This is a genomic window from Tractidigestivibacter montrealensis (genome assembly GCF_024741235.1).
Classification (GTDB): Bacteria; Actinomycetota; Coriobacteriia; order Coriobacteriales; family Atopobiaceae; genus Tractidigestivibacter; species Tractidigestivibacter montrealensis.
This window is the reverse complement of the sequence record NZ_JANSKA010000001.1, coordinates 1-115,343: the sequence shown is the minus strand read 5'-3', so window position 1 is coordinate 115,343 and position 115,343 is coordinate 1. Positions and strand designations below refer to the sequence as shown.

The 115,343-nt window shown below is 60.3% G+C and carries 93 protein-coding genes, 1 tRNA gene and 6 pseudogenes (1 of these 100 running past the window's edge); 65 read left to right on the top strand and 35 right to left on the bottom strand.

Annotated elements, in window-relative coordinates:
• From NVS32_RS00480 to NVS32_RS00435, 10 genes are all read left to right on the top strand, one after another.
• Window positions 1–33: the end of a hypothetical protein gene (locus NVS32_RS00480; protein ID WP_258498269.1), read on the top strand. It extends 525 nt beyond the left edge of the window; only the last 33 of its 558 coding nucleotides appear in the window; its start codon lies beyond the left edge, outside the window; the stop codon is at window positions 31–33.
• Window positions 34–183: 150 nt separating this feature from the next.
• The gene (locus tag NVS32_RS00475) at window positions 184–1,032 is read left to right on the top strand and encodes an HAD family hydrolase (RefSeq protein WP_258498267.1); all 849 of its coding nucleotides are present in this window, start codon (window positions 184–186) and stop codon (window positions 1,030–1,032) included.
• Window positions 1,032–1,829: an HAD family hydrolase gene (locus NVS32_RS00470; RefSeq protein WP_258498265.1), complete on the top strand. Its 798-nt coding sequence runs from the start codon at window positions 1,032–1,034 to the stop codon at window positions 1,827–1,829. Before NVS32_RS00475 ends, NVS32_RS00470 begins: the two co-directional genes overlap by 1 nt.
• 124 nt (window positions 1,830–1,953) lie before the next feature.
• Window positions 1,954–2,030 (top strand) — tRNA-Met (locus tag NVS32_RS00465).
• Window positions 2,031–2,440: 410 nt separating this feature from the next.
• Window positions 2,441–3,301: a C2H2-type zinc finger protein gene (locus NVS32_RS00460; RefSeq protein WP_258498264.1), complete on the top strand. Its 861-nt coding sequence runs from the start codon at window positions 2,441–2,443 to the stop codon at window positions 3,299–3,301.
• A 1,174-nt stretch (window positions 3,302–4,475) separates the two neighbouring features.
• Complete coding sequence (locus NVS32_RS00455) at window positions 4,476–4,874, top strand: hypothetical protein (protein ID WP_258498263.1); 399 nt, start codon at window positions 4,476–4,478, stop codon at window positions 4,872–4,874.
• Between the two features lie 307 nt (window positions 4,875–5,181).
• Window positions 5,182–5,718, top strand: a complete 537-nt coding sequence (locus NVS32_RS00450) for a plasmid mobilization protein (RefSeq protein ID WP_258498262.1) — start codon at window positions 5,182–5,184, stop codon at window positions 5,716–5,718.
• A gap of 176 nt (window positions 5,719–5,894) precedes the next feature.
• On the top strand, window positions 5,895–9,020 hold the full coding sequence (locus NVS32_RS00445; RefSeq protein ID WP_258498260.1) for a type I restriction endonuclease subunit R: 3,126 nt from the start codon (window positions 5,895–5,897) through the stop codon (window positions 9,018–9,020).
• A 15-nt stretch (window positions 9,021–9,035) separates the two neighbouring features.
• Complete coding sequence (locus NVS32_RS00440) at window positions 9,036–10,583, top strand: type I restriction-modification system subunit M (RefSeq protein ID WP_258498258.1); 1,548 nt, start codon at window positions 9,036–9,038, stop codon at window positions 10,581–10,583.
• Entirely contained in the window at window positions 10,573–11,829 is a 1,257-nt protein-coding gene (locus tag NVS32_RS00435) for a restriction endonuclease subunit S (RefSeq protein WP_258498256.1), read from the top strand. Before NVS32_RS00440 ends, NVS32_RS00435 begins: the two co-directional genes overlap by 11 nt.
• Here the strand turns inward: NVS32_RS00435 and NVS32_RS00430 are convergent.
• Both NVS32_RS00430 and xerA read right to left on the bottom strand, forming a co-directional pair.
• Window positions 11,795–12,334 carry a restriction endonuclease subunit S gene (locus NVS32_RS00430; protein WP_258498254.1) on the bottom strand — a complete coding sequence of 180 codons (540 nt, stop codon included), beginning with the start codon at window positions 12,332–12,334 and terminating at the stop codon, window positions 11,795–11,797. The two genes, NVS32_RS00435 and NVS32_RS00430, sit on opposite strands and share 35 nt — an antisense overlap.
• Window positions 12,331–13,299, bottom strand: a complete 969-nt coding sequence (gene xerA, locus NVS32_RS00425) for a site-specific tyrosine recombinase/integron integrase (protein ID WP_258498252.1) — start codon at window positions 13,297–13,299, stop codon at window positions 12,331–12,333. The genes NVS32_RS00430 and xerA overlap by 4 nt, the downstream gene beginning before the upstream one ends.
• 79 nt (window positions 13,300–13,378) lie before the next feature.
• Here xerA and NVS32_RS00420 point away from each other — a divergent pair, with 79 nt between their 5' ends.
• Entirely contained in the window at window positions 13,379–14,002 is a 624-nt protein-coding gene (locus NVS32_RS00420) for a hypothetical protein (protein ID WP_258498250.1), read from the top strand.
• A 4-nt stretch (window positions 14,003–14,006) separates the two neighbouring features.
• Here NVS32_RS00420 and NVS32_RS00415 read toward each other — a convergent pair whose 3' ends face one another.
• The 3 genes from NVS32_RS00415 to NVS32_RS00405 all read right to left on the bottom strand — a co-directional run bounded on the left by NVS32_RS00415 (window position 14,007) and on the right by NVS32_RS00405 (window position 17,169).
• Window positions 14,007–14,441 (bottom strand): hypothetical protein, encoded by a 435-nt coding sequence (locus tag NVS32_RS00415; RefSeq protein ID WP_258498248.1) that lies wholly within the window; start codon window positions 14,439–14,441, stop codon window positions 14,007–14,009.
• Window positions 14,438–15,082, bottom strand: coding sequence for a restriction endonuclease subunit S (locus NVS32_RS00410; protein WP_258498246.1), 645 nt, complete (start codon window positions 15,080–15,082; stop codon window positions 14,438–14,440). Before NVS32_RS00410 ends, NVS32_RS00415 begins: the two co-directional genes overlap by 4 nt.
• Window positions 15,083–15,510: 428 nt before the next feature.
• Window positions 15,511–17,169: a type IV secretory system conjugative DNA transfer family protein gene (locus NVS32_RS00405; protein ID WP_258498244.1), complete on the bottom strand. Its 1,659-nt coding sequence runs from the start codon at window positions 17,167–17,169 to the stop codon at window positions 15,511–15,513.
• A 582-nt stretch (window positions 17,170–17,751) separates the two neighbouring features.
• Here NVS32_RS00405 and NVS32_RS00400 point away from each other — a divergent pair.
• Complete coding sequence (locus NVS32_RS00400; RefSeq protein WP_258498242.1) at window positions 17,752–18,000, top strand: hypothetical protein; 249 nt, start codon at window positions 17,752–17,754, stop codon at window positions 17,998–18,000.
• A gap of 17 nt (window positions 18,001–18,017) precedes the next feature.
• On the opposite strand, the gene NVS32_RS00395 is transcribed toward NVS32_RS00400, so the two are convergent.
• The 3 genes from NVS32_RS00395 to NVS32_RS00390 form a co-directional block, all read right to left on the bottom strand.
• Window positions 18,018–18,212, bottom strand: a complete 195-nt coding sequence (locus tag NVS32_RS00395) for a hypothetical protein (protein ID WP_258498241.1) — start codon at window positions 18,210–18,212, stop codon at window positions 18,018–18,020.
• Window positions 18,188–18,337 (bottom strand): SEL1-like repeat protein, encoded by a 150-nt coding sequence (locus NVS32_RS10960; protein WP_368407206.1) that lies wholly within the window; start codon window positions 18,335–18,337, stop codon window positions 18,188–18,190. Before NVS32_RS10960 ends, NVS32_RS00395 begins: the two co-directional genes overlap by 25 nt.
• Before the next feature lie 418 nt (window positions 18,338–18,755).
• Window positions 18,756–18,986 carry a helix-turn-helix domain-containing protein gene (locus tag NVS32_RS00390; protein ID WP_258498240.1) on the bottom strand — a complete coding sequence of 77 codons (231 nt, stop codon included), beginning with the start codon at window positions 18,984–18,986 and terminating at the stop codon, window positions 18,756–18,758.
• A gap of 749 nt (window positions 18,987–19,735) precedes the next feature.
• On the opposite strand from NVS32_RS00390, the gene NVS32_RS00385 reads away from it, so the two are divergent.
• Both NVS32_RS00385 and NVS32_RS00380 read left to right on the top strand, forming a co-directional pair.
• Window positions 19,736–20,110 (top strand): nucleotidyltransferase family protein, encoded by a 375-nt coding sequence (locus NVS32_RS00385; RefSeq protein ID WP_258498239.1) that lies wholly within the window; start codon window positions 19,736–19,738, stop codon window positions 20,108–20,110.
• Complete coding sequence (locus NVS32_RS00380) at window positions 20,095–20,577, top strand: HEPN domain-containing protein (RefSeq protein WP_258498237.1); 483 nt, start codon at window positions 20,095–20,097, stop codon at window positions 20,575–20,577. Before NVS32_RS00385 ends, NVS32_RS00380 begins: the two co-directional genes overlap by 16 nt.
• Before the next feature lie 26 nt (window positions 20,578–20,603).
• Here the strand turns inward: NVS32_RS00380 and NVS32_RS00375 are convergent, their stop codons facing one another.
• Window positions 20,604–21,293: a hypothetical protein gene (locus NVS32_RS00375; protein ID WP_258498236.1), complete on the bottom strand. Its 690-nt coding sequence runs from the start codon at window positions 21,291–21,293 to the stop codon at window positions 20,604–20,606.
• 166 nt (window positions 21,294–21,459) lie between these two features.
• A complete protein-coding gene (locus NVS32_RS00370) occupies window positions 21,460–22,761 on the bottom strand; it encodes a tyrosine-type recombinase/integrase (protein ID WP_258498234.1) in 1,302 nt (433 codons plus the stop codon).
• 602 nt (window positions 22,762–23,363) lie between these two features.
• On the opposite strand from NVS32_RS00370, the gene NVS32_RS00365 reads away from it, so the two are divergent.
• From NVS32_RS00365 to ilvD, 8 genes and pseudogenes are all read left to right on the top strand, one after another.
• Entirely contained in the window at window positions 23,364–24,374 is a 1,011-nt protein-coding gene (locus tag NVS32_RS00365) for a phosphoglycerate dehydrogenase (RefSeq protein WP_258498232.1), read from the top strand.
• A gap of 356 nt (window positions 24,375–24,730) precedes the next feature.
• The gene (locus NVS32_RS00360; protein ID WP_118100421.1) at window positions 24,731–25,360 is read left to right on the top strand and encodes a bifunctional 4-hydroxy-2-oxoglutarate aldolase/2-dehydro-3-deoxy-phosphogluconate aldolase; all 630 of its coding nucleotides are present in this window, start codon (window positions 24,731–24,733) and stop codon (window positions 25,358–25,360) included.
• Between the two features lie 22 nt (window positions 25,361–25,382).
• Window positions 25,383–25,829: a PTS sugar transporter subunit IIA gene (locus NVS32_RS00355; RefSeq protein WP_118100422.1), complete on the top strand. Its 447-nt coding sequence runs from the start codon at window positions 25,383–25,385 to the stop codon at window positions 25,827–25,829.
• 13 nt (window positions 25,830–25,842) lie between these two features.
• Window positions 25,843–26,142, top strand: a complete 300-nt coding sequence (locus tag NVS32_RS00350) for a PTS sugar transporter subunit IIB (RefSeq protein WP_032110247.1) — start codon at window positions 25,843–25,845, stop codon at window positions 26,140–26,142.
• Between the two features lie 30 nt (window positions 26,143–26,172).
• Window positions 26,173–27,441, top strand: a pseudogene (locus NVS32_RS00345) (PTS galactitol transporter subunit IIC).
• Window positions 27,442–27,522: 81 nt separating this feature from the next.
• Entirely contained in the window at window positions 27,523–28,668 is a 1,146-nt protein-coding gene (dgoD, locus tag NVS32_RS00340; RefSeq protein ID WP_258498230.1) for a galactonate dehydratase, read from the top strand.
• Between the two features lie 6 nt (window positions 28,669–28,674).
• Window positions 28,675–29,580: a phosphotriesterase family protein gene (locus NVS32_RS00335; RefSeq protein WP_258498228.1), complete on the top strand. Its 906-nt coding sequence runs from the start codon at window positions 28,675–28,677 to the stop codon at window positions 29,578–29,580.
• Between the two features lie 56 nt (window positions 29,581–29,636).
• Window positions 29,637–31,277: a dihydroxy-acid dehydratase gene (ilvD, locus tag NVS32_RS00330; protein WP_258498227.1), complete on the top strand. Its 1,641-nt coding sequence runs from the start codon at window positions 29,637–29,639 to the stop codon at window positions 31,275–31,277.
• On the opposite strand, the gene NVS32_RS00325 is transcribed toward ilvD, so the two are convergent.
• The gene (locus NVS32_RS00325) at window positions 31,278–31,988 is read right to left on the bottom strand and encodes an ORF6N domain-containing protein (RefSeq protein WP_258498226.1); all 711 of its coding nucleotides are present in this window, start codon (window positions 31,986–31,988) and stop codon (window positions 31,278–31,280) included.
• A 267-nt stretch (window positions 31,989–32,255) separates the two neighbouring features.
• Between NVS32_RS00325 and NVS32_RS00320 the strand changes: the two genes are divergently transcribed.
• Window positions 32,256–32,456, top strand: a complete 201-nt coding sequence (locus NVS32_RS00320) for a hypothetical protein (RefSeq protein WP_258498225.1) — start codon at window positions 32,256–32,258, stop codon at window positions 32,454–32,456.
• Window positions 32,457–32,540: 84 nt separating this feature from the next.
• Here NVS32_RS00320 and NVS32_RS00315 read toward each other — a convergent pair whose 3' ends face one another.
• The gene (locus NVS32_RS00315; RefSeq protein WP_258498224.1) at window positions 32,541–34,673 is read right to left on the bottom strand and encodes an oxidoreductase; all 2,133 of its coding nucleotides are present in this window, start codon (window positions 34,671–34,673) and stop codon (window positions 32,541–32,543) included.
• 160 nt (window positions 34,674–34,833) lie between these two features.
• Here NVS32_RS00315 and NVS32_RS00310 point away from each other — a divergent pair, with 160 nt between their 5' ends.
• Entirely contained in the window at window positions 34,834–35,727 is an 894-nt protein-coding gene (locus NVS32_RS00310) for a LysR family transcriptional regulator (RefSeq protein ID WP_258498222.1), read from the top strand.
• Between the two features lie 127 nt (window positions 35,728–35,854).
• On the opposite strand, the gene NVS32_RS00305 is transcribed toward NVS32_RS00310, so the two are convergent.
• A complete protein-coding gene (locus tag NVS32_RS00305; protein ID WP_258498221.1) occupies window positions 35,855–36,919 on the bottom strand; it encodes a threonine aldolase family protein in 1,065 nt (354 codons plus the stop codon).
• Window positions 36,920–37,061: 142 nt separating this feature from the next.
• Here NVS32_RS00305 and NVS32_RS00300 point away from each other — a divergent pair, with 142 nt between their 5' ends.
• Entirely contained in the window at window positions 37,062–37,955 is an 894-nt protein-coding gene (locus NVS32_RS00300; RefSeq protein WP_258498220.1) for an SPFH domain-containing protein, read from the top strand.
• Between the two features lie 6 nt (window positions 37,956–37,961).
• Here the strand turns inward: NVS32_RS00300 and NVS32_RS00295 are convergent, their stop codons facing one another.
• From NVS32_RS00295 to NVS32_RS00280, 4 genes are all read right to left on the bottom strand, one after another.
• Complete coding sequence (locus NVS32_RS00295) at window positions 37,962–38,612, bottom strand: amino acid ABC transporter permease (protein WP_258498219.1); 651 nt, start codon at window positions 38,610–38,612, stop codon at window positions 37,962–37,964.
• Window positions 38,613–38,624: 12 nt separating this feature from the next.
• The gene (locus tag NVS32_RS00290) at window positions 38,625–39,557 is read right to left on the bottom strand and encodes a substrate-binding periplasmic protein (protein ID WP_258498212.1); all 933 of its coding nucleotides are present in this window, start codon (window positions 39,555–39,557) and stop codon (window positions 38,625–38,627) included.
• Between the two features lie 198 nt (window positions 39,558–39,755).
• Window positions 39,756–41,546 carry an oligoendopeptidase F gene (pepF, locus tag NVS32_RS00285; protein ID WP_258498211.1) on the bottom strand — a complete coding sequence of 597 codons (1,791 nt, stop codon included), beginning with the start codon at window positions 41,544–41,546 and terminating at the stop codon, window positions 39,756–39,758.
• Window positions 41,547–41,630: 84 nt separating this feature from the next.
• Window positions 41,631–42,143 carry a YbhB/YbcL family Raf kinase inhibitor-like protein gene (locus tag NVS32_RS00280; protein ID WP_258498210.1) on the bottom strand — a complete coding sequence of 171 codons (513 nt, stop codon included), beginning with the start codon at window positions 42,141–42,143 and terminating at the stop codon, window positions 41,631–41,633.
• Window positions 42,144–42,552: 409 nt separating this feature from the next.
• Here NVS32_RS00280 and NVS32_RS00275 point away from each other — a divergent pair, with 409 nt between their 5' ends.
• Both NVS32_RS00275 and NVS32_RS00270 read left to right on the top strand, forming a co-directional pair.
• On the top strand, window positions 42,553–43,647 hold the full coding sequence (locus NVS32_RS00275) for an ABC transporter substrate-binding protein (RefSeq protein ID WP_258498209.1): 1,095 nt from the start codon (window positions 42,553–42,555) through the stop codon (window positions 43,645–43,647).
• Window positions 43,648–43,659: 12 nt separating this feature from the next.
• Complete coding sequence (locus NVS32_RS00270; protein ID WP_258498208.1) at window positions 43,660–45,075, top strand: ATP-binding cassette domain-containing protein; 1,416 nt, start codon at window positions 43,660–43,662, stop codon at window positions 45,073–45,075.
• A 12-nt stretch (window positions 45,076–45,087) separates the two neighbouring features.
• Here NVS32_RS00270 and NVS32_RS00265 read toward each other — a convergent pair whose 3' ends face one another.
• From NVS32_RS00265 to galE, 8 genes and pseudogenes are all read right to left on the bottom strand, one after another.
• Window positions 45,088–46,488, bottom strand: a complete 1,401-nt coding sequence (locus NVS32_RS00265; protein ID WP_258498207.1) for an ATP-binding protein — start codon at window positions 46,486–46,488, stop codon at window positions 45,088–45,090.
• 180 nt (window positions 46,489–46,668) lie between these two features.
• On the bottom strand, window positions 46,669–46,932 hold the full coding sequence (locus tag NVS32_RS00260) for a TM1266 family iron-only hydrogenase system putative regulator (protein ID WP_258498206.1): 264 nt from the start codon (window positions 46,930–46,932) through the stop codon (window positions 46,669–46,671).
• Between the two features lie 234 nt (window positions 46,933–47,166).
• Window positions 47,167–49,287 (bottom strand): HelD family protein, encoded by a 2,121-nt coding sequence (locus NVS32_RS00255; RefSeq protein WP_258498205.1) that lies wholly within the window; start codon window positions 49,285–49,287, stop codon window positions 47,167–47,169.
• A 121-nt stretch (window positions 49,288–49,408) separates the two neighbouring features.
• Window positions 49,409–49,759 (bottom strand): hypothetical protein, encoded by a 351-nt coding sequence (locus NVS32_RS00250; protein WP_258498203.1) that lies wholly within the window; start codon window positions 49,757–49,759, stop codon window positions 49,409–49,411.
• A gap of 75 nt (window positions 49,760–49,834) precedes the next feature.
• Window positions 49,835–50,419 (bottom strand): ribosome biogenesis GTP-binding protein YihA/YsxC, encoded by a 585-nt coding sequence (yihA, locus tag NVS32_RS00245; protein ID WP_258498202.1) that lies wholly within the window; start codon window positions 50,417–50,419, stop codon window positions 49,835–49,837.
• 238 nt (window positions 50,420–50,657) lie between these two features.
• Window positions 50,658–51,491 carry an IS1595 family transposase gene (locus NVS32_RS00240; protein WP_258498201.1) on the bottom strand — a complete coding sequence of 278 codons (834 nt, stop codon included), beginning with the start codon at window positions 51,489–51,491 and terminating at the stop codon, window positions 50,658–50,660.
• An 8-nt stretch (window positions 51,492–51,499) separates the two neighbouring features.
• Window positions 51,500–51,682, bottom strand: a pseudogene (locus NVS32_RS11095) (hypothetical protein); the annotation flags it as partial.
• Window positions 51,683–51,977: 295 nt separating this feature from the next.
• Window positions 51,978–53,040: pseudogene (gene galE / locus NVS32_RS00235) on the bottom strand (UDP-glucose 4-epimerase GalE).
• Window positions 53,041–53,098: 58 nt separating this feature from the next.
• Between galE and NVS32_RS00230 the strand changes: the two are divergent.
• The 10 genes from NVS32_RS00230 (at window position 53,099) to NVS32_RS00185 (ending at window position 63,283) form a co-directional block, all read left to right on the top strand.
• Complete coding sequence (locus tag NVS32_RS00230; RefSeq protein ID WP_258498200.1) at window positions 53,099–54,289, top strand: coiled-coil domain-containing protein; 1,191 nt, start codon at window positions 53,099–53,101, stop codon at window positions 54,287–54,289.
• A gap of 520 nt (window positions 54,290–54,809) precedes the next feature.
• On the top strand, window positions 54,810–55,997 hold the full coding sequence (locus tag NVS32_RS00225; protein ID WP_258498199.1) for an NAD(P)-dependent malic enzyme: 1,188 nt from the start codon (window positions 54,810–54,812) through the stop codon (window positions 55,995–55,997).
• Window positions 55,998–56,111: 114 nt separating this feature from the next.
• A complete protein-coding gene (locus NVS32_RS00220; protein ID WP_258498198.1) occupies window positions 56,112–57,761 on the top strand; it encodes a transcriptional regulator in 1,650 nt (549 codons plus the stop codon).
• A 221-nt stretch (window positions 57,762–57,982) separates the two neighbouring features.
• Window positions 57,983–58,390, top strand: coding sequence for a PTS sugar transporter subunit IIA (locus NVS32_RS00215; protein WP_258498191.1), 408 nt, complete (start codon window positions 57,983–57,985; stop codon window positions 58,388–58,390).
• Between the two features lie 59 nt (window positions 58,391–58,449).
• Window positions 58,450–58,914, top strand: a complete 465-nt coding sequence (locus NVS32_RS00210) for a PTS sugar transporter subunit IIB (RefSeq protein WP_258498185.1) — start codon at window positions 58,450–58,452, stop codon at window positions 58,912–58,914.
• Between the two features lie 33 nt (window positions 58,915–58,947).
• Entirely contained in the window at window positions 58,948–59,718 is a 771-nt protein-coding gene (locus tag NVS32_RS00205) for a PTS mannose/fructose/sorbose/N-acetylgalactosamine transporter subunit IIC (protein WP_258498184.1), read from the top strand.
• Between the two features lie 59 nt (window positions 59,719–59,777).
• Window positions 59,778–60,590 (top strand): PTS system mannose/fructose/sorbose family transporter subunit IID, encoded by an 813-nt coding sequence (locus NVS32_RS00200; protein ID WP_258498183.1) that lies wholly within the window; start codon window positions 59,778–59,780, stop codon window positions 60,588–60,590.
• 22 nt (window positions 60,591–60,612) lie between these two features.
• On the top strand, window positions 60,613–61,512 hold the full coding sequence (ttdA, locus tag NVS32_RS00195; RefSeq protein WP_258498181.1) for a L(+)-tartrate dehydratase subunit alpha: 900 nt from the start codon (window positions 60,613–60,615) through the stop codon (window positions 61,510–61,512).
• Window positions 61,512–62,153 carry a L(+)-tartrate dehydratase subunit beta gene (ttdB, locus tag NVS32_RS00190; protein ID WP_258498178.1) on the top strand — a complete coding sequence of 214 codons (642 nt, stop codon included), beginning with the start codon at window positions 61,512–61,514 and terminating at the stop codon, window positions 62,151–62,153. The genes ttdA and ttdB overlap by 1 nt, the downstream gene beginning before the upstream one ends.
• Entirely contained in the window at window positions 62,150–63,283 is a 1,134-nt protein-coding gene (locus NVS32_RS00185; protein ID WP_258498177.1) for an alpha/beta hydrolase, read from the top strand. Before ttdB ends, NVS32_RS00185 begins: the two co-directional genes overlap by 4 nt.
• 49 nt (window positions 63,284–63,332) lie before the next feature.
• On the opposite strand, the pseudogene murB reads toward NVS32_RS00185, so the two are convergent.
• The 3 genes and pseudogenes from murB to NVS32_RS10955 form a co-directional block, all read right to left on the bottom strand.
• Window positions 63,333–63,956, bottom strand: a pseudogene (gene murB, locus NVS32_RS00180) (UDP-N-acetylmuramate dehydrogenase); the annotation flags it as partial.
• 597 nt (window positions 63,957–64,553) lie between these two features.
• Window positions 64,554–65,351, bottom strand: a complete 798-nt coding sequence (locus tag NVS32_RS00175; protein WP_258498175.1) for a transposase — start codon at window positions 65,349–65,351, stop codon at window positions 64,554–64,556.
• A pseudogene (locus tag NVS32_RS10955) lies at window positions 65,240–65,716 on the bottom strand (transposase); the annotation flags it as partial. The gene NVS32_RS00175 and the pseudogene NVS32_RS10955, both read right to left, overlap by 112 nt.
• Window positions 65,717–66,428: 712 nt before the next feature.
• Here NVS32_RS10955 and NVS32_RS00170 point away from each other — a divergent pair.
• A complete protein-coding gene (locus NVS32_RS00170; RefSeq protein ID WP_258498174.1) occupies window positions 66,429–67,412 on the top strand; it encodes an undecaprenyl-diphosphate phosphatase in 984 nt (327 codons plus the stop codon).
• A gap of 78 nt (window positions 67,413–67,490) precedes the next feature.
• Complete coding sequence (locus NVS32_RS00165; RefSeq protein ID WP_258498173.1) at window positions 67,491–68,411, top strand: proline iminopeptidase-family hydrolase; 921 nt, start codon at window positions 67,491–67,493, stop codon at window positions 68,409–68,411.
• Window positions 68,412–68,470: 59 nt separating this feature from the next.
• Here NVS32_RS00165 and NVS32_RS00160 read toward each other — a convergent pair whose 3' ends face one another.
• Window positions 68,471–69,568, bottom strand: coding sequence for a hypothetical protein (locus NVS32_RS00160; RefSeq protein WP_258498172.1), 1,098 nt, complete (start codon window positions 69,566–69,568; stop codon window positions 68,471–68,473).
• Window positions 69,569–69,939: 371 nt separating this feature from the next.
• Here NVS32_RS00160 and NVS32_RS00155 point away from each other — a divergent pair, with 371 nt between their 5' ends.
• Complete coding sequence (locus tag NVS32_RS00155; protein ID WP_032110218.1) at window positions 69,940–70,377, top strand: arginine repressor; 438 nt, start codon at window positions 69,940–69,942, stop codon at window positions 70,375–70,377.
• A 141-nt stretch (window positions 70,378–70,518) separates the two neighbouring features.
• On the opposite strand, the gene NVS32_RS00150 is transcribed toward NVS32_RS00155, so the two are convergent.
• Together NVS32_RS00150 and NVS32_RS00145 are read right to left on the bottom strand one after the other, a co-directional pair.
• Window positions 70,519–72,783: a transglycosylase domain-containing protein gene (locus NVS32_RS00150; protein ID WP_258498170.1), complete on the bottom strand. Its 2,265-nt coding sequence runs from the start codon at window positions 72,781–72,783 to the stop codon at window positions 70,519–70,521.
• Window positions 72,784–72,933: 150 nt separating this feature from the next.
• Entirely contained in the window at window positions 72,934–74,937 is a 2,004-nt protein-coding gene (locus NVS32_RS00145; protein ID WP_258498168.1) for a DUF6541 family protein, read from the bottom strand.
• A 177-nt stretch (window positions 74,938–75,114) separates the two neighbouring features.
• On the opposite strand from NVS32_RS00145, the gene NVS32_RS00140 reads away from it, so the two are divergent.
• From NVS32_RS00140 to NVS32_RS00095, 10 genes are all read left to right on the top strand, one after another.
• Complete coding sequence (locus NVS32_RS00140) at window positions 75,115–76,215, top strand: acyltransferase (RefSeq protein WP_258498167.1); 1,101 nt, start codon at window positions 75,115–75,117, stop codon at window positions 76,213–76,215.
• 120 nt (window positions 76,216–76,335) lie between these two features.
• Window positions 76,336–77,553: a tyrosine--tRNA ligase gene (tyrS, locus tag NVS32_RS00135; RefSeq protein WP_258498165.1), complete on the top strand. Its 1,218-nt coding sequence runs from the start codon at window positions 76,336–76,338 to the stop codon at window positions 77,551–77,553.
• Window positions 77,554–77,702: 149 nt separating this feature from the next.
• A complete protein-coding gene (locus NVS32_RS00130; protein ID WP_258498161.1) occupies window positions 77,703–79,271 on the top strand; it encodes a DUF2142 domain-containing protein in 1,569 nt (522 codons plus the stop codon).
• 166 nt (window positions 79,272–79,437) lie between these two features.
• Window positions 79,438–81,945 carry a U32 family peptidase gene (locus tag NVS32_RS00125; protein WP_368407199.1) on the top strand — a complete coding sequence of 836 codons (2,508 nt, stop codon included), beginning with the start codon at window positions 79,438–79,440 and terminating at the stop codon, window positions 81,943–81,945.
• A 98-nt stretch (window positions 81,946–82,043) separates the two neighbouring features.
• Window positions 82,044–82,343 (top strand): NifU family protein, encoded by a 300-nt coding sequence (locus NVS32_RS00120; RefSeq protein WP_117652127.1) that lies wholly within the window; start codon window positions 82,044–82,046, stop codon window positions 82,341–82,343.
• Window positions 82,344–82,358: 15 nt separating this feature from the next.
• Window positions 82,359–83,192 carry a prolipoprotein diacylglyceryl transferase gene (gene lgt, locus NVS32_RS00115; protein ID WP_258498160.1) on the top strand — a complete coding sequence of 278 codons (834 nt, stop codon included), beginning with the start codon at window positions 82,359–82,361 and terminating at the stop codon, window positions 83,190–83,192.
• A 666-nt stretch (window positions 83,193–83,858) separates the two neighbouring features.
• Window positions 83,859–89,585: a DUF4430 domain-containing protein gene (locus NVS32_RS00110; protein ID WP_258498159.1), complete on the top strand. Its 5,727-nt coding sequence runs from the start codon at window positions 83,859–83,861 to the stop codon at window positions 89,583–89,585.
• Window positions 89,586–90,788, top strand: coding sequence for a DUF4430 domain-containing protein (locus NVS32_RS00105; RefSeq protein WP_258498158.1), 1,203 nt, complete (start codon window positions 89,586–89,588; stop codon window positions 90,786–90,788).
• A 43-nt stretch (window positions 90,789–90,831) separates the two neighbouring features.
• Window positions 90,832–91,698, top strand: coding sequence for an energy-coupling factor transporter transmembrane component T family protein (locus NVS32_RS00100; protein ID WP_258498157.1), 867 nt, complete (start codon window positions 90,832–90,834; stop codon window positions 91,696–91,698).
• Complete coding sequence (locus NVS32_RS00095; protein WP_258498155.1) at window positions 91,695–93,122, top strand: ABC transporter ATP-binding protein; 1,428 nt, start codon at window positions 91,695–91,697, stop codon at window positions 93,120–93,122. The genes NVS32_RS00100 and NVS32_RS00095 overlap by 4 nt, the downstream gene beginning before the upstream one ends.
• Before the next feature lie 52 nt (window positions 93,123–93,174).
• Here the strand turns inward: NVS32_RS00095 and NVS32_RS00090 are convergent, their stop codons facing one another.
• Window positions 93,175–93,615 carry a hypothetical protein gene (locus tag NVS32_RS00090; protein ID WP_032110209.1) on the bottom strand — a complete coding sequence of 147 codons (441 nt, stop codon included), beginning with the start codon at window positions 93,613–93,615 and terminating at the stop codon, window positions 93,175–93,177.
• A gap of 141 nt (window positions 93,616–93,756) precedes the next feature.
• On the opposite strand from NVS32_RS00090, the gene NVS32_RS00085 reads away from it, so the two are divergent.
• The 8 genes from NVS32_RS00085 (at window position 93,757) to NVS32_RS00050 (ending at window position 102,329) form a co-directional block, all read left to right on the top strand.
• Window positions 93,757–94,464, top strand: a complete 708-nt coding sequence (locus NVS32_RS00085; RefSeq protein ID WP_258498151.1) for a DUF6580 family putative transport protein — start codon at window positions 93,757–93,759, stop codon at window positions 94,462–94,464.
• Window positions 94,465–94,870: 406 nt separating this feature from the next.
• Entirely contained in the window at window positions 94,871–95,674 is an 804-nt protein-coding gene (locus NVS32_RS00080) for a YebC/PmpR family DNA-binding transcriptional regulator (RefSeq protein ID WP_258498150.1), read from the top strand.
• A 580-nt stretch (window positions 95,675–96,254) separates the two neighbouring features.
• Window positions 96,255–97,031, top strand: a complete 777-nt coding sequence (locus tag NVS32_RS00075; protein WP_258498149.1) for an acyltransferase family protein — start codon at window positions 96,255–96,257, stop codon at window positions 97,029–97,031.
• 352 nt (window positions 97,032–97,383) lie between these two features.
• Window positions 97,384–98,178: a DUF4422 domain-containing protein gene (locus NVS32_RS00070; RefSeq protein ID WP_258498148.1), complete on the top strand. Its 795-nt coding sequence runs from the start codon at window positions 97,384–97,386 to the stop codon at window positions 98,176–98,178.
• Window positions 98,179–98,363: 185 nt separating this feature from the next.
• Entirely contained in the window at window positions 98,364–99,290 is a 927-nt protein-coding gene (locus tag NVS32_RS00065) for a LicD family protein (protein WP_258498147.1), read from the top strand.
• Window positions 99,291–99,512: 222 nt separating this feature from the next.
• Entirely contained in the window at window positions 99,513–100,244 is a 732-nt protein-coding gene (locus NVS32_RS00060) for an IspD/TarI family cytidylyltransferase (protein WP_258498146.1), read from the top strand.
• 42 nt (window positions 100,245–100,286) lie between these two features.
• Entirely contained in the window at window positions 100,287–101,315 is a 1,029-nt protein-coding gene (locus tag NVS32_RS00055) for an NAD-dependent epimerase/dehydratase family protein (RefSeq protein WP_258498145.1), read from the top strand.
• A 21-nt stretch (window positions 101,316–101,336) separates the two neighbouring features.
• Window positions 101,337–102,329: a glycosyltransferase family 2 protein gene (locus NVS32_RS00050; protein ID WP_258498144.1), complete on the top strand. Its 993-nt coding sequence runs from the start codon at window positions 101,337–101,339 to the stop codon at window positions 102,327–102,329.
• Between the two features lie 151 nt (window positions 102,330–102,480).
• On the opposite strand, the gene NVS32_RS00045 is transcribed toward NVS32_RS00050, so the two are convergent.
• Window positions 102,481–103,929: a flippase gene (locus NVS32_RS00045; protein WP_258498143.1), complete on the bottom strand. Its 1,449-nt coding sequence runs from the start codon at window positions 103,927–103,929 to the stop codon at window positions 102,481–102,483.
• A gap of 461 nt (window positions 103,930–104,390) precedes the next feature.
• Here NVS32_RS00045 and NVS32_RS00040 point away from each other — a divergent pair, with 461 nt between their 5' ends.
• Window positions 104,391–105,656: a hypothetical protein gene (locus NVS32_RS00040; RefSeq protein WP_258498142.1), complete on the top strand. Its 1,266-nt coding sequence runs from the start codon at window positions 104,391–104,393 to the stop codon at window positions 105,654–105,656.
• Window positions 105,657–106,136: 480 nt separating this feature from the next.
• Window positions 106,137–107,246 (top strand): acyltransferase family protein, encoded by a 1,110-nt coding sequence (locus NVS32_RS00035; RefSeq protein WP_258498614.1) that lies wholly within the window; start codon window positions 106,137–106,139, stop codon window positions 107,244–107,246.
• A 114-nt stretch (window positions 107,247–107,360) separates the two neighbouring features.
• Here the strand turns inward: NVS32_RS00035 and NVS32_RS00030 are convergent.
• Window positions 107,361–108,407: pseudogene (locus NVS32_RS00030) on the bottom strand (acyltransferase).
• Window positions 108,408–109,730: 1,323 nt separating this feature from the next.
• Here NVS32_RS00030 and NVS32_RS00025 point away from each other — a divergent pair.
• The 5 genes from NVS32_RS00025 (at window position 109,731) to NVS32_RS00005 (ending at window position 114,614) form a co-directional block, all read left to right on the top strand.
• Window positions 109,731–110,384, top strand: coding sequence for a hypothetical protein (locus tag NVS32_RS00025; RefSeq protein ID WP_258498141.1), 654 nt, complete (start codon window positions 109,731–109,733; stop codon window positions 110,382–110,384).
• Window positions 110,385–110,461: 77 nt separating this feature from the next.
• On the top strand, window positions 110,462–111,847 hold the full coding sequence (locus tag NVS32_RS00020; RefSeq protein WP_258498140.1) for an ApeA N-terminal domain 1-containing protein: 1,386 nt from the start codon (window positions 110,462–110,464) through the stop codon (window positions 111,845–111,847).
• A gap of 262 nt (window positions 111,848–112,109) precedes the next feature.
• Window positions 112,110–113,522, top strand: coding sequence for a KAP family P-loop NTPase fold protein (locus tag NVS32_RS00015; protein WP_258498139.1), 1,413 nt, complete (start codon window positions 112,110–112,112; stop codon window positions 113,520–113,522).
• A gap of 53 nt (window positions 113,523–113,575) precedes the next feature.
• The gene (locus NVS32_RS00010) at window positions 113,576–113,788 is read left to right on the top strand and encodes a GtrA family protein (RefSeq protein WP_258498138.1); all 213 of its coding nucleotides are present in this window, start codon (window positions 113,576–113,578) and stop codon (window positions 113,786–113,788) included.
• 346 nt (window positions 113,789–114,134) lie between these two features.
• Window positions 114,135–114,614 carry an ATP-binding protein gene (locus tag NVS32_RS00005; protein ID WP_258498137.1) on the top strand — a complete coding sequence of 160 codons (480 nt, stop codon included), beginning with the start codon at window positions 114,135–114,137 and terminating at the stop codon, window positions 114,612–114,614.
• Window positions 114,615–114,810: 196 nt separating this feature from the next.
• Here NVS32_RS00005 and NVS32_RS10950 read toward each other — a convergent pair whose 3' ends face one another.
• Window positions 114,811–115,092, bottom strand: coding sequence for an IS3 family transposase (locus tag NVS32_RS10950; protein ID WP_368407205.1), 282 nt, complete (start codon window positions 115,090–115,092; stop codon window positions 114,811–114,813).
• Window positions 115,093–115,343: the final 251 nt, after the last annotated feature.

Genomic DNA, 115,343 nt, shown 5'->3' with positions numbered 1-115,343 from the left:
GCGTTGGTTGGTGGCATGCCACAGCGGCGCTAGCTGGGGGTCTCTCGCCTGCGCGCGGCGCCGCCCCCATGGCAGCAGCTTTCGCGGAGCTTGCCTGAACCTGACGTATGACATTCGCCCTGCGGCTTCGTGCCCCTATGATGGTACGTAGCCGCTCAACTGCGTTTTCCGGGGGTTATCGCCTTGATCAAGCTCGTTCTCTCTGACATGGACAACACGCTCATCCCGTTTGGCGCGCGCCACGTCTCGCCGCGCACGCTCGAGGCTATCCACGACGTAATCAACGCCGGGATTCACTTTGGCCCGGACACTGGGCGCGACTACGTGGAGCTCATGCGCTTCTTCCACATGGACGAGCCCTGCTTCATGACGGGCATCATGTCTAACGGCAAGCGCGTGCGCGTGGACGGGCGCGACGTGTGGACCTACTCTATTCCGCACGACTGGCTCCAGCACGTAGCTGACGCGCTCAAGCCCGAGCGTGGCATGTTCCTTGTCTGCTTCCCCCTGGACACCAACCTCTTTAACCCTGGCTACGTGGTTGGCGCCTCCGAGGGGGAGATGAGCAAGTACGAGAGGCTCGTCCACTTCAACGGCGGTCGTGTTGAGGACGTTCCTGATATCGACTTCATTGCGGCTGCCATCGCCTGCAACGGAGACGAGAAGCGCCACGCCTACTGCCAGCAGCTCGTTACCGAGGCATGCCCCGAGGTGGAGACCATCATGTCGGTTCCCAACTGGTTCGACGTGCTGCCGCGTGGGATCAACAAGGCGTCGGCGCTTGATACCATCCTTGATGCGGTGGGCGCCACGCGCGACGAGGTCGTGGTCTTTGGCGACTCAGGCAATGACGTTGCGATCCTGAGCGAGGTCCACTATTCCGTCGCTGTGGCAAACGCGACGGACGAGGTCAAGGGAATCTGCAACTTTAGCTGCGGCGCGTCTGCGGACGAGGGCGTGGCGGACGCACTGTTCGAGATTGCCCGTGCGGCGCGTGCGCATGAGGTCCCGGCGTTCCTAAGGGAGGGCTAATGGTACGGCTGATTGCGGCTGACATGGACGGAACCCTGCTCGACGAGAACTCGCTGCTCCCCGAGGAGACCTTCGAGCTCATCGAGAAGCTGCGCGACCGCGGGGTCCTTTTTTGCGCAAGCTCCGGACGCAGGTACGAGACGCTTCGCTGGATGTTCGAGCCGGTTGCCGACAGGATGGACTACGTGGGGTCCCTTGGCACGCAGGTCTATGCCGACGGCGTGCTTCTCGACCGTGAGGTCTTCTCGACGCGCGCGGTGCTGAGGCTCTTCCGCACGTGCCAGGAGTTCGACTGCTTCCACCTGGTGCTCTACGATCGCACGCACACCTACCTGCTTAACGACCAGAGCAGCTATGTGCGCGAGCTCGACAAAGACCTTCCCAATGCCGAGCGCGTGTACGACCCGCCGTCGCCGGACGTGAGCATTATCAAGGCAGCCATCTGTTACGACCGCCCGCACGAGATCATGGACATGGTCTACGTGCTCGAGCGCGAGCTGGGCGATGTCTTCTCGTTCATGCCGTCTGGTAACACCTGGATTGACGTCACGCCGCGCGGGATCAGCAAGGCCACGGGCCTGGAGGCGCTGCTAGGCTATTACGGCATTGACCGTGCGGACGTGGTGGCGTTTGGCGACTCGATGAACGACTACGCGATGCTTCGCTACGTGGGGCATCCGTACGTGATGGGCAACGCGCGCTACGCGGTGAAGCAGATTGCCGAGAAGGTCGTGGGCACCAACGTCGAGCACGGCGTGCAGAATGAGATGCGCGCGATTCTCGAGGGGCTGGGGTAGGGCTGCGGCGGTGTCTCCTTGCGTGTCTCGGCGCACTTTTGTCTTCTCTATGGAGACGCGCTGCGGTGTTGACCGAGAGTAGGCTTGAGCATATAGTTACTTCTTGCGCTGAGGCGCAACCCATTGCGGGGTGGAGCAGTTTGGTAGCTCGTCGGGCTCATAACCCGAAGGTCGCAGGTTCAAATCCTGCCCCCGCGACCATAAATTCGCAGGTCAGAGGCTATGTCCTCTGACCTTTTTTCGTATCCGGGGGCAAATTGGGAGGAATTTTGGGAGGAATTTTCGCATAAGTATTTTTTGTGGAGAAGTCTCATGGCATAATTCCCGTCTCAGCATACTTGACAACGTCGGCCCTGCAACTTAGCTATCTGGCATCCCGGTCCTCCCGCAAATCGGATGCCGGGCATTCCAATCCCGTCATGGTGTCTCAGGTCAGCGCAAGGCCTCCCAAAGCTCTGCTGGAGGTTGCGCCCTATTACCAGAATCAAGCAAGCTTGTCAAATGAGAACCAAAATTTGATTCCGTAAGCGGTAGCCTACGACTTACACAAATCCCCCGGCAGGGCGCAACATATATGTGACAGGACAGGCACGTGAGGGACAGGAGACCACATGAGACGTACATTCGGCCACGAAGACCCCGACGGACTCGAGCGCGTGGAGCACGGGGACGGACGGCACCGGACCAGTCGGGTGGCGGCGCTCGCCGCCGCGGTCGCCGTCGCGGGGGCGCTCGCGGCGCCCACCGCGGCGCTCGCGGCGCCCACCGCGGCGCTCGCTGAGGGCACGTCGCTCTGGCGGCTCTACAACCCCTACGACGGGCAGCACCTGCTCACGACCAGCGAGTCCGAGTACGACTCGCTCCAGCCGCTCGGGTGGAGGGGCGAGGGCGAGGCCTGGGAGTCGCCGGACGAGGGTGACCCGGTCTACCGTCTCTACAACCCCTACAACGGCGAGCACCTCTACACCGGCGACGAGGCGGAGTACGAGTCGCTGGCGCGGATAGGCTGGCGCCAGGAGGGCGTGGCCTTCAGGTCGGAGGGCTCGGGCGGCGACCCGGTCTACCGGCTCTACAACCCCTACGTGCAGGTGGGGACGCACCTGCTCACGACCGACGCCTCGGAGTACGAGGCGCTGGCGAAGCTGGGGTGGGTCAAGGAGGGCGTCGCGTTCCGCGCCGCCCACGCGCACGACTGGCAGCCCGTCTACCAGAGCGTGTGGGTCCAGGACTCCGCCGCGTGGGACGAGCCCACGTACTCGACCGTGGTGAGGTACAGGTGCTCGCAGTGCGGCAAAACCTTTGACTCGCTCGCCGAGCTCGAGGCCCACGGCGACGCAGCCCATCCGGACTTCTATAGCTACAGCACCGTGTCCGAGAAGGTCCAGACGGGAACCAAGCACCACGACGCCACGGGGCACTACGAGCAGAAGGTCGTGGGGTACCGCTGCTCGACCTGCGGGGCGACGAAGTAGAGGACTGCAAACGCCGTTGGAGGATTGGGGGAAACATGTCCGCTGAGGCGATCGGCACGCTCGTCAACTCGTGGTATGCCGCGACCCTCGCATGGGGGCGCACCCACCCGTCCCTGGAGTTGCTCGTCCTGCTGACGGCCATCGTGCTCGCCCTGAGGCTTGCGCTCTGGGCAGGCACGCGCCTCCTCGCCGCGGGCATCGCCGTGAGAGTCCGCTTGCACGGGAGGGCCAGGAGCGAGGCTCCCTGCCCGGGCCAACCCTGATTGTCAGAGCCAAGGAATCCCCCTCCACGCCCCCGTCGGTTCGCATTGCCGACGGGGGCGCTCCCTTCCCGGTCCCCATCGCTCTCTCAGGACACTTTGGTCCCAGCCCCAAAACCCCTTTTCCCTTGGAGAACAATCGAAGGCGTCCGTTCGACTTCCCTTTGAAAGGAGCCTTCGATGTCAAGTCACACGCGCACGGGCGCCGCCCGCTGCCACGGATGGCGCCGACTGGGGCTAGCTTCGGTCCCCACCCCAAGGTGCCGTCTGACGCCCACAGGCGCCACAACCGGGGCCCGCCTACCAGGCGTACCCCTTTACTCGCCCTGGAACCGGAAAATCCCGCGTATGTTGGTCCACGGCCACGCTTTTGGGGCCTTAGAACGCCAAGACCAAGGAGAGCTTCGCAGCGTGACTGAGTAACTTAGTTACTGAGTTACTAGCTAGCTATCAAGCTATCAATCCAACTCATATAGCAACATAATCGCTAGCTATCAATCAAGCTTAGCTACTGACTTACCAACTAGCTCACATAGCAACTATCACTGATGGTTGCCATCACTCTATCTGGCTTGATGACTTGCTATGAGCTATCGAGCAAATCAATCGGCCAGGGGTTCGAGAGACCGGTAAATCGAGTGTTTGACTGGACGTGCTGGAGTCTTGCTGATTGGCAAATCCAGGCGCGCAGAGAGTGAGGTCCCTGCTTGGCAAGAGTTGCACCTGCGATGGCGCTGGGTCAGCGCCCCACCGCCATCGAGGGCATCTTCCAAGCTAGCGAATCTCTGCCCACTGAGAGAATACTTCGCATCGCCCTCGAATCGGAGCGTGTCGTGTCCTCCCATGCGCTGCAATATGACGCGTCCCGCGAAAGCGCGGGACGCGCTCAAGCAACCATGGTTAGGAGGCAAGAAATGGACGAGAAGATAGAGGCTTCATTGAGGAAGCGGCTTGCAGAGAACGAGAGGCGGATAGCGCAAGCCGAGGAGAAGGCGCGGGCCATCCAGGATTCCGTGGCCGACCTGCGTAGGGAGTCGAGGAAGATCAAGGCGCGTCTGCGCTATCAGAAGAGAAAGGACGAGGCGGCCGACCTGCGTGCGCAGAGGGACGAGCTCGAGGCCGAGGTGGAGCGCCTCCGTGCCGAGAACGCGTCGATGCGCATGCCGGACCCTGCGTTTTCGCGACACCTGAGCAAGACGCAGGGGGAGGAGCGCGCGGCCGATGGCGTTCCCCCGTCGGGCGCGTCCAACACTTCTGAGGGCCCTCGCGGGGGCCACCCGGGGTTCGCTGCCCCTCGCCTCTTCCACGAGTGACTGCCGACACGCAAGACCCGTATGGCGTCAGCCAGAACACCTCACGGTGTCCTGTCATCCGCCATACACGGCCGGGCCCGGCTCCGCCGGCGCCCACGGGGGCGGGGCCCCGTGGGCGGTCGCGCAGTCGCGCGCCGCCCGGCCGTCTTGCCCGCGGCAGGGGCCGCGGGAGGGACGCGGGCCAACGGCCCGCACCCCTCGGCGCCGGCGCGGCCGTCGCGGGATATCGACCCTAGGGACGAGGAAGGGGCATAAGATGTCGAACCAGTCGTTAGACGGGCGGGGGCCGAGCCCACGCTCCTGTAGGATGAGCCTCTACCTGACGCCCGAGCTCGCCGAGCGCGTGGAGGAGACTGCCGACTACCGCGGCGTGACCGCAAACGAGGTCGTCGTGGGCACCCTCGAGGAGGCGATGGGGCTGGGCCCCAAGGCCATGGCGCGAAGCGGCGGGCAGCGTCGCACGGGGTCGGAGGCGAGCCCGAGGACCGAGCGGCTGACGGTACGCATGACCGAGGGGGAGCGCGAGGCCCTGAGGGAGGCCGCCTGCGAGGCGAGGCTCACCGAGGCCCAGTACGTGAGGGCGCGCGCCTGCTACTCGAGGGCGCAGATACTCTCGGTGGACGACGCCGCCCTGAGGGCCGCCCTCGCGGAGATGAGGCGCGAGGGCGCGAACCTCAACCAGCTGGCACGGCGGGCGAACTCCCTCTCGGACCACGAGCTCTCGAGGGAGGCGGACGCGATAGCCTCGGCGCTCGACGCCCTGGCCCTGCAACAGGGCGAGACGTTCGAGAGGCTCCTGGGGACCATCTCGGCCCGCACGGACCTGAGGCTGGGAAGGCAGTAGCGAATCTCACGAGAGACCCTGCATGCGCGCCTGCTTGGCTCTTGGACAGTCCGTTCAGAACGCTCTCTGATAACATTACAAACAATTGATGCATGGCGTGCCGGGAGTTGTCCTAGGCATGTTGCCTCACGGCAGCATGCGGCCCCTGACACTTGCCACCTTGAAAGGACCACGAAATGGGTGCTGGGGCAGGCGAGATGGGTGTGGGGACGTCAACTCCCATCAACGAGGAGTTCTTCGAGCAGACCATCATCGAGCACATGGTCAACGTCCTCGGCTACGAGCACCTCTATGGCCCCAACGTGCCAAGAACCGACTCCCTCTACCACGACGTCTTCCTCATCGACGTCCTCCAGTCCAGTCTTTGGCGCATCAACCCCAGCCTGCCCGCCGTAGCCATCCACGAGGCGATTCTCAAGCTCAACGATGTTGACGCAGGGTCGCTCGCCCAGCGCAACGAGCGCTTCTCGGACTACGTCCAGTCCGGCGTGGAAGTCCGCTTCTTCGACGGCAAGGAGGAGCGAAATGATATCGTCCGACTCATGGACTATGACAGGCCGGAGAACAATACCTTCCAGGTCGTTAACCAGTGGACGTTCATGGAGCACGAGCGGAAGCGCCCCGACATAGTCGTGTTCGTGAACGGAATACCCCTCGTGGTCTTCGAGCTGAAGAGCCCCTCCCGCGAGGAGACGGACGCCTCGGACGCCTACCTGCAGCTAAGGAACTACCTCAAGGCGATTCCCTCCTTCTTCGTTCCCAACGCCTTCCTGGTTATGACAGACATGGCCACGACAAAGGTGGGTACCATCACCTCGCCCGAGGACCGCTTCAGCGAGTGGAAGAGCCTCGATGGCGACTACTCGAAGAACAACACGCGCTGGCAGACGACCATCGACGGCATGTTCCGCAAGGACCGCCTCTGCGACATCCTTCGCAACTTCATCTGCTTCAACGACTCCGACGAGAAGGTCGTTAAGATTCTCGCCGCGTACCACCAGTACTTCGGGGTGCACAAGGCTGCGGAGCGCGCCGTGGAGGCAATCGAGGGCGACGGAAGGATCGGCGTCTTCTGGCACACGCAGGGCTCGGGTAAGTCGCTCTCGATGGTCTTCCTCGCCCACATGCTCCAGGAGCGCATCGACAGCCCCACGATCGTGGTCATCACCGACAGGAACGACCTCGACGACCAACTGTTCGGTCAGTTCTCCCGGTGCTCTGCCTTCCTGCGCCAGACACCGGTGCAGGCGACCTCCCGCGAGGACCTGAGGAGGCTCCTGGAGGGCAGGGAGGCCAACGGTATCGTCTTCACCACCATGCAGAAGTTCACGGAGCGCGACGAGCCGCTCTGCGACCGCAGCAACGTCGTTGTGATGATCGACGAGGCACACCGCGGACAGTACGGCCTCACCGAGACCATCAAGGACGACGGCACCGTTTCCATCGGGGCGGCCAAGCAGGTTCGTGACGCCCTGCCGAACGCCTCCTACATAGGCTTCACGGGCACTCCCATCGCGCTCGACGGCAGGAACACCCAGGAGGTGTTCGGCGGCTACATCGACGTCTATGACATGACCCAGGCGGTGGAGGACGAGGCGACCGTCCCGGTCTACTACGAGAGCCGGGTCGTGGCCCTGAACCTCGACCCCGATGCCCTCGAGGAGCTCGACAGGGCCTACAAGGAGTACGCGGACGAGCACGACGAGGAGTCGACCGAGCGCAGCAAGCACGCCATGGGCGGCCTCGACGCCATCCTAGGCGCGCCGGAGACGATAGACACGCTCTGCCGCGACATAGTTGCCCACTACGAGCAGAACCGCGAGGGGCTCCTCACCGGCAAGGCGATGATTGTCGCCTACTCCCGCCCCATAGCCATGGCCATCTATTTCAAGCTCATGGAGCTCCGGCCGGAGTGGAGGGACAAGGTCGGAGTGGTGATGACGACGAGCAACAAGGACCCCGAGGAGTGGTACGACGTCACCCATGGGGTCTCCGACGGCTCCAAGTCCGGTGGCCGGACCCTCGACCACAAGAAGGACATGGAGCGCCACTTCAAAAGTGATGACGATCCGCTCAAGATCGCCATCGTCGTGGACATGTGGCTCACCGGCTTCGACGTCCCCTCGCTCGCCACGATGTACATGTACAAGCCCATGAGGGGCCATAACCTTATGCAGGCCATCGCCCGCGTAAACCGGGTCTACCCTGGCAAAGAGGGCGGCCTCATCGTGGACTACATAGGCATCGCGAGCGCACTCAAAGCCGCCATGCACGACTACACCAAGCGCGACCAGCGGAAGTACGGCGACATGGACATCGCCAAGACCGCATACCCGAAGTTCCGCGAGAAGCTCTCTGTGTGCCGAGACCTCCTGCACGGCTTCGACTACCGCACCCACATCTTCTCGGGGAGCAAGGATGAGCTCGCCTCCTGCATCGCCGAAGGGGCGGACTGGCTTCTCGACAGAGACCGCGAGGAGACGCGGGAGGAGTTCCTCAAGCAATCCCAACTGCTCGTGAGCGCCGAGAGCCTCTGCAAGAGCATGGTCTCCGAGGAGGACCAGCACGAGGCAGCCTTCTTCCAGGTGCTGCGCGTACAGGTCATGCGCATCCTCGGCCGCTCGGGCTCGGGGGGTGGCGGCATGAGCTACGAGGAGTTCAACAAGCGCGTCGGGGCAATCCTCGAGCAGACCGTCCAGAGCGAAGGCGTCATCAACCTCTTCGACGGGGGCGTAGAGGTCTCCCTCTTTGACGAGTCATTCCTGAATGAGATTGCCAGGATGAGGGAGAAGAACGTCGCCCTGGAGACGCTCAAGAGGCTCATTGAGGAGCAGGTGCGCTCCTACAAGAAGACGAGCGTCGTGAAGTCCGAGAAGTTCTCCGAGATGTTGCAGCGCACTCTCAACGGCTACCTCAACGGCATGCTGACCAACGCCGAGGTCATCGAGGAGCTTCTCAAGATGGCCCATGAGATGATGAGGGAGCGCAACGAGGGCGAGAAGCTCGGCCTCACGAAGGAGGAGCTCGCGTTCTACGACGCGCTCACCAAGCCCCAGGCGGTGAGGGACTTCTACTCCAACGAGCAGCGCGTTGCCATGACCCACGAGCTCACCGACGCGCTGAGAAAGAATGCGACGATAGACTGGCAGGAGAAGAAGACGGCGCGCGCTGGCATGAGGCGCGCCATCAAGCGACTGCTAAAGAAGTACAAGTACCCGCCCGACGAGGAGCGCGAGGCGCTTGATACCGTGATGGCGCAGTGCGAGACGTGGGCGGACAACCAGACGTTCCAGAGAGACTAGCGGGAGAGACAGGACATGGGAAGGCCAAAGGGCAGCAAGAACAAGCAGACGACGGCCACCAACACACAGGAGATCGGCTTCGAGGAGAAGATCTGGCAAGCTGCCGATCGGATGCGCGGCCACATCGACCCGTCCGAATACAAGAACGTTGTGCTCGGGCTCATCTTTCTGAAGTACATCTCCGACAGATTCGAGCAGAGGCACGCAGAGCTTGTGGCTGAGGGCGAGGGCTTTGAGGAGGACCGCGACGAGTACGAGGCGGATGGCATCTTCTGGGTCCCCAGGGATGCCCGCTGGGAAGCCGTGGCCTCGGCAGCGCACACCCCTGAGGTTGGCAAGGTCATCGACAACGCGATGAGGCAGATAGAGGCCGAGAACGACTCCCTCAAGGGCATCCTCCCCAAGAACTTCGCGCGCCAGGAGCTCGACAAGCGCATGCTCGGCGATGTGGTGGACCTCTTCACCAACGTGAGGATGACCTCCGAGGGCAACACCCAGGACGTGCTTGGCCGTACGTACGAGTACTGCCTCGCGAAGTTCGCCGAGCAGGAGGGAAAGAACGCCGGCGAATTCTATACGCCTACCTGCATCGTGCGCACGCTCGTCGAGATCATCCAGCCCTACCACGGCCGCGTCTACGACCCGTGTTGCGGCTCGGGCGGCATGTTCGTCCAGTCAGCCCAGTTCGTCGAGCACCACTCCGGGAGCATCCGCGACATCTCGGTCTTCGGCCAGGAGAGCAACCCTACCACCTGGAAAATGGCCAAGATGAACCTCGCCATCCGCGGCATCGAGGCGGACCTCGGCCCGCACAACGCGGACACCTTCTTCGAGGACCTGCACCAGGACAAGCGGTTCGACTTCGTGCTCGCCAACCCTCCCTTCAACGACAGCGACTGGGGAGGGGATAGGCTCCGCGACGATCCGAGGTGGGACTATGGGGTTCCGCCCGCGGGCAATGCCAACTTCGCCTGGATGCAGCACATGATCCATCACCTCAACGACCATGGGCGCATGGGCATGGTGCTCGCCAACGGGTCGCTGTCCAGCCAGCAGAGCGGCGAGGGAGACATCCGCGCAAACATCGTGAAGGACGACATCGTGGAGGGTATCGTCGCCCTGCCCGACAAGCTCTTCTACAGCACAGGCATCCCCGTCTGCCTCTGGATTATCGACAAGGGCAAGATGGGTCGCGCCGAGGAGGCCGGCAAGGTCCTCTTTGTTGATGCTCGCGAACTGGGCACGATGGTGACACGCAAGCTGCGCGAACTCAAGGACGACGACATCTCCAAGATCGCCGGTGCCTTCGACGACTTCCGTAAGGGTGTCCTTGAGCCCGAGAAGGGCTTCTGCGCCGTTGCCACGCTAGGCGAGATCGAGAAGCAGGACTACATCCTGACTCCCGGGCGCTACGTGGGAATCGCGGACGAGGATGGCGATGACGAGCCCTTCGACGAAAAGATGAAGAGACTTACCAGCGAGCTCTCGAAGTGCTTCGAGGAGTCCGTCCGCCTGCAGGAGGAGATTAAGAAGAACCTGGAGGCAATTGGGTATGGAATGTAATGATATGGTGCCCATAGGCAAGTTAATCGAGCTTTCGCGCAGCGGGGGTTGGGGCAGTGAGTCATCTTTTGATGGGTCCGCGCGGGTCGCCGTGATTCGAGGCGCTGACTTCCCCTCCGTCCAACAGGGAAACTACAAAGGCCTGCCCATTAGATTCGAGAAGAAAGCAAAAGTCGAGTCTGTCGAGTTGCGCGCTGGTGACATTGTCTTAGAGAATTCTGGCGGTACTGCTACGAGGCCTACGGGCCGCACAGTCCTAATTACTCAGACACTTATCGATTCCTACGACTGTCCCATTATCCCCGCAAGTTTCTGCAGGTTACTAAGATTCTCTTCTTCTATCGATAACACATTCGCATTTTACTGGCTTCAAGAGATGTACCGAGCCGGACGAACTTGGAGCTACCAGAACAGGTCGACGGGCCTCTCGAACTTCCAGTTCAAAGTTTTTTCAGCTACGGAGTACATACCTGTCATCTCTGCTGAGGAGCAGCAACGTATTGCATACATTCTTGCCGAGGTTGACAAAAAGATTGCCCTCAATAATCGCACAAATGGCTATTTGGAAGACCTTCTGCTGAGCCGTTATGACTATCTCTTCAATAAGGATGGCATTGAGCCAAATGGGGTTATAAGCGATATTGGCGAGGTGGTCGGAGGCGCAACACCTTCAAAAAAGAAGCCTGAATACTACACTCAACAGGGTATCGGCTGGATTACGCCGCGCGACCTCTCAAACACGACTGACAAGTTCATCGCTCATGGAGCAGATGATATAACCCAACTCGGCTATGATTCGTGCAGCGTAAGACTCATGCCGGCTGGAACAGTTTTGTTTAGCTCACGAGCTCCGATAGGGTATGTCGCTATCGCCGCAGACGAGGTCACGACGAACCAGGGTTTCAAGTCCATTGTTCCAAATGATGATATCGGCACTGCTTTTATCTACTGCTTCTTAAAGCAGAATAAGGAGAGGATTGCCGACGCAGGTTCTGGCACCACATTCCCTGAAGTCTCTGGGAGAACCATGAAAAGTATCGAACTGGTAATTCCCGACAAAGATCAATGTGCGGAGTTCTCCGAATGGGCAAGCCCCATCCTGGAACACCAGCAGATGCTTGAGGTTGAGAACCATAAGCTTAAACAACTGCGCGACACTCTTCTCCCCAAGCTCATGTCAGGTGAGATTGACGTCTCGAAGGTCGAGGTGCCTACGCCGCCAAATAGCCATTTATCTGGCCGTTGACTCGAATCTTATCCGATATCGCATCACAGAAACGAACGATTCCATCCTGTGTACAGCGAGAGGGAAGCGTTATTGGCATCGAAGCGTAGGTCTTGGCGTTAATGTTGCCTCTTGTGCTACCGGTGTTGAATGAGGCTACCCAATCCCAATAAGGCTTTGACTGAGCGTAATACTTGATATACCTCGGGTTGACTTCAGCTGGGTTGAGCGAGAACTTGATGAGGAACCCTGCATATGCAAATCGTCCATCACGTGGATCATAGAAGTAATTACGTCCAGTGCTGTTACCTGTGCGCGCAAACACAATGTCGTTTGGCTCCAGCATGTAATCAGTGGCGTTAGGGTCTTCCACTGATTTTCTCGATGAGAGATCGAGTGTTCCATCGTCTCGTATGTCGGTAATGCGCAGGTATGCTGGAAGGTCAGGTGTGTAATCGACAGCGGATGCTGCTATTCCATAGCGGCCACCATCCATGCTCAGCTCTCCGAGCGAAGTCTCAGTCATTCCAAGTACTTCCTGTGTGATGCCTTCACGTTGTTCTGGTCCACCATGGCGTAGCGCATGGTGGTGTCTATTTTCGCATGGCCGAGGAGCTTTTGCACCTGCTCGATGGGCATCCCCTTGTCAATCGCATGCGTGGCGAGGGTGCGGCGGAACTTGTGCGGGTGGACGCGCTCGACGCTGGCGGCCCTGCCGAGCTCGCGCACGCGCGCCTCAACGTTGCCTATGGAGACGCGCCGGGGCTCGCCCTTGAGGGACACGAACAGCGCGGGACAGTCGTCGGTGCGGGCTTCGAGGTACTCGGAGAGGTGCAGCTTCGCGCGTGCGTCGAAGTAGGCGGGGCGCTGCTTGTTTCCCTTGCCCGTGACCACGCACTCGCGCCCGTCGAGGTCGACGTCGGCGATATCAAGGCCCACGAGCTCGCCCACGCGCATGCCGGTGGAGGCGAGCACGTCCACGATTGCGAGGTCGCGGGCGCAGGTGCAGCTGCTGCGGATGCTCTCAAGCTCCTCGTCGGTGAGTACCGCTTTCGCGACCTGGGCGCACTTCACGCGATGGATGCGCCGCACGGGGCTCTTGACCACGTAGTCCTCGTCCTCAAGCCACGAGAAAAAGCTCGACATGATACGACGGATGTTGTCGATCGTGACCTTGCCCGCGTGGCGCTGCGCCTCATAGCCGGAGAGATAGGCGCGCAGGTCGTCGCTTGTCACCTGCGTATAGGGCTTTGCGAGGGCGGTCGTCATGTGTTCCAGCGTGCTTTTGTAGTAGGCGATGGTCTTGGGCGAGCAGCCCTCGACCTCTTTGGCTGTGAGGAAGAGGGTGAGGAGGTCTGCTTCCGCATCGGATGCCGCGCTGCAGGTCTGATTGCTGAGCGTGCAAACAAGCACGTTCTTCAGGGTCTTGAGCTGGCTGCCGCTAAGCAGGGCCTGCATCTGGCTTAGGATGCTGTTGATGATCACTTCCATGGGGGTTCCTTTCATTCGGGGATGAAAGTATTCTCAGGTCGTGATTGCAGCTGGTGCCTAGTGTACGTAGAGGTTGGACATGGTGATACCGCATCAAGTAGACACGTCGATACGCGGCCGCATGGGAGACGTGCGCAAGGCGTTCGAGGCTGGAGCGTTCCTCTCGGCCATATCTATGGCCCTCACGTTGCCAGATATATGCGGTGACCGTCTGTATCCCGGCTCTTCGTCGAGTGAGCGATACTCGAAGTGGTTTGACAAGTACGTTGCTCCCTCATATGTGGGGCCGCGACCTGACGGACCTGATGCCTGGGATATAAGGGGAGCCGATGTCGGGCCAACTTCATATTTTACCAGCTACTTTTCTGGCGACGACTGCTATCAGCTGCGCTGTGTGTATCTTCACGAGGGCGTCAATGCACCTCATGTTGAAAGGAACAAGACGCCCTTCAATGTCATACAGTTCCGGATCTTCGACGAGATGCCTGCCGGCTGCGACGGCATCGAGAAGATGCAGGGGAATCTGGAACCCGATGGCTTTCTCAAAATCGACCTCGACCTGAGGAAGTTCCTGGACAACCTCGAGGCTGGGATCGATAGATTCTTGAACGAACATCCCGAGATGAACGACGACAGGGGCTCTGACAGCTTTCTTTACCAACCCGTGCTCGACTTCCGTAGTGGGATTGCCAGAGAGATATAAATGGCTATTTGGCTGCGTAGTCGATGATGAAATAGGGGCTCATGCTGTGCCTTGAGGCCGAAGTGAGTATCCTGCCAGATGAGATGACCCTGCATTTGGACATCACGTCAGGCTCAGCCCGTTCGAAACGTCGGATTCTGAACCAGCAGCCGAAGTCTTTTGCCTTGTCACGATAGTAGCTGGGTATCCCCTCGGCAGGGGGCACTTCGCGCTTGATGGCGTCGATGTGGCACCACCAGCGGTCTTGGCCGCCGCTATGTATGAGCAGTAAGCGAGGATCGTCGTTTAGGAGGATGTCACCTGCGGTCTTGGCTGATACGGCACTCCCAAGCTTTCCGTACCATACGTATCCCAGCTTCCTGATAACGGCCTCATGAGTAGCTACTGTACCACAGTCAGGGGCGAAGTTCTCGGCGAACCTCAACGCGACCGTCCTCATTGGACAGCCACCTTGGAGACATCTATCTGACCTGACAGGAGTTTAGGAAGAAGGGCATCGCGGATCTGTTCGAGTTTGATTGATTCAATTGTTCGCGTTTTCATGGCTTCAAAGACAGGAGTAACTCTGTGCAAATAATCCCGCATCTGCTGTGATGAGGGCCATGGAATTTCAATACTAGAGAAAGCAGCCTTGTTTACGTTGAGCGTAGCGCTGCCAGTTGCCCCAATTCCGAGCAATTTTGACTTAATTGCTGAAAGCGCATAATAAAGATAGTATTCCTCACCCGAACGGTTAGGCACGACGGCGTTAATCTGTTGGTTAAAGTGCGATGGATAGGCAGTCAAACCAACAAGACCGATTGTAGCTATGCAAGATACAAGCACACTCCCCGCTGGCACCAGTTTTTTCGGTTGCGATTCGTTGCCTAGGTCGCTGAGCGCCCTGTCGGTAGAACAGAGCCATACGCTTGAATGCATGTCAGGGATTGTTACGAATGGATAGACGCCGCCATAGTACTCCGGCTTTTTCGTAGATGGTGTTTTGCCCGTAATAATATTGCCAGCAACAGAGTCGATGGTTTGGTATTGGCCCGCATCTGTAGCATATTGCTTCCAGATAGTTTTGCCTAACTCTTCCAAATAGCCATTTGTGCTCCTGTAATCAGCATCTCTTGCATGTGCACGGACTCCACTCTCGACTTGAACCGTGGGCAGCCAGAAGTCTGCTTCACTCTGCGGCGTCGGAAGAAGTTCTCGATGGCATGAGAGGAGTCTCTATATGCTCCTCGGAGTGCACGGTAGTCTGCCTTGGACAGCCACGGATGCTCCTGCTTTCACCCCTGGTAGTCTCTTCGAGAGCTCCCAATAGGTCGGGAATGTCCCCGTCTTCCCCAGGGTGTCTCTCTTCGCCTCGAGTTACTTGTTTGTATTAGGTTCCAGCGGCAGCATCCGAGCGCGTGCTCGGTCTGCTGCCGCTGGCGGCGTTGGGTTAAACCCGCCATGTCCTAATCATGTTCGTAACTATTGCACTCCGGCCGCTCCTCTTCGTCCCACCCTGCGCCATGGCCTTATCCTGCCTCGGTGACCATCTGCTCGAAGGCGAACTCGACTCGATTCGGGTGGATGTCGGGGTCGTATGTCCTGGTAATCACCGGCAAGTTGCCGCGGATGAGCACGAAGGATGGCTCACCCTCCTTGCACTCCTCATCGAGCGTTCGCGGCTTAATAAGTCTCGAGCGCAGGTAGCTTGAGGTCACGGGGTCGTTTGGGATGCCAACGAAGACCTGGCTGTCACATGCGGCGAGCAGGCCCTGGGAACTTGCATGGCCAAGCATCTGATCCAGCTGGCCTATCCCTTGGATGGCGACGGTCCACCAGATCTCGCGAGAGCGAGTCGCGTTGGCCCACGCCTCGACAGATGACCAGGAACCGCCTCGCATTGTTGCGAAGTCGTCCAAGACTATGCGTACGGGCATCCCGAGACGTCCCTCGGGAGTCGAGTCTGCGTGGCGCACCAGTGCGTCGACGAGCTGAGACATGAACACGCCCACAAGAGGGTAGAGCGACGAGTCAGTGTCACTTACCACAACGAAGAGTGCCGTGGGTCTCTCGCCAATGGGGGCGAAGTCGATCGCATCTGCCCTGTCAGAGAGCATGTTAAGCAGGTCTGGATCTCTCCACTGGTCGATGGCACCCGCCAGCGTTGAAAGCACGCACTCCCAGGTCTTGCCCGGGTTGGACGAGACACGCAGGTAGAGCTCGCTCGCCTCGTTCTTGATGCGCCGTGGCTTGCGCTTCTCCTCTGCCTCCAGCGTCTCCATTGCATCCGCGTAATCTCGGTACGCGGATATGAGGGCGTTCATCTCGGGCTGGAGACTGCCCGCGTTGGGGCCATGCCCGGCACCCCTTCCCGTGGCCATCTGCTGCGCTTGATACATCAACTCCGATGTCTTCTCGTCGACGTCCGCATCGGGGAAGAGGAATCGTATTCCTATCCGGGGGCGATGGGCCTTCCCTGCGTTGGGGCCCCGGTCATCGAAATGCGGCGGCCTCTCGCCCAAAGCGCTGGCGAGCTTGGTGATTGCCTCCTGTACCTCAGCTTGCGCGCCGTCCAACCGGGCTTGCGCGATTGAGATAGCAGTCGCTATCTCTTCCCGGTCCGACTGATTCTCGGCGAGAGAGCCCATGATCTTGTCAAGCTCACACGAATAACGTTCCAAGTAGCTGTCGCATTTGGCTTTCTCGTAAGCCTTGCTCGCGAGACTCTGGATGCCACGAAGGTCGTGAGAGTACTCCTTGAGTTCTGCGGTCCCAAGTATCAGGGATTCGAGCAGCAGCGATGCCTGCTCCTGCCAAAAGACCTCATATTGGTTGAGCCCGTCTACGGCGCAGAGCTCCCAAGAGAGGTTCTTCACTTCCCCGATGGTGACGGCACGGGAGAGGGGGTTCCAGCTGCAGTCGGACCTGGAGGGCTCTGAAAAGTCGAGTGTGCGGACTTCGTAGCCGGCGGCGGCGAGACCTGGTGCGAGGTGGCGCCGCAGCATGCCCTTCGGCTCGACTATCACATATGAGCTGTTGCACTGCATTACGTTGGGTTCGATAACGGTGCGGCTCTTGCCTGTCCCTGGTGCGCCAACCACCAGTAGGTTGTTGTTGCGACTTGTTTCGCGCTGGTTGGTTCCCAGGCATACGCGTCTCCCGAGGATAGTCTCGTCTGCGCTGATCATGGCCGTGCCCCTTTCCGTTCGATGGCTGGCCTACCCGGGGTCAGACGTCATTCTGGATGGGTGGCAGATCCACCATCTAGGCGAGGTCCCCGAGGCCTTTTGTTTTTCTCTGTTTTTGGTCGCGTATTCATCTTGGGCCTTCGAGGAAGGCTTGTGTAAGTCGTAGGCTACCGCTTACGGAATCAAATTTGGATTCCCGGTTGACAGAATTTACCTGTTATGTTAATAGCTCGCGACGAACATCAACAGACGGTTCGGCTCTCGGGGTAGAAGTCGCTGCCGTTGCAGGTGACGGGGACGAGCTGGCGTGAGGCGGAAACTTCCGCGACGGGGTGTCGGAAGTCCGGCAACCTCATCCCAGCGCTTTTCTTAACGAATCGTGCTCCTGGTACCAAATTGTTGGTGACAGTCATCCGGGAATGCATATGCACCCTGCAACTCGTCGGGCCTGGCTCGACCCAGCCGATGGACGGGAAGGCAGACTTGGAGTCCATAGATAACGACGGGGCATCGAGGGTGGGCTGTGCGGTTCAGATTCCCCGGAAACGGGCGACGAAGTGAAGGGGGTGCCGGGGGATAGACATGCGGGAGCGCTTTGTCCGCTGGTACCGCGAGGGCGCATACAGCGTAGACGGCCTCTTCGACATCGGCGGCACCACCGCGGACGCGCTCTCCACCGGCCGCGGGCGCCCGGGCGAGCACTTTGCCGCCCAGCTGGACGGCGTATACGCCTACAGCAAGGGCAGCATTCGCATCCCCTACGGCAAGGTCGACGCCGGGCTCATCTCGCGCATCGCCGCATGGTGCCTCCGCGAGGCCGGTTTCCCCTAGTACTCCCCCGCAAACTCCTACCCGACGCGCGCAAGCCCCGCCTCGGCGCTCTTGAGCGCCCCGCGATACCACGACTCCCCCTCCCTCACGGCAATAGAAAGCCCGGTCACGGCGCGAGAATACCAACCCCTCGCCCCCTCGAAGCTCTGGGCGCAGCCCTCGCCCTCCTCGCACGCCCTTCCCAGCCCTAGCGCCGCACTCCCCCAGTACACACGGGAGCGTCGCTCTTCCCCAGGTCGTAGGCCCGCCGATACCACCGGTACGCCTTGCCCGGGTCCACCTCGCAACCACGGCCATCGCGCAGGAAATCCCCCAGCTTGTAGCAGGACTCGGCAATGCCCGCCTCGGCGGCACGCCGACAGTGCGCAAACGCACGCTCGGGTATGCTCAGCGACTCGTCCGGCCGCGCTGTTAGCGTCGGGAGAGTTTAACCACATCCAGCCGGACGATAATCGCCAATTCCGGTCAGCCGATACTAGCCAATGCGCCGGCAGCCGGTTGCCTGACTCATGTGGTGGCTACACTCCCTTCGGTTGCGTCCCCCTGACCTTCGTCGCCTGCGGTACCGCCTCGACCGAGTAGGTGTCGAACCCGCATCCGCGGTAGCTCGGGCCGCGCATCATGAAGACCGAGGCCTTGTCGAATGCCCTGTATGCCCATAGGCGGTGGCGGGGGCGCTGCGGGCTCCCGTCACCGCCGACCATGTCCTGTGGCGCTTTGCCGGTGCCCTTGCCCTGCGACGAGAGGCGAGGTGCCTAGCACCTCTCGTCTCGGTCCTCCTCCTGCCTGGACGAAGTGAACAGCTCCCCGTCGTTCTCCCTGAGCGCCTCCTCGAGGGCCTCCTCCGAAATGCGGAGACAGCGGCCCACCCGAACCATGGGAAGCTCGTGGGCCATTCGGTAGGCCGTGGCCCGTGAGACCGAGAATCTCTGCGCAAGGTCCTCCACCGTCAGCATCCTTGCCACGTTGCGCCGTGAATATGACATGCGTCTCAGTCCTCCTTTGCTGTGACGAATACCTGCGGTTTTGTCCGGACAACGGGGATTCTGCGCCAAGGTCGAGCGGAAGTCGCTGAGGCTACAGGAAACTCGTGCGGGGCCTGGTTGCCCTGAGGGCTCTAGCGAGTGGGGGAGGCTGCTGGGCCATCGGCGCATGGCTGTGCGCCTGGCGAGCCCGCATACTGAGCTTGGGTCGGAAAGGCGGGAGGCGTGGCCGCTGCCACGCCGTCAACCTGCCTTGCTGTCATGTTGTCATACTGACATGCTGTCACGCTGGCCGGTCGACTTCTTGCGACTCGCTTGCCGCAAGGCCAGCCCATTCACGGCTTTGCATGCATGCGGCTGCCGCTCGCTCAAGGGGGAGTCCCTCGCGGAGGCCGTCTTGCTGGCCGTGGGCGAGTCTCAGGCCCATCCACCCGCATCCGACCATCTTCATAGAACGCGGCGCCAAACCTGAGAGGGTGGCGTCGTCCGGCCCCGCAACGTTCTTGCCTTCAGAGCGAAGGCCTCTCAGTGGGTCCGCCTATTTCGGGGATCCCAAAGGGACCGCCGCTGCCGAGAGGTTCTCTCTCGGCAGCGGCGGCTATGGCTGCTGGCATCGAATGCCGCCTCGCACCCTCTCGCGACACCAGCAGGGCACCCGCCCTTCTTATCAGGGCGTCGCGGTTGTGAGGAAGCTCGCTGCATCAAAATGGGTCGTGCAGCGCTAGAGTGGGGATGGCAGAAGGGGGCGCGCGGTGGCCGGAAGATGCAGGGACCCATGGAGGACCAGGGGGATCGACCAGCTCCCGGGGTGGCTCGTCGAGGGCATTCGGGAGGGGGCCTGCTCGTGCGCTGGGGTCCGTGACGTGCTGGTGTTCGGCTCGTACGCGAGGGGCGAGGCCCGGGCTGGCTCGGACATCGACATATGCGTGCTGTACGATGGCGCGCCGGGAGACTCGAGAGTGGTCTCGGGCAACGTCAGGGCAGCCGTCCACCCGTTCCTGGGGCGGGCGAGGATGGAGTGCGACGTCGTCGCCTTCCCGCTCGGCGACGACGGCGCGGGCGTCTGGGACCAGGGGTTCCGCGACAGGGTCATGAGGGAGGGCGTGAGCCTATGTTCCAGCAGGTGAAGGGCCTCGAGTACAGGGCCTGGATGGCCAGGGCGGACGATGACAGGAGCCTCGCGAGGAGCGCACTGGTCAGCGAGCGGCACCCCAGAACTGCCTGCTACCTCGCCCTGCAGGCGATGGAGGGGTACGTGAAAGCGCAGCTGACCTCCCTGGGCGAGGCGCCGGAGGGGGCACACGGGCTCCTGCTGCTCTTGGACCACCTCTACCTTGCGTCGGGGGTCGAGCCGGACCCCTCGGTCGCCGCCGTGGCAGGCCAGCTCTCGTCCTACGAGGCGAGCACGAGATACCCCGGGGCCCCGTTCATGCAGGAGGACGCGTCGAGGGCGGTGAGGTCCTACGAGGCGGTGGCGGGGAGCCTCAGCCGGGCGGGGTTCGAGGTGCCGGCCTGGGACGACCCGATTCGCTATTTCGACATCCCGCCTTCCGGAGGCGAGGCGACCGAAATCCCTTCGCAGGGACGGGATTGATGGACGGCGCGGGGGTGCGGTTGAGACTAGAGGCTCATGCCGCCCCGGATAATAATGTCTTTCAAGCGCGAGACGTCGGAAGGGGGTGCTCCAGCATTGCGGAGCCCGTCGAGCCATACGCGGCCTGGAGAGAGCTCGACGAGAACGGTTGGCAGAAGCCGGTCAAGTCGTCTCTCGAGGAGTCTTGAAAGTTCGTATGCTAGGAGGGCGGAGGAGGGCAAGTTGTTGGCTCCGATTCCGACAATGACCAGCAGCTGGTGACCAGCCTCATCGGCAATGATATTGCCGATGCTGTCTCGGCCGTACATTGAGCCCCCGTTGCACCTTTCTGCAAATTCAGCCAGCTGTAGTAGGGCGCCTTCGCGATAGCAATCGAGTCGGCGATCGAGCAGGATGCGTCCGGCAATCGCGTCGGCTGCATTAGCATCGGGCTCGCAGACGACCAGCCATGGGCGAGTCTCTTGAGTGAGCTCGAGCCACTCCTCGACCTGCGGGGGCAGAGGTCCCATGTATTTCTCCGCAAGGCATCTGAATCTGGGGAGCATGGCCCGTTTGGACGTATGCCTCTCGCTGGCCTGCTGCTTGGCGAGTTCCTCCTGCGTAATCGTGTTTGCCGCGTGGATCTCTTCGATGGGTACTGGTATGGGCCGATGCGTCCCACGTGGTACGCCTTGCGAATACGCATTGTCGCGGCCGTCTCCTGTCTCAGTCACCATAATGAGCCTCCCTGAATCGCTAGGTTTAACTGGCGTTTTGACTGAACGAAGCGATTCTGCGACAAGGGGCCGCGGAAGGCCACGTGGTCCCAGGAAACTCGTTTTGAATAGAATTCAAAAATGAGAACGTTGATGGGGGCTTCATGTCGGATGCCGCTCCGCGACGCTACCCCAGAAGCTTGCCGATCACGTCCGCGGCGGCCCTGTCATTCTCGGGGAAGGCGTGACTGTAGATGTCCATCGTGGTGGAGACCTTGCTGTGTCCGGCACGCTCGCTGGCGGTGCGGAAGTCCACGCCGTTTGCGATCATGAGCGAGATGTTCGTGTGGCGCAGCTCGTGGAAACGGAGCCCGACGTAGTGCCTGCGTACCCGCTTACGTCTGTTGCTGCGGGAGTAGGGCCTCCCGTCGTCGTCGACGGGGAAGCCATGCTCGTTCAGCCTTGGCGGCGCGACGCGATTCCCCTCGTCGTCGACGAACATGCCAAAGCCGTGCTTCTCGCAGAACCGCGTGAACCACGTGTAGTAGTTGTCGGGGTCCTGCGTCTCTCCGTCAGAGTCGATGATGACGGGCGTCTCGGGGGTCTGTTCGATCCCGAGCGCCGCGAGGAACCGCGCCTGCTCGTCCCTCCAGGAGAGGAGTCGGGCCGCGGTCTCGTCGTCGATGCCCAGGCGCCTCGCGGAGCGCCTCGTCTTTGGTCTCTCGTAGCCCCTGGACTTCTTGACGAGCTGCTGCTCGATGATGATGTAGGAGGTGCCTGGGGTCTCCGAGAGATGGAGGTGCTTCCACTGGAGCCCGAGCACCTCGCCTCTCCTGGCCCCCGTCGCGAGGGCGATGACTATGGCCATGAAGCGGCTCTCCTCGCAGGTGTCGTGTGGGCAGAGGACGAGCCGGCGGGACTCGGTCGCCGAGAGACTTCTCCTCGAGGTGCATTCCGGGCGGGGTGCCCTTAGTGACTTGTTCGCGGCGGGGTTCGACTGGATCAGCCCCTCCGCCACGGCGTCGTCGAGGACCTGCTTCAGTTTCTGGTGCAACATATGCAGCTGGCTCGCGCTGAGGCCGTCCCTGGTAGTCGCCCTCACGTACGTGGACTTGATGTCTTTGACGGTAAGCGACTCCAGGGTTCTCTTCCCGAGGTAGCGCTTGATTCTCGCGAGGACCGGCTCGTCTCTCTTGCAGGTGGCGGGCTTGACGTCCGGGGATGCGATGCGCGCCTCCTGCCACGAGTCGACGTACTCGGCGAGCGTGAGGTCAGACGAGTCCTCCGTGGCCATCCGGATTAGTTCGGCTTTGTACTCGTCCGCTGCCCTCCTCGCATCCGTCTTCGAGCCTTGCACGGTGCGTGCGGGCGAGTACACATACTTGCCGGTCTTGGGGTCCATCCCAATGTTGAAGCGCACGCGCCATCGGTTCTTGCCGCGCTTCTCTATGGTTCCGTTGCCAATGGGAATTCCGAACGTGTGTGCCATTTTCTAAATACCTCCACGCAAGCACTACGCTGGGCCCGCCCCGCCAGGCGTTGCTCGCTCGGTGGGGCGGGCCCAGCGTAGCGCTTGCGGACAGGGTGTTAAGAAAATTGAAACTCATGAGACAGTGCACTGGGAGGAATTTGGGAGGAATTTTATCAAAGCCCCCGAGACGCATATATGCGTTTGATAACTTCTGAGACCAAATATATACAAACAACTGCACAAACGTGAGTCTTCAGTAACATGCTGATAATTGCTGAGAATGGATACGCAGGTGCTCATAACCCGAAGGTCGCAGGTTCAAATCCTGCCCCCGCGACCATAAACTTGCAGGCCAGAGGACGTGTCCTCTGGCCTTTTTCATGCGGGATTTTCTTCCCTGGTAACGGAATCCCATTGCCGGGAAACGGGATTCCGTTACCTGGCAACTTAATCCCGCCTGTCTTGAGGGCAGTTCTTCGGCAGCTGAAAAAGTTTCTGTGAAGGCTTCCGTCCATGACAGCGGGAATGTCTCCCTCTTGGATTTCTTCATTATGATATGAGGGGTAACCGGGCAGTGACTTGACCTCACGCCGCCACACCAACATCCTGCGGAGAATGACATGGGTTCCAATTGGGTTGTTTGCTCTACTGCTGTGACCTTTGGGCGCGGTTCGGACGAACCCATCGAGCGTCTCAAGGCTGCCGGCTGCGAGGTTCGACTCAATCCCTATGGGCGTCCGCTGACAAAGGCGGAGATGCTGGACTTTGCGGGAGATGCCAACGCCATCATCCTCGGCAATGACGACCTGCCCGCTAGCGTCATCCGGCGGCTCAAAAAGCTAAAGATTATCGCACGCTACGGTGTCGGCTTTGACGGTGTGGACGTGGCTGAGGCCCGCGACCTGGGCATCGAGGTCACGTATGCCCCCGCATCGAACCGCGAGGAAACTGCGGACTTCACGTTTGGGCTCATCCTCGACCTGGAACGGCACATCTCGCAGATGGTCATAGACACGCGATCGGGCGGCTGGACCAAGCTGACGGGCACGAGCTTATACGGCAAGACCATCGGCATCATCGGCGTCGGGCAGATTGGATGTGCTGTCGCCCGCAGGACCATGGGATTCGGCATGGACATCCTGGGCTACGACATTGTGCAGCGCAACGAGGCCACGGTTTATGGCGTTGTCTACACCACACTGAATGATTTGCTGAGAAGGTCTGACATCATTACGATTCACCTTCCGCTGGACGAGTCGACGAAGAACCTCATTGGTGCACGCGAGCTTAGGCTTGTGAAACCGGGTGCCATTCTCATCAATACCGCCCGCGCGGGGATCGTGCGCCATGGCGCGCTTGATAGTGCGCTCCAATCTGGGAGGCTCGCGGGTTTTGCAATAGACGTCTTCTCCAAGGAGCCGCCAGAGCACCAGCCCTACTACGACTACGACAACGTGCTCGTTACCCCGCACGTGGCGGGCAATACCTACGAGAGCAGCCGCCGGATGGGCAATATCGTCGTGGACAACATCCTTGCTGTTAAGTCTGGCGTCGAACCACCGGATCCCATAACCCCCCAGCACCTCTACGAATCGATGATGGTGATGGGACAGTCGGCAGATAGCGAGTAGGGCATGGTGCCATGCTCTTGGGGAGCAATGCACAAGCGCCGGAGGGCCTCCACTCCGAAGAATCAGGTTATTCACCTTCATAGTAGATTTATACAATTACTCGCAGACATACGTGTGTCTGGTGAGCAAAATTATATGTAGAAACTATGTAGTAACAATCGTTCATAAAGAAAAATATACGTATTAAATTTCAAACACGCAGTTAAAATGTCACAAATACCTGCAATTAAATACAAATAATGCCTTCTCTAAAACACTGCTTGTTAATGTGATGAAACTGTGTTCAAATATGAGCAACAAGCAAGATAAATACATTCCTAGCTTGCATCACAAATATCGAAAGCAGGAGGGAAGACGTGATAGACCTCAGTCTTACAAAGTTTCCCAAGGTGACGGTCATTCTTCGCGGATACAACTACGAACAAGTTCGATGCGTTGTGAAGAGCATGGTCGGAACCAAGCTGGGCGCCGTTGAGGTTGCGATGAACACGCCCGGTGCGGCCCAGACCATCGAGAAAGTCGCAAATGAGTTTGGCGATGACGTTCTCGTCGGCGCGGGAACCGTCATTTCTGCTGCGCGTGCTTACGCGGCCGTCGAGGCGGGGGCTCGCTTCGCGCTCTCCCCAATCTGCTTTACCGAGGAGATCTTTAGCATCTGCAAGGCAAATGGCCTTCTAACCGTTCCCTCGGCCTTTTCGCCTTCTGAGGTCTGGAATATGTTCGAGATGGGAGCGGACATCGTGAAGGTCTTCCCCGCAGGCACGCTTGGCCCAAAGTACATCAAGGACATTCAGGCCCCTCTTAATCCCATGCCAATCATGGTTGTTGGCGGCGTGAATGGTGACAACTGCCAGGAGTTCTTCGACGAAGGTGCCTCATATGCCGGCATCGGGTCCGGCATCTTCGATCCCAAGCACATCATCGAGATGGATGAGGGTGCGCTTAAGGCCGACATTGAGGCGTTCGAGCAGAAGGTCCGTTGGTAACGGGTAGGGAGGCTAAGTTCCGATGGTACTCAATCTTTTTCCAGAGGACATTCTCCTCAACATTGACGCAGAGAGCTGCCAGGAAGTTCTTCACCTGGTATCAACCCACCTCTTTGGCGAGGGCAAGGTCAAGCAATCCTATGAGGAGCACCTGATTGATCGGGAGAGGGAGTATCCGACGGGGCTTGCGCTTGGGGACATCAACGTTGCGATTCCCCATACCGACTACCAGTACGCAAATACCACTCAGTTGCTGGTCGCTACGTTAAAGAAGCCAGTCGAGTGGCACAACATGGAGGACTCTGATGAGTCGATTCCGGTAAGCGTGGTTGTTCTTTCCGTGTTCGATAAGCCCGAGCACCAGCTTGAAGCCCTTCAGAAAATTATGGGTGTCTTGCAAAACCAGGAACTCGTTGCACAAATCGCTGACGCCGATTCCGCGCAACAGGTAATAGAGCTATTCAATTAGGAAGGGTAAAAGCATGGAGAAAAAGACGGTTATCGTGTGCTGCGCCTCATCGATGATTACGTCGACTATGGCGGTTGCCAAGGTGAAGGAAATTGCCGCTGCTTGTGGTGCGCCTGAGCCTCGCATTATTCAGTGCAAGTTCTCCGAGGTTCAGGGCAACCTCGCTTCGAATCACGTGGATTTCATTGTTCCTACGGGCAAACTCAAGGGTGTGGAGACGGGAGATGCGCCCGTAATTAAGGGGACTGCCTTCGTCACGGGAGTTGGCGAGGATAAGGCAAAGGCCGAAATAGAGGCTCAGCTTAAGGCGTAAGCGAAAACTGCAACCTAGGAGGTAGACGCAATGGACTTTGTGGTAACTGGTCTCCAAACCATCGCTTCGATGGGTCCTATGGTCATGATGCCAATCATCATCTTGATTCTCGGCCTCATCTTCCGTGTGAAAATCAATGTTTTACTAAAGTCTGCCTTGCTGGTGGGTATTGGCTTCGCGGGCGTCAACATGGTGATCAACTGGTTTGTTGCCCAGGTCGCCGATTCCGTAACCAACATGGTTGCGAACTGGGGAATCCAGACCTCCATCATGGATGTGGGATGGCCCGCTAGGGCCGCTGCGACCTGAGCGTTCCCCCTTGCCGCAATTGTTGTCTTCGTCGTTCTCGGCGTGAACGCCCTCATGTTGATTACCAAGACGACCAAGACGGTCATGGTCGACTTCTGGTCTTATAACCACTTCATTTTCACAGGCGCTCTGGTTTGGTATGCCACCAATGGCAATCCCTGGATTTCCATCATCGCCTCTGCTGTTGACTTCATCATCACAATCAAGATTGCGGACTGGACCACTCCTGTCGTCGAAGATTACTTCGAGCTCGAGGGTGTCAACTTCCCGACCTCTAACTCCGCAATCTGGGCTCCGGTTGCATACGCGCTGAACAAGCTTTGGGATGTCATCCCCGGCATTAACAAGATCGACATCAACCCCAAGGGAGTTCAGGAGAAGTTCGGCTTCGTCGGTGAACCCATGTTCATGGGCTTCATCATCGGCGCGGCAATCGGCCTTCTGGCAGGCGACTCGATTGACAAGGTCCTTATCGTTGCCATGAGCACCTCCGCAACGATGGTCCTCACCCCCAAGATGATGCAGATTCTCATGGAAGGTCTCCTTCCTTTCGCAAACGCCGTGAAGGAGATTCTCCAGAAGCGCTTCCCCGGTACCGACTTCGTAATGGGTATCGACGCTGCCCTGACCGTCGCCAATGAGTCCGCCATCACGGTTGGAATCATCATGGTTCCTATCACGCTCCTGCTTGCTGCAGTCTTGCCCGGCAACAAGCTTCTCCCCATCGCCGATATTGCTTACCAGGCGATGTGGCTCGCTGCGTGGCCTGTTGCGTTTGGTAAGGGCAACATCTTCCGTGGTATTCTCTCCACGACCATTATTACCTGCATCGTGCTGTGGATTGCTACCGCCCTTGCGCCGGTTCATACCCAGCTCGCGATCGCCGGCGGCTTCGTACTCCCCGATGGCATGCAGTTCATCTCCACCGAGGACGCTGGCGAGCACCTTATCGGCTTCTGCCTGCAGTGGCTCGCAGGCTTCCTTGCCTAGTTCCCTATACACGCAGTACCCGCATGAGGGGCGGAGCATCACGCTCTGCCCCTCTCTTTCCAACGAATAGCGAGGATGGCAATGAAGATCACCGGAGTTCAGATTTACGAGGTAAAACCAAGATGGATTTTCTGCAAGGTCGAGACTGACGAGGGTGTCAGCGGGTGGGGAGAAATGGTCTCAGGGACCAAAACGCGAACAGTCGTCGAGGGAGCAAGGGAGCTTTCCCAGCGAATCGTCGGTCGCGATCCCTTCGAGATTGAGAGGATTTGGCAAGAGCTGCACAGATCCTTCTTTCGTGGTGGCCCGATTAACGGGACCATTGTTTCTGGACTCGAGATGGCACTTTGGGACATCAAGGGTAAGGCTCTCGGCGTCCCAGTTTGGCAGCTTCTGGGAGGGAAGGCGCGCGACCGCGTGCGGGTATATTCCTGGATTGGCGGGGATCGGCCGTCTGATGTCGCGAATGGCGCCGCGGATAGGCTGGCGAAGGGTTTCCGCGCCGTGAAGATGAACGCAACGGAAGAGCTTCATTACGTTGATACCTACGACAAGGTTCAGCAGGTTGTCGACAGGGTAGAGTCAATCCGGAGTGCTTGCGGGAACGAAATCGAAATCGGTATCGACTTCCATGGTCGCGTCCACAAGCCAATGGCAAAGGTTCTCGCGTATGCCCTTGCCCCGTATCACCCCATGTTCATTGAGGAGCCTGTTCTTCCGGAGAACTGGGAATCGTTTGATGACATCTCCCGGGAGGTACCCATCCCTATCGCCACGGGAGAGCGCCTGTATTCGCGCTGGGAGTTCAAGCGCCTGTTTGTGCAGGGGGCAGTTGATATCATCCAGCCAGACGTGTCGCTCTGCGGGGGCATCCTCGAGATGCGTAAGATTATCGCGATGGCCGAGGCGTTCGATATGGCTGCTGCACCTCACGCTCCCTATGGGCCCATCGCTCTTGCTGCAACCCTTCAGGTCGATGCGTGCTCACCCAACGTGTTCATTCAGGAGCAGAGCCTAGGCATCCATTACAATCAGGGCTTCGATCTTCTCGACTTCGTTAAGAACAAAGAGGTCTTTCAGTATTCGGACGGATACGTTGATGTTCCCAGCGGGCCTGGGCTGGGACTGGAAATCGACGAGGAGAAAGTTAAGGCGGTTTCTGCCGAGGGCCTTGTCTGGAGAAATCCCAGCTGGAAGAACTATGACGGAACCATAGCGGAATGGTAGGTAGCCATGATTAACACCGTCCTCGGAGAGATTGACCCACAAGATCTTGGGACAACCTACATTCACGAACACCTCTACGTCTCTCCCGACGAGCTCGAACGCTACTATGACTACACTCTCGACGTGCCCTCGAAAAGTATCGAGGAGGCCGAGCTGTTCAAGGCGGCGGGCGGCTGTACCATCGTGGACATGACGCCGCTTGCATACGGTCGAAATCCCGAGGCCCTCCGCTTGATATCCAAGCAAGCTGGCATCAATGTGCTCTGTGTCACGGGATTTCACAAGGACCTTTGGCTTCCGCGCTGGTTTGACAGTCTGTCTGACGAAGAGATTGCTCACGAGCTGACACGCGAGATTGAAGATGGAATAGGCTTTTCGAAGGTCAAGCCGGCGGCTGTCAAGATTGGCACATCCTTGGGAAAGGTCACGGAGCGGGAGAGACGGGCGATTAAAATTGTCGCCCAGGTTGCATCTGAGCATCATCTCCCTGTTATTACACACTGCGACAAGGGCACGATGGGCATGGAGCAACTCGACCTGCTCGAGGCTGGGGGCATGAACTTGGCACACGTGTGCCTCTCACACACGGACCTAACCCTTGACCCCGCCTACATGAAATCCTTAATGAAGAGAGGAGCGTTCCTTTCCTTCGATCATGTTGGTAGGGATTTTGTGGGACATGACTCCGTTCGAGTGTCGCTATTGAAGGACTTTGTTTGCTCTGGCTTCGGTGGCCAAGTTTGCCTAGCGGGAGACATGGGCAAAAAGAACTACTTCAAGTCATATGGTGGTATGCCCGGCCTTGACTACATCCTCACCGGCCTCAAAGAGCAACTCCTCAAGGAGATTGAAGAACGCGACTACTGGCGGATGCTCGTGGAAAACCCCATGCACGTCCTAGATTGGTCGTAATCCCTCCGAAAAAGCACTTCCTCGCTCTCATTGTCTTACAGGAAAGGGAAACTATAATGCAACGCAAGATTGATCAGCTCGAACCATTTCAGAGGGCCATATCAAAGGCACACCTCGCGTCGGCGGGCATTTCGATTGACTCGCTGGAGGACCCCGATAAACCGCTCATTGCGATCGCAAACAGCTGGAATGAGGTCTGTCCTGGCCACGAGCCACTCCGGCAGCTTGCTGCCGAGGTTAAGAAGGGCGTGCTCGAGGCTGGTGGGGAACCAATAGAGTTCAACACTATCGGCATGTGTGATGGTGTCGCCCAAGGGCATCCTGGTATGCGCTACTGCTTGCCGCACCGCGACCTCATCACCGACTCCTGCGAGGCCATGATTGTGGGAGAGGGGGTTTTTGACGGAGCCGTCTACATGGGATCATGCGACAAGATCATCCCAGGCATGCTCAACGCCGCAGCGCGCATCAACCTCCCCTCCGCCATCGTTACCGCAGGACCCTGCTATGACGAGATAAAGCCCTCGCAATCCAAGGCTCTCCGTGCGGCGTTCCTGCGTGGCGAGGCTTCGGAGCGCGACGTTATTGAGGGGACGCTCAAGTACTACACAGGGCCCGGCATCTGCCCGTTCTTGGGCACCGCAAACACCATGGGGTGCCTCTCGGAAGCGCTCGGCATGATGCTTCCGTACGGCGCCCTCTGGCCGAGTTCGACAAGCCAGCGTAGGTTCAGCGCCAGGCAGACCGGTGCGCGTGTCGTCGAGCTTGTTCGCAAGGGGATTTGCCCTTCCGACATCATGACCCAAGGGGCCCTTGACAATGCAGTAAAGCTCCTTGCCTCTATCGGCGGGTCCCTCAACGCGATGGTGCATCTCCCGGCCCTCGCGCATGAGCTTGGACTGGAGGTTACCTGGGATAGGGTTGCCGACATCACCAGCCACACTCCCGTCGTGTGCAACGTCGTCCCCAATGGTGACATCAGCTGCATCAACCTCTACAAGGCTGGTGGCGTCCCCGCTGTGCTCAAGACCATTGAGGGGGACCTCGACACCTCGGCAATGACCGTTACTGGCAGAACGCTAGGCGAGAACCTTGACAGGGACGTTCCGGTTGACCGCTCCATCATCCGGACGCAGGATGACCCAGATTCGGTCTGCAATGGAATACAGGTGCTCTATGGAAACCTTGCTCCCGAAGGTGCACTCGTGAAAACCAGCGCTGTGCCGGCCGAGCAGCATGTTTGGACAGGCAAGGCCCAGGTTTTCGAATCCGAGGAGGAAGCGTTTGCTGCATACAATGCGCATGCCATCAAGCCTGGCACCGGTGTTGTCGTGCGCTACGAGGGTCCCAAGGGGGGACCCGGAATGAAGGAACTGCACCGCGTCACCGAGATTATGAAGGGCATTCCCAATTCGGCAGTTATTACGGATGGCCGCTTCTCAGGTGCTTCTGGCGGCCTTTCGGTAGGATATCTCTGCCCCGAGGCGTTCGAGGGAGGGGCAATCGCCCTCGTGAGGGATGGCGACGAGATTCATGTTGACCTCAACAAGAACCTCATCGAGCTGAACGTCTCAGACGAGGAGCTGAGTGCGCGTCGCGCATCGTGGGAGCCGGTTATTCACGAGAACGGAGGACATCTGCTCGAACGTTACTCGAAGCAGGTGGCTTCTGCGAAGACCGGTGCTGTGTTGAGCTAACTATTGCAATTCTTGCGGTGGGAAACTCCTTTGAGGTACCGTTCGGCTCTCGACGCCGTGCGGTACCTTGTTATTTAGTTTAGAAACTTTCCAACCACGTCCGCGAATGTTCTGTCGTTTTCGGAGAAGGCATCGCTGTGGATGTCCATCGTGGATCGTGGCGGAGACCTTGCTGTAGCTGGCGCGCTCGCTGGCGGTGCGGAAGTCCACGCAGTTTGCGATCATTAGCGAGATGCTCGTGCGCTGCAGCTCGTGGAAGCGGAGCCCTGGATAGTGCCTGCGTACCCGCTTGCGCCTGTTGCTCCGGGAGTAGGGCCTCCCGTCGTCGATGGGGAAGCCGTGCTCGTTCAGCTTAGTCTTCTTCACTGCTAATGTGATTACAGCTTTTCTCGGCATAGTTGGGAACTTCGGCAGATTGGATTCCTCAAATCCCCCAGTAGCATTTTCTGCATCTAACTCAATTGTCGGGCAACTCAATCCCGTTGAGCTTCTACGTCGCGTCCAGTGAGTTCGGTCTTTGGGTGCGTCCATATCGTGACGGACATGCCCGCGGATCACCATCTCATTTTTCGTGAGTCTGAAGCAGAAGAGCTCCGGGAAGCGGTCGGGGTTCCTCGTGACGGCTTGATTGAGCGCTCTGGTCTCCAGACCGTAAAGCTTCGCGAGGTCGCTGTCGAGCATGGCCTGCTCGCCGCGAACGGTGTAGATCATGCTCATCAACTCAGTTGCTAGGAAACGAAATCTCGCGAAAAAACAGCGCACGCCAATACAACCTCGTGCACTTCTCGGCGGCGTCTTTCCAGAAGGCTACGGATCGGCATCATTTTCGTGCGTGCTTTTAAACGTTGAAACTCGCTTGGGGCGTCGTTCCGAGGGTGCCATCGGCGACTATTATTTCGCTGGGAGCCGTCGTGATAGCGTGGCGTATCACTGACGTCCACCCTGGTAACCTGAAGCGAGCCGTCTACTGGAGGTGTGATGGCAATGGACAGGCTAGCTGCGTTCGAAGAGATGCTCGCGGACGTTCGGAAACAGGCGGCGTTCGAGCAGGCCGAGATGGACAGGCTCAAGGCGGAGGGCAAGGTGAGGACGGTCACGTACCGCCAGTACTTCTCCAACCGCATGCTCTACAAGATGATGCTCGACAAGTACGCGCAATACGGCCTGCTGGATACGTAGGCCGTATTGCGCGCTCATGCAACCGATGCAGTCTGTTTGCCGGGCAACGGAATCCCATTGCCCGGCAACTCAATCCCGCGCGGTCTAAAGAATCGACATCGCCGCCTGGTCGCCGCCGTGGACTGCGTCTCGAACAATGCCCGCCGCTTTCGAGTTGCCCACGTTGGTCACCTTTGCCCCAACGGCCTCCGCGGCCCTTGTGAGCCGCTCGACCTCATCAGAGTTGGGGTCCATGCCAAAGGAGTAAACGTACGTATCCGCAGAGACCACCAGCCTTTCACCTCCTGGCGTTCCCTTCTCGTCCGTCGCCTTTTCGCAGACCAGACCCTCATCCGTGAACGCAAGGGGGCATGTTGAGAGGAACTGCTTGATCCCCCGACGATCCATCTCGTCCAGAAGGGCGTTGCGATAGTAGCCAAAGGTCGAGGGGGTAAGACGAGGCTTGCGCGCCACAATGGTTACCTCGTGTCCTGCTGCTGCAAGGTTGAGCGCCGTCTCACAAGCCGTGAGCCCACCGCCGGCAATCACCACAGAGTGACCGATTTGGTCCATGTGGAAGAAGGTGTCTGCCGCGTCCATCGCCCGCTCGGCTCCAGGGAGAGGGCAGGTCCGGTTGTGTGCGCCAACTGCCAGAATCACATAGTCAGGGCTCTTGGCGCGCAGGTAGTTCTCGTCCACGCGGGTATGTAGCTCAACAGTTGTGCCTGATTCGGCAAGCTCGCGCTCGAGGACGCGCTCGAAGTCCATCCATTCCCGCTTGTCGTGGTCGTGCTCCGCAAAAAGAAGGACTCCCCCCAGTCTTTCCCCCTTCTCGGCCAGCGTCACCTTGTGACCGCGCCTTGCTGCCGTGATAGCCGCCTGCATGCCGCCCACGCCGCCGCCCACCACGAGCACGTTCCTTCTTGCCTGGGGCTTGGGCAGGCGGTCCGGGTAGTATCCCAGCCCAGAGTTGGGGTTGATCGAGCAGTCACCCATCACCGCGGGACTGTAGATCTTCATGAACTCTTCGGGGGGAAGTTGGTACCACAGCGGGATGTCGGTTGGGTGCTCGCAGAATCCCGGATAGCAGTGGAAGCAGCGCACGCAGCGATGGACCATGTTTTCTCTGCCATCGAGGGTCTTCTCGATGAAGTCGGGGTCGGCAAAGCACTGGCGTGCACACTCCACAAAGTCGGCCTTGCCTTCCGCAATGGCATCCTCTGCCTGGGCCACACTGTTGAAGCCTCCGACCACCGCAACCAGACTCTTGTGCAGGTGCGCCTTGATGGCTGCCGCGCGCTCCAGGTTCACGCCGTGCGGATCGAAGATGTCGCTGAATGTGTCCCCGCGGTTGCCCAACTTCTTGATGCCGTTCGACACATGGAAGATGTCTACCAGACCGTCGATCTGCTCGGCAAAGCCGCAGGAGTCTTCGAGGGTCATGCCGCCCTTCTCGCCATCTTCCGCACTCATGCGCAGCTCGAGCACCATGTCCTCGCCCATGCCTGCGCGCAGTGCGCGAAGGGCCATCTTGGGGAAGCGAGAGCGGTTCTCGATGGATCCGCCAAATTCGTCGGTGCGGTGGTTGAAGAGCGGCGAGACAAACTGCTGGATGAGAAAGCCGTGGCCTCCGTGCAGAAGCACCCCGTCGAATCCCGCTGCCGCCGCAAAGCGCCCCACCTGGAAGAAGTCGCGGCAGACCTTCTCCATCATCTGGCGGTCCATCCCAAAGACGTGTCGCCCATCCTCGCGCACGAAGTCGTCCGGTCCCCAAGGCTCCGCAGCATCATCCGCTTCGAGGCCCTCGTGGGACACCTCGAGGTATGCGAGGGCACCACCTGCGTGTATGCGATCTGCATACTCCTTTGCGGAGTCGAAGTCACTGCCGTAGAAGTGCCTCACGTCGATTGCGCGGTCCATGAACGCTCCGCGTCCTTCCTCGAAGTTGAGAGGAAGCTCGCCTGTCGCAACGCAGCCAAAGCCGCCCTTGGCACGGACTTCGACCATGCGGTAGATGTTCTCGCGTATCTCGGGGATGAAGTACGCCGCATGGAAGAACATGGTTGGCGCCGCAATCAGTCGGTTGCGATAGACCCTGCCACGAATCTCGATGGGATTGAATACATGGGGATACTTCTTTGCACCCGGCCTGTTCGCATACTGAGCTCGTGCCTCGTCGACGGAACGGACTACCGTGCTGGGTGCTGTCTCCCTGCTGCTTTTGCCTGGAAATGCCATGAGGGGGGTTCTCCTCTTCTCTGCGGGCTTGCCTTCTCGCTCTGCTGCGAAACGCTTTGCTGGCCTTTCGATAATCGAATCGTAGAGACTCATGAGTTGTCGTGGTTCTCTCCGTTTCTTATCATGTGATTTGGTTTCCCTATCATCGAGGGGAGAGACAATGACCCCCAAGCAGCTTGAGTACTTCGTCGCCGTTGCGGAGGAGCTTTCGTTCACGCGGGCGGCCAGACGGCTGTTTGTCTCCGAGGCAAGCATATCGACCCAGGTCAGGAGCCTCGAGCGCGAGATAGGCTGTCGCTTGCTTGACCGGGACAATCACCATGTGGCGCTTACTCCTGCAGGGACGTCGTTCTTTGCGGATACGCAGGCGATTCTTGCCCGCTCAAAGGAGGCTGTCGAGCGGGCAAGGGCCACGGATAACGGGCCCATTGGCGAGCTGCGGGTGGGCTACATCAAGGGATACGAGCAGTCAAACCTGGGCGACATGCTGTTTGCCTTCCACGCGCACAACCCCAACGTGAGACTGTCGTTCATGAGGGAAAACGTTGCCGAGCTGTATGATGCGCTCAAGGCCGAGAAGATCGATGTAGCCATTAACCTGCTGTATCAAGAAAGCAGTATGGCCCCGCTGCAGTGGGTGAGGCTGCGCGACTATCCGCTCTATGCGGTGGTGCCGGCAAATCACCCTCTTGCGCACAGGGATGCCATCGCGATGGAAGAGCTGGCAGCATACCCGCTTGTAGACATCTGCCGAGGTGAGGGCGGCTACGGCGAAAACGAGATTATCGGCAACACGCTACTTGCCGCAGGCTTGCGGCCGCATGTCTCGTATGTCTCTGAGGACGTAGAGACAAGCGTGCTATGCGTTGCGGCGGGGCTGGGGTATGCGCTCTTGCCGGGCTACCTTACCGAGACGCTGCCAGCAAGGGGGAAGGTCGTGGCGCTGCCACTCAAGGGTAAGGAACGCGAGATGCACGTGGTGGCAGCCTGGCTCCCCACGAGGAAGAACGAGCTTCTCGACGTGTTTCTCGACGAGTTCCTGACGGTTGAGTAGCCTTGATTAATAGACATACGTCTATGCAATCAATTTACCTGGTAACGGAATCCCGTTACCGAATCCCACTGCCCGGTATTTCAATCCCGCCTGGCACTGTGGTTGCATAGACACATATCTATGCAACTCAATTGCCCGGCAAAACAATCCCGCCGAGCAGCGCTGCAAGCGCGTCTACGTCCTCGTCGGAAGTGGCCCAGCTCGTGGCCAGGCGCACGACGGTGCGGCCGTCGGCCAGCTGCTCCCAGAAACTCATCTCCACGCGGGCAGAAAGCTGTGCATAGCGCTTCTCGTCAAGTGCGACAAACACCTGGTTGGTCTCCTGCGGGTGCATGAGCTCGCAACCGGCTGTCTGGAATGCTTGGGCAATGCGACCGGCCTGCTCAACCGCCCGAGTGCCAATCTGCTGGTAGAGGTCCCCGTCGAGCAGCGTCTCAAACTGGATTCCCGCGACCATCCCTTTGGCGAGAAGCGCTCCGCGGCGCTTCATGAGTGTGAAGAAGTGGGGGCACGTCGACGGCTTGGGGAAGACCATCGCTTCGCCGAGAAGCGCGCCGCATTTGGTGCCGCCAATGTAGAACGCGTCGGCCAGACGCGCCAGATCGCTCAGCTGCACGTTGTTGCTCGGTGCGGCAAGGGCGTAGGCAAGGCGCGCGCCATCGACGTAGAGCTTCATACTGTGCGCGTCGCACGTGGCGCGCAGCGCGGAGAGCTCGTCTAGCGAGTAGAGCGTGCCGTACTCTGTTGGCTGCGAGATGTAGACCAGCCCCGGCATGACCATGTGGTCGTGGTTCTCGTCTTGCTCCCAGGACGTAGCCATCGCGTCAACGTCTGCGGCGTTCAACTTGCCGTCTTTCTCGGGGAACTGGATGACCTTGTGTCCGCACGCCTCGATGGCGCCCGCCTCATGGATGCTCACGTGGCCGGAGTCCGCGGCGACGACGCCCTGCCACGGGGCAAGAAGCGCGTCGATTGCGACGGCGTTCGCCTGGGTACCACCAACCAGGAAGTGCACCTCTGCCTGCGGAGCGTTGCATGCCGTGCGGATGAGCTCGCGAGCGTGATCGCTGTGAGCATCCGTGCCGTAGCCCGGGTTTGCCTCCATGTTGGCGGCGGCCAGGCGCTCGAGGATGCGCGGGTGCGCACCCTGCTGGTAGTCGGATGCAAACGGCAGTCTCTTCTCGGCGTCCACTATCAATCCTTCCCAAGGCGTCACTCGGACACGCCTGATGGCGCCTTACGCCTCAACACATTACTCAAACGCTGTTGGAAAGCTATTCCTGATATGCTTTCAGAATGCCACTACCGCAGACGACAGACCGAGGGAGCTCCTCATGTTCATGATTATTCTTATTGTCCTTATCGTGGTTCTCGTACTCTCAACGGGCTACGTTGTGCGCCAGCAACACGTCGCCGTCATCGAGCGCCTGGGCAAGTTCCACGGGTTCGCCGGCCCCGGCTTCCACGTGAAGTTTCCCTTCATTGACGTCACGCACGACGTGAGCCTCATGACCGAGGACGAGCACATGACGTTTGACGCCAAGACCTCGGACAACGTGACCATCGAGCTGGACGTCTCCATCCAGTACCACGTGGACTACGGCGACGTTGAGAAGGGTGCGGATTCCGGCGTATACCGCAGCTTCTACACGCTGCAGGATCCCGTGGGGCAGATGCAGGACTACCTGGCCGACGCGCTGCGTTCGCAGATCCCCGCGCGCACGCTTGACGAGGTCTTCTCCGAGAAGGACGCCATTGCCCACGCTATCGATGAGGTTGTTGCGGCCAAGATGCTCGACTACGGCTACGTGCTGGTGACCACCCTCATTACGCGCATCAAGCTGCCGCAGGAGGTTCAGGAGTCGATGAACCACATCATCGCCTCGAAGAACAACCTCGAGAGCGCGACCAACGACGCCAACGCTGCCAAGGCAAAGACCGTCATTGCGGCGCAGGCCAAGGCCGAGGCAATGGCCGCGGAGGGCAAGGGCATTGCCGACCAGCGCGTTGCCATCGCCCGCGGCATCAAGGACTCCATCGACACCATCCGCGAGTCCGGCGTGACCGAGGAGGAGGCCAATCGCCTCTTTGAGTTCACCCAGTGGACGGACATGATGAACAACTACGCGGCAAGCGGCAAGGCAACCACGGTGCTGCTGCCCGAGGACTTTGACCAGAGCGGCGTATTTAAGAGCATTGTCGCGGGGAAGAAGGCTGGGGAGAAGTAGCGCCTCCTAGCCGCGCCTCAAACGGCGCTCTAGGCGCTTGCTCACTGCCACGAGCGCCATCACAATCACGTAATAGATCACGGCAACGGCGATAAACGGCTCGAACGCGCGGTACGTGAGCGCCTGCACGCTTTGCGCGGCGCGCATCATGTCCATGAGGCCGATGGTCGCCACAAGAGATGAGCTCTTGAGTACCGTGATAACCTCATTGACCAGCGCGGGAGCCACCGAGCGCAGCGCCTGGGGAATGATGATCTCCCACATCATGAGGTGATAGGGGAGGCCAAGCGCGCGGGCGGCGTCGTATTGGCCGCGGTCAACGCCCTCGATGCCGCCGCGCATGGTCTCGGAGACGGTGGCGGATCCATTGAGCCCCAGCGTGAGCACCGAGGCGGCAAACATAGAGATCTTATAGCCCGTGAGCTGCGGCGTTGCAAAGTACGCAATAAACAGAAGCACTATGAGCGGGATGCCTCGGAAAATCGACGTGTAGAAGTCTAGTACCACTCGCAGTGGCTTGCACGGCAGCACCTTGAGCACAGCGATGAGAAATCCCAGCGCAAACGCCAAGACCAAAGCGGCCCCCGTCACCTCAAGCGTGACGGAGAGGCCGCTTATGAACATTGGCGCATATGGTTCGATGACCGAGAAGTTCATGCCGCTCTCTCGCTAGTTTGCGCTGGTAGAGCCCACGCCCTCGGTTGCAGAGCCGGAGGCCGAGAAGTCCCCGCCCCATTCGAAGTCTGGGCCTACGTAGGTGCCAATGAACTGGTCGATGGTGCCGTCCTCGAGCATCTCGCCAATGCACTGGTCAAAGGCGGCGACAAACGACGCCCCCTTCGTGGCCATGATGCGGTAGACGCCCACATAGTCCTTGGTCTCGTCGCGGCTGAGAAGGCCAAGCACCAGGCCTTCGTTGGCGTCGCGCATGGACTGGCCCTCGGCACCGTCGCACAGGTAGGCGTCGATGCGGCCGGCGAGAACCTCCTGCAGGCACTGGTCGCCACCGTCGTAGGTGTGGACGTCGGCATCGGGCAACACGGCAGTGACAAACTTGTTCTGCACCGTGCCCGTGGTGCAGGCAATGCTCTTGCCGGCAAGGTCGTCAACGCTTGTGATGGCGTCGCCCCCAAGGGTGAGCACGCCAACGAGTGGCTGGTAGTAGCCACGGGTGAAGTCGTAGGTCTGCTCGCGCTCCGCGTTCGAGGACATTGCCATCGTGAAGGACGTGTCGCTTGCCTGGACGGAGGCCAGCGTGGCGGCGAACTCCTGCGGCTCGAAGTTGTACGTGAAGCCAAGGCGGCTGGCCATCTCGTCTGCCACGGCGATGTCCAGGCCGACTACCTTCTGGGTGCCATCGGACTGCATCTCGATGTAGCGGTACGGCGCGAAGGCGTCATCGCCCACAAAGGTGAGGTGCTGGCCGGCAAGGTCTGCTGACGATGCGTCGCCTGTGGTGGCTGTGGCCGTGGTGCTGGCCGTGGAGTCGCTCTGCTGAGCGCTACCGCAACCCGCGAGTGCGAGCGGCGCGAGGGCCGCCCCTGCTGCTATCACGCCGAGAAATGACCGGCGATCCATTGAGCCATGCTGTCTGGTTCCCATCTGCTCTTCCCCCATGTTCGTCTGCAGTGGCAGTCATTGTAGCCTACTAAAATCCTAGTTGCTTAGTAGGATACACATTGGAAGCTTTTTCGGAATGACGCTGCGGCCAGGACGCCAGCTTGGGCTGGTCCACGCAAAGGCGGCGCCTGGACAAAGCCGGACGCCGCCTGGGATGACGGGAAGCGTGTCTCTCTCGCCCTAGAGCTCTTCGCGTAGCTGATCGACAAGCTGCGAGAAGTACGTAAGCGCGTCCTCGACGGGCTTGCTCGTTGCCATGTCCACGCCGGCACCGCGCAGCAGCTCGATGGGAGGCTTGCTCGAACCGCCCTTGAGGCAGCCCAGGTAGTCCTCAACGGCGGGTGCCCCCTCGCTGAGGATGCGGTTTGAGATGGCGATGGCGGCAGCGTAGCTCGTTGCGTACTGGTAGACGTAGTAGCTGTAGTAGAAGTGCGGGATGCGCGCCCACTCCAGGCGGATGCCGTCGTCAACGGTCACGGCGTCGCCAAAGTACTGGGCGTTGAGCTCGCCCCAGCGCTCGCAGAGGGCGTCGGCCGTGACACCACGGCCGTCGGCGTTCATCTCGTTCACGTCGCGCTCGAACTTGGCGAACATGCACTGGCGGTAGAGCGTCGCGCGGAAGGACTCCACAAAGTTGTTGAGCACGTAGGCGTGGGTCGCGGGGTCTGTGGTGTGCTCGAGCAGGTAGTGCGAGAGCAGTGCCTCGTTGCAGGTAGAGGCCACCTCGGCCACGAAGATGGGGTAGTCGCAGTAGGTGGGCGACTGCGCATGGCACGAGAGGTACGTGTGCACGGAGTGGCCCATCTCGTGCGCCAGCGTAAAGACGTCGTCGAGGCTTCCGTCAAAGCTCGTGAGGATCACGGGGTTGGTGCCATAGGAGCCCGCGGAGTATGCGCCGGAGCGCTTGCCGGGTGTTTCGTACACGTCAATCCAGCGCTGCTCGAGGCCCTTGCGCACAATGGCCAGGTAGTCCTCGCCCAGCGGCTCGAGTGCCTTCAGGATGAGGTCCCAGGCCTCCTCGTAGGTGAAGCTGAGGTCCACGGAGTCGACAAGCGGCACGTACATGTCCCAGAAGTGCAACTCGTCCACACCCAGCACATGCTTGCGCAGACTCGCGTAGTTGTGGAGCGCCCCGAGGTTCTTGTGCACTGCATCCACCAGGTTGTCGTAGACCGAAGTGGGAACCTCGTTGGCGTCAAGGCAGTACTCCAGGGCGTCCTTGTAGCGGCGCGAGTCCGCGAAGAACTTGAGCTGCTTGACCTGGGCGGAGAGCAGTCCGGCGCAGGTGTTGCGGTGAGCTCCGTAGCTCGCATAGACCGAGTCGAAGGCGGACTTGCGCAGCACGCGGTCGTGGTTGCGCTCAAGTCCAATGAAGCTGCCGTGGCTCACAGGGTGCTTCTCGCCCTTAGAGTCCGTGGCGTCAGCGAAGGTGAGGTCGGCATTGTTGAGCTGAGAGAACACGCGCTCGGGCTGGGCGGCAGCATCGCCGGCGCGGGCGAGGATGGCCTCTTCCGCTGCCGAGAGGCGGTGCGGGCGCATGCGCAGCTCGCGCTCGATGGCGCGGCGGTAGTGCTCCAAGCCGGGCTCCTCGGCAAAGAAGGCGGTGAGTGTCTCGTCCGCCATGCCAAGGAGCTCTGCCGAGAACCACGAGCACGCCTCTTGCGTCTCGACCTCGAGGCTCATGACCTGGTCGGAATAGACCTGGTAGCGAGCCACGCGGGTATCAACGTCTGCCTGGCGGTCGGCGTAGTTGCCCAGACGGTTGAGGGTCACGTTTGCCTCGTCCGAAAGCTGCAGGTAGGCGAGAAGGTCCGCCGCCGAGGCGCTCATGCGCCCCCGGTACGCCGCGAGCTTTGCCGGGAACTTCTTGGCGTCCTCGAGTTGGCGCTCGAAGTCCTCGTCGTCTGTGCACATGGACGAGAGGTCCCAGCGGTACTTCTCGGGAATCTGGTCGCGAGACTGGTATTGCATACGTGCTCCTTAGGGTGGAGTGTTTTCAGACTTCCCCATGGTACACGCTGCAACGCGCTGCGGTACGCGCGCCCTGCTCGCCGGCTATGCGCGAGCGGGGAGCTGCGCCACGGCCTCACCCATCACGTGGCCTTCCATGGCATGGAGCAGCTCGTTGAGCCAGAAACCCTCCCTGAGCTGCGGTGCATTGTCCAGCGCGTAGACGCGCAGCGTGTAGGTGTGGTCGCGGTCGGGTGGCTGCGGACCGTTGTAGCGACAGGTGAGGAGCGGGTCATGGCTACCCACCAGGCGCGAGGCAGAGGAGTTCTTTCCCTGTACCATCCCGGCGAAGCGCTGGTTGGAGGCGTCCTCAGGGAATTTGGTGACGCTCGCGGGGATGTCGCAGGCGCACCAGTGAATCCAGGGAAAGCCGCACACGGGAATGGAGTCGATGTCGTAGAAGACCACGGCCAACGTGGCCGTGCCCTCGGGAACGCCCGTGACCTCGAAGGGGAACGAGCGCGTTGGCGTGCCAGCGTACAGACCGGCAGCGTCAGCATGCTTTGCAAAGGCATCGGGGATGTAGCCGTTCTCGTCGAGCTTCACATGCACGTCCATGGTTGCCTCCCTGTTTTGGGTGCCTTGTGCCTCTCGCCTATTGTATCCGCAGCCGCCATGGCTCCGTCCCTCGGTCCCTACCCCTCATCCACCTCCTTCTTCACCCCTCCTCGCCCACCTCCTTCTTTATCGGTATCTGTGAAACGGAGCCGACGTTTGCCCAGGTAATCGCCAACGAGATTCACATATACCGATAAAGAATGAGAGGGGCGAGGAGGGGCTCGGGGCTCGAGGAGGGGCTCGGGGCTCGAGGAGGGCGAGGAAGGCATGCTAGAATGGCCTCGCCCAACGCGAGTCCGCTGTGGCGGCCGGACGAAGGGCTCCCAAGCAGGTCGCGACCCCAGAAGCGACCACACCACGGAAGAGAGGCGCCCACCCCGCGACGCCGACAACATGTGAGGAGAACCCAATGCTCAAGAACACCAATCTCACCCGTCACCAGGCGCTCGCGGCCCTTGGCTCCGTTACCGCCGGCCTCGCGCTCGCCGCCTGTGGCACAAGCCAGACGCAGTCTGCGGACACCGCCTCTACCAGCGACGCATCGTCCTCCTCGGACGTCTCCGCCGCCGCTGAGGACGTGACCGTCCGCGTGGCCTCCCTCAAGGGCCCCACCACCATTGGCCTGGTCTCGATGATGGACACCACCTCCGGCATCCCCACCGAGGACGCGCCCACCGAGCCCGCAGAGGGCTCCACGGGTATCACCTACTCCTACACGATCTCCGGTGCGCCCGACCAGGTCCTGCCGCTGGTTATCCAGGGCGAGACGGACATCGCCCTCGTGCCCTCCAACGTGGCCTCGGTCCTCTACAACAAGACCAGCGGCGGCATCCGCGTGATTGACGTCAACACGCTGGGCGTGCTATCCGTGGTCACCGGCGACGTCTCAGTCGAGCAGTTCGAGGACCTCGCCGGCCACACCGTCTACCTCTCCGGCCAGGGCGCCAGCCCCGAGTACACGCTCAACTACCTGCTTGACCAGGCCGGTATCAAGGACCAGGTGACCATCGAGTTCAAGAGCGAGCACAGCGAGTGCGCGGCGGCCATCCAGGCCGACCCCACGGCCGTTGCAATCCTGCCCGAGCCCTTCACCACGGCAACGCTGGCCAAGGACTCCTCGCTCTCCGCGCCCGTGAGCCTGACCGACGTCTGGGACCGCTACGCCGGCGGTTCGGGCAGCCAGTTCGTGATGGGCGTGACCATCGCTCGCTCCGAGTTCGTGGACGACCACCCCGAGGCCATCTCCGACTTCCTCTCGCGCCACGCCCAGTCCGTCGACACCGTGAACGGCGACCCTGCTGCCGCAGCGCCCCTCGTGGTGAAGGCCGGCATAGTTGCCAGCGAGGCCATCGCCGAGAAGGCCATCCCCAAGTGCAACATCGTCTGCACCACGGGCGAGGACATGCGCTCGGCGCTCTCCGGCTACCTGCAGGTCCTCTACGATGCCGATGCCTCCTCGGTGGGCGGAGCGCTCCCCGGCGACGACTTCTACTACGTGGCCTAGGCTGCGGCCAAGGTGTCGGCGGAGAACAACAAGACGCCCGTGACCCCGCGCGACGCGCTGCGCCGCGCGGGCGCCGTTGCCTTCTGGCTTCTCGTGTGGAAGCTGGCGAGTATGGCAGTTGGTTCCGAGCTCCTGCTTGCTGGTCCCGCTGCGGTGCTTGTGCGCCTGGCACAACTTGTCCCCACGGCAGCCTTCTGGTCCACGGTGGGCTTTTCGCTGGCGAGAATTGCCGCGGGCTTTGCCGCGGCCTTCGTACTTGGCCTGCTGCTGGGTCTTGCCGCGCACCGCTGGCACGCGCTGGCCGAGCTTCTCGCCCCGGCGGTGAGCTTTCTCAAGAGCGTGCCCATCGTTTGCGTGATTGTGCTGTTGCTCATGTGGGTGGGATCGGTGCGGGTCTCGGCGATTGCGGTCTTTCTCGCCGTGTTCCCTGCCATCTACTACAGCGTGCTCGAGGGGCGCGCGGCGGCGAGCCCCGGTCTGGGCGAGCTTCTCCGCGTGATGGGCGTCCCCGGCTGGCGGCGCTTCCTGGCGAACACCTGGCAGCAGCTTCTCCCGTACCTGGTGGCCACGTGCAGGAACGCCTGCGGCATGGCGTGGAAGGCGGGCGTGGCCGCCGAGCTTATAGGGAGTCCCCGCGGCTCAATGGGCGAGCGCATCTACCAGGCAAAGCTCCTGCTCGAGACCGGCGACCTCTTTGCGTGGACCATCGTGGTGGTGGCGCTCTCATGGGCGTGCGAGAAGGCATTCCTCGCGCTCCTGCGTGCAACCGGCGGCTGGGCGCTCTCGGCAAGCGTGCCGCGGCCGGTGGCCGAGCGGCACCAGCAACCCGTACCGGCGGCTGCGATCTCGCTCGATCACGTCACCCTGGGCTACGACGGCGAGCCCGTTGCCACCTGCAACCTTGCGCTTGCGCCCGGGTCGCGCACGGTGCTCTCGGACCCCTCTGGCACGGGAAAGACTACGCTGGCCCGTACCGTCTGCGGCCTTCTCGCTCCGCTCGCCGGACGCGTGGAGGCGCCGGTCTGGGGTGAGCTCTCGGTGCAGTTCCAGGACACGCGCCTGGTCGAGGCAATGACTGCCGAGCAGAACGTGCTGCTCTGCTCGGCGGGCGCCCTTTCTGCGGGGGAGGCGCATGCGCTCCTGGCGGAGCTTCTTCCCGAGGATGCGCTGGGCAGGCCGGTTGCGGAGCTCTCTGGCGGGCAACGCCGCCGTGTGGAGCTGGCGCGGGCGCTCGCGCATCCTGGCACGGCGGTTGTTCTCGACGAGCCCTTTGCCTCGCTCGACGCCGCCTCGCACAAGTCGGCGGCTGCCTTTGTGGTGCGCCACCTTTGTGGCCGTACGCTGCTCGTTGCCTCTCACGCCCCCGGCGACGCCGAGTTTCTCGACGCGCGGCCGGCGCGGCTGGGCGTCGCGCGGCGTGGGAGGTAGCGCGATGGGCGTCTACTTCGCGTACATTTGGTCAAGCGTCACAAGCAGCACGTCCTTGCGACGCTCGCACTTTCGAATGGTCCCCGGTGAGACGCTCTTTTTGGTGAAGAGCATGATGTCCTCTGTCGCATACCCCTTGACCAGGTCGCGTTTGGCGTCGAGGTCTGTTAGCTCGGCCGTTTCATCAAACTTCTCCCGGAACTTGCATTCGCCGATGAGCATCTTGTGCTCCATTGGGTCTGCTGCAATGACGTCGATGTCGTCTTGTGAGCGAGTTACGGGGTTGGTTCCCCACCAGCTCCCCAATCGCGTGACAGCGATGGGAAGTTGACCAGCGCGCGCCTGCTCGCCCAACCACTCGAGGCACAGTCGCTCGAAGCGATGCCCAAGGTAATCATCAAGCTGCTGTTCGGGAAGGCGATGGACAAGGGCATCGCCAAAGCCCCCTTCAATATCGCTTATGCGTGGCATGACAAAGCGGAACCAGAAGTCATAACAGGCGTCGCAGATTCGGTAGATTCCACGCCTACTCAAGCGCTCGTTCTCCCCAAATGGCGTGACTTTCTCGATGATGCCGAGTTGGCAAAGAGATGAGAGGTACTTGGGAATCGTGGTTGCGTCTACGCCCACTTTGTCTGCCATAAGCTTCGTCCGATTTGCGCCTCCGGCAATTGCGCGGAGGAGGGACGCGTAGAGTGCTGGCTCCGAGAATTCCTGTCGCAACAGCCCGTATGGTTCGTCAAAGAGGAATCCCGAGGGGTTGAAGTAGAGGCTCGCAAGATTGTCCCTAAAGCTGCGGCTGGAATCTACCTGCTCCAGGTAGTAGGGAACTCCCCCAAAGCAGCCGTAATACTCGAACTGTTCCTGTGGGGAAAGTCCGGGGAACATCTGGGCAGCTTCTAGGTAGCCCAGCGGTCCAATTTTCATCTGGGCGGTCCGTCTGCCGTAAAGCGGGCTTTTTCTCCCTAATACGTCGCTCTCCATAAAGCCCTCGTTGCTGCCGCATAGCATCATGAATACTTCTGTTTGCTTGAAGATGTGGTCGATGGTGACCTGTAGCGCGGAGGGGATGGACTCGTTTCTTTGCGCGGCACAGGGAAGTTCGTCGAATGCGAAAACAAAGCGCTCTCGCTTGCCGCGCTCTGCGATGAACTCGAAAGCGTCCGTCCATGTGGCAAATGAACCCGTAGTGGTGGGAAAATCGAAGAACGAGTAGACGGCGCGGCTGAAATCCGCGAGGTTGTCCTTGTCGGCTTGGTCGAGGGCAGTAAAATAGAGCGTACGCCTGTTCTCGCAGAACTTTGAGATGAGGGTGGTCTTGCCAATGCGCCTGCGCCCATACACAACAACGAGCTGGAATCTCTTGGTTGCATACAGTTGCTCGAGCTGCGCGAGTTCTCTCTGACGTCCCACAAACATAATGACCTCCTCGTCTGCTCGAGTCCCTTTGCCCGTGCCGTGACGATGTATGCAGTGGCAAAACAAATATTATTCTATAGAGAATAATTCTTCTGAGAATAATAAGTACGAGAAAAGCACTAGACCGAATGGCTGGGGCGCTGACGCTGCGCAAAGGCCCTTATCGCCGAGACGCTACTGCTTCGAGTATGCCGCCCGCACGCTTATGCCGGGGATGGCGCCGATGCGGCCGGCCATCGCCGCGATGGTGTCCTGCGGCGCGTCCACGGCCACGGAGATCACGTTCATGTGGCGCTTGGGGTAGGGGATGCCCATTCGGCCGATGATGATGTCGGCGTTCTCGTGCAGCACCTCGTTGAGGCGCGCGACAGAATCCGGGTCCTCGACGATGATTCCCAGCACTGCTACGCGGGTCTCCATGGCTGCCTCCTGTGGCATGCGTCTCTCCGCTTCACCGACAGAATACGCGCCTCAGGCGAGAAAATGACGCCTGAGGCGCGACTTTGTTGGGATTCTCGTACGAGAGGGGCCTTCGTGCGCGGATTTCGCGCCGGGGCGGGGGTTCCCGACGGGATTCCGTACGTGAGGGGCCTTCCGGCGCAGTTTCGGCGCCGGAGCGGGGGTTCCAGCGGCGGCCGCGTACGAGAAGGGCTCTCCGGCGCGCGCCGCGCCCTACCGTGCGAGAAGCGGCGTCAGCTCCCCCTGTGACACGATCGTGACCTCGTGCATCGCGCGGCTGATGGCGGTGTAGAGCCTGCGGCGCGAGAGCGGCGTGTCGGGGTAGACCTCCGCCTGCGCGTCGGGCACCACCACGTGGTCGAACTCCAGGCCCTTTGCCAGGCGCAGGTCCATGAGCACCACGCCGCTCGCGGGCATGAGGGAGTTGCGGTCCACGAGCTGTACGCGGTCTCCCAGCTGCTTCGAGAGCCAGTTGGCGCGCGCGGCGTCGGCGGCGACGATGGCGGTGAGGCCCTCCTCGCCCGCGGCCTTCTCGGCAATGCGTGCCAGCTCGGCCACGTAGCGCCCTGCGTCGCCGTCCGCCACCTCCACAACGCACGGCGGCGTGCCCGCGCGCTGCACCGAGGTGAGGCGCGCCCGCTCGTCGAGCGGCAGCAGGCTCGTGAACAGCTCCGTTATCTCCGGGCTCGAGCGGTAGCTGGTGAGAAGCTCACAGGTCGCGACCTCGCCATGCGTTGCTGAGAAGATCTGGCGCACCTGGTCGAAGCTCGCCGAGCCCTCGCGGATGGCCTGGTGCTCGTCGCCCAGCAGCATGAAGTGGGCGCGCGGGAAGTAGCGCGCCAGCACCATGAGCTGCGTCACGGTGTAGTCCTGCACCTCGTCCACCATCACGTAGCGCGCGGACTTCTCGCCGCCGCCCATCACCAGCAGCTTGAGGTAGACCCACTCGGCCGCCGTGAGCGCGCTCTTGCCCAGCACGCGCATGCCAATGCGGTCGATGCGCAGCCAGTTGCCGCGCTCGATCTCGTCGTGAGCGCCGGAGAAGAGATGTTGCACGTAGGTGAGGGCGTAGGCGGCGCACTCATCATCGTCGGCGGGGCTTATCGTCTGGCCAAAGACCTCGACCTGCTCCTCCACGTCCAGGCCGAGCATCTCCTCCCAGACCTCCTCGCTCTTTGAGAGCGCCGCGAGCTTGCGGTCCAGGCGGTCGTGCAGCTCGTCCTTCACCAGCGCGGTGAGACGCGGGCCAACGGGGATCTGTGAGAACTTTGCCACGGCGCCCGCCACCGAGGACGCCTTGAGCATCACGCGCTCGCCGCAGCGGACCTCGCGCAGGTCGTCGGGCTCGAGCTTCATCGTGCGCACGCCCTCCTCCAGGCGTGCGAGCTCCTCCGGATCTCCGTCGCGCCCGTCGCCGCGCTCGGAGAGGCCCAGGCTGGCGAGAAAGCCGCGCCACGTGAAGATGCGCGGGTTCTTCTCGCCCATGCTTGGCAGCACCGTGTCGATGTAGTGGCGGAAGACGTCGTTGGGCGTGAAGAGGAAGATCTGGTCTGCCGAGAGGGTCTTACGCTCCTGGTAGAAAAGGTACGCCACGCGCTGTAGCAGCACCGAGGTCTTACCCGAGCCAGCGATGCCGCTCACGAGCAGCACGGGCACGTCCTCGTGGCGGATGACCGCGTTCTGCTCGCGCTGGATGGTCGCGGTGATGGCCGCGAGCTTCTCGGAGTGGTGCTTCTTGAGCGCGCCGAGAAGCAGCGAGTCCTCGATGGCCACGGTGGTGTCGAAGTAGGAGTTGAGCACGTCGCCCGTGATGTCGAACTGGCGGCGCAGCAGCAGGTTGACGGTGCGCGTGCGGCCGTCCACCTGGTAGGAGGTGGGTCCCATCTCCTGGTTGTAGTAGGTCTCGGCAACGGGGCTGCGCCAGTCCACGATGAGCGGGCGCTTGTGCTCGTCGGTCATGCCCGCGGCTCCAATGTAGACGTCGCGCGGCGGACGGCCGGGGCGCATCTCGAGCGTGACCTTGGCGAAGTAGGGCTGGCGCAGCAGTAGGAGCACGCGCTGCAGCTTCTCGACGGTGAAGTCGTGGTACTGGTTGTACGTGTCGATGACCGAGTTGAGCGTCTCGATGGCGGCGAGCGTCTCCATTGTCTCGTCGGTGCCGCCAAAGTCGGGGCGAATCTCCTCGCTCATCTCGCGAAGGTCGTTCGCGGCGCCCTTGTGGCTGGTCTCAATCTCCTCGGTGAGGGTGTCGCGCAAGGCGCAGAGCTGGGCGTATATCGCGCTCAGGTGGTCCTGCTCCTCACGGAACGTTGCGTCGTGCGTCTCGTCTGCCATGCGTCCTCCCAGTGCCCGGCACGAAAGCGTGACGGACTATTGTAGCGCGAGAGGAGCGGGCGGCGCGAGCCGGTACGGCGCCGGCGGTGCGACGTAGGCGCGGCGAGAAGGACCGCCGGCGCTAGGCCGTGGCGTCCTCGCCAGTCACGATGCGCACGGTGCAGGAGGGGAAGCCCCCGGCGTTCGAGTACGTCACGGTGCAGGGGATGCGGTCGGGGAGCGCCTTGGGGTCGAGGCCCGCGCCCAGCGCCAGCGCGCCCATCTCCTTTGTGTTGATGCGACCCACCAGCTCCTCGAAGACCTGGCAGCGCCAGGTGGAGCCAATGCCCAGCGGGCCCTTCTCACGCACGAACTCGCCCGGCGCCGAGGTGACGGAGTGCTTGGTCATCTCGAGGCCGGCGGCAAGGACCATCGTGGTGCTCTCAAAGACAAACTCCTCGAGCCTCTCGGGCTCGCGCCTACGTGCGGACATGCGTGTCTCCTTGGTGCATTGGTGTTCTCGATGCGGGCGCTGCGCCGCGTTGCGGCTGGTCGCGCAGTGCGTCGGCTAGTCGCAGGCCTTCTCAATGCGCCGGCGCAGCTCGTCGATGCCCAGGCCGGTCTGCGCGGAGGTGAGCAGCATCTGCTCGCGCAGCACCTCGAGCTGGCGCGAGAGAAGCTCCACCTGGCGCGTCTGCTTGGGTCGGCTGAGCTTATCGGCCTTGGTAAGCGCGACCACAAAGGGCAGGTTGTTCTCGCGGAGGAACGCGAGCATGTCCTGGTCGAGCTTCTGGGCCTCCAGGCGAACGTCGACGAGGGCGATGACCAGGTTGAAGCTGCGCTCCTGGGCAAAGTAGCCCGAGATGAGGTTTGCCCAGCGCTGGCGCTCGGCCATCGAGACGCGCGCGTATCCGTAGCCGGGCAGGTCCACAAAGCTAATGCCGTCTGCCTCGAAGAAGTTCACGTTTGCCGTCTTGCCTGGCTGCGACGAGACCTTTGCCAGCGCCTTGCGCCCCAGCAGCTTGTTGAGCAGCGACGACTTGCCCACGTTGGAGCGGCCGACAAAGGCCACCTCGGGCGTGGTGGGGGCGGGGAGCCCGTCGACGGTGCCGTATGAAGCAATGAAGCGAGCGTTCTGCAGGTTGAGCGCCATGGTTTCCTCTTTTCGCGATGCCTTTGGGTGACGATTCTACCCGAAGCGAGAATGGAGCCTGCCCGCCATCCCGTCTCGGCCCTGGATTCCATGGGTTCGGGGGGCCAATAAACGCTCGGATTCTGCAGCATTCGTGCAGCCTGCAAATTCCGATTGGTTAGCCCCGGTTAAACGATCGGAATTTGCAGCTGGATAACGGCTCTGCAGATTCCGATCTCTCTGCTAGACCAGGATTGACCTACGCCCTCGCCTCCCAGTAGTCCCAGAGCGGCTGGGGCTCTTCTATGAGGTCGCGCCTCGTGTGCGCGTACCTGCCTGCCGCGAGCTGGCCCGAGAGGGTCTCCCCCCGGTCGGCGTCGGAGTGCCGGGCCTGCTCGAGCCAGCGGAAGCAGTCGAGGTGGCGGCCCAGCCACCTGGTCGAGACGCCGTGGAAGGGAGCGAGGAAGATCTTGAGCCTCTGGTGCATGGCGTCCACGAGCTCGAGCTCGCCGCCCCTCGCGTCCCGGGTGGCGGTGGCGACGTGCTCGGCGACGCCGAGCGACGGGAGGACGCGCGCGTAGGAGGCGTGGTCGTCGGTCGAGACCCACGACCCGTCGACGACCCCCGCGAGCGAGCCGCGGAGCCCGGCGTCGGTGGGCCTGCCCCGCCCGCACACCGCAGCGAACTCGTCGCCGAGGTCGTTGGCGGCGCAGACCACGCAGACCTTCTCGCGCGATATCCCGCGGGCGTGGACGGACTCGCCGTTCCTGTGCGGCCTCCGGGGCATCCCGGTCCGCGACCTCGCCCTGTTGCCGGTGAGCGACTCGTTGAGGTAGGTGCCGTCGAACTGGCATGAGACGGTGGGGCCCGTGCGGAACGCCTGGAGCGCCGCGCCCATCACCTCGAAGAGGCGCATCCTCATGAACCAGGAGGTCCCGGGGCACACGTGGCACCTCCTCGCGAGCTCCCGGAGCGACTCGCCCGCGACGTGCCCTCCGCGTAGTCGGCCCAGGTCGATACCGGCAGCTTCGACGTCGCCACGACCGAGCCGGTCCTCGCCGAGAAGGTCCTGCCGCACGACTTGCAGCGCCACCTCTGCCGCCCGTCGGCGCCGTGCCCCTTCCTCGTGACGCCCGGCGAGCCGCACCTCGGGCAGCACGCGGGCTCGCCAGCGGCCCCGCCGCCGGCGAGCCCGTCCGCGATCAGGGCCCTGATGGCCTCCACGAGCCGGCGCTTCTCCGCGACCGTGAGCGCGCGGGTCTCCTGCAGTATGATGTCGAACATGTCCGGGGCCTTCCTCCTCGATTCCTGTGTTTGGCGACACGGATCATAGCGAGGGCCCCGGACGTTAATTTGGCTTGCTCAGGTCAATCTTGGTCTAACAGAGAGTTGCGCGTCAACTCCCGTCGTTAGGCCCGCCTGCGGGCGCCCTTGGCGTCTGGCGCGAACCCGATCGAGACGACCATCTCCGCCCTGTCCGCGCGGAGCATGAAAAGGCCCCGGTCCTTTGCGGGACCGGGGCCTGGGAGCCGTGTGCCGGCGAGGCGCTCGGCGTTGGAGTTTTTGCCTCTCGAGACGGTTACTCGGCGTCGGCGAAGCCGTTGGGGTTGTGGCTCTGCCAGTTCCAGCTGTCGCGGCACATGTCGTCGATGTCGTACTGCGCCTTCCAGCCCATCTCGCGCTCGGCCTTGGAGGCATCGCACCAGTTGGCGGCGATGTCACCCTCGCGGCGCGGGCAGATCTTGTAGGGGGAGCTCCTTGCCGCAGGCCTTCTCAAACGCGTGAATCACGTCGAGCACGGAGCTGCCGGTGCCGGTGTCCAGGTTGAAGATCTCGACGCCCGTCTTGCCGTTCATCCAGTTGAGCGCGGCGACGTGGCCCGATGCCAGGTCGCAGACGTGGATGTAGTCGCGCACGCCGGTACCGTCGGGCGTGGGGTAGTCGTTGCCAAAGACCTGGACCGCGGCGAGCTTGCCCACGGCGACCTGCGCCACGTAGGGCACGAGGTTGTTGGGGATGCCCTTGGGGTCCTCGCCGATTAGGCCCGAGGGATGCGCTCCGATGGGGTTGAAGTAACGCAGCAACACGACGTCCCACTCGGGGTCGGCGGTATGGACGTCCATGAGGATCTGCTCGATCATCCACTTGGTCCAGCCGTAGGGGTTGGTTGCGGGCTTCTTGGGGTCCTCTTCGGTGACGGGCGGGTTGTCCGGGTCGCCGTAGACGGTCGAGGAGCTCGAGAAGATGATGGACTTGCAGCCATGGTTGCGCATGACGTCGAGCAGCACGAGCGTGTTCTCGATGTTGTTGTGGTAGTACTCGATGGGCTTGTGGACCGATTCGCCGACGGCCTTGAAGCCGGCGAAGTGGATCACGCAATCGATATGGTGGGTGTCGAAGATCTTGTTCATGGCCTCGCGGTCCAGGACGTTTGCCTCATAGAAGGTGAGGTTCTTGGCGGCCTCGTCGCCCACGATGGTCTTGACGCGGTCGACGGCGACAGTGCTCGCGTTGGAAAGATCGTCAACGATGACAACCTGGTAGCCGCCCTCGAGGAGCTGGACGACGGTGTGGGAGCCGATGAATCCGGCGCCACCGGTGACGAGGACGCAGATGTCCTCGGGCTTAAGAGCTTCTGACATGTGATGTCTCCTGTACGGGATATTGCGACATATACACACAACAGGTATCGGAGCACATATGTCACAAAACGTTTCAAATTCCCTGCTCGATCAGGATGTTTCCCGCCGCACGGCGCTCAAGGCGCTCTTCGCCGCCGCGTCCGCGGCCGTCCTCTTCGGCCTGCCGCAGCGTACGTATGCGGCCGAGGCCTCGCAGGAGACCACCGATAAGCTCAACGAGGCCCAGGCGAAGGTCGATGAGGTGCAAAAGCAGCTCTACGGCATCGCCAGCGAATACTCGGCGCTCGCCTCGAAGAACGCGGACACGCTCAACAAGATCGAGGGCGTCCAGTCCCAGATCGACGCCAAGAAGAGCGAGCTCAAGAAGAAGCGCGAGGGCCTCTCCGACCGCGTCACCGCGAGCTACAAGTCGGGCGGCACCAACGTCCTGTCCCTGCTTTTGACCTCCGGCTCGTTTGAGGAGTTCGTCGCCAACACCCACTATGTGGAGAAAGTCAACAAGAGCGACCGCGACGCCATCTCGGATATCCAGACGATCCAGTCTGAGCTCGACAGCCAAAAGGCCGACCTCGAGAAGCAGAAGACCGACCTCGAGTCCCTCAAGGACAAGCAGACCGAGCAGATGAAGAGCATGCAGTCCAAGCAGGCCGAGGTCCAGAGCGTCCTCAACGGCCTGTCGGACGACGTCAAGGAGCTCATGGCCAAGCGCGATTCCGAGATCCTCGCCGCCGCCCAGGCGGAGGAGGAGGCCAAGAAGGCGACGGCCGCGGCGCAGCAGCCGACGTACTCCGGCGGCTCGAGTTCGGGCGGTTCCAGCTCGGGTGGCGGCAGCTACAGCGGCGGCACCCCGCAGCAGAGCGGCGGTTCCGGCAAGCAGCAGGCTGTCGTCAACGCCTGCTATTCCACGCCTTCGCCCGGTCTCAACTGGTGCGCCGCGTGGGTCACGAATGTCTTCCGCAACGCCGGTGTGGGCTTTTTTGGCGGCAACGCGTGTGACATGTTCAACGCCTACTGCTACAGCTCCGATCGCTCGACCCTGCAGGTGGGCATGATCGTCGCCGACTCCTCGCATGCCGGCACCGGTAGCCCCGGTTTGCTCTACGGCCACGTGGGTATCTACGTGGGCAACAACATCGTCATGAGCAACGAGGGCTCGATCACGTCAAAGTCGCTCGACTCGTTTATCGCGTTCTATGGAACCGGTTCGGGCGTGCGCTGGGGTTGGCTCGGCGGTATCGCGCTGTCGTAGTGCCTCATTTCCGTGAGTTGGCCTGGACTGCCGGCGGGGCATTAAGTTGCCTGCTCGGACAGTCCTGCTCGCACGAAGAGCACATTAAGTGCCCTTCGGCTCGTGCGGAACTCGCGACCAACTTAATGCCCCGCCGGCAGTCCAGGCCACTCGGGTTTGGGCGCTTCTTCGGCGCGGGGGTGGCTAAAACAAATAGAGTGAAGGCCCCATTTGGGGCCTTCTTTTGTATTAGATGAAATCGCCTACGCGGTGGACTTCGGGTTCGAGGTCTACGTCGAGCTGCTGCTTTACCTTGGCTATTTAAGCAATTGGAACGGGACGCAGTTTTCGGTCCTGCTTCACGGAGATAATCCGCGAGCCATTCCATCATCGGCCATGCGTCGATATCGCGGCGGTTCCGTCGTGCGGTGCGGGCTTGTGGCGAAAGGGACGGGCTTGTGGCGAAGAGCATCGGACGGGTGCTTTTGTCTCTGCCTGTCCCTATAAAGTCCGTGGGACAGATCGGATGATTGGAGAGCCCGTGACAAACGCAGCTGTACTGGATCAATACAAAGCGTGGCATGGAAAGATCGAGGTGACGAGCCGCGTCGATATTGAGGGTCCCGAGGACCTCGCACGTGTCTACACGCCGGGGGTGGCCGTTCCCTGTAAGGAGATTGCGCGCGATGTTGACCTGTCGTTCGACTATACGCGAAGGGCCAACTTGGTGGCCGTCGTCACGGACGGCAGTGCGGTGCTCGGTCTAGGCGATATCGGCCCCGAGGCGGGTATGCCGGTCATGGAGGGCAAGGCGGCGCTACTCAAGACACTTGCCGATGTCGACGCGTTTCCCCTGTGCATCCGTAGCAAGGACGTCGACGAGATCGTGCACACCATCCAACTGCTGCAGGGCAGCTTCGGTGCCATCCATCTGGAGGACATCGCGGCTCCCCGCTGCTTCGAGATCGAACGCAAGCTCAAGGAGACGCTCGAGATTCCCGTTTACCACGACGACCAGCATGGCACTGCTGTCGTCGCGGCAGCGGCGATGGCAAACGCCTGCGAGGTGACGGGTCGCGATCTTGACACGGCCGGTATCGTGATCGTGGGGGCGGGGGCCTCTGGTATGGCCGTGGCACAACTTTTGCTGGGGATGGGAGCGACCCAGATCACCCTGGTCGACAAGGATGGCATTGTGGAGCGGGATGACGACATCGTGACGCCCGATACTGCCGACACGGTCGACAAGACTAACCCGCGTGATATATCGGGTGAACTTGCCTATGCGATGAGCGGCGCCGACGCGGTAATCGGCGTGGCCGCGGGCGGGATCATCTCTGCCGACATGGTGCGCCTGATGGCGCCGAATCCGATCGTGTTCGCGTTGGCGAACCCGATGCCCGAGATCATGCCCGATGAGGCTCGGGCGGCCGGTGCCGCCGTTACGGCGACGGGGCGCTCGGACTTCGATAACCAGGTCAACAACGTCCTCGCTTTTCCTGGAATCTTTCGCGGTGCGCTTGATGTGCGCGCCCGCGAGATCAACGACGCGATGCTCTTGGCCGCGACGCATGCGCTTATCGAGTTGACGCGCGAGGACGGGTTGGCGCCGAACTACATTGTGCCTTCGGCCTTGGATAGACGCGTGGTCGAGCGCGTCGCAGCCGCCGTGGCCGACACGGCGGTGGCAACTGGCGTCGCCCGTCACTCCGCTGCGGAAGGGCATTAGCTGCACCGTTCGCCCTATCGCTTTTGGCAAATGCTCAATCGAGGCGGGCGGCTGAAAGAGTAGAGTGGTGTTGTTATCAGCCGTATCCGCGGGGAAGGGGATTCGACCGCGACCGTGCCCGAGACGCAAAAAGACATTCTGTCCTATCTGGACCATGTGACGCGCGAGTTCGATCCCGAGCGCATTGAGCGGTTCACCACGGTCGATATCGCCCGGGCCATGAGCATCTCCCGCAACCTTGCGAGCCAGTACCTCAACGACCTGGTGCGTCGGGGCCTGCTGGTGAAGGCGGGAATCAGGCCCGTGTGCTACTTCCACCGGCACGATATCGAGCGCTACCTGCAGGCACGACTCGACCGCTCCGCCTTCGATACCGTGGATGAGTTGCTCGGCATGCGCGGGACGATGCCCGGGAAGGGCTTTGATCGCGCGATCGGTCACTCCTTAAGCCTTTCCTCGGCGATCGAGCAGATGCGCGTCGCCATGGGGTACCCGCCCTGCGGTCTGCCAGTGCTGATCATGGGTGCATTGGGTACGGGCAAGACGTTCATGGTCAAGCTGATGCTCGAATACGGTAAAGGCGCGGGTCTCGTTGCACAAGACGGAGAGATCGTCACGGTCGATTGCTCCCGCTGTCCCGTAAGCACATGGGATATCGGGCGCGAGTACTTTGGCGAGGAGGGGCACTCGGGCTGGAGCGATCGTGCTCGAGGCGGCATCCTGCTGTTCAAGTACATCGATTTGCTGCCTCGCCCGCAGCGTGAGTTCCTGTTCACGCATGCTCTCCTGGCGGCTCGCGCCAACCAGGATTCCGAGGACCGGGGGCTTCGCTTTGTCTTCACTACGACGGTTCCTGCCGATTCCGACCTGGCGCGCGAATTTTCGCATCGCCTACCGGTGATTGTTCCGCTTCCCGCGCTGCGCGAGCGCACACCAGAGGAGCGACGCGAGATCGCGCTCCATTTTCTCAAAGACGAGGGGCGGCGTATGAGCGTGGACGTCCTGATCACGCGCGGCGCCTTCAACTGCCTGACGAATGCGGACTTCGATGACAATATCTCTGAGCTCAGGCGCAGCATCACTAATGCCTGCGCCGAGGCGTATCTTGAGCGGGGCGGGGCGTCGAACATCATAGTGAGGACCTATAGGCTTCCGGCCAACGTGCTGAGCCGCGTGACGGCGGTCCAGGCCGAGGGAGACGGAGAGCTTGTCGATACGACGAGGGCTGCTCGGCACGACGTCTCCACGCGCTCCGTAGATGCCTATCGACCGATGCTTGAGGTATTCGGACTGTTTAAAGATGGTGCGATTGACGCCGCAGAGCTCGAGCGGCGTATCGCCGCGAGCGTCAAATCGTTCGAGGACAACCTGGCTGCCGGACACGGCGCCCGCGGCCCGCGCCTCGATGCCTTCACCCGCCTCCTCGGCGAGACGGTGACGGGCATCAACGAACATCGCGGCAGCGCGCTATCGTACGCCACGGCGCGTGTTATGGCGCAGCTGGTCTATGAGCAGCTATGGCCCGATGACAGCTTGCCCTGCTGGAAGAACGAGAATAAGGCAGAGATCAACGGCATAACCACGTTGATCGTGTGTGCCCATGTGGGTGCAGCGCGCCTCGCCGAGGAGGTTGTCGCGCGCACCAAGTGTGTGTTGGGCATCGATGCCGATGCGCTTTCGCGGCTGGTTATTATCGCGCATATTGCCCTGATGGAAGGGGACGGGGCCCTTCCCCCGACAGCGCGGGGGAAGGCGGCCGGCTGAACGTCTTCATGGACGGAGACCGGGTTCGTATCCCGTGGATCGCGACTGTCGACTCGAACTGCGGTCTTTGAGTCGAAGCGGCGGGGCGGGATGTGTCGAGATGCAGTCTGAGTGGCGAAAGTCGCCCCTGCTTGGCGAAACGCCGGCGGGGGCGGCTTTCTTTATGGCGGCTTTCCGTACTCTGGGGCCACGGCAATACACGAGGGAAAAGAGGATGCCGCATGAGAAACGTGGTGCTTGCGTCTCATGGAAGGCTGGCCGCAGGCATGAAGAGCTCGGTCGAGATGGTCGTCGGGGCCCAAGAGCACCTGATGACGATCAGTGCCTACGTGGACGGTTGCACCGATCCCGCTCAGGAGCTCAAACAGATGGTCGACTCACTCGAGGAGGGTGACGAGTTGGTCATTTTGACCGATGTCTTGGGCGGAAGTGTCAACAACGAGGCCTCTCAGTTCGTTAACGAGCCCGGCGTGTTCGTCGTCACCGGCATGAACCTGCCGCTCGTGCTCACACTCATGATAGATAACGCAACGCCCACGCAGCAGCTTATCGACGCCACCGTCGCCGAGGCGCGTGAGCAACTCGTTCAGATTAAACCCGTTGAATCGAAGTCCGAGGAGGACTTCTAGACAAGGCAACGTCGGTCGTTGCGCACAACAGCGGCCGAGCCCGATCGAAAGGAATCATCATGATCGTTCTGTTCCGCGTCGACCATCGTCTGCTCCATGGTCAGGTCATCTTCTCCTGGACGTCCGCGCTCAAGCCCGATTGCATCCTCGTCGCCAACGACGATGTCGCCTCCGACGAGCTGCGCAAGACGACGCTGCGCCTGTCGAAGCCCAACGACGTTAAGCTCGTCATCAAGAACATCGACGATTCAATCGCCGCGATCAACGGGGGCAAGACCGACAAGTATCACCTGATGATTGTTGTCTCCAACGTGGCCGATGCGACTCGCATGGCGCTCGCCGTCGAACAGATTGCCGCCATCGACCTGGGCGGCACCAAGCCCACTGACGAGACCAAGCAGATCGCAAAGTCCATCAACCTCACCGACGAGGACATTGCGCTGCTCAAGAATGCCCAGGATCAGGGCATCGAGGTATACATCCAGGGAGTCCCCAGCGACAAGAAGGTCCCGTTCTCGGCATAGTGCCGGACGGCAGATAGAGGGAGAGGAAAACCTATGCTTTGGAAAACGTTCCTTGTGGGTCTTGTCGCCTTCATCGGCTACTGCGACCACGTGACCGGCAAATCGATGCTCCAGCGCCCGGTGGTCATGGGCCCGCTGGTCGGCATCGCGCTCGGTGACTTCCAGACCGGCCTTGCCGTGGGCGGCACGCTCGAGCTCGCGTTCATGGGCAACATGGCCATCGGTGCTGCCATCCCGCCCGAGATCACCGCGGGCGGCGTCTTGGGCACTGCCTTCGCCATCACTTCGGGTTCGGGTGCGGAGGTCGCCGTGGCGCTGGCGCTTCCTATCGCCACGCTCGCGCTGCTCATCAAAAACCTGTTCTACCTGATCATCCGTCCCCAGTTCATGCTCCATACGGCCGATAAGTTCGCCGCCGAGGGCAATGTCGACGGTGTGTCGCTTATGCACGACCTTGGTTACTGGCTCTACGTGATCGTCATGACGCTCGCCTGCGCCATCTCGTTCTATGTGGGAAGCCCCGTCATCGAGGCCCTGATCGCCGCCGTTCCCCAGTTCATCATGGACGGCATCTCCATCGCCGCCGGCATCCTCCCCGCGCTCGGTTTTGCCATGCTCGCCAATATGCTCATCAACGACAAGGTCGCTCCCTGGTTCGCTGTCGGCTTCCTGCTTTCGGCATACCTGAACATCCCGGTCTTGGGTCTGGCCCTGCTGGGCGGGGTCGTCACCTTGCTGATCCTGCGCAGCAACGGCACCCAGGCGCAGCCCGCCGTGGCAACCGATGACGAAGAGGATTTCTAGGCCGCGACCCGTACCGGCCGCAGCGCCGGATCGCAGCCATATGGCAAGGAGGCCATAAGATGACTGAGAACAAGATTACCGAGAAAGAGCTGCGCAGCATGTTCTTCCGCTCGCTCAACTTCGATGGCTCGTTTAACTACGAGCGCCAGATGAGCATGGGACTGTGCCACTCCCTCGCCCCCGTTATCAAGAAGCTCTATCCCGCCAAGGAGGATCGGGCTGAGGCGCTCAAGCGCCACGGCGAGTTCTTCAACGTGACGCCTGCCATGGCCCCGCTCGTCCTGGGCATCACGGCTGCCATGGAGGAGCGCAACGCCAACGAGGATGGCTTCGACACCAACTCGATCAATGCCGTCAAGGCATCGCTCATGGGTCCGCTGTCCGGTATCGGCGACTCGCTGTTCTGGGGCACCATCCGTCCCCTTGCGGGCGGCATCGCGGCGTCGCTGGCGCTCGCCGGCAACATCTTCGCGCCGCTCGTGTTCTTACTGGCGTTCAACATCCCCAACTACCTGGTGCGCTGGTTCGGCATTCACTGGGGCTACAAGATGGGCACCGATTTCCTGGCTAAGGCCGAGAAGTCCGGCATCATGCAGAAGGTGTTCCAGGGTGCGGCCATGATCGGCCTGATCGTTATCGGCGGCATGGTCGCCTCGATGGTGACCGTAAAACTCGGTTGGACGATCGGCAGCGGTGACGGCGCCATCGACCTCAATAGCGTGCTCGATGGCATCATGCCCAAGATGCTGCCGTTGGCGGTGACGTTCGCCCTGTCCAAAGCTCTGGGCAAGGGCGCGAAGGTCAACACGCTTCTTCTGGTCATCGTCGTGCTGAGCATCGCCGCCGCTTGGTGCGGGTTGCTCACCGCCTAGCCGGTAAGGAGGGAATACAGAGATGAGCCATGAGGATCAAGTCCGTCTGATGACGGATAAGATGGCCTCGTTCGTGGGCCATGTCGCAAAGGTCCTGCCCGATGACGTGCAGGAAAAGATCACGCAGATGGCTGCTGCCGAGACCGACCCGCTCGCGAAATCCATCTACGAGACGATGCACCGCAACATGCAGCTTGCGGAGAAGCTTGACCGTCCGAGCTGTCAGGACACCGGTGTGCTGCAGTATTGGGTGAAATGCGGCACCGGGTTCCCGCTCATGGGGGACCTCGAGGCGCTGCTCAAGGAAGCCACGGTCCAGGCGACCTTTGCCACGCCGTTACGCCATAACTCGGTGGAGACCTTCGACGAGGTCAATACCAAGCGCAACGTGGGCAAGGGAACGCCGACGGTGTTCTGGGATATCGTGTCCGACTGGGACGGCTGCGAGATCTACGTCTACATGGCCGGTGGCGGCTGCACGCTGCCCGGGCACGCCATGGTGCTCATGCCCGGCGACGGCTATGAGGGCGTCGCCAAGTTCGTGCTGGATCGCATGACGAGCTACGGCCTCAACGCCTGCCCTCCGCTGCTGGTGGGCGTGGGTGTGGCCACGAGCGTGGAGACCGCCGCGCTGCTGTCCAAAAAGGCACTGATGCGACCCATCGGTTCGCATAACGATAACGAGCGTGCCGCCAAGATGGAGCAGCTGCTCGAGGATGGCATCAACAAGATCGGTCTGGGGCCGCAGGGTCTGGGCGGCGCCCTTTCGGTCATGGGTGTGAACATCGAGAACACCGCAAGGCATCCGTCCGCCATCGGCGTGGCGGTCAACGTGGGCTGCTGGAACCATCGTCGCGGCCATGTAATCTTCGATGCCGACCTCAATGCGACCGTGACGACCCATTCGGGGGTAGAGCTGTAATGGTAGAGATCCGTGACGGCAAGAAGGTCCTGGTGACGCCGGTGAGCGCGGAGGATCTAGCCGATATCAAGGTCGGAGACGTCATCTATCTCGATGGCGATTTGATGACGTGTCGCGACGTGGCCCACCGCCGCCTCGTGGAATATGGTCGCGATCTGCCCTATGACATCCGCGACAAGGCCATCTTCCATGCGGGCCCCATCGTGCGCCCCATCGAGGACGCGGCACCTGGTGAGCCCGACTACGAGATGGTTTCGGTCGGACCGACCACCTCCATGCGCATGGAGAAGTTCGAGTATGAGTTCGTGAAGCAGACGGGCGTTCGCGTGCTCGTGGGCAAGGGCGGCATGGGTCCCAACACCGAGCGTGCCTGTCGGGAGTTCGGCGCCATCCACTGCGTGTTCCCAGCCGGGTGTGCCGTGGTCGCCGCCACGGAGGTGGAGTACATCGCCGAGCACCATTGGGAAGAGCTCGGCATGCCTGAGACGCTCTGGTGCTGCAAAGTCCACGGCTTCGGTCCCCTGATCGTCTCCATCGATGCTCAGGGCGATAATGTCTTCGAGCGTAACAAGGTGCTTTTCAACGAGCGTAAGGACGAGGCCCTGCAGGTAATCGACGAGCAGGTGAGCTTTATCAAATGATGCTTCACGAGTTGAATGAGCTGGCAGATACAATCGAGGCTGCTTCGTATTCGTCTGTCGAGGACGGTGTTACCATCACCGTGAAGCCTGTTCCGGATGCCTTACGTGAGCATGCGCTCGATCCGCGTGTGAAGAAGCGCATCGAGTCGCGGCTTGCGGCCAAGAAGGCCGCTGGCACAAAGGGCGGTGCGTTCAGTCTGCGTTGCACGCGCAAGCCGCCGGTGTTCGATGCCGGGCTCTACGGTGACGCATCGACGGTCGAGGAGCGGCTGGTCGAGATCGATGGCGACCATCGCATCGATGTGTTCGTTGTCCGCCCCAAGAGCTTTGCTGCGGGTCGTCCGGTTCTGATCCATTTTCATGGTGGCGGATTTACGATGGGCGGGTTTGCCTGGCAGGAACCTCAGATGCGCGCTATCGCCGAGCGCTCAGGCTGCACGGTTGTGTACCCCGAGTATCGCCTGGCGCCCGAGTGCCCCTTTCCCGGTCCGGTCCGCGATGCGTGGGGAACCCTGCTGTGGGTGCGCGAACACGCTGAGGAGCTCGAGATAGATCCGGAGCGTATCGTGCTTTCTGGTGATTCAGCCGGTGGATCGCTTGCCAACGCCTGCGTCATGTTGGACATTGAGAACGCTGCCGGCGACCGCTCGGCACGACTGGTGCATCACGTGTTCGAGGTGTATCCCTCGTTCGACTGGCGCGCGGCGCAGGAACAAGACGATTACCCCTGGTCGCTTGACCTCTACGATATGTGTGAGGACGAGCGCGAGCTGGTCGTCCCGCGTATCCTGAACATCAAGCGTTGTCGCGAGCATCGCTTGGGCACGCCGGTCGATTTGTACTTTCAGGGTGCGGACGTTTCCGACCCGTTGGCCTCGGCGGCTTGCGCCGACGATAGCGTGCTCGCTGAGTTTCCGACCGTTGTTGTCGCGGTCGCCGACTACGATTATCTGCGGATCGTCGACGAGTATATGGCGCGCCGGTTCGCGCGTCTGGGGGTTCCCGTCGAGTTGATCGAATACAAGGGTATCGATCACGGGTTTCTTGACAAGTTTCAGGACTATCCTCAGTCTCTGGAGCTGTGCTGCACGATTGCCGCGGATTTGGCTGCGTGTGCGCAAAACCAGTAACCACGGGCAAAATGCTCGGCAGGCTTCGCGCTCGCCGAGCGTTTTTTGATTACATAAATTCTCTCACGCGGTGGACTTCGGGCTCGAGGTCCACATCGAACTGTTGCTTTACCTCGGCTTGGATGTGGCGGATGAGCTCGTCGTCGTCGGCGGCGGTGGCGTGGTCGGCGTTGACGACGAAGCCGCAGTGCTTCTCGCTCACCTGCGCGCCGCCGCACGCATAGCCGCGGAGCCCCGCGTCCATGATGAGCTTGCCGACGAAGTGGCCCTCGGGGCGTTTGAACGTGGAGCCGGCGCTCGGCATCTCGAGCGGCTGCTTCTCCTCGCGGCGCTCACGGTAGCCGTCCATGTCGGCGCGGATCATGGCCGCGTTGCCCGGTGCCAGGCGGAAGGTGGCGGAGAGCACGATAAACCCGTCGTCCGCGATGCGGCTCTTGCGATAGCCGAGGTTGAGCTCGTCCACATCGAAATCGATGATCGCGCCACTGCCGCAGATGCCGCCGTCCTCGACTGGGCGGGAGGGCTTGTAGACACGCACGGACTTGAGGACGTCGGCCATCGAGGAGCCGTAGGTGCCGGCGTTCATGTAGCACGCGCCGCCGACCGACCCCGGGATGCCCGAGAGCGGCTCCATGCCCGTGAGCTCGGCCGCGGCGGCCGCCACGGCCACGTCTCAGAGAAGCGCACCGTATTCTGCAGCGTCCGGCAACCTCCTTCTGGGGTCCGGGTGGTCTCGGTCGCCGGAGGGGCTTGTTTGGCACGCTTTAGCTGCGTCATACGGCCTCTTCCGGCGACTTTTCGTCGCTGGAGACGCGTCTCTGACACGTTTTGCGTCATCCGGGGCCTTCCGGCGATTCGCGCCGCGGATCCCGGACGTTTAGACCAGCCTAAACGGCGTGATTCGGCGGGATGGCTGGGATTCCGCGGATTCTGAACGTTTCATATGCCCCGCACCCCTGTCAAGGGCAAGGCTCGCCCAGCCCCGGATCCGTCGACCCTGGGCCGGGCTGCATCGGCAGGCGCCATGCCAATCGGAGAGGTCTCCGCTGAAGTAGCCGGCGGACGCGGGCGTCGCGGCACTTTCAGATTCGTGGACACCGGCGGGGCCGGCCCACACTTCGCGTGATTCGGCAGTGGGGGTGGTCGCTCTCCTTCTTTGAGTCTAGTCACGCACGCGCTGCGCAAGGCGGTGTGCAAATCGTCCTCGCGAGCCTCCCCGACGCCTCCGGACCGGCATGGGTGCCTGCGGATGGTCATACGTCCGCGGGCCCTACGCGCGTCCCAGCTCGCGGTCGACCATGCGCCCCAGGGCCCACATCTCGGAGACGACCTCCGAGGCCACCGCAACCTTGGCGACGTTGGCGCCCTTCCCGCGCGCGACGAGGTCGCCGAAGCGCCTCTGGTTGCGCTCGTTGCACCTCACCGCCTCCGCCTCCACGGCGGCGGAGGCCCCGTGGCCCTCCCCGGGCACCGCCTTCCTGGCGTCCCGGTGGTTGGCGAGCGACGAGAGGCCCTCGACGACCGCCCTGCGTACGGTGGCGTCGCCCGCCTTCGTGATGCCGCCGCTCCTGCCCGTGCGCTCCCCCGAGTCGTGGCGCGAGGGGACGAGGCCGAAGTAGGACCTGACGCTCCTGCCGTTCCGGAAGCGCGAGAAGTCGTCGACGGTGGCCACGAAGGCGAGCGCGCACATCTCGTCGACGCCCTTGAGGCGGCAGAGCGCGTCAACGTAGGGCCGGAACCTGTCGCGGCCGGCGATCTCGAGGCACCGGCGCCTGAGCTCCCCCGTCCTCCCGATCCAGTCCAGGGTCGATGCAAGGTAGAACCCGAGCGCCTCCCTCTCGTCGCGCTCGGGGAGCTCGATGGACCCGACCCAGGCGACGTAGTCTCTCGTCCAGGTCTTCCTGAGGGCCCCGAGGCCGTGCGCTCGTCCCAGACGTGCCCGTGCCTCAGGAGCATCGCCGAGAGCTGCTGCTTGAGGCGCCTGGTGGCCGCGGAGGCGTCCTGGTGGGCGCGGACCATGTCGCGGGCGGCCTCGGCCTCCTCCGAGGGGACGTAGACGGCCCTGCACCTGCTCGATGGGGCGACGACCGCCTCGAGCAGCGCCCTGGCGTCGCGGCGGTCGTCCTTGAAGGCCCTGTCGGAGGCGCTCCTCGGGATGCTCGACACGGCGATCACGTCGCAGTCGAGGCCGGCGCCCCTGAGGTCGCGCGCCAGCTGGAAGCCGCAGGGGCCGGACTCGTAGACGAAGCGGACGGGCGCCCCGACCCAGGCGAGCGCCCACCCGGAGATGTCACTTGCCGAGGGGCACCCGACGAGCCTCGTCGAGCGGACCTCGGCGGTGTCGAGGCGGATGCCGCAGAGCGCCACCGAGCGCGCGTGCTGGTCGAGGGCGACGACGCCCGCGTGGCGCGAGTCGAGGGTATACTGTCCCATCAGAGGGCCGCTTTCCCTGTGTGCGGTAGGCTCGCCGCGGTTTGTATGGTGCAACCAGCGTACACGAGCCGAGCCCGCGAGGAGACAGGATGGGGGCCCTTCGTTCATGTCTGCCACATGGATGCGGGGCATATCGTCTAGGCCGGCCTAAACGGCGAGAAGGCGCGTCATCTCCGGAACACCGCGAGTCCGAACCGCGCGGACTCTGGGACCAACCTGCAAGCGCGCGTTCCGCCCTCGCTGCGCTCGCTGCCCGAGTGAATCAACCCGCATACGAATCTCCAGGGAGTCGGGGTAGAATGGCTAGGTTGGCAATGCCGGCGAGAAGGAAGGGGCACACACGGACACCAGAGACGACAAGCCCGACGAGCAGCCCAGGCACTCCATTCTCGTAACGCTTCTCATTGCTGCGGCAATCGTGCTGCTCGCGGGATTCCTTGCCTGGGGCGTCCCGACGCTGCTCAAGGCCGGCGTGCGCGAAGACGAGCAGGACACGGTCGCAGCCCCGGGCGCCGAGCCTGAGCTCCAAGGCCCAGACGAGCTGCCCGCCGCAGAATGAGACAAAGGGACTGTCCCTTTGTCTCACGTAGTTTTTCGCTGAAAGCGCGACGCCTGCGCGTCACGCCCCGTGTGCCCCCTTCATCATTGACCTAAACGCAACAAACGCAAGCAAGCGCGCAGTCGCCGCCTGGCGGCGCAAGGAGGGGGAACTGTGGATCTTCTCGAGCTACTCAAGGCAGCGGTCTATGGCGTGGTCGAGGGCATTACCGAGTGGCTGCCCGTCTCGTCCACGGGGCACATGCTCCTTCTCGAGCAGTTCATGCCGCTCAGCGTCTCGAAGGACTTCTGGGACATGTTCCTCGTGGTGATCCAGCTCGGCGCCATCATCGCCGTCCTCGTCGCCTTCTTCCACGAGCTCAATCCCTTCTCGCGCACCAAGTCTGCCGGCGAGCGACGCTCCACCTGGACGCTCTGGGCAAAGACCATCGTCGCCTGCGTCCCTGCGGCCGTGGTTGGCCTTCCTCTTGACGACTGGATCGAGGACCACCTTGGCAGCCCCTTCGTGATCGCCGCCGCACTCATCTTCTACGGCATTGCCTTCATCGTGATTGAGACCGTCCGCGAGAGCCGCGCACAGCGCTTGATGGCCGAGCCCGCCGCAGACTCCACCGTTGCGACAAGCGCGACCGGTGCGTACCGCCCGCGCCACTTCTCCGGTTCCGACAACGGCGCGTCCCAGCCGCAGCAGGAGCTCACGGTCTCGCAGGTGGCAGACGCGGACGCCCGCATCCAGGACATCGACGACCTCGACTGGAAGACGGCCCTGGGCATTGGCCTCTTCCAGGTGCTCTCCATCGTCCCCGGCACCTCGCGCTCCGGCTCCACCATCATCGGCGGCCTCATCCTGGGCTGCTCGCGCACCGTGGTCGCGCAGTTCACGTTCTACCTGGCAATTCCCGTCATGGTGGGCGCCTCGGGCCTGCGCCTGGTGAAGTACTTCCTCAAGGGCAACGCCTTCTCCGGCCCCGAGGCGGCAATCCTCATCACGGGTTGCATCGTGGCCTTTGTGGTCTCGCTTGCGGCCATTCGCTTCCTCATGGGCTTCGTGAAGAAGCACGACTTCAAGCCCTTCGGCTGGTACCGCATCGTGCTGGGCGTTGCCGTTATCGCGTACTTTGCGCTGGCGGTGGCCTAGAGGCTGGCACAGGCGCCAAAGCCGGCGCTTCAACCGCCGGCAGGCGAGAAAAACGAGCGTCCGAGAGGAGCGAGCGTCATGCTCAGGGAGTGCGAGGGCTACATCCCCTTTGCGGGCTACCAGACCTACTACCGGGTGGCGGGGGAGTGCCAGCCGGGGAGGCTGCCCCTGCTCGTCCTGCACGGAGGGCCTGGTGCCGCCCACTACTACCTGCAGTCCCTTGACGGCATCGCCGAGAAGTACGGTCGCGCCGTCGTCTACTACGACCAGATTTCGTGCGGCCGCTCCAAGACGCCGCCCATGCCGGAACGCTGGGGCTGCTCGCTCTTCCTCGACGAGCTGGCCTGCGTACGCGCCTATCTTGCCGCGACCTTTGGCTGGGACCGCCTGCATATCCTGGGCCAGAGCTGGGGCGGCATGCTGGGCATGATGTACGCCATCGGTGAGCCCTGGCACGAGCACGGCCACGAGGGTCTTGCCTCAATGGTGGTGGCCAGCTCGCCCGCGAGCATGGACTTGTGGCTCCACGAGGCCATACGCCTTCGCCACTACCTGCCGCGCGAGATGGACGAGGCCCTCGCACAGGCAGACGTCGACGGTGACTACAGCCGTCCCGAGGTACGTGCGGCAACGGCCGAGTATTACCGTCGCCACGTCTCCAAGGTTCCGGAGGACGAGAGGCCCGCTAACCTCCACAGTCCCGAGCCGGACCAGGTGGGCGACGAGTGCTACCACTTCATGCAGGGCATGAGCGAGTTTGTGGTCACGGGCGCGCTCTCGCACTGGAGCGTGGTGGACCAGCTGCCCACGATTGACGTCCCCACGCTCGTGACCTCGGGCGCGGCGGACGAGTGCACGCCGCTCGTGGCCAAGCAGGTGGCAGACGGCATCCCCGGCGCACGCTGGGAGCTCTTTCCCGACGGCACGCACTGGGTGCATGGCGAGCAGCCCGAGCGCTACAACGCCGTGGTTGAGCGCTTCCTCGAGGAGCACGAGTAGCGCATGAGCGCCCCGCGCCGCAGCGCCCGCAGCTCCGGCCGCAGCCCAAGTTGCCCCAGCTACGACGCCATCTTTGTGAGCGCGTAGAACGTTCCCGTGGACGCGCTGGCGAGCGTCTCTGCGTCCCAGGTTCTGGAGGTGACGTCGCTTGAAGTGGGGTCATGAACGGTGAAGGTGCCGTCGGAGCCCTTCTCGACCACCAGGATCCAGTGGTCATAGGGGGTGAGGCTGTCGGCCTTGACCTCCATGGCAACCACGGTTCCGGACGTTACCACCGCCGAGATGTTGTCAGCCGAGGTGTCGTAGGTGTGGTAGACCACGCCCAGAGCGTTTGCCTCGGTGGTGAAGAAGTCTCCGCTCAGGCTGGTGTCGCCGGTGGCAAGGCCGTCTTTCTCGGCCAGCTCCGCGATGGTCGCGGGCGTGTTGTCGGTCGAGCCGGTGAGGCCGATCGTCGCCATGGCCATCACCGTGGGGCCTGAGCCCGTAACCGCAAGCGCGCTGCCGGCGTAGTCCACCGTCCCCCAACGGGAGTCCCAGTCGAAGAGCTGCGGGTAGCTGCCAACCGAGGCCTCCTCGCCGTAGGCCTGCGCCGTTTTGTCAGACTCAAGGTAGCCGGCGACAAGCGAGACGGCATCAGGCTCGCTGAGTGCCAGCTCAACCAGGCGCTCATCGGGGTACTGGTCCGCGTTGCTCGCAATCTGGGCCATCTGGTCGTCCTGGTCAAGCCGCGCGGTAAGCTCCTGCGAGAGGCCGTCCGAGATGCCCGTGGCAACGCGGGGCTTCTCCTCTTCCTGCTTCTCCTGGGCGGCGTTGTTCGACACACAGCTCGAGATGGCAAAGACGAGAAGCACCACGGCAACGATGCCTAGGACCAGCGCTGCAACCATGCGAGCGTCAGGGCCGCCTGAACGCTTGCCGCGTCCTGCGCTTGCAAAGCCGATGCTGCGGTTGCGAAGCTCGTAGCCGCGCTGCTTGCCCCTTCCGCGCGGTCCAGAAACCAGCGACCTCTGCTGGCGAGGGCGGCCGGACCTGCCGTGATGGGCGCGTCGGGAGCCGCTTCCCTGTCGTGACAGGGGCTCTCCGTCGCGTGGGCGAGAGCTGTGGAGGCTGTCAGCGCTTCGCTGGGACCTCTGGGATCTGCCGTCGGAGTACTCCATGACCCCCTCCTTGCGTAGTGCGCGCGCAAGGATGCGCATGCGCACTAAGGTCGATGCAACTTAACGAATGACATGTGAGCAAGTTTGCCCTGCGTGGCAAACCCCACCTATCTTGCATGCACTATAAGACAGTGTTGCGTTTTGGACGCGCGGGAGTCCCCTCAGCGGTGCCAATGCTCTATAACACGGCCTCAAGCGGCGCTGCATTGGGCGTTGGAAGGAAAAGAGCGCACCTGCGTATTGGTATGGTGCTTGCGTGACTAAGCCGCGTCGCATTCAATTGTCACACTTTTTATACGTATAATCCGAGGGAAGTATTCACCCTTTTATGGGTGGACCAAATGCTCGATCCGTTAGTTGAGAGGCGTCACGTGGCTAAGCAGAGAAACGACAGGCAGGAAGCCATCAGGCAGATCATTCGCGACAAGTCCATTCGCACCCAGCGCGCGCTTGTGGAGGAGCTACAGGCACAGGGCTTCTCATGCACGCAGGCCACGGTCTCGAGAGACATCACAGAGATGGGCTTGCGCAAGCTTCCTGAGGGCATCTACGTGCTCTCCGAGGACCTGCACCTGCAGCGGATGCTCTCCGAGTTTGTGGTGGACGTGCTTCGCGCCGAGAACCTCGTGGTGATCAAGTGCCAGCCGGGCACTGCCTCGGGCGTTGCCGCGGCAATCGACGGCGCTGCGCTCTCGCACGCGCTGGGCTCCGTTGCCGGCAACGACACGGTGCTGGTGGTTGCCGTTGACGGCCAGCATGCCGCCGACCTGCAGGCACTTGTGAAGAAGCTCGGGAGCAGCTCGAAGTAGGGCGGTGCCGAGCGAGCGCCGCACCGGCACATCGTATAAACGCGCGAGACGCGCAGACAGCAAGCAAAGAGAGAGGGGCCCCGGCGTGTTGCCGAGGCCCCTCTCTGTGTTCCGCGCGTGGAAGGCGTGCTCCTAGACCCGCTACTGGCCTGGGGCCCCTCCGGTATTGGCGCCCGTGTTTGTCCCGGTATTCTCACCCGTGTTGGTCCCGGTGTTTGTCCCGGTATTGGTGCCCGTGTTGGTTCCGGTGTTCTCGCCTGTCCCGCCGTTTCCGCCATTTCCGCCATTTCCGCCGTTGCCCCCGTTACCGCCGGTGCCAGAGTTGGTCTCGGTGCTGTGGGTGTTGGTCTCTTCCGTCTCTGTGGGGGTGGTGCTGGTCGTGTTCTCGGTATTGCGGGTAGTGGTGGTGCTGTCGGTGACAGTGTTCCATGATGAGCTCGAGTTGGTGGAGGCGGGGGTGCCCACAAAGTCCCAGGAGCTGTTGTCCTTGTAGGTCACGGTCTCGGTGGACTTGGGGAACTCCTCGCGGTCCAGGCCCTTGAGGACGGTGTTCATGTAGTCCGTCCAGATGGGCTGCGCCGTGGTGGGCGTCGAGGCGAGCGCTCCCTTGTAGTGCGCGGCCTGGTTGTTGTCGCGGTTGCCGCACCAGACCGTTGTGGTGAGCTGCGGGGTGAAGCCGCAGAACCAGAGGTTGTCGGCCTTGTCCGAGGTACCGGTCTTGCCGCCTGCGGGCTGGTTGGCAGTGAAGTAGCGATGCACGTAGCTCGTGGTGTAGCCCGCGTCCACGACGCCCTCGAGGACCTCTCGCGCATCCTGGGCCACGCCCTCGTCGATGACCTGCTCGGGATCGTCCTCGTGCTCGTAGACCGTGTTGCCGTTGCGGTCCTCGATCTTGGTGATGGCGATTGCGTCGCGGTGGACGCCGTTGGTGGCAAAGACGCTGTATGCCTCGCACATCTCGAGCGGGGTGACGCCCGAGGAGCCGAGCACCAGCGAGGGGACGGACGAGAGGTCCGAGTCGATGCCCATGAGATGTGCGGTCTCGATGAGCTTGTCAACGCCAACCGCCATCACGACCTGCGCGTATGCGGTGTTGGAGGAGAGCTCGGTCGCGCGCGCGAGCGACACGTAGCCGTACTGCGCGTTCTCGTAGTTGTGGGGCGTCCAGGTGGACGTGATCTGCATGGGCGAGTTGCAGTTGAGAATGACGGAGGGGTTCATGCCATCGACCATGGCGGCCATGAGCATGAACGGCTTGAAGCTGGAGCCTGCCTGTCGCTGGCTTATCGCGAGGTTAATGGAGCTTTGGCCCTTGCTCTGGTCGTATCCGTAGTTGGTGCCGCCCACCATTGCCACGATGTGCCCGTTGGTGTTGTCAATGGAGACAAGCGCCGCAGAGAGCTCGTCGTTGCCAGAGCTGGAGACCAGGCTGTTCACCGCCTCGTCGGCGGCGTTCTGCTTGTCGGGCTCGAGGGTGGTGTAGACGCGCAGGCCGCCCTTGAGGATGGTGTCGTTGTCGAAGTCGTTCTGGAGGAGCGTCTTCACGTAGTCGGTGAAGTAGGGGTATGAGCCGGTCGTCTCGTCCTGGAGCGAGCCGGGGTTGAGGGTGAGCTCCTCGGTGGTGGCCTCGTTGTACTCGTCCTGCGTGATGTCGCCCATCTCGAGCATGTTGCCCAGGACCTTGTTGCGGCGCTCGACGCAGGCGTCGGGGTTCACGAACGGGTCGTAGTAGGAGGGCGAGTTGGGGATGCCCACAAGCGTTGCTGCCTCGGCCAGGGTGAGCTCGCTCGCGTGCTTGTTGAAGTACGTGACGCTTGCGGCCTCGATGCCGTAGGCGCCCTCGCCGTAGTAGATGGTGTTGAGGTACATGTTGAGGATCTGGTCCTTGGAGTACGTCTTCTCCATCTGGATGGCGATGTAGGCCTCACGCACCTTGCGCTTGAGGGTCAGGTCGAACTGCTCGGACGAGAGGACCGTGTTCCTCACCAGCTGCTGGGTGATGGTGGAGGCGCCCTCGGAACGGCCGCTGAGCTGGCTCGCGATGGCGCGCAGGATGCCCTGGGGGTCAACGCCGTTGTGCTGGTAGAAGCGCTCGTCCTCGACGTCGACCGTGCCCTTCCTCACGTAGTCCGAGATGTCGTCCAGCGTGACGGAGCGACGGTTCTGGAGGTAGTACTCCGCAATTTCGGTGCCGTCGGCAGCGTAGACGATCGTGGGCTCTGCCACGAGGTAGGCGTCTGCCGACTCGTAGTCGGGCAGGTCCTGGAGCCAGGAGTCGACCACGGCGCCCAGGGAAAGGGCGAGCGCCAATGCAAAGAGCGCTATAAAGCCAAACACGCCGGCGATGCTAAAGCCGACGGCGTGCGTACTTGCGTGCTTGCGAGCCCTGCGGGTTCTGATGCCCATGGAACCTCCTCGTGTGGACACAATCAAATTCATTATAGGGAATGGGCCTTGTGAGCTTGTGTCCGTTCTGCGTGCACACAACCTATGAAGGAGTTGGCCAGCATGTGTCGTCCGGCGGGCTTGAAACGGAGGCAGTGCGTCTCCGATAGTCTACCCGACCACGCGGTACAGCCGAATGTTATTGTCTTTGTAGACAAGCTGGAAGCCCGGGGTGTTTTCGTCTATGGACTCGATGCCAGCCCAGTCTTCCGAGTGATAGTAGGCGTTGGACTGCTGGGTTCTTCCCGTAACATCCATCTGGAGCACCCAACGTATGCCCCGGCGCTCGACCTCCGCGCGGACGCTCCCGTTGGATGCTATTTGGTCGAGGCAAGTGCGCACGATTTGCGCGCCATCTGTGTCCAGGGGTCCTTGCGCGTTGACCATTTCGTCGTTAGTCCTGTACAGCACTCGGATGTCGTTGGTCCCGTAGAGATACAGGCTTTTATCATAGGTAGAGTTTGCAACGGTGTCATTCCCCACGATTTCTTTAATGTCTTTCAGGTCGTTGCGAATTGTCTCGTTGTTAAGAGGGTTCCAGTGGCCATAAGCGCCATCTATTTCGTCGCGCGCATAATTGAGAGCGCCATAGTAATGGACGGGGACAAATGCTTCGACTGAAACAAGGACAATCACGATAAATGCGGGGACTGCGGCGGTCTTGTTGACTGGCGGCCACTTGGGCGATTTCCTCATTTGCGTCTTGGCAAAGCAGTAGATTCCTGAGACACCCTCCGCGGCGAAAATAATCGCGGGGATGACCAGAAACGCGGCAATTCGGTTGGAGTCTGTGTACCAGAAACCGGTCATGAACTGTCTGACAGGTCCCTCTACGGAACTTGCGACAATGCTCATGACTTGGAGCATTATGTACGACGCCACAAGACCAGGGCGGTGATGCCTTATGATGTCGGTTATTACTCCAATAGCAGCAAGGGCAAAGAGGAGCGGCTGGCCCTCTTTTGGTCCGTAGAGATGACTGCTGGTAATCAGAAATGCCTGGTTGCGGATGGCTTCGGGGAGGCTTTCGTAAGTGCCCCAGTAATTGCTGATGACACCCTGAAGGAACGGTGCGTTATAAAGGGCAACCCAGGCCGCGATTGCCGCCACTAGTACTCCTGCGGCCATTGCCCAGGCGCGTGCGAAAGAGGCGTCGTGGTGGCACTGCGTGCGAAATACGTGTACCGCAATGGAAGGCACGGTAAGCACGCCAAGCGAGAAGTCCGCGTTGGGATGCACAAGTGCAAGGGCGACAACGGTGACGAGGAGGGCGCCTGCGTAGAACGCACGCCTTCCCCTCTCGCCATGCATAAGCCCAAAAACCAACGCTACGCCCAGGGGCAGCAGCGCGAAGGCAAAGAGGTTGGGATAGAGGGGCCCAAAGACGACCAACGCATAGGGCATAGCAGGGAAGAGGCAGCACAGTACTGCCCCGGAAAGCAGTGCTGCTTTATCGTCCCGGAAGACCTCGGAGATGCAGAGCGCCATGGCAAGGGGAAATACGATAGAGCCTGTCACGATGATGGAGGCGTTGATAGCCATTGGGGCAGAGACCCCCGCCCAGAGGACTACGAGTGCACAAAGCCCGTGGAAGACTGCTGGGTAGAAGCTGAAAATGTCGTCCGGCCCGCCAAAGGGGTTGGCGACGGCGTCTGCTGCGGTAAGGTAGGGGCTTACGCGGAGCGATGACATGGTCTGGGAATCGGCAAACGCTCGGATGATACTCAGATGAGTGTCGTTATCCCACTGTTGGATAAAGCTACCTGTTGCAGTGCCTCGAGAGACAAAGACGAATAGGCATACGGCGGCTCCCACGGCAATGTAGAGCAGGGCGACTCGCAGGGTAAGCCCCTTGCCAAGTTCTGCCCGCTTATTGTTCCGGCGCGTGAAAAGAATAGCCGCAAGTAGGCAGGCAACGGTCAGGGGCACAAGCACGGTCAGGGGGTTCGCTGGAATTCCTACGAGCGCATATACAACCCCTGCAACTCCCAGCCATGCCGTCACGACGATGGGGGACAGGGCGAGAGAGGCACACGTGGGGATTCCCGCGGCGACAAACGCGAGGGATCCGGGCACAAAAAGCATAAGAAGCATGACGAGAACAGCGATGAGCATGAAACCTAACCTCACAAAGCGACAGCTGGTTGATGCCGTTTGTACGCTACCACTGTTGGTGCCACAATCGTGCTTTTCGTAGGGGGTTGTGTTCGTTCGGTGCCGGCAACATCACAAAGACCCTGCGCTTTTGGCTATTCTGTGACAACATGCTTGAATTCTGTTGAAGGGCCCACATTGTCTGCATCCACTCATATGCGTCTGTACTTCGAGGACGTTCTCAATGTCTTGTCGTGCTTTGCTGTTGTGGCACTGCACTGTTCGCTTACCGTCTTCGGCAAAGGTCGCGGAAGCGAGTGGGAGCTTGCGCTTGCACAGCAGGCGGCATTCATTTTCGCCGTTCCCGTGTTCATGATGCTGAGCGGGGCAAATCTTATGGAGTACCGCAGCCGCTACTCGACGTATGAGTTCTTCCGCAAGCGAGTCCTTAGAGTGGGCGTGGCCCTTCTCGTGGGAAGCGTTGCCTGCTACCTTGCATATGGCCTCTTCCCAGACTCCTTCTGGGGTGCGCGAGACGTTGTGAAGGACTTCTCCCTTGGGGAATTCGTCCATGGGTTTCTCGGCAACACGATTAACAACGTGTACTGGTTCTTCTACGCGATCATCGGGGTCTACTGCGTGACGCCGCTCCTCTCGCTTGCGGCAGACAGGCCTCGCCTTCTGCGCGGGCTTCTGGCTGGCGGGTTCCTTCTCGCCTTTGTGGTGCCAACGCTCACCTGGGCGCATCTTGTGATGCCGGAGGACGTGAGCGCCATGCAGGGGTGGCCGCTTCTCACGAGCACGGCTGTCTTCTACTTTCTTTTTGGCTACTACCTGCGCGAATATGTGCCAGACACCCCGGCGGTCCGCGCGGCGGCGGTTGTCGCAATGGTTGCTTCCCCGGTGCTCATGTACGCAATTGGGCATGCCGTGAACGTTGCGTCCACACAGTATGACTCGTTTCCCGTAAACGCATTCTTCCCGCTTGCCGCCGCGTATGCGGCTGGTCTGTTCTGCGTGGTCCGCATTCTGGAGCCGCGCCTTAGGGCGCTGGGCAAGCGCGCGAAGAGCGTTCTCACCGCGCTCTCCTCAGCATCCTTGTACGTGTACCTGTTCCACATACCCGTCATCAACTGGCTTGGGGTGAACGTCACGCCCGATCTGAGCGGCCGCTTTGTGCGGCATCCGCTCTACGAGGCGGTTATCGTGTTTGTGCTTGTTGGCGTTCCGAGCGTTGCGTATGCGGCGGCTAAGCGGACCGCCAAGCGCCGTGCGAGAGAGACGGCCTTCGCGCGGTAAGGTGCTTTGACGGGCTGTTTCCTGCGGCGGGCGAGAGGCGCCAACCTGCGCTATCCTTGTGCGTGCGCGGCCGCAGGTGCGGTCCGCGAAGACACGCGAACACACACGGAGGACAGAGCTTTGCTGCCAGTCGAAGAACAGCTGAAGGTCATCACGTCGGGCACCATGCAGATTGTGCCCATGGACGAGCTTCGCAAGAAGCTTGAGCGCGGGGTGCCGCTCAACGTCAAGCTGGGCGTCGATCCCACCAGCCCCGACCTTCACCTTGGCCACGCCGTCCCCCTGCGCAAGATGCGCCAGTTCCAGGACCTGGGCCACAAGGTCACGCTCATCATCGGCAACGGCACCGCGCTTATCGGCGACCCGTCTGGCCGCGACTCCACCCGCCCGCCCCTCACCGAGGAGCAGGTCGAGGCCAACGCCAAGACCTACGTGGCGCAGGCCATGAAGGTGCTTGATCCCGAGAAGACCACCATCGTGCATAACGGCGACTGGCTGAAGCCCCTTGACCTCTCCAAGATGCTCAAGCTCATGAGCCAGTTCAACGTGGCACGCATTCTCGAGCGCGAGGACTTCCACAACCGCTACACCAACGGCCAGTCCATTGCCCTGCACGAGTTCATCTACCCCGTGCTTCAGGCATACGACTCCGTTGTGGTGAAGGCGGACGTCGAGATGGGCGGCAACGACCAGATCTTCAACCTCCTTGCCGGCCGGGACCTCATGCGCGCCATGGGCATGGAGCCGCAGGTGGCGCTTACCGTGCCGCTGCTCGTGGGCACCGACGGCGTGAAGAAGATGTCCAAGTCCTACAAGAACTACGTTGGCCTCACCGATCCGGCGGACGACATGTACGGCAAGATCATGTCCATCACCGACGAGCTTGTGCCGCTCTACTTCCGCCTGTGCTCAACGCTTCCCGTGGACCAGATCGACGCTATCGATGCCCAGTTCAAGGACGGCACGGCCGATCCGTATGCCCTCAAGCGCGAGCTCGCCCGCAACATCTGCGACCTCTACCATGGCGTTGGTGCGGGCGACGCCGCCCAGGCGGCCTTCGACGCCACGTTCAAGAAGGGCGAGGTCCCCGAGGACATCGCGGAGTTCCCTCTCTCCACGGTCCAGGTGAACGACGAGGGCAAGGTCTACCTGGCCAAGCTCCTGGTGGACGTCAAGATCGCCAGCGGCACGGGCGAGGCCCGTCGTCTCATCGACGGCGGCGGCGTCAAGATCGACGGCAAGGCCGTGGAGCCCAAGTGCTACAACGTGGACCCTGCGCTCTTCTCGGCGGGCACCGTGTTGCAGATCGGCAAGAAGCGCTGGGCTAAGCTGGCGTAATGAAACCAAACTCTCGCAGCAATCGCTGCGTGTGGTGGGCCATCACGGGGCTTTGGTCCCTTCTTGTATGTGTACTCCTCGAGGTCGGCACCCTTATTGGAGCGCCGGCCTCGAGCCCCTTTGTCCTCGCTGAATGGCGTCCCACGCGCATGCTCGTGTTCTTTGTACTGGCGCTACCGCTTGTGTCCTGGGCGCGCAGGCGCCTCGCTGAGCTGCGCGAGGAGCACGAGCGGAGAAGGCAGCTGCCATCAGGCGAAGATGCGGACTCCAGGCACGTAACACCCCGCATGCTGCTCTGGCGGTCGCCCGAGTACGTCTTCCTCGCAATGTCTCTCTGTTCGGGCATCCTGTGCGCCTTTCTGCTTCCTGCATACGCCTCGTCCTCATGGGACGGCTTCACGCACTTCGATTACGCAAACGCGATTTCGTACGTTGTTGACGCGCAGTACACGGGCGCCGACGCCCTCATGGCATCGAGCAACGCTTTCGTGTGGTCCCAAGCAATCGAGGGACAAAACGTCTTTCCCACAAAGAACGATGCCGCCGCGCGCGAAGTTGTCTACGACACCCTTGAGGACGCCGAGGAGAACGATGCCCTCGTTGTCTGCGAGGGGACCAGCGCGTTCACCGGTGACACGTGGATTTCCGCCTCTCACGTGGGAAACATCCCCAATGCCGTGGGGCTTTGGGCGGGCAGGCTACTGCACCTGGGGTTTGACGGTCGCTACCTCATGGGCCGCATTGCGGGTGTGCTGTTCTACTCGCTGACAATGTTTCTTGCCATGCGCCGCATGAAAAGCGGAAAGCTGGCGTTGGGGGTCTTCTCGCTTTTCCCAACGCTGGTGATTCTCTCTGCTAGTTATACCTATGACACCTGGTCGGTATCGCTCATAGCGTATGCCTTTGCGGCGTTTGTGGGCAACTGCCAGAAAGGGGAGTGCGAGCTCACCCTTCATGATGCCTGCGCTCCTCTTGTTTCCTTTGTCCTGGGGGCGCTTGTGCGCGCAGTGTACTTCCCCCTGCTTGTGGTGCTTCTCGTGCTTCCCGCGAAGCGGTTCTCGTCCCGGCGCGACAGCGCGTTGTACCGTGCGCTGGTGGTGCTTGCAGCAGCGGCGCTGCTCGCCTCGTTTGGGATTCGCTTCCTCGTTGCGCCCGGAGGCGGAGATCCGCAGGGGTCTGCCGACGTCTCGCAGGGCAATCAGGTTGGCTTCATCTTGGCGGACCCCATCCGCTACGTTGGGGTGATGCTGGCTACCACGGGGCACGTCCTCGCCCCTGATCGCCTGGTGGCTTTCGAACCGTTGGCGTTCTCGGCGCCGTACGTTGTTGCTCCGTCTGTCCCCCAGAGCTCGGCAATCAATGGGCTGCTTTTGGGTCTGGTTCTTGTCGTGTGCGTCTTGGACCGCACGCAAGATGACCTTGTGCTTGCTCGCCCGCTGGTTAAGGCACTTGCGACGCTGGGTCTGGCGTGCGGGTGGGGGCTTGCCATCACGGGTCTGTACGTGTCCTTTACTGCCGTGGGGGCGCCTTTGGCGGAGGGGGTCCAGGTACGCTACCTGCTGGCGCTTCTTCCCCCGGCGGGGATGCTGCTTCTCGACTTTGCCGCAGTTGCTCGCAGGGACCCAGGCAAAAAGCTTCGCTGGCTTGCGCCTATCGCCGTGGTGGGGTCCTGCGCGCTGCTCGTGGCGGCGCTGCTCGTTACCTTTGGAGTTGCATAAGTCGCATTCGACACATTCGTGCGTCTCGGCGCAAGCCTTGGCTCAGAGAATATCTGAATATCTGCGCCTGCCACTGCGCAGGGGGGTGCATGTTTCTATGATTGCACTGCAGAATCCTCGGCCGGGGATGTTCCCCGCGTTGCATTTGAGTGACAGGGAGAAGAGTTTGACCACTTCAAGGGGCATAGAGCTCCTGGCGCCCGCCGGTGGGCCAGAGGCGTTCAACGCCGCGCTGGCTGCCGGTGCCAACGCCATCTACTGCGGTTTGGGCAACAATTTCAACGCCCGCCGCGGTGCGCACAACTTTACCGAAGAGACCTTTGGCGAGGCCTGCCGCCGCGCACACCTGGCTGGCGCGCGCGTCTACGTGACGGTGAACATTGCCGTTGCCACGCGCGAGATTCCGCAGGTGCTCGAGCTTATCCGCCGCGCCTGGCTGCTTGGCGCGGATGCCTTCATCATCCAGGACTGGGGGCTTCTCGCCGAGGTGCGCCGCAGCTGGCCGCAGATCGAGTGCCACGTCTCAACCCAGGCAAACGTTCACGACGCCCGAGGCACGGCCTGGTGCCGTGAGCTGGGCGTGGCGCGTGTGACGCTCTCGCGCGAGCTATCGCTCGACGAGATGCGCACCATTGCGCAGGAGGGCGTGGAGCTTGAGGCCTTTGGCCACGGGGCCCTGTGCTTCTGCTATTCCGGCGTGTGCATGATGAGCTCGCTTGCCGGCGGGCGCTCGGCCAACCGCGGCCTCTGCGCGCAGCCGTGCCGCCTGCCGTACGACCTGGTGGACGAGGAGGGCCACGCAATCGAGGCCCCCGGCCGCACGCGGCCGCTCTGCCCCAAGGACTATTGCGTTGTTGATGACCTTCCCCAGCTTGCCGACGCGGGCGTGGCCTCGCTCAAGGTCGAGGGCCGCATGAAGTCGCCAGACTACGTGTACGCCGTGATCTCTGCCTACCGCGGAGCGCTCGACGCGCTTGCGGACGGCGGCGAGAAGGACGCGCGCGCCGACGCTGCACGCCACCGCACGTTGCGTCGCGTCTTCAACCGCGACTTCACGGACGCCTACCTCTGGGGCCGCTCCGGCGACGAGATGATGAGCTACGAGCGCTCCAACAACCGCGGCGAGCTGGTGGGCGAGGTCGTCTCGTCCCGCAAGCTGGAGGACACACTGGTGCGACGCGGCGGCTCGGACGGCGGGCGCGAGCGCATGCGGCGTCTCACCCGCGCGGACGTGGAGATTCGCCTTGACCAGCCGGTGGGGGAGGGCGACCTGCTCGAGCTGCGGCCGGTGGAGGATCCCTCCCAGTTCCTCACCGTGCGAGCCGAGCGCGCGGCCGCTGCCGGCGAGACGATCACCTGCCGCGCTTCTCGGCCCATCCCGGCGGGTGCGGTGGTGCGCGTGATTCGCTCGCAGGCCGCGATGGACGCTGCGGCGCGCGTATCTAGACTGGACGTGCCGCGCCGCCGCCCCGTCACCGTGAGCGTGCGGGCGCGCCTGGGCGAGCCCTTCTCGGTGACACTTGCCTGCGCGGACGGGAGCGCCGCTGCCACGGCAGAGGGCTTTGTGGTGGAGCCTGCCCGAACCAAGCCCGTGACCAGGGAGGACCTTATCGAGCACGTGGGTCGCATGGGGCAGAGCCCCTTCGAGCCGGTCTTGTTTGAGGTCCAGATGGACGAGGGCGCAGGCATGGGCTTCTCGGCCGTGCACAAGGTTCGCGCGCAGGCATGCGAGGCGCTTGAACAGCAGATTCTTGCTCCGTACGAGTCGCGCGCGGAGCGGCTTGCCGTTGCGCCCTCGGCACGCGGGGTGGCTGCGCGCCTGGTAGAGGAGCGCGAGAAGGACGGCCTTGCCGCGCCGGATGCGTGGACAAGGCCCGCGCCGGAGGCCTGTGCGCTGGTTGCTTCCGCTGAGGCGGCACGCTCCGCGTTTGACGCCGGTGCCACGCGCGTCTACGCGACGGCAGACGCGCTTGCGGATGGCGCCGCGTGGCCGGAGGGCGTGATTCCCTGGCTGGACGAGGTGTGCCGCGAGGGCGACCACGCCCGGCTGGACCCCTTGGTGCGCGCCGGGCAGCCCGTGGGTGTGGGCAACGTCTCCGAGCTGGCGCTTGCCGCCTCGCGCGGGGCGCTGGCCGAGATTCGCACCTGCATTCCCGTTCATAACGAGAGCTGCCTCGTAGCGCTGGAGGAAGCAGGGGCTGCGGGCTTCTGGCTCTCGCCCGAGCTCACGCTGGAGGAGGTCTGCGCGCTGGCGGGGGCGGCCTCCGTACCGGTGGGGCTTGTGGTCTCCGGGCGTGCCCGCGCCATGACCAGCGAGCACTGCGTGCTGCAGGCGGCCGGCCGCTGCATCCACGACTGCCCCAACTGCGAGCTGCGCCGCCGGCGCCTCTCGCTGCGCGACATCGACGGCAACCTTCTGCCGGTGCGCACGGACGTCCACGGGCGCTCGCGCATCTGGGCTGCGCATCCGCTGGACGCAACGCCGCAGGCAGATGCCCTTGTCGCAGCCGGTGTCACGCGCCTTATGGCAGACGCCACGCTCCTCTCGCCTGAGGAGTGCGCGTTTGCCGTCGAGCGCGTGGTGCGTGCTCTTGCCGCCGCGGCCGAAGGGAGGCGACCTGCTCCTCGTGTGCAGGGCGCAACCTCCGGGCATCTTTTCACGGGCATTGGGTAATATGTCACCTTGTAACCCATCATTGCGCTAGGAATTCGCACACCTTGATTTCGAGCGAGAACACAGGCGCGGGGGCACCCGCGCGGGAGGAGAGGACCATGGCAGAGAACGAGACCCCCAGCACCGAGCAGACCGCCGCCGACCAGGCAGCCGAGGCTAAGCCGGTGCTCAACCGCAAGCTTCTGTCCGAGACCATCGACATCATCCGCCAGAGCCTGCAGGCCGACGGCGGCGACATTGCCCTTATCGACTGCACCGACGACGGCGTGGTGACCCTCGAGATGCAGGGCGCCTGCGCCGGCTGCCCGCTCTCGACCTACGACATGTCCGAGGGCATCGAGCGCATCCTCAAGGAGCACGTGCCCGGCGTCACCCGCGTGCAGCCTGCGGTTCTCTAGGCCAGGTGCTGCCCCGTGTGGCTGAACGACTTCTACCATTCGCTCAACCCCATCGCGTTTACGCTTGGACCCTTCCAGGTGCGCTGGTACGGCATCGCGTACCTGGCGGGGTTCGTGTGCGCGGGGCTGGTGATCGCGCGCGTTGCCAAGCGCTGGAAGCTTGACCTCACCACCGACGACGTGCTTTCGGTGATGATTGACATCGCCGTGGGCGTGATTGTGGGCGCGCGCATCTTCTACGTGGTCTTTTACGGCGCGGGGTACTACCTCGAGCACCCGCTCGAGATCTTCGCCCTCGACCAGGGCGGCATGAGCTTCCACGGCGGGCTGGTGGGCGCTATTGTCGGCGGTACCATTGCGTGCAAGCGCTGGAAGCTCTCGGTGCTCACGGTGGCCGACCTCGCGGCCATTGGTGCACCCATCGGTCTTTTCTTTGGCCGCTGCGCAAACTTTGTGAACGGCGAGCTGTGGGGCAAGGAGACGTCGCTGCCGTGGGGCGTGATGTTCCCCAGCGGCGGCGCGGTGTACCGGCACCCATCGCAGCTCTACGAGGCCCTGCTCGAGGGCGTGGTGCTGTTCTGCGTGCTGTTCGCGCTGTCGCGACGCCGCCCGCCTCGGCCGCAGGGCACCTTCATTGGGGCGTTCCTCATGCTGTACGGCGTGTTTAGGTTCCTCATCGAGTTCGTGCGGCTTCCGGATGCGCAGCTGGGGTACCTTCTCGGCACCGGCTGGCTCACGATGGGCCAGGTGTTGAGCCTGCCGCTTGTCGCGGCGGGGATTGTGGTGCTGGTGCTGGCCTCGCGGCACGACCGCCCGCAGGTGGGGCACCTGGATGCCGGGGAGGCGTAGGCTGCAGCTAGGGCGTGACACGCAAAATCTGTGTTGGGCTGTCCTCAGGTTGTCGCTTTTGTAGTTGCCGGTAATGCTTGGCGCCAGAACTGCACAAAAATGCTCTATCGGACGGTTTCTGGCAGCTCGCGGCATAAAAATGCTCTATCGGACGGCGGTCGTTCTGGATGCTCATCAACTATTTAATCAATATTTCAGTTCTTTGAATATTATTAAGTTCATATACATATATGTGCAATTATAGTTGTAATTTTGATTTCCTGTGTCAGAAGCGACCGTACGATAGAGCATTTTTATGCAGAGACTTCGGAATCGCCGTCCGATAGAGCATTTTTGTGCAGAGTAAAAGTTTCAGGCTCAAGATTCCCGTGCTGCGACCTGTGCGCGGCACACAATCACAGCCGGATGTGTTGCGAGTCGGTCGCGCGGCGAGAAGTGCCAGCGTCTCTCGTCTATACTTCAGGCAACATTCAAACCGAGGGCACGGTTTGGGCAGCTGTGAGGCCTGCAAATGGATCCCGGTTCTACTCCGGGTCAGCAACCAGAACTGTGCTCAGATGCGCGCGCCGCGCTACCGCTGGCGCTGCGCCGTGAGGCTACCGTCGCCACTCGACGGCCCTGCCTGCCCTCGATGCTCCCAAGGGAGCAGATCACAGGGAGGCGGGTATGAAACCCACAAAACCCACTGGCATGTCGGGGCTTCGTCTGCGCGACCGCATTTTGGCGGTGGTGTTGTCGCTAGTCACGGCGGCGTCGATGGTGCCCACTCGCGCGCTGGCCGAGGCGGCAACAGAGGCGCGGCCTGCATCGACTGCCGAGAAGTCCACCGCCGCGAACGCCGCCGCGTCGGCAAGCATCTACTCCACCTACCTCACCACCAGCGCAAGCTCCACGGGTGGCACCTACGCCTACGCCGCCTCGGACACGCTGTGGGCGTGGGCGCGCGAGAAGGGCGCCAGCGCCCCCATCGACCCCGCCTCCCTCACCTACCAGTGGCAGGTCAGCTCTGACAACTCTACCTGGGAAGACATCCCGGGCGCCACCACGCAGTCTCTCCCGCTGGCAAGCTACGCCGGCCGCTATGTGCGCTGCACGATAACCACCGCCGACGGCAGCTCCTCTCGCACAACACGCAGCCGCAACAAGGTTGCCGCCGCGGGTTCGGTCAACCTCGTAAGCGTGTCGCTGAGCAACACCGGCACGCTCGCCCCAGGCGACACCCTCTCTGCAACGGCCAAGGACGCAAGCGGCGCCGACGCCACCTCAAACGCCAGCGTCACCTGGTCCTGGTACGCCAGCGACTCGGCGTACGGCACGGGCGAGAAGATCGCCGGAGCTACGGGTCCAACGCTTAACGTGACCTCGGACCTTCTCGGCAAGTACGTCTACGCGAGCGCAGACGGCGGTTACGGTGCAGCCAAGAGCTCCGTGGCTGGCCCCGTGCAGGAGGCCGGCGCCGTCACGCTGTACAAGGTGACCGTCGACGCCTCTGGCCGCGCGACGGTTGGGCAGACCATCACCGCCACGGCCTACACCGGCTCCTACACCCAGACGACCTCCGCGGACGTGGTGCACTACCAGTGGCAGTGGGCGGCAAGCAGCACGACAGATGACTCCGCGTTCACCGACATCCCCGGTGCCACCTCCGCCACCTTTACCGTTCCCGAGCAGACCACCGACGGAACGTCGCTTCTCGGCACGTACCTGCGCGTCAAGGCGACGAGCAGCAACTCCGTGGTCTCCACCAGCGTGCCGTCCTACTACGGGACCAGCACGCAGGACCCCGTTGGCCCCGTAGCGCTTGCGGGCGGCTATGACGTCTCGAGCGTGAAGCTCTCGTCCTCTGTCACAAACGCGCAGGTGGGGGCCACGCTCACGGCGCAGCCCCAGTACCAGGAGGCCTCAAGCTGGGGCACGTACGAGACGGACCTCCCCTCGGACGCCAAGCTCGCGTGCACCTGGTATGCGGCGGACGACGCGGCCGGCACCAACACGCGCGAGCTCACTGCAGAGGACGGCGCCACCGGAACTACCCTTGCGCTCTCCTCGTCGCTCGGGGGTGCGTACGTGTGGGCCAGCTGCAGCGCGCTCATGGCATCTGCCACAAGCGAGAAGGTCCAGGTGAAGGCAGCGGGCAGCTATGACCTCCACCACGTACTGGTGTCGCCAACCTCCGGCACGCTCCTCACTGGCTCCACCGCAACCGCATCGGTCTACGCCTCGCAGCTCTCGGGCAGCAACGTGGAAGTTACCGGCAAGGATGGCGTAACCCTACAGTGGTACGTCGCCACCACCGCCGACGCACCGGCAGAAGACTGGCAGCCGCTTGACGGCTGCACGTCGGCCAGCATCGAGGTTCCGCAGGCAGCTGCGGGAAAGTACCTCAAGGTCATGGCAACGAGCGGTGCCGCTTCCGTCTCCAAGTCCTTCGACCAGCCCGTTGCGGATAGCGCCACGCTCGCGGGCGCCGTCGCGCGCCTCCAGAACGAGAACTGGCGGCCAACGCTCAAGTACGGCACGGACACCAACGTGAACGATGTGCTTCTCGCCAAGCTTGCGGAGGAGGGCGTGGACACCACGGGCCTCGCTGTGCGCGTGACCAGCGTCTCGTTCCAGGACACCAACGGCAACGCCACTGTGGGCATCTCCACCGCAGACGCGGACAACGGCGCCATCACGTACTTCTCGTGCGACACGAGCAAGGTCTCTAGCTGGAACATGTCCTCGCTCCAGACGGTGGACTCGATCACGTTCTCGCTCACCCGCGGCGACGAGACCGCAACGTACACCCCCAACCGTACGTTCCAGGTGCCCTGGGACGAGAACGCCGCGCGCGCCGTGCTCCAGGCCAAGGCCGACGCCATCACGTTGGGCTTTGCCGATGGCGACTCCGCGGACTCCGTGACGCAGGCCTTCACGCTGCCGGCAAGCCTGGGTGGCGCAAGCGCAACGTGGACCGCAAGTGACGGCTCCGTGAAAGTGACCGGCGAGAGCTGGGACAGCACCCTCACGGCAACGCCCACGCGCGGCTCGGCCGACACGCCGGTGACGCTTTCGGCGACCGTGTCCTTCACGGGCTACGGCATGCCCGATGTCACGGTTACCAAGGACTTCCCAATTACCGTCAAGGCGGACCCCGAAGCCGTTGCCACAGCTCAGGCTGCCCTCGCAAGCAAGGTCGAGGCGGGCTTCACCTACGACAAGGTCAAGGCCTTCTCTACCGGTGCCGCCGTGGACCAGACTGCGGTCTCGGGCGACCTGCAGCTTCCCACCACGCGCACGCTGGGCGTGGACGGAAAGTACTACGCCGTCTCCTACAGCAGCAGTGACCCCCTCGTTAGCTTTAACGGCTACCACGCCACAGTCGTGCGCCCACTGGGCACGGCGCGCACCGTTGCCATTACCTGCACGGTCACTGACAAGTCAAACCCCGAGGTCACGGCCACCAAGACGCTCGAGTTCACGCTCTCGCCCGTGAGCGAGCAGGAGATAGACGAGGCGGTCTCGCTCATGCAGGACGCCAGGGCGGGGTATGCCCTGGCGCTTCTCGACGGGCAGAGTGCCACCAACGTGACGGGCAACCTGCGTCCGTTCTTGGGCGCCTATCGCGACGCCTCTGGCAACCTTGCCTGGGCGCACGACCGCGACACGCAGTCCGCGAACCCCGGCATTGTGCTGGTTGACCTGCCCGGATACAGCGACATGGGCGGCATGTCCTGGCGCACCTTCAAGTCAAGCCGCCCGGACGTGATCTCCCACGAGCTTCTCGCCTACACCAAGCCCACCGACAACACACGGGTTACCGTAATCTCGCGCCTTGCTGACGAGCGCTTCCAGGCCTACTACGAGTTCTACAAGGACGACCCCATGGTGAGCGACCAGCTCAAGGCCAAGCTGGCAAGCCTTGTGAACCAGGACGTCTCGGCCACGTTTACGGTGGCGGGCACGTCTGGCAAGGACGCGCCGGAGCAGGTTACCGCTAGCTGCGCGGTCATTGGCCCCAACGCTTCCGGCACCAGTGTCAGCTGGGCGCCAGAAACCTCGCTTGCCGTCGAGCCGGGCACCACCGCGGCAGACCTCACCAAGCAGGTCCTTGACGCCAACGGCATCACCTACGACGCCGACCTCTACACCTTCACCAAGGATGGCACCTCGCTTGGCTATGACGCCGCAACCGGCAAGTGGTGGCAGCTCTTCATCAACGGCGAGTCCGCAACCGTGATGGCCTCGAACTACGTCCTCAAGGAGGGCGACCAGGTCGTCTGGTACTACTCCGCCTGGGGAGACTCTCTTCCTGGCCAGGTCACCGGCTCGGTGAAGGTCATCGGCAAGGATGCCTCGGGCATCGACCAGGTGTGGGCGGACACCACGTCGCTCACCCTCGTGGAGGGCTCGACCGTGGCCGACCTCTCTGAGGCGGCGTTTGCCGAGAAGAGTCTCACGCACTCCTCGTCCACCAGCAGCTGGGGTTACTACCTGAGCACCATCACCTCGCCCGTGGACGGCTGCGAGCTGGGTTGGGACTCCGCGACGGGTGCATACTGGCACCTGTTCGTGAACGGCGCTGCCTCGCAGGTTGGTGCCAGCAGCGTGAACATTGCCAACGGCGACGAGGTCGTGTGGTACTACTGCACAGATTCTGACGGCCTTCCCAAGAGCGACGCCCTGGTCATTAACCCAACGGCCACGCGTCCTACCAGCTTGAGCGCAGCTTGGCCCGGCTACAAGGGCACTGACGAGACGGGCGTGGTGCGCGGGCTCTCGACGCCGGTGCCCAGCTCAAGCACGCATGCCAAGCTCGACTGGGCGCAGTCGCGCCTCACGACTGCCATGTACGTCAACGCGAGCGACGCGATTATCGTGAACGGCGAGGTATATGACGCCGCGCAGACACGGCTCTATCGTCGTGACGCGTCCACCGGCGTGGTTCTCGACGAGGCTCGCCTGGCCTCAAGCGTGGACTCCACTGCGCGCCTGCAGTACGCCGACGGTCTCATACTTGTGCCTCTGCACGGTGGCCGCATTCAGGCGCTCACCGCGGACACGCTGACCACGGTCTGGGTCTCTGCGGCGCTTCCCACCTCGACCAGCTCGAGCGGCAAGGCCGTTGACCAGCAGCTCCTCTCGTCCATCACCGTGCGTGACGGCAAGGCGTACTTCTCGACCGTGGCCCCTGACGGCAGCGATTCCTGCGGAGGCTACGTGGCCTGCGTGAGCTTGGCTAACGGCGGCCTTGTGTGGTCGCACGAGGGAACGGAGGCAGGCTACTACTGGACGGGCGCCGTGCCCACATCCGCGGGCGTGCTCACTGCCAATGATGCCGGGCAGGTCTCGCTGCTTGACGCGGCAACGGGGCGTGAGCTCTCCTCAGTCGACCTGGGCACGCGCTGCCGCGCCCAGCTGGCAGTAAGCGGCAACGTGGCCTACGCGGTCACCACCGACGGCGTGCTGCACGAGCTCTACCTGCGTGCTGACGGCTCTCTTGCGGCCGGCCGCAGCGTGAGGTTTGGCTCGTACTCCACCTCGTCGCCCACCATCTGCGACGGCCTGCTCTACGTGGGCGGGTCCTCCTCCGCAGACGTGACGCGCGGCGCGCTCTTTGTGATCGACCTTGCGTCCATGAGCGTCAAGCACGAGGCCCTGGTTCCCACGACCAGCGTGGAGGGTCAGGTTGGAACCGGCGACGTGAAGAGCGCACCGCTGGTGAGCGTGGCCGCCGACGGCAACACCTACGTGTACTTCACCTGCAACGGCAAGCCCGGCGGCGTGTACGCATACCGCCTTGGCGACGCCGAGGCAGCCACGCTCTACCAGCCCGCAAGCGACCTCTGGCAGTACTGCATGAGCTCCATTGCTTGCGACGCAAGCGGCAACCTCTACTACTTCAACGACTCCGGCACCCTCTTCAAGCTGGACGCGGGCGCAACCACGGCTGCGCCGGGCGAAAAGGGCCAGGGCGGCGAGAACAACGCTGGCTCTGTTGGCGGCAGGGGCAACGCTGGTACCAGCGGTAACGCAGGTGGTAACACTGCGGGCAGCGCCTTTGGCAACGCCACGTCGACCTCATCCGCAGCTAAGCCGTCAAAGCCTCACGTAACCGTCTCTGGTGGCAATGCGTCGACTGGCTCCGTGACAGCCGGCGCCCTCGCGTCAGAGAACAGCTCGCTTCTCGGAAGCTACTCGTCGGAAGACGTGACCGCCGTAACCACAACCGCATCCCCGGAGTCTGCCGCCTCGGGTGAGACCACGGCCACCGGCGAGCCTGCCGTGAACCAGGCGGGCCTTTCCATCTGGCCAATCGTCGGCACCTGCGTGGGTGCGGTACTGCTCGTCCTGCTGCTTGTCACCCGCCGACGCGGCAACCAGGACGCTTCCGAGGGGAGGCGCGGCTAGATGTCAGACAATGGCATGCAACTTGACAGCCAGCAGCCATCAAACGGCAGGCACGCTGCCAGGGTGATCCTTGGGGTTCTCGGCGCCGCGCTCATTGCCTTCTGCGTGTGGGCAATGTCCGTCTACGCGCGGGGCGGCGACCCGCTTGCCTGGGCAACCGGGTCTGCTGCATTCCAGACCACGGCCGAGGAGGACCAGCCCGCCGACCAGGACGCCGCTGTGTCGCAGGAGGCATCTCAGACGCTCAAACTCACCACGGACGACGTCTACACCGCGCTTGAGACGCTCCAGTTTGACGGCACGGACGTCTCGCTCGAGAAGGACGCCGTCCACGTGGTTCTCTCTGCGGATGGCATCTGGGTCGAGGAGGCAAGCGCGGATGCGCCCACAGACATGGCGCTTGCCTGTGCCCAGCGCTCCGCGGCCCTTGCCACCTGGGCCTCCGAGCAGGGCGTGGGCATCCCCAGCGTCACCTGGATCTGCGAGGACGGCTCTGGTGCCGTGCGCATGGCCGTGACCATGCCCACGGACGGCGCCCCCACCGCGGGCGACCTGTCCACGCTTCTCTCGGCAGCAACCGGCTACGGCATCTCCGGTAACGCGTATGCCCAGCTGGACGCCGGTGACGTCTCGCAGTTTGCGGGCATCGCACCTACACTTCCGGATGGCACGGCCGTCTCCATCGACGCTACTGTGACGTCAGCAGGCGAGAACCTCTCCGCCTCGGACGTCGCTACGCGTCAGAAGGATGTCGGCTCCGGGACAGTGGGCGTTACCGGGTCTGGTACCAGTACCACTTCCAGCACGGGTGCTTCCTCCTTGGGCTCTAGCAGCTCCTCGTCAGCAACCGGCACGCAGTCCGGAAGCGGTTCCTCCGACTCCGCCGTACAAGACGCCAAGGTTCGCGTCACCGTGACCATCGACGCCCGCGCCGACGGGGGCTCGTCCAGCTCGTACACCGTCTCGCTTAACCCAGACGCCACGGCATACGACGCTCTGGTGGCAACAGGTGCCAGCGTCAACGCGCGCAGTACGGCCATGGGCGTCTACGTTGCTGCCATCAACGGGTACGCCGAGAAGGACCAGGGCGGCGAGAGCGGCTGGAAGTACGCGGTCAACGGCAGCTACCCCAACTACTCTGCCGGCGCCTGCACGCTCTCTGATGGCGATGCGGTGACGTGGGTCTACGTCACGTCGGCATAGCGCCAGAGATTGGAAAGTGCGTCATACTCGTCACATGCTGACCATGCGAGACACACATACAGCCTTCGACACCTGCCACCCGGCTGTGCCGGCAGCCTACTTCGCCGGCACCATCCTCATCGCCATCTTTGCGATGCAGCCGGTCTGCGTGGGCATCTCTCTCGTGGGCGCACTCGCATTCTCGTTCGCCGCGCGCGGGTGGCGACGCACGCTCAAGGGTCTTCCCTGGCAGCTCCCCATGGTGGCCCTTGTCGCCGTGGCCAACCCGCTCTTCTCGGCATCTGGCTCCACGCTGGTGGCGCAGCTTGGGCCCATGGCCATCTACCAGGAGAGCATTGCCTACGGCGCCTGTGCCGGAGCGCTTCTGGTAGCCGTGGTCCTATGGTTTGAGGACGCTGCCTGCGTGCTTACGCAGGACCGACTGCTGCAGCTGGGCGCCCGCGCGCTCCCTACGGTGACGCTGGTGACCTCGATGGCGGCGCAGCTGGTGCCGCAGCTCATGCAGAGGTCGCAGTCCGTGCGCGCAGCCACGCTTGCCACCACGGCAGCCGCTCCGCAGGGCTCGCGCGACCGCGGCGTGCGCGTGACGGACCAGCTCATGAGCTGGTCGATGGAGGACTCCATCGAGCGCTCCGACGCCATGCGCGCCCGCGGGTGGGGAGCCACGGATCGCCGCAGCTGCTATCTGCCGGATTCCTTTCGCTCGTCTGACGCGCTCGCGCTTGCAGGAATTGGGCTGCTCGCGGTAACCAGTGCATTTCTCGTCTACGTTGCCTGCTCGCAGTGGCGCTTCTATCCCACCATGCCCCGTCTGGTTGTCTGGTGGGGCTACGTGCCGTACGCCGCGCTGGCGCTTCTCCCCACGGTGTTTGACCTGGGACAACGCGTGCGGTGGGGGAGGGTCGCATGAGCGCGCTCGAGTTTAGGGACGTGAGCTTCTCCTATCCTGCAACAGACACCGAACCCAACCCCGCGCCGGTCTTGGAGCACGTCTCGCTTGCCGTGCCCGAGGGTGCGTTTGCGCTGCTCACAGGCAGTACGGGCTCCGGTAAGTCGACGCTTCTGCGCCTTGCCAAGCCAGAGGTGTCACCTACTGGTACGCTCGTCGGTGACGTGCTCGCTTTTGGCAAGGATGTGCGCGAGTTCTCTCCGGTGGAGTCCGCCCAGACCGTGGGCCTTGTCTTCCAGAGCCCTGACAGCCAGATTGTCTGCGACACCGTGTGGCACGAGATGGCCTTTGGCCTGGAGAACCTAGGAACACCCGTGTCCGAGATGCGCCGTCGCGTGGCCGAGACGTGCATGTTCTTTGGCATGGAGCCGTGGTTTCGTCGGCAGACGGCAAGCCTCTCCGGTGGCCAGCGCCAGATGCTCGCCCTTGCCGCAACGCTCGCCATGCGGCCGCGCCTGCTGCTCCTGGACGAGCCTACCTCTATGCTCGACCCAGTTGCCGAGAAGGACTTCCTGGCCATGCTCTTCCGCGCAAACCGCGAGCTTGGGGTTACCGTTGTGGTGGCAACGCACGCTCCGGAGCCCATGCGCGACGTGGCTACCTGCGCCTTTCGCGTTGAGGACGGCCGCGTGCGCGAGCTCTCGCTCGACGATGCGGTTGCTGCCTGCGCGTTTAGGCCAGAAGACGTGGCGCCCGCAGGCAGCAAGCCCGCCGTCAGCGGCGAGAAACCTGCGCTTTCCCTTCGCGACGCGTGGTTCCGCTACGGACGCGATGCCGACTGGGTCCTGCGCGGGCTGGACCTCGCGGCGCCCCAGGGCGAGGTGACGGCCATTGTGGGCGGCAACGGTTCGGGCAAGACGACTCTCTTGCAGCTTGCGTGCGGCGCACTTGCACTGCAGCACGGGCGCCTCTCTCGTCCCCATGCGGCGTCACAGGCGTACCTGCCGCAGAGCCCGCGCGCGATTCTCTCTGCGCAGACCGTGCATGAGGAGCTCATGCTCTGGTCAAAGGGTGCAGGCTACGATGAGGCCCAGGTCGCGGCAATGATGGAGCGCTTGGGGCTTGCGGGCGTGGCGGCGAGAAACCCGCTCGACCTCTCCGGTGGCCAGCAGCAGCTCGTGGCGTTTGCAAAGCTGCTGCTCACGCAGCCAGATCTGCTCATTTTGGACGAACCCACCAAGGGGCTCGACGCGGCTGCGCGCACCAAGCTTGCGCGTCTTGTGCAAGAGTTGCGGCAGGAGGGTAGAAGCGTTCTTCTCGCCACACACGACCTTGCGTTTGTCTCTGCCGTGGCAGACTCGGTGTCGCTCCTCTTTGACGGGGCCGTCACCTGCACGGAAGGACCCGACGAGTTTCTCGCCGGGTCCTGGCTCTACCACGCGTAAGTTGTGGGCTGCGCACCGTCAGCCGCGCCGTCAGTGCGGCGTCAGCTGCTGGCTAGAAAGTGAGGAACGGCTCCTCCATGCCCTCCTCCTCGAGGTCATCTTCCGAGAGGCCGTCAAGCTCCTCCATGTCCTCGAGCTCAATCTCGTCGCCGTCATCCTCACCCCAGCCGTATGCGCTGGCAGCGAGCTCGTCCACGCTCGTGTCGGGAAGCGCGCTGGTCACTGAGCACAGGCCGTCGATGGCGGGCACGATCTTCTGCCACTGGGTGATCACCGGATCCTGCGGAACGCCCTCCAGCTCCACAAGGGAGTCGAGATAGATCTCGCTTGCGCCCTCAAGCAGGTCAGACTCGGCGCGAACGCTCGCGAACTTTGACGCAAACTTCTCCAGGGCCTCGTCCGCCGAGTCCGCCTCAACCACGCACGGCATGAGACAGTAGTTGTTTGCCTGGTCCTTGTCATCGTTGTAGCTAAAGTTTCCAACGTAGAGCATGGGGCCTCCTCCGGTCGATGGGTGCGGCACATGCCCATCTTAGGCAATTCGGCGCAGCTTGGTGACGGTTTCCCGCAAGCGGGCGGTCGTTGTGTCATAGAGTGTTGCATGTTGGGCTGCAGTCGGCAGAAGGCGAGAATCATGACAGCGAGCACCACAGGCACCAAGCGACAGCGCGTCTTTGCCGCGCTCGAGGTGCCCTCGATTGTCGCCGTTCCGGCGGTGCTCGTGGCGTGTGCCGTAAACGGCGTGCAGGCGGCCGCGGGGCTCACGCTTCTGTTGGTAGTCCTTTGCGTAGGGCTCTTCCTTGCCAGCTACGAGGCGTCGCGGCCGGCGCTTAGGCAAGTCATGCCTACCGCCACGCTCGCAGGGCTTGCGGCCGCTGGGCGCATCCTCTTTGCGCCCATCCCCGACGTCAAGCCCGTCTCGGCCATAACTATCGTGGCGGGGGCCACGCTGGGCCGGCGCGAGGGCTTTATGGTGGGTGCGCTGGCGGCGCTGGTCTCGAACTTCTTCTTTGGCCAGGGTGTGTGGACGCCCTGGCAGATGTACGCGTGGGGGCTCGTGGGCTACCTTGGTGGCGTGCTGGGGGAGCACGGCCTCCTCGAGCGGCGCGGCGCGCTGTACTTGTACGGGTTTCTCTCGGCGCTCATGTACGGGGCGATTCTCAACGGCTGGTACGTGATTGGCTACGTGGAGCCCATCACCTGGCCGGCCATCGTTGCGGCGTACGCGGCGGGCCTGCCGTGGGACTGCCTGCACGGAGCGGCAACGGTGGGCTTTCTCGCGGCGATCTGGGTGCCGTGGGGCGCGCGCATCCGACACGCCGTCGCCAAGTACGGCTTGTAGCGAGTGGCTTGTCGCGAGGCTCGCCGATACACATTTGGGCGGCGAATGTGTATCCGCTCGATACTCGTTCGGACCCGAAACTGTACCCCGCGCAGGTCGATATACGTTCGGGCCCCAAATCTGTATCCGCCAGCCCCCCCGCGGCCCTGCCGTCCGCACCCCCGCCCCGCGCCGCGACGGCCCCAAATGTGAAGAAACCCGGACTTCGGCCCAGCGTCACCAAACGTCGTGCTAGCTTCCCCTTGCGCCAGCGTCGGCAGAGAGTAAAATTTCATAGGTTCGATGGGTATCGACCGCGCTCGCAGCCACCGCCGCCCCGCAAGGAGCGCCCGGCCACGCGCTCTCGCGCCCGCAGCAAGCAAGAAGCGCGGACGCGTGCCCGCGCGCCGTGTGGATAGGAGACTCAATGTCCGGACACTCTAAGTGGGCTACCACCAAGCACAAGAAGGCGGCCATCGACGCCAAGCGCTCGTCGCTCTTCTCCAAGCTCTCGCGCAACATCACCGTTGCCGCCAAGATCGGTGGCGACCCCAACCCGGACAACAACGCCACCCTCGCCGCTGCCGTCCAGCGCGCCCGCATGGTCTCCATGCCCAACGCCAAGATCAAGGCGGCCATCGACAAGGCCTTTGGCGCCGGCGCGGACGCAGCCGTCTACGAGGAGATCACCTACGAGGGCTACGGTCCCGCGGGCGTGGCCGTCTACGTTGACTGCCTGACCGACAACAAGAACCGCACCGCCGCGGACGTCCGCTCCGCCTTCACGCACGCTGGCGGTAACCTGGGCACCACCGGCTCCGTCGCGTTCCAGTTCGAGCGCAAGGGCTCCATCGCCGTGGAGAAGGTCATCCACAGCGACGAGAAGAAGGTTCCCGATCGCGAGAACGCCGTGGACGAGGACGAGTTTATGCTCGCCGTCGCCGAGGCCGGTGGCGAGGACTACGAGGACGCCGGCGAGGAGTGGATTGTCTACACCGCGTACGACAAGATGCAGGACGTCCAGAAGGCGCTCGAGGCCCAGGGCATCGAGGTCAAGGGCTCCGAGCTCACGATGGTGCCCACCACCCCCACGGACGTCACGGTCAACGACGCCAAGAAGGTCCAGCGCCTCATCGACCGTCTGGACGAGCTTGAGGACGTCCAGAACGTCTACAGCACCATGAACGTCACGGACGAGATTGCCGAGGCCCTCGCAGAAGACGAGGACTAGCGCATCGAGAAATAGCGCACCTACCGGCGCCGGGAGCCACGAGCTTCCGGCGCCGTTTTTTCTTTGGCAGCGTCTTGCGCGCGAGCAGCAATGCCCTCCGGGTCCGTTCCGGCAGGCTATCTCATAGCCGACCGGAGGTCCCGTCGTTTTGCTCAAGTACACTTTAGTCATGTGTACTTGAGCAAAACCATGCCTTGGACTTCAGGCGCCTGGCATCTGAGTCCTAGCGGATAACGTAGAGGTTGAATCCGGATCTCATTAGCAACTGCCATCGAATATTCAGGGTATGCCTTTGCCCCAATGCTGTAAATCATCTGAAGTGTGGTGCGCCCATCGATGCGCTGACATGTATAGACATACATTGCGATATTATTTACAGCAAATCAGGGTTAGCCTGCGGCGAGAATTGCCTCGGGGGGGGGTCGTGGAAGAGACTGCATTACAGCGCGAGGACGCAGACGTCCTCGTTTTTTCTGGCGCGTTGGTACGCCCTGTCTTGGGCGTGGAAGACGCAACCCCTTCCACATCACAAAGCCCCGAGGCTTCGATTGCCGATTTTATCCGAGGGGTGGGGATATAAGTGCCCGCCGGAGCAGGAACTCTACGAACAAGTGCACCCAACCGCATCACTTCGGTTTCTGGAATCAAGGCAGTGGCCTTGATTCTTGTGTTTGTTTGGCATACGGGAGTGTTAAAGGCTCCAGATCTCGGAGCGAGGATGTGTGAGCTCTTTTTTGTCTGTTCCGGGGTCTTGGAAGCCTTGAATCATCACGGCAAGTATTCGTACACGCTTGACGAGACTGTCTCTATAGTTAAGAGCAAGCTGGCTAAGCTATATCCACTGTACTTCGTCACCTTCCTCATGGCTGCTCTGCTAGGTGGGGTTGGCTTGAAGGAGTGGACCATCGCTGACAATACCACTGCAGCAGTTCTGAATCTTTTGATGATGCAGACGTGGTTTTCAAACCTACAATTCTCATTCAATGGAGTTTCATGGTTTGTTGCAGACTTGATGCTCTGCTATCTCATTACACCCCTGCTGTCTTGGTGGATAAGGCAACGAGAAACATCAGCGGACGCATCTGTATTGCGTTCTTACCTCGTCCCTTTCGTTGTTCTGTTCTGCATTCGAGCGCTTTTGCAAATGGGTCAGTACAAGGGAGTCATTAACATCAGCAATCACTCTTTTCCTCTATCCAGGATGCTGGAATACGGAATGGCATTTGTTGCTGGAACTGCAATTCTTGCTCGGGGGGGGATATCAATGGGGCGTCACCAATACGGAGACGCTTTACGGCCGATTCTTGCATGGAGGTGGTATCGGTCTCCCTCTATACCGGTGCACTGTTTGCCTTGAATGACGTTTGGTGGTCGAGGCCTGCATGCACCGTCATTGCTATCTTCCTCATTTGTTCATTCGTATCCAGTCGGGGGGCGCTAAGCAAGTTGTTGTCTATAAAGCCACTTGAGATGTTTTCGACTCTGCAGATGCCCTTTTATCTTTTTCACCAGTTGGTGATTATCGCCGTTGGATATTTGCTCGGAAATCTGGGTGTTGAACATCGGTGGACAATCGTTGGAGCATTTCTTGTTACGCTTGGCGTGTCATATCTATGGGTTTGTCTCATTAGGAAGAACAGCGTAGCAACTTTGTAAGCTTGTTTACCAGGGGTTATTGTGTCCCCGAAAGATGGTATGGGGGAGAGGTTTTGGATACGATAGTAGTGGCAGTCGCCACACATAAGCCGTACAAGATGCCGGATGACCCAATCTACCTGCCTCTGCACGTGGGAGCAGGGCTCCATCCTGATATACTGCCTGATATGCAGGGCGATAATACCGGAGACAATATCTCTGCCCTCAATGCCAGCTACAGCGAGCTCACTGGCCTCTACTGGCTCTGGAAGAACTGTGATGCCCAATTCAAGGGCCTGGTTCACTACCGCAGGCTTCTGGGAAGCGCTGACAAGTCAAAGCAGCGTCAGAAGGATCCGTACGGGAAGCTCGTGGATGGCCCAGAGCTGCTCACTCTCCTGAGCAGCAAAGATGTGGTTCTTGCCAAGCAGCGCAACTACTACATTGAGACGGTCTACGACCACTATTCACACACCTTGGATGGTTCGCAGCTCGACAAGATGCGCAACATTCTCTCCGAGCGCTGCCCGGAGTACCTCCCGGCATGGGACGGCCTCATGAAGTCGACGCGTGTGCACGTGTTCAACATGTTCGTCATGCCGGCAGCCACGTTTGACGCATATTGCTCATGGCTATTCCCTCTGCTCGACGAGCTTGGACAGAGGATTGATACAAGCCAGATGGACTCCTTTGCTGCGCGTTGGCCTGGACGCGTGAGCGAGCGGATGCTAGATCCATGGCTTACCACCAATGGCATCTCGTATTCCGAGCTTCCAGTGGTGAGTCCCGAACCGGTGGACTGGGTTAAGAAAGGATCCTCCTTCTTGGCGGCAAAATTCCTTGGCAAGAAGTACGAGAGGAGCTTTTAGAGCATTCTTGCGGGCTCGCCGAGTTGAGAGGATGTGCGCAACGGCTGTGGAATGTCTACGATTAAGCGGTCTTGTCGCTAGACGCATCGCAAGGTAAGAATCAATCACTAATGTAATTTCCAGTTCTAACGGAGAAGCTCTTTTGTTAGAAGGATGAGAAGAGCTTCTGGAATGAAAGGCTAACCGTGGGTGCCAAGCGCAACGTATCTCTCTCGACTTTCGATGCCTTTAAGCACGTAAAAGTCGATAGCGATCTGATACGTGTCGAGGGGGATGTACTTCATCGGCTCCAGCGTGTTCTGCTAATGATGCTCAAAGATTTCGATGCCCTCTGTTCGCAAGAAGGTCTTACATATACCTTAGGCGGTGGTAGCTGCTTGGGGGCTGTTCGACATCATGGTTTTATCCCTTGGGATGATGATTTGGATGTAAACATGTCAAGGGAGAGCTTCGATAAGCTCTGCAAGGTTTTTGCTTCGCGACCGAGTACAAAGTACATTCTGCAGGCCCCTGGTGATTCAGGCTATGAACTTGGTTTTGGCCGAATTCGCCTGCGTAACACAACGTTAAAGACTCGGGATGACTTCGACGAGACGGAGTGCGGAGTCTATATTGACATTTTCATTATTGAGAATGCGCCCAGTTCTCCTGTAGCTCGCTTCTTCCATGGTGTTGTCTCTCAGGCCCTTGGCTTTAGGTACTCCTGCCGCAGGTTCTTTGAACATAAGGATACATACCTTGCCCTTGCCGGGGACGATGACAATTTCGCTCACATCATTCGAGTCAAGTCCGGAATAGGCCATCTCTTTTCGAGAAAAACGACCTCGCAGTGCTGCCTTGACTGGGATAAGTGGAACTCAAAGTATAGTGACAAGAACACCGGCTTCATCACCATTCCCGTTGGAAGAAAGCATTATTTCGGCGAGCTCCTTGCAAAGGAGAAGTACTTCCCGGCGAGTTCGGGGACCTTCGAGGATATGTTGGTTCCCCTACCGCATTCTGCTGATACTTACCTCAAGGGACTATATGGTCCCGAGTATATGGAAGTGCCCCCTGCTGATGACAGGGAAAGTCATGTGGTGTATGAGATAGACTTTGGGCCGTATGCGTGATGCATCATGTTCTTCATTGCTAGTTGCGCGATAGCCTTGGCATCGAATGGATGTACTTTCGCATTCAGCAAAATAAGTGATAAGCGCATGAAGTGAAAATGCCAGTAGCTTCAGTCCCTCATGTGAAACTCGAGTTATCCGTGCGGGTGGAAGGCTTATCTTATTTGCAAGCTGTTTGAGTATTAACGGTTCGCTCTGCTTACGGAAGGGGACTGCGACGAAATGGATACCGCAGAGACAGTGATTTTTGCGGGCGGTGTTGGAAGGCGAATGTCGGGCAGCACTCGTCCAAAGCAGTTCCTCGAGTTAAGTGGCCGTCCGATCATCGACTACACAATCTCTCGCTTTGCCCTTCATCCGCAGGTCTCTCATTTGGTTATTAGTTGTCTTGAGAGCTGGATTCCCTTTTTGGAGGACTGGCTTACCAAGCATAGATATCCTGTCCCTATTGACGTGGTCCCTGGTGGTCGAAATGGCCAGGAGTCCATCTTTAATGGCATTAAGTTTCTTCGAAATCTTCATCCCGGGGACAAAGAATCAATCGTCCTTATACATGATGGGGTTCGGCCGCTCATTGATGAGGACACAATTACTTCCTGCATAGCTTCCGCCCGTGATCGAGGGCCAACAGCCACAACCGCTCTTGCCACCGAGACGATAGTGCAAACCGGCCGCGATGGTTCTGTTCACACGATACTTCCGCGCTCTCAATGTGAGCTTGCGAGAGCACCTCAGGCTTTTAGGTTGGAAGAACTATATGCGGCTCATTTGCGCGCAATCGACGAAGGCAAGTTCGATTTCATCGACTCAATTAGCATGATGTCTTACTACGGCTACAAGATTTATACCGTCGAAGGGCCTGCGGAGAACATCAAAGTCACGACGCCAATGGATTACTACGCTTTTAAGGGCTTCATGGAAGCCCGAGATCAAGAGCTCATGTGGAATAAGTGAGTATTCAGCCACGCTTTTCAGATTAGGAATGCTAGGTGAATCATGGGTACACATTACCTAGAAGAGTTTGCCCGCCTCGCAGCAAACGATTCTGAGGATCTCATAAAGTCATTTTCCGGTAAGAAGATTCTTGTCACAGGTAGTACTGGCCTTGTAGGAAGCACCATAGTAAGGACCCTGCTCACGGCGAATGAGTTTCTTGATGCCCGTATTTCTGTTGTTCTTCCTGTAAGAAATATCATCAAGGCGAAATTGCTCTTTGGAGAAGGTGCGACCTACCTTGAGTGGTCTCTTGGCGACAGTCTGGACGAGTGTCCTTCAGCGGATTACGTTGTCCATGCTGCTGCCCTTACCGCGAGCAAAGATTTGCGATATAAGCCGGTCGAGGTAATTGGTGGTACCGTTTCTGGGACGACTGCTGTTTTGAACTATTGCAGACGCGTCGGCGTTGCAGGTTGTGTGTACATTTCGTCCATGGAGGTGTACGGAAAGGTCGACGGTGTGGCATCGGAGGACAACCTGGGTCTCGTTGACCCAACGGTAGTCAGAAACAGCTATCCGGAATCCAAGCGCCTAAGTGAGGCGTTGGTTGCAGCATATGCGGACGAGTACTCGGTGAACGCTTGCTCGGCTCGCCTTGCACAGACATTTGGAGCCGGAGCGTCCCGGGACGACACTCGCGTCTTTGCGGATTTTGCTCGTCGTGCTGTAGCGGGGGAGAGCATCGTCCTGCTCACCGATGGCTCGAAGAGTAACCCCTACCTTTCCACCCGAGACCTGCCGTCTGCGGTTTTCACGCTCCTTGTCCATGGCGAAAAGGGGCAGTCATATAACGTTGCAAACGAAGCGACGTATTGCAGCATTCGAGAGATGGCTGAGCTTGTCGCAAGCAAGTTCTCAAATGGAAAGTCTTCCGTCGAATTTGACATTGACAAAAAGAAGGCTGCCATGTATCCAAAGCCAACACATCTCATCTTGGATACAGCAAAGATTCGCAATCTGGGCTGGCGGCCTCATGATTGCCTCGAGGACATGTATGCGTCCATGATTCGATCTTGGAATGACCGGTAGTTGACCGCCAAGGAGTAACACGTGAAAGAGAAACTTCTTACAGTTTCAATTGCTGCCTACAATGTCGAGCAGTATCTCCGGCAGGCTCTTGAGTCACTTGTAGTACCAGAAGTCATGGATGAGATAGAAGTTCTCATTGTGAATGATGGCTCAACAGACACGACATCTGCCATTGGCCATGAGTTTGAGAAGAAGTATCCGGAGACCTTTCGGGTAATCGACAAGGAAAACGGCGGATATGGGACGACAGTCAACCGGAGCGTTTCCGAGGCTAGGGGGGTGTACTTTAGGCTTCTTGATGGGGATGACTGGTTCGATCGGGAAGGCCTAGTCGATCTGGTTCAGCGCCTGCACTCTGGGGATGCTGACGTGTATCTGACCCCCCGATACGTTTGTCGGGAGGGTAGCGACGAAAAGACCCTCGAGAACAACAGCTGGTATCAGTTCGAATGCCACACTTACAGCTGTGACGAGATGTCATTTGGGACATCCTTGGGAATGTGGTTCATTACCGTGAAAACTGATCTCCTGCGTAGCCATCCCTTTGACTTGCCTGCACACACCCTGTATACGGACCAGATTTTCACAGTTCGCTCACTCGCTTACTCGCAGACATTCCAAATCTGCCCCAGACCTCTCTACTGCTATAGGGTTGGGCGCGAGGGACAGAGCGTCTCGAGGGAAAGCCGAATCAAACACATCGATGATCAAAAGCGCTCTGTTGGGATGTGCCTAGACTACCTTGCAACCCAAAATGACCTCACCGAAGATAGCCGCGCGATTCTCGTTGACCGAGTGGCTCGCTATTACAATGTGCTGATTAAAACCCTGTTGCTGTTGCCTGCGTCTAAGGCTACCTGGAATGAAATCAAAGCGCTTGACGCTGCCACCAAGTCCAAATATCCAGACGTGTACTCCAAGGCCTGTCAGTCAAAGAAGTTCGGCGTGGTGAGATCCCTTGGCCATATTGGCTATTGGCCGGTGGCCATGCGGGGGATTGACAACTGGGAGTAGTAGCGAAGTTCCCTATTTAGCAATTATCGTTTGGGGGAGCCAATAGCGATTATGCTGGCTCCCCCAAAACATTAGGGCACGTAAACGTAAAATGACAAAGATACTCTGATAATGGATTAGTCCATTAGTGATTAATTGCCTCTTGTGGAAACTACTTTGCGAGCTTGGGGAATAGCCTGGCAAACTGCGAGTTTCTCGTTACTCGGCAATACACGAACGACATCGCGAGGTATGAGAGGCCTCCGACAACCACCTCAATTACCAGGATGACAATTGGTGACAGCACTGCGAGGGCAAGAATAAAGTGCACAGCACGAATAAGCGCAAGCATGCAAAGCCCAATGAGGGTAAAAGGCAAGGCATCCCGAAGGTGTTCCAGTAGCGGGAGCTCCCCTCGCACGAGTTGAGCTTGGACAAGTAACACGGACGCCTCTGCGGCTACCGTTGCAAAGGCTGTTCCCATTGCTCCCGCGGCTGGAATTGCAAATAGGTTAATCACAATATTCACTGCTGCACCAGTTAGCACAGAGACGGTGAAGCCTCGGTCTCGGTGGGAGGGGACAAGGTATTGGACACCGATAACGTTTGATGCGCAGATGAGAGGAATGATGAGGGAGAGCACCTCCATCAGCGGAACGCATTCCTCGTATCCGGCTCCAAAGAATACGGGAACAAATTCAGGTGCCACGGCAATGATGCCAAAAGTAAGTGCCATGGCGCATGCCTGCATAAACCACATAGTCTCACGGACAAGGTTCACCGCTTCTCTCTGGCGGCCGGAAGCTATGACCTCGGTCATCTTTGGAAGTACAACTGCGCCGAGAGCGGTAATAATCGCAAGGGGCATCTTTGAGATCTTCTCTGCATAGTCATATATGCCTGTCTGCTCCATGCCAGCCATGCCTCCGAGCATCACTTTATCGAGTAGGGTGTAGAGGCTCGTCGCAATCACTGGGATAAAGAGCATGAAATTGGGCTTGAGATGCATAAGCATCTTCGCCCAAGTAGGGTGGACGGGATCGACGTAGCGCTTTACGAAGGGCCATACGAGCAAGGCGTTAATAAAATATGGGGCGGAGATTGCAAAGACATAGGCCCAGGTGTCGCCCTCTGAGCGGACGAAGGCAAATATGAAGAGCATCCCTGCAAGTCGCGTGCAGAAGTTTCGTACCATGGGGACCTTGAATTCCTGGCAGCCATTGAGAAGCCAGGTTACGTCGACAACCGAGCCAATAACCCAGAGGCTCCAGATTAGGGAGATGAGGAGCTGGTTAGACCCGATGGCGAAGGCGTATAGAAAGTACACCGCCGTAACGGCGATGCCCACTACGAGGTTCATTGAGAACAGGTTCCAGAACGTCTCGGAACGGCTCTTCCGATCATCCCCGCACGAAGCTATCTCTCGGACACCGTAGTTGGTGATTCCTAGCTGGGCGAACAGAACGAAGTAGTTTGCGATTGACTGAGTGTATGTGAAGACGCCATTTCCGCTCGCGCCAATTGTTCTGGAGAGATACGGAGTCGTGATAAGAGGGACGATGACGTTGAGTATCTGATACGCAGAGTTAAATGCGAAGTTCTTCTTAATTGAGTTGGGCATGTCTCTACAATTCGTCGAAAACCAAGCATCGTCGTGGATGTGAAAATGACTTCATATGAATGATATCTCAGAATTACTTGTTTCTAACTAATGAATGGGAGTACCGGATAAAAACGAGTGGAACTGATAGCGGAGCGTTTGGATCTGGAAGTATTGGACATGGATACTTTGGAGAGTTTTGTTTTTACCTAAATAGATTCTAGGTGCATGCGGTGAACTGGCATTACCTGATATATGGTTTATCGACAGTATGAGTTGTCGAGAGCGTGGAGGATGAAAAGCTGACGACTAGATGGTTTTATTCGCCAGAATCTCTTGGAAGAAGATTTCCGAACCTCATATCTTATTCAGCTAAAGTGAATAAAGTCACTGCCGGTATTGATTGGGTATAAATTAATCCCTGCACTGGTTTTTGTATCAAATATACCTTATATATTACTATATTAGATATACATTACTTAATGAATGCCGATTGGACCTATATGAACGTCGAGGCTGCCACCAAAAGCAATAAGCATTTGAGCAAAATGACCTTCTTTGTTGGGTATGGGGTGCTGCTGCTCTTCCGACTGTCTGTCCTCTCGCTTTTGGCATTTCCAAATGGGTCAATTCAGAATACATTGTTCCATTTCGGATCCCTCTTCATATTGGCTGTGTCCTCAGCTATTTCCGTGCTCTGGGAAAAGACCCCGATAACAAAGTCGTGCATACCGACCTTAATTTTGTTTTTCGTTGGCGTTATCCAGCTAATACTCGTTAAGGACGCTTTGTGTATCGATTTGGCGTTGGTTTTTTTTGCCTCTCGCGATATTGACTTTCGTGAAATTGCGAAATTTACGCTTATTGTTGAGGGATGCGGCTGTGCTGCCATTGTCCTGGGTTCTGTGATCGGTCTTATCCCCAACTATTACAACACCAGATCAGATGGGACTGTACGATACTATCTAGGCTTTACATACAGTACGCTTCTCAGTCACCTTTTCCTGAATATGGTTCTACTCGTTCTTTATTTGCGCCGAGAGCGAATTAGTTATTATGTAATCGTCCTACTCGCATTCATTGATACTTCCATATTTGTGCTCACAAATTCTAGAAATTCATTTGTCCTAGGTTTAGCTGCGCTGTTGGCGGCAGTTATTCTCAAGAGAGGAGTCGCCGGACGATTTCGCTGCTTTGGCAGGTGCATGCAGTGCTGTGCCTGTATAGCCGTAGTTCTGTTTCCGGTGATATCACTTCTGGCTGCCTTGCTGTATAACCCGCAAAATGATGCCTGGAAGTCTGCAAATTTGGTTCTGAGCAATCGTCTTGCGCAGACTTCAGCATCAGTTGATAGGTATGGCTGGACACTATTCGGACAAGATATTGAATTCGTTGGTAATGGGTTGGTCCCTGGAGGTGATGGGTTGACGGATGCCGCGGCGCATCCTGATGGTGATGCTAATTTTATCGACAATTCTTACGTACACGTTCTTGTGATTAATGGTGTCTTGGTTGCAATGGCTACTTGGATGGCATTGATTATCTCGGCTCAGCAGTGCTTCCGAAACAATGATAGCTGGATGGCTGTCATCTTACTTGTGGTTGCGTTGCATTCCCTATTCGACCCTCAGCTATTACAGCTTGTTTATAACACCTTCTTGTTCGTGATTTGGCGCTCTATTGGCAGCAAATGCAATTCGAGCATGTGGAAATTACCCCATCATGAAATTAGCTCGGGGTCCGCTTAGTAGTAATATGGCGCAACTACCGCTGGCCGTAGTGGAATCCCATATCCGATGAGGCAGGCGTTATCCACTCGACGTTGCATAAGGGACTGATTACCAGACGACTCGAGACGGAAGTATTCTTCGGGAGGGACTTGGCGGGAGTTCCATCGGATGAGTTTGGGCGGACGATTGACGAATATTATCGCGTTTTGTAAATCGCAGCCTATTTCGCTCGTCTTATATGGCTACCCGGATGCCTGCGGAACCGTCTTGACCGATAATGGAGTCACTTTTTCATATAGTAGAGGCTCGTTCTTGAAAAAGCGTTGCAACCGTACCTAGGATGATTTGGACCTACATTTCTTGTAGGAAATGGAGCGAACTGAGGTATGTGGACGACTCCAATTCCGCGAGAATGATCAGTTTTTCATTTCTCATCCTATGAGAACGATTATTACAGACGCTGCTCTACCCCGAAAGGAATTCCTCGCCTTGAACCAGGTGAAGCCGAAGTCGCGTAATCAAACCTTCCAGTGGCTTGAAGCTCTGGCAATAATCATGGTCATAGATGATCATGTAAGTACAAGGGTTGGTATTCTTTCGAGTGTCTTTCCGTACAACTCATTTTATATGCCAATGCTCGTTTTTATCTCGGGCTATTTCTTTAAAGACAGAGGTGTAGGAGAGGGGATACAGCATAAGGTGCTTCATCTGTTAGTCCCCTATATCATTTGGTCCCTTGCTGGCGATGCTTTGTCATACATTCTTTATCGTTGCGGAATTGTCAATTGGTTCTCAAGCCCGTTCAATCTCCGTACAATCCAGAACCTTCTTTTCTTAGAGCCTCTGTCTTCCATTACTGGGGCGGGATGGTTTGTGATAATGCTCTTCTGGGTTGAGGTTGGCTATCTGGTTCTGAATCGCCTACTTTGTCTGGGCAAACGCAAAAAAGATTACGCACTTCTTGTCCTTCTGATAGTTATCGGGTTCGTCGATTTGAAACTATGCATGGATGGGCTGCCCGGAGCTAAGAGAATCTATCGCTTCGTGCTCAGGAGCATCTGGTATTTACAGTTTTACCACATGGGCAGAATGTTCCGTCTCTATTGGGAGAAGCACGTTGAGCAATGGAGGCTTCTCTATGCCTGCGGAGCTTGCTGTGCGGTCAACGTGCTACTCATATGCGTGTACGGCGATAAGGCGAACTTCATTGCAACGAGCAATATGAGGAACTTCAATTCCTGGTGGATGCCTCTCTGTACCTCCATCACCGGGACCCTGTTTTGGTACAAGGTCATGCAGATGATGTCCAGCCGAATCGGACGGGTTAAGATTGTCGACTTTGTTGCCGAGAATACTTTCACAATCATGATGTCTCACCTGATGTTCGTAAACATTCCTAATTTCATCGTTTACTTCCAGATTCTTAGAGGAAGTACGGAATTCAGTGACTTTCCAGCAAAGGACTTTGTTGCTGGTGCGTGGGTTCGTTATAGCCCCTCAACTAGACTTGCCGGCTTCTTCTGCGGGTTGCTCGGAAGTTTACTGGTCGCTTGGGTTATCAATAGGGTTAAAGAGCGGATTGCCGGATTGAGGCATGCTAGCCATTAGCAGGGAGTTGGCACGTCACGCTCTTGAACCTCCGAGTGTTCTTTCTGGTCTCGAAACGGCTTTCTAAAGCAGTCACCTCCCCTTGATAGCAGTCAGTGCTCCTACGAAGATTATTTATAGAATTCTGCGCATGCCAGGTATCTTTCGCATGACCCATATCACAACCGCTGATCCGAAGAATGCCACAGCCCACATGCTTAGCTCAAACAGCACAGGCGGCGCACCCCACGGCCCTAGCCCAAGCGCCTTGTATGCAATGTTCAGGAATATGGGATGTAGGACGTAGATGACAAAGCTATACGAGGAGGCGAAAGCGACTACGCCTTTTGGGCCATACGGCTTCTCGCAGTGACCCTTGAAGAGAAGAAAGACCATCAGCGAGATCCCGGCGACGAATACCGAGGAAGGCGAGCGTACCCAGTCACCGTAGTTACCAGAGGCGATATATGAAATCTGGGCGAAGGATCCCAGTACTACGAGGGAAATGCAGACAGATATTAATCGGGGGGGTGAGTCTATGTAAGTGAGGGCATGGTGGCCGAGCAGAAAGCGGAAAAGATAGGACGGTGTCCAGATCAGGGTGTCGACGGCGATGGGCAGCGCGCCATTGAGCGAGGGGATGCACACCGTTAGCACGAAAAGGATGATAAGAAAGGTCCTCAAATCCCCTCGACTGACGCTGGTCGTATAGGCTTTTACCATAGGCAGGAGCACGTAGATGCCCATCATGGCATAGAGGTATCAAAGGTGAGACCAGCTCCTGCCGGAAAGCAGATGGAGTATTGAGATTCCAAAGAGCTCAGTCGAGAGCTGGCGCGTTCCGGCATATTGTTCCATCAGGCAGAATGCGTAACCGAAAGTTGCGAGTACGAGTGCCATGCGCCGCTCGTATCTCCAAATGTCTTTCCAACGAGCCTGCTTCTCGGGATTGAGCAATAGCGCACCGGAAATCATCAGAAAGACGGGGACCGCCCAGCGTCCTAGAGGGAGCTGAGTTACGGTCCAGATGATTGCGCGGGATTCTCCGATAGCGCCTATGGGGTAGTTTGACATGATTCCCTGTGTGACATGAAGAAGTACAACCATTGCAGCTGCAAATCCCCGAGCCCATTCGAAGCAGAGAGTGGTCTTTCGCGGTTTGGTCTCAACGGCTGTGCCCATACCCGGCATCCCCAGTAGCCACTAATGCAACGGAAAGAAATGGCTGTTCACGAGATGGCTTTATTGTAGTGAACATCCCGAGGGGGCCTGCTGTCCTTTGGTGCGGTATTGAATATCGAATTCTTCCTAACCATGTCATTACCGTTATGCTTTTTCTAGGTCTGAGCTCTAGTTTCTGTCTTGCTTAGATTTCTCCAATGTGGACCTAGATGGTGCTGCGGATGACCGCGTCTGCAGACAAGCCCTTGCTCAGGAGCGAGTGCCAGCTCTTGCACTTATGCTAGGTGGAGAATATGAGCGAGGCGATTACCTGCCGTAGCACGTGATTTCCAGTATGAAGTAGTGTGCCCCCCTACATGGATCTCTCTTGGAGCTGCTCGTCCATTACTAGGACACGAAGGTGCCAAATGTTCTATTGAGTCCGTTCTTGGCGATCACGTCGTGAACCCCCAAGACCTGCCTTGTCGAAATCGAGCTGGGGCTCAAGGGACGCGGTGACCGGCGCTAGATAGCTGAAACCTCTGACATCCCCTGCAGTCGCACTCTCTGACCATCTCTCCTCGCTGACATCTGACGTGGCGCTGCAAGAGTGGAGCAAGGGCTGCTGGGGTCGAGCTTGTCTTGGAGCCACGCGTACATCATCACGGCCGTGTGACGTTGCTTGTGCCAACTCCCGCAGTTGTCGCACCAGGAGTTTATCGTTGAATCGTTTATCGCGATGACCTCGCTCTTCGGCTGCCCCGTGCTCGGCGGCTCGGGCGAGAGATGGCCCACCATCGCGAATTTTTAGATCATCGGCTCCGACGTGCCGGCCGACCTGTCGATTGATGCAATCGTCTCACCCGTTCTGGCGCCTCCGCGAACGTTCTCCGTCCTGTCGGCGCTGATCGACCCTCTCTGGCGTCTTCTCCCGAGATTCTGGCGTCGGGAAGTGTAGTGGCCAACGGTGGTCAGCGTTGCCGTATGCCCAAACTAGAAACTATTTCATGCTTGGGACCGCAGCCGTCTCGCCCTCAAGCCAGCGAGAGAGAAGTTAACGAATACTAATACAAAGGAGGTATTGGAAAAGATGGCGGCCGAGTTAGGTAGGGACTTCGGCGGTCCAAGGATGTAGGCTAATTGGATTCTGCCGCGGAACCATGCCGACGAGGCCGAAGGCCGGAGCTCTCAAGAGCCATGGCCGCAATGCCTACGAACATGAGAGAAGATCTAGCTGGGTATTGAAATACGTCTGGGGCCGATGCTTTGCCAGAAAATAGTTAGTTCCGTTCTGCCTAATCGCTATCGTAAGAGAATAAGCAACTCATCCTGTCGGAGGTATGAATGAGGCACTTTGGGACCAGCGTTAGAAGGAGTGCAGATCAGCTTCACCTTACGAGAGAGAACTATATTGAACGGCGCAAGGATGGGTCTCTAATATTCTCGTTCCTCCCCATGGATGAGAATGAAATCGAGAAGCACACGAAGGGATGTCTGTATAACTACGATTTGAACATGCGCTATTTTGAGTCCCTATCACGCGATGCGTTTGATAGATGGCTTGCAGGTTGGCTGAGTCTGCACAACTCCTTCTTTGAGATTGATGATATTCGGCCCTACAAAGGGGTGCAGGGCGAGTACATCATGGTACTAGATGAATATAAGCAGGTATATTGTGGCTGTACTAACAATATAAAGCGCCGGATAGAAACTCACTGGAACAAGAAAATGCCATTCGACAGACTGGTGTTCGGTAGTTATGAATATTCGAAACTCTCTATCGATTCATTTAGGCGGTTGGATACTACGCGGATATTCCTAAGAGTTGACCATTCGAAGCGAAAGACTACTTCGGATGAAATGTATGAAATGGAGAAAGAAGAGTTCGCGACAACAGATGATAAATACCTGCTGAATAGGACTGGCTTCGGTCTTCGTGGATACGAGGTTTCTATAGCCCCCTCAAATCGTATGCAGGGACTCGGATACAACAATTAGACCAAAGCGTTTAGGGAAATAAGCTCAAATCGGTTACGCTCTCCAAGCTTTTCTATGGCTTCTAGTCTGGAGGCAGAATGAAAGATGAAGTTTGGAAGATGGCTAAGTGGAACCTTAGCTGGGAAAAGATGAGAGCCGGAAAGAACAACGCTCAGGGTGTTTGCCAATTCTCAGGGGAAACTGGGGCAGTTCTGGACATTCCTTTTGGAGACATTAGCCAAACAAGAACATTGGAGGAAACAGGGAGCTACGCAGCTAGCTTAGAGCCGCCTCGGTATGACTATCTATTCGGGCAGACGCAGGATGGTCTGAATATTGTCCTTGGTGATGTCCAATCAATGGGGGTGGAATGGACATGCCCAGGAAATAGCCGGGAGAGATTGTCTGCCGGCGTTGTATATTGCTCTCATCACGAATTCGACCCGGCAGCTCTTATCGATAGCGCCGACTTAGAAATCGAGGGACTGAGGGAATGGGTTGGTGTCTGCCCCTCTCAAGAAATTGATTGCGTTGCAGCATTGATAGAGTGCCAGGACACGAGTGATGCTCTATTGCTGTACCAATCTGGGAGATGCTCAATTGAGCTTCAATACGGTATAGAGAGAATAAAACGGAACGCTAATGGCATATATTTGCCCTGCTTCGCACGAATTCATATAAGTTTTGGAGATGCGGTTGCGCTTGATGAACTGTGGTCGCATGAACTCTCGAGAGCGCGGTCCTTTCTAGCGCTCTGCTTTGGCTCTTTTCCGGACATCAATGACCTGCGCATATACCTGCGCGGGGATGTTCGCCCGGTCAACGTCTATTTGGCCTCTTGTTTGGGCGAAAAGAAAAATGTGAATCATCGAAATGTTCCCATTCCCTTTTCTATTGCGAGAGATTATCTCCCAGAAATGTTTGACTGCTGGATGAAAATGGAGGGTGATGAGGTTCAAGCAAGCAGCATGCTCACTTCGCTTTTGGGGCACTGGGATATGCCCTTTGATATGCTGCTTTTTGCAGCCACTTCAATGTTTGAATCCTTGGCTCGCGCGAATTCCGAGGATTTGTATGACAGGGAAACGCTGGAATCGTATGTAGAACCAATGCTTGCGGCAGCGGATAATTCGATTAAGGACAGAGCTAGAGGTCTTTTGAGCTTACTATCACGCCCCTCATACGGCATGCTCCTTGACCATGCTTATGAAGAGAGCGGAAGGTGGGGCAAAGAGCTCATTCCCGATTGGAAACGGTTTCGGAAAGAGCAGATAAAGCTTAGGAACGAGGGTGCCCATGCGTTAAGTGATGAACGCGAATACGAAATGATGACAAATCATTACTATGCACAGATTGTCTTGGCGTACGTGATCGAAATGAAAAGACTTAATGCACCTGATGCAATATTGGAGGCTTTTGAGAGTTCTTCGTTCATGAATGTGGCGAGACGAACTCTAAAAGAGAACTATTCACTTCATGTCTAAGGACCGGCTGTCTGTCTGGAGGTAAAGAGCTGAGGTGACGTGTTTGGAGTGGCTGGGGTCACCAGAAATGAAAGGTGGCCGTCTTGCCAGTACTTCGGGAAGATGAATCCTTGTTCTACCTGCCACTCCCGACCCCGTCAGGAAAGATGGCGTTAGGTATTCTCAGCCTGCTTGTCTTGTAATATCGCAATAGCATGAGCCGTAGCGCGTGATACAAGAGTTCAATTTAGGGCGGTACCCCAAAGACAAGAAAGGGCGCAGAATGGCTGGCGGCAGAATCGTGAGGCTTGAAAAGGAACCTACCTGGGAAAACATAGCCGACTCCATTAATGAGGATACTGCCGGTAGAAATGCAGAATTAGTTGCTTTCATTGAGATGTTGCAATGCATCGATGGCCCCTACACCGTCATGCTTGACGCCCCCTGGTGCGAGGGAAAGACGTTCTTCGTTAAGTCGGCTCAATGCATCATGAATGCGCTGAATGGTTCGCAGCTTTCAGAGGTCGATGTACATGATTCGCGAATCAAAAAAGTTATCGAAGCGCTTTCGGAGCATGATCGTCCAACGTTTCTCGCACTCTACTTCAACGCTTGGGATAATGATGATGCCGAAGATCCAATTAGCGCTCTGTTCGCGGCGTTGGCATCTCAACTTGGTCAAGACTATCTAACCAAGCAACCAGAACTGGAGAAGTGGTTGCTGAAGGTGGTAGATGCTGCGGTAGGAGCAATATCTCCCCTTAAGTCTTGCGCTACCGGCATCCATAATGCCCTAAGTGGCAAGGATTTAATCGAGGCATACAGGCAAAGGGCCAAGCTTCGGGAAGCAATAGCCTCCATGGCGGAAAACGGCAGTCTTGAGGTCGCAGACAGGCTCGTGATTTTCATCGATGAGCTGGACCGATGCAGACCAGATTTTGCCGTTCGATTGCTTGAGCAGGTGAAAAGCCTATTCCAAAGCGAAAATATAATCACAGTCTTTTCTGCTGACTCGGTCCAGCTTTCAAAGGCAATGGCGGGAGTCTATGGCGGGGGATATGCCTCTCAAAGATTTCTCGAACGCTTTTTCGACTACCGTGTGACCCTTCCACCATGCGACGCGTTCAGGGTGGTGACGGGCAGGGAGTTTAAGACGAGTGCAATGTCTCGGTTCGATGAGTTGGAAATAGAGCTGCTCAAGAGCAGAGAGCTAACTCCAAGGGATGTGATGCGGCTTCTGCCCAAGTTTGACGGTGCTAGAAGATACGCCAAAAGGTGTTTGGGCAGAGATAATTATTTCTACGATTTATGTTTAGCGGATATGGTTGCGACCTGTGCGTTCCTTCCGGTTCTTATCTTCATTCAAAGGGAGAACAGCGAGCTCTTCCGATCGATTACTCTCGGTACTGATTTTGACTCTCTGTATGAGGAGGGGCGTAAGTACCCCGCATTCGTTGATGCAGTACGTGAAAGTATCGGTGCTCTTAGGCGAAATTCGCCGGGCAATCCGAGTGGGCCAACTGAGGAAGAAATAGAGAGGTACGTACACGATTTATGTCTAGTCATCTTCTCTCCTGATGCCAGTGGAGAGAAAGTGAAAAGCACTCGACAGAAGCTGGGGATATACGAAAACAGTTTTCCTGCTGAGGTATACAAGGCTCTTAGCTTTCCCATTGCGCAGGATGATGACGCCTGAACTTGTTGTGGGGGCTGATGGGGAGTAGCGGATTGACCCGTTGAGTAAACCTCGTGTTCGCGCACCGTGAGGGGCTCTCGAGGACGCGCGAGTTTATCATCTTCGTCACACTCTCCGTCATCGGCCTGGGGCTGAACGAGGCGATCATGTGGCTGGGCGGCCGCCTCGTCGGCGATGAGTGGTACATGCTCACGAAGGTCCTCGCAACCACGCTGGTGATGTTCTGGAACTTCTTCTCCCGCAAGCGTTGGCTTGACGCGGGGTAGGGGAGGATGTCATTCACAATGCGGACGACAATGCCGTGCGATTAATGGCGCATGTGAAGATGGGCGCGGCTTGTCATTCGGTGGGTATTCGTGTCTGCAATTGCGCGGCTGTTGTAGCAGTCAGCGCTCCATGGGTATCGCTGCGGTAGACGCATGCTGCTAAGTGCGGTATTCGTATGGCAAATTTCAACCGCAGCTACCTCTCTTTCCAAGGGGTATATGGCCGGCTCTGGGTGAAGTATTTATATGTCAACGACCGGTATCCTCAGTTGTTCATCCTCCACCTTCCCACACGAATGCATCCGTTTGCTCCGGTCGCATCCCCTTGTTCTGTTACCGTTAATGAATGCGTCTGCAGACAATCTCGAACGCGGGCGCTCCCCTGATTAGCGTAGAGAGACTGGTCGATACCGTACCCGTATCCCGTAACGAGAACCTTGCCGGATTCATGCATAAATGCGGCATTTGCGAAGAGCGCGGCAGCGGATACGACAAGGTGATCGCAGCAACGTGTGACAACGGGTTGGTTGCACCTATCGTTCAGTCGCAGGGCGATCGCTTTACAAAGGTTGCGCTCTTCTCGCACATTCCCTTCGAACTCACAACAAAGGAAGACCGCATCCGCACGTGCTACACGCAAGCATGCCTCGCTTACGTTAACTTTGAGGTCATAGAGAACGCAGACATCCGCCGGACGTTTGGGCTTGGTGAAAAGAAAGCACAAGCGATGAGAATCATCAAGGACACGATGACTGCGGGTCTCATCAAGCGGGTCGACCCAGCCGCTTCCCCTCGCAATATGCGATACGTCCCATACTGGGCATAGAGTTGATCATGAAGTATCGCCAGGGAAATGATTGAGGTGCTCTGGGTGTATGTAGGCAAGAGAAGCCGCAGGTCTACGGGCTGGCCGCAGCTCTCCCTCCACTGTGTCCAAGTATCGCTAAGTATCGCTGACAAAGAGAGAGGGACCTCTTTGATCTCTTTCAACATAGATTCGAGCTCTTCGCGTGCGTCAGACTCTAATAGCGGCTTGCGTGTGCGGAATGGGACCCCGGACGTTTCTCTGGACCACCGCTACGCCGCGTAGCCCAGCTCCGCGCGCGGTGCTCACTCGGCGTCCTCCGTCCTAGTGCCTTCTTCGGCTTGCCGCCCCCGTGCCACTCGATGTAGGCGCCCAGCCCCTCGCGGAACTCCGCGAACGTCACGCCCCTCCAGTCGGTCCCGTGGAAGAAGTCGCTCTTGAGGGTGCCGAAGAACCCCTCGCACCTCGCGTTGTCCGGGCTCCTGGCCTTGCGCGACATCGAGCGCGCCGCGTGGCCGGCGGCGCACGCCGCCGCCCACTCGTCGGTCATGTACACCGCGCCCCCGTCGCTGTGCAGGACCAGCGGCCTCCCCTACGTCGGGCGCACGGCGGCGACCAGGTCCCCGAGTGTTCCGAGCGCCAGCCCCGCGTCGGGGTGCGGGGACACCCTCCAGCACACCGGCCAGCCGTCGAAGTGCATTCAGTCAAGTAAAAGTCGACAGTTCGCTCTGTCGATTTCCCACACTTCGC

What these genes read in the sequence shown, in the direction of transcription:
- NVS32_RS00300 (WP_258498220.1), top strand. Translation starts at nt 37,062, where the DNA reads ATGTTCATGATTATTCTTATTGTCCTTATCGTGGTTCTCGTACTCTCA.
- ttdA (WP_258498181.1), top strand. Translation starts at nt 60,613, where the DNA reads ATGAGCCATGAGGATCAAGTCCGTCTGATGACGGATAAGATGGCCTCG.
- NVS32_RS00430 (WP_258498254.1), bottom strand. Translation starts at nt 12,334, where the DNA reads ATGACTGAGACTTCGCTCGGAGAGCTGAGCATGGATGGTGGCCGCTAT.
- NVS32_RS00320 (WP_258498225.1), top strand. Translation starts at nt 32,256, where the DNA reads ATGGCAATGGACAGGCTAGCTGCGTTCGAAGAGATGCTCGCGGACGTT.
- yihA (WP_258498202.1), bottom strand. Translation starts at nt 50,419, where the DNA reads ATGGCGCTCAACCTGCAGAACGCTCGCTTCATTGCTTCATACGGCACC.
- NVS32_RS00210 (WP_258498185.1), top strand. Translation starts at nt 58,450, where the DNA reads ATGATCGTTCTGTTCCGCGTCGACCATCGTCTGCTCCATGGTCAGGTC.
- NVS32_RS00005 (WP_258498137.1), top strand. Translation starts at nt 114,135, where the DNA reads ATGCGTCTGCAGACAATCTCGAACGCGGGCGCTCCCCTGATTAGCGTA.
- NVS32_RS00335 (WP_258498228.1), top strand. Translation starts at nt 28,675, where the DNA reads ATGATTAACACCGTCCTCGGAGAGATTGACCCACAAGATCTTGGGACA.
- NVS32_RS00460 (WP_258498264.1), top strand. Translation starts at nt 2,441, where the DNA reads ATGAGACGTACATTCGGCCACGAAGACCCCGACGGACTCGAGCGCGTG.
- NVS32_RS00315 (WP_258498224.1), bottom strand. Translation starts at nt 34,673, where the DNA reads ATGGCATTTCCAGGCAAAAGCAGCAGGGAGACAGCACCCAGCACGGTA.
- NVS32_RS00250 (WP_258498203.1), bottom strand. Translation starts at nt 49,759, where the DNA reads ATGTCCGCACGTAGGCGCGAGCCCGAGAGGCTCGAGGAGTTTGTCTTT.
- NVS32_RS00110 (WP_258498159.1), top strand. Translation starts at nt 83,859, where the DNA reads ATGAAACCCACAAAACCCACTGGCATGTCGGGGCTTCGTCTGCGCGAC.
- NVS32_RS00310 (WP_258498222.1), top strand. Translation starts at nt 34,834, where the DNA reads ATGACCCCCAAGCAGCTTGAGTACTTCGTCGCCGTTGCGGAGGAGCTT.
- NVS32_RS00325 (WP_258498226.1), bottom strand. Translation starts at nt 31,988, where the DNA reads ATGATCTACACCGTTCGCGGCGAGCAGGCCATGCTCGACAGCGACCTC.
- NVS32_RS00025 (WP_258498141.1), top strand. Translation starts at nt 109,731, where the DNA reads ATGAGGCACTTTGGGACCAGCGTTAGAAGGAGTGCAGATCAGCTTCAC.
- NVS32_RS00355 (WP_118100422.1), top strand. Translation starts at nt 25,383, where the DNA reads ATGGTACTCAATCTTTTTCCAGAGGACATTCTCCTCAACATTGACGCA.
- NVS32_RS00205 (WP_258498184.1), top strand. Translation starts at nt 58,948, where the DNA reads ATGCTTTGGAAAACGTTCCTTGTGGGTCTTGTCGCCTTCATCGGCTAC.
- dgoD (WP_258498230.1), top strand. Translation starts at nt 27,523, where the DNA reads ATGAAGATCACCGGAGTTCAGATTTACGAGGTAAAACCAAGATGGATT.
- NVS32_RS00060 (WP_258498146.1), top strand. Translation starts at nt 99,513, where the DNA reads ATGGATACCGCAGAGACAGTGATTTTTGCGGGCGGTGTTGGAAGGCGA.
- NVS32_RS00450 (WP_258498262.1), top strand. Translation starts at nt 5,182, where the DNA reads ATGAGCCTCTACCTGACGCCCGAGCTCGCCGAGCGCGTGGAGGAGACT.
- NVS32_RS00045 (WP_258498143.1), bottom strand. Translation starts at nt 103,929, where the DNA reads ATGCCCAACTCAATTAAGAAGAACTTCGCATTTAACTCTGCGTATCAG.
- NVS32_RS00380 (WP_258498237.1), top strand. Translation starts at nt 20,095, where the DNA reads ATGTTCCAGCAGGTGAAGGGCCTCGAGTACAGGGCCTGGATGGCCAGG.
- NVS32_RS00160 (WP_258498172.1), bottom strand. Translation starts at nt 69,568, where the DNA reads ATGGAGTACTCCGACGGCAGATCCCAGAGGTCCCAGCGAAGCGCTGAC.
- NVS32_RS00080 (WP_258498150.1), top strand. Translation starts at nt 94,871, where the DNA reads ATGTCCGGACACTCTAAGTGGGCTACCACCAAGCACAAGAAGGCGGCC.
- NVS32_RS00055 (WP_258498145.1), top strand. Translation starts at nt 100,287, where the DNA reads ATGGGTACACATTACCTAGAAGAGTTTGCCCGCCTCGCAGCAAACGAT.
- NVS32_RS00200 (WP_258498183.1), top strand. Translation starts at nt 59,778, where the DNA reads ATGACTGAGAACAAGATTACCGAGAAAGAGCTGCGCAGCATGTTCTTC.
- NVS32_RS00470 (WP_258498265.1), top strand. Translation starts at nt 1,032, where the DNA reads ATGGTACGGCTGATTGCGGCTGACATGGACGGAACCCTGCTCGACGAG.
- NVS32_RS00435 (WP_258498256.1), top strand. Translation starts at nt 10,573, where the DNA reads ATGGAATGTAATGATATGGTGCCCATAGGCAAGTTAATCGAGCTTTCG.
- NVS32_RS00420 (WP_258498250.1), top strand. Translation starts at nt 13,379, where the DNA reads ATGGTGATACCGCATCAAGTAGACACGTCGATACGCGGCCGCATGGGA.
- ilvD (WP_258498227.1), top strand. Translation starts at nt 29,637, where the DNA reads ATGCAACGCAAGATTGATCAGCTCGAACCATTTCAGAGGGCCATATCA.
- NVS32_RS00015 (WP_258498139.1), top strand. Translation starts at nt 112,110, where the DNA reads ATGGCTGGCGGCAGAATCGTGAGGCTTGAAAAGGAACCTACCTGGGAA.
- NVS32_RS00445 (WP_258498260.1), top strand. Translation starts at nt 5,895, where the DNA reads ATGGGTGCTGGGGCAGGCGAGATGGGTGTGGGGACGTCAACTCCCATC.
- NVS32_RS00370 (WP_258498234.1), bottom strand. Translation starts at nt 22,761, where the DNA reads ATGGCACACACGTTCGGAATTCCCATTGGCAACGGAACCATAGAGAAG.
- NVS32_RS00020 (WP_258498140.1), top strand. Translation starts at nt 110,462, where the DNA reads ATGAAAGATGAAGTTTGGAAGATGGCTAAGTGGAACCTTAGCTGGGAA.
- NVS32_RS00255 (WP_258498205.1), bottom strand. Translation starts at nt 49,287, where the DNA reads ATGGCAGACGAGACGCACGACGCAACGTTCCGTGAGGAGCAGGACCAC.
- NVS32_RS00040 (WP_258498142.1), top strand. Translation starts at nt 104,391, where the DNA reads ATGAATGCCGATTGGACCTATATGAACGTCGAGGCTGCCACCAAAAGC.
- NVS32_RS00280 (WP_258498210.1), bottom strand. Translation starts at nt 42,143, where the DNA reads ATGGACGTGCATGTGAAGCTCGACGAGAACGGCTACATCCCCGATGCC.
- NVS32_RS00350 (WP_032110247.1), top strand. Translation starts at nt 25,843, where the DNA reads ATGGAGAAAAAGACGGTTATCGTGTGCTGCGCCTCATCGATGATTACG.
- NVS32_RS00260 (WP_258498206.1), bottom strand. Translation starts at nt 46,932, where the DNA reads ATGCCACAGGAGGCAGCCATGGAGACCCGCGTAGCAGTGCTGGGAATC.
- NVS32_RS00230 (WP_258498200.1), top strand. Translation starts at nt 53,099, where the DNA reads ATGTCACAAAACGTTTCAAATTCCCTGCTCGATCAGGATGTTTCCCGC.
- NVS32_RS00390 (WP_258498240.1), bottom strand. Translation starts at nt 18,986, where the DNA reads ATGTCATATTCACGGCGCAACGTGGCAAGGATGCTGACGGTGGAGGAC.
- NVS32_RS00365 (WP_258498232.1), top strand. Translation starts at nt 23,364, where the DNA reads ATGGGTTCCAATTGGGTTGTTTGCTCTACTGCTGTGACCTTTGGGCGC.
- NVS32_RS00165 (WP_258498173.1), top strand. Translation starts at nt 67,491, where the DNA reads ATGCTCAGGGAGTGCGAGGGCTACATCCCCTTTGCGGGCTACCAGACC.
- NVS32_RS00295 (WP_258498219.1), bottom strand. Translation starts at nt 38,612, where the DNA reads ATGAACTTCTCGGTCATCGAACCATATGCGCCAATGTTCATAAGCGGC.
- NVS32_RS00105 (WP_258498158.1), top strand. Translation starts at nt 89,586, where the DNA reads ATGTCAGACAATGGCATGCAACTTGACAGCCAGCAGCCATCAAACGGC.
- NVS32_RS00405 (WP_258498244.1), bottom strand. Translation starts at nt 17,169, where the DNA reads ATGATCAGCGCAGACGAGACTATCCTCGGGAGACGCGTATGCCTGGGA.
- NVS32_RS00130 (WP_258498161.1), top strand. Translation starts at nt 77,703, where the DNA reads ATGCTCGTGTTCTTTGTACTGGCGCTACCGCTTGTGTCCTGGGCGCGC.
- NVS32_RS00455 (WP_258498263.1), top strand. Translation starts at nt 4,476, where the DNA reads ATGGACGAGAAGATAGAGGCTTCATTGAGGAAGCGGCTTGCAGAGAAC.
- NVS32_RS00150 (WP_258498170.1), bottom strand. Translation starts at nt 72,783, where the DNA reads ATGGGCATCAGAACCCGCAGGGCTCGCAAGCACGCAAGTACGCACGCC.
- ttdB (WP_258498178.1), top strand. Translation starts at nt 61,512, where the DNA reads ATGGTAGAGATCCGTGACGGCAAGAAGGTCCTGGTGACGCCGGTGAGC.
- NVS32_RS00215 (WP_258498191.1), top strand. Translation starts at nt 57,983, where the DNA reads ATGAGAAACGTGGTGCTTGCGTCTCATGGAAGGCTGGCCGCAGGCATG.
- NVS32_RS00290 (WP_258498212.1), bottom strand. Translation starts at nt 39,557, where the DNA reads ATGGGAACCAGACAGCATGGCTCAATGGATCGCCGGTCATTTCTCGGC.
- NVS32_RS00145 (WP_258498168.1), bottom strand. Translation starts at nt 74,937, where the DNA reads ATGCTCATCGCTGTTCTCGTCATGCTTCTTATGCTTTTTGTGCCCGGA.
- NVS32_RS00185 (WP_258498177.1), top strand. Translation starts at nt 62,150, where the DNA reads ATGATGCTTCACGAGTTGAATGAGCTGGCAGATACAATCGAGGCTGCT.
- NVS32_RS00275 (WP_258498209.1), top strand. Translation starts at nt 42,553, where the DNA reads ATGCTCAAGAACACCAATCTCACCCGTCACCAGGCGCTCGCGGCCCTT.
- xerA (WP_258498252.1), bottom strand. Translation starts at nt 13,299, where the DNA reads ATGGAAGTGATCATCAACAGCATCCTAAGCCAGATGCAGGCCCTGCTT.
- NVS32_RS00375 (WP_258498236.1), bottom strand. Translation starts at nt 21,293, where the DNA reads ATGGTGACTGAGACAGGAGACGGCCGCGACAATGCGTATTCGCAAGGC.
- pepF (WP_258498211.1), bottom strand. Translation starts at nt 41,546, where the DNA reads ATGCAATACCAGTCTCGCGACCAGATTCCCGAGAAGTACCGCTGGGAC.
- NVS32_RS00095 (WP_258498155.1), top strand. Translation starts at nt 91,695, where the DNA reads ATGAGCGCGCTCGAGTTTAGGGACGTGAGCTTCTCCTATCCTGCAACA.
- NVS32_RS10950 (WP_368407205.1), bottom strand. Translation starts at nt 115,092, where the DNA reads ATGTCGCGCAAGGCCAGGAGCCCGGACAACGCGAGGTGCGAGGGGTTC.
- NVS32_RS00100 (WP_258498157.1), top strand. Translation starts at nt 90,832, where the DNA reads ATGCGAGACACACATACAGCCTTCGACACCTGCCACCCGGCTGTGCCG.
- NVS32_RS00400 (WP_258498242.1), top strand. Translation starts at nt 17,752, where the DNA reads ATGCGGGAGCGCTTTGTCCGCTGGTACCGCGAGGGCGCATACAGCGTA.
- NVS32_RS00440 (WP_258498258.1), top strand. Translation starts at nt 9,036, where the DNA reads ATGGGAAGGCCAAAGGGCAGCAAGAACAAGCAGACGACGGCCACCAAC.
- NVS32_RS00085 (WP_258498151.1), top strand. Translation starts at nt 93,757, where the DNA reads ATGACAGCGAGCACCACAGGCACCAAGCGACAGCGCGTCTTTGCCGCG.
- NVS32_RS00120 (WP_117652127.1), top strand. Translation starts at nt 82,044, where the DNA reads ATGGCAGAGAACGAGACCCCCAGCACCGAGCAGACCGCCGCCGACCAG.
- NVS32_RS00090 (WP_032110209.1), bottom strand. Translation starts at nt 93,615, where the DNA reads ATGCTCTACGTTGGAAACTTTAGCTACAACGATGACAAGGACCAGGCA.
- NVS32_RS00415 (WP_258498248.1), bottom strand. Translation starts at nt 14,441, where the DNA reads ATGAGGACGGTCGCGTTGAGGTTCGCCGAGAACTTCGCCCCTGACTGT.